General features: G+C 42.9%; 96 protein-coding genes (2 of these 96 running past the window's edge). 54 read left to right on the top strand and 42 right to left on the bottom strand.

The window, feature by feature from the left end:
* Together PGR74_RS06450 and lysS are read right to left on the bottom strand one after the other, a co-directional pair.
* On the bottom strand, positions 1 to 129 hold the start of the coding sequence (locus PGR74_RS06450; RefSeq protein WP_041504310.1) for an NAD(P)H-dependent glycerol-3-phosphate dehydrogenase. Its footprint begins 873 nt before the window's first position; 129 of the gene's 1,002 nt are visible here — the first part of the coding sequence; its start codon is at positions 127 to 129; its stop codon lies off the left edge, out of view.
* 80 nt (positions 130 to 209) lie between these two features.
* Positions 210 to 1,937 (bottom strand): lysine--tRNA ligase, encoded by a 1,728-nt coding sequence (gene lysS, locus PGR74_RS06445; protein WP_041504309.1) that lies wholly within the window; start codon positions 1,935 to 1,937, stop codon positions 210 to 212.
* A 334-nt stretch (positions 1,938 to 2,271) separates the two neighbouring features.
* Between lysS and recJ the strand changes: the two genes are divergently transcribed.
* The 5 genes from recJ to PGR74_RS06420 all read left to right on the top strand — a co-directional run bounded on the left by recJ (position 2,272) and on the right by PGR74_RS06420 (position 9,077).
* Positions 2,272 to 3,996 (top strand): single-stranded-DNA-specific exonuclease RecJ, encoded by a 1,725-nt coding sequence (gene recJ / locus PGR74_RS06440; protein WP_270516853.1) that lies wholly within the window; start codon positions 2,272 to 2,274, stop codon positions 3,994 to 3,996.
* Entirely contained in the window at positions 3,997 to 4,608 is a 612-nt protein-coding gene (recR, locus tag PGR74_RS06435) for a recombination mediator RecR (protein ID WP_041504307.1), read from the top strand.
* Positions 4,609 to 4,789: 181 nt separating this feature from the next.
* Positions 4,790 to 5,281: a hypothetical protein gene (locus tag PGR74_RS06430; RefSeq protein ID WP_270516851.1), complete on the top strand. Its 492-nt coding sequence runs from the start codon at positions 4,790 to 4,792 to the stop codon at positions 5,279 to 5,281.
* Positions 5,278 to 8,565, top strand: a complete 3,288-nt coding sequence (locus PGR74_RS06425; protein ID WP_270516850.1) for an ABC transporter permease/M1 family aminopeptidase — start codon at positions 5,278 to 5,280, stop codon at positions 8,563 to 8,565. The genes PGR74_RS06430 and PGR74_RS06425 overlap by 4 nt, the downstream gene beginning before the upstream one ends.
* Before the next feature lie 41 nt (positions 8,566 to 8,606).
* Positions 8,607 to 9,077, top strand: coding sequence for a hypothetical protein (locus PGR74_RS06420; RefSeq protein ID WP_041504304.1), 471 nt, complete (start codon positions 8,607 to 8,609; stop codon positions 9,075 to 9,077).
* 116 nt (positions 9,078 to 9,193) lie between these two features.
* Here PGR74_RS06420 and cdd read toward each other — a convergent pair whose 3' ends face one another.
* Entirely contained in the window at positions 9,194 to 9,655 is a 462-nt protein-coding gene (gene cdd, locus PGR74_RS06415; protein WP_041504303.1) for a cytidine deaminase, read from the bottom strand.
* 48 nt (positions 9,656 to 9,703) lie between these two features.
* On the opposite strand from cdd, the gene PGR74_RS06410 reads away from it, so the two are divergent.
* The 7 genes from PGR74_RS06410 to PGR74_RS06380 all read left to right on the top strand — a co-directional run bounded on the left by PGR74_RS06410 (position 9,704) and on the right by PGR74_RS06380 (position 17,235).
* Complete coding sequence (locus PGR74_RS06410; RefSeq protein ID WP_235375104.1) at positions 9,704 to 10,624, top strand: glucosaminidase domain-containing protein; 921 nt, start codon at positions 9,704 to 9,706, stop codon at positions 10,622 to 10,624.
* Positions 10,625 to 10,632: 8 nt separating this feature from the next.
* Entirely contained in the window at positions 10,633 to 11,154 is a 522-nt protein-coding gene (locus PGR74_RS06405; RefSeq protein WP_110688806.1) for a DUF4199 domain-containing protein, read from the top strand.
* A 16-nt stretch (positions 11,155 to 11,170) separates the two neighbouring features.
* On the top strand, positions 11,171 to 12,118 hold the full coding sequence (locus PGR74_RS06400) for a glycosyltransferase family 2 protein (protein ID WP_041504301.1): 948 nt from the start codon (positions 11,171 to 11,173) through the stop codon (positions 12,116 to 12,118).
* Positions 12,119 to 12,186: 68 nt separating this feature from the next.
* On the top strand, positions 12,187 to 13,584 hold the full coding sequence (locus tag PGR74_RS06395) for an MFS transporter (protein ID WP_041504300.1): 1,398 nt from the start codon (positions 12,187 to 12,189) through the stop codon (positions 13,582 to 13,584).
* Positions 13,585 to 13,728: 144 nt separating this feature from the next.
* A complete protein-coding gene (locus PGR74_RS06390) occupies positions 13,729 to 14,676 on the top strand; it encodes an NAD(P)H-dependent flavin oxidoreductase (protein ID WP_041504299.1) in 948 nt (315 codons plus the stop codon).
* 17 nt (positions 14,677 to 14,693) lie between these two features.
* A complete protein-coding gene (locus PGR74_RS06385; protein WP_041504298.1) occupies positions 14,694 to 15,929 on the top strand; it encodes a M16 family metallopeptidase in 1,236 nt (411 codons plus the stop codon).
* Positions 15,930 to 15,963: 34 nt separating this feature from the next.
* Positions 15,964 to 17,235, top strand: coding sequence for a M16 family metallopeptidase (locus PGR74_RS06380; protein ID WP_041505116.1), 1,272 nt, complete (start codon positions 15,964 to 15,966; stop codon positions 17,233 to 17,235).
* A gap of 95 nt (positions 17,236 to 17,330) precedes the next feature.
* Here PGR74_RS06380 and PGR74_RS06375 read toward each other — a convergent pair whose 3' ends face one another.
* From PGR74_RS06375 to PGR74_RS06360, 4 genes are all read right to left on the bottom strand, one after another.
* On the bottom strand, positions 17,331 to 18,149 hold the full coding sequence (locus PGR74_RS06375) for a DUF7015 domain-containing protein (RefSeq protein ID WP_146216444.1): 819 nt from the start codon (positions 18,147 to 18,149) through the stop codon (positions 17,331 to 17,333).
* 17 nt (positions 18,150 to 18,166) lie between these two features.
* The gene (locus PGR74_RS06370; protein WP_041504295.1) at positions 18,167 to 19,717 is read right to left on the bottom strand and encodes a SusD/RagB family nutrient-binding outer membrane lipoprotein; all 1,551 of its coding nucleotides are present in this window, start codon (positions 19,715 to 19,717) and stop codon (positions 18,167 to 18,169) included.
* An 11-nt stretch (positions 19,718 to 19,728) separates the two neighbouring features.
* Entirely contained in the window at positions 19,729 to 22,854 is a 3,126-nt protein-coding gene (locus PGR74_RS06365; protein WP_041505115.1) for a SusC/RagA family TonB-linked outer membrane protein, read from the bottom strand.
* Positions 22,855 to 23,823: 969 nt separating this feature from the next.
* On the bottom strand, positions 23,824 to 24,540 hold the full coding sequence (locus PGR74_RS06360; protein ID WP_052634811.1) for an energy transducer TonB: 717 nt from the start codon (positions 24,538 to 24,540) through the stop codon (positions 23,824 to 23,826).
* A gap of 206 nt (positions 24,541 to 24,746) precedes the next feature.
* Between PGR74_RS06360 and PGR74_RS06355 the strand changes: the two genes are divergently transcribed.
* Positions 24,747 to 25,340, top strand: a complete 594-nt coding sequence (locus PGR74_RS06355) for a DUF4251 domain-containing protein (RefSeq protein ID WP_041505114.1) — start codon at positions 24,747 to 24,749, stop codon at positions 25,338 to 25,340.
* Here the strand turns inward: PGR74_RS06355 and PGR74_RS06350 are convergent.
* From PGR74_RS06350 to PGR74_RS06325, 6 genes are all read right to left on the bottom strand, one after another.
* Positions 25,322 to 26,554, bottom strand: coding sequence for a nucleoside recognition domain-containing protein (locus PGR74_RS06350; protein WP_041504292.1), 1,233 nt, complete (start codon positions 26,552 to 26,554; stop codon positions 25,322 to 25,324). The two genes, PGR74_RS06355 and PGR74_RS06350, sit on opposite strands and share 19 nt — an antisense overlap.
* Before the next feature lie 160 nt (positions 26,555 to 26,714).
* Positions 26,715 to 27,590: a bifunctional methylenetetrahydrofolate dehydrogenase/methenyltetrahydrofolate cyclohydrolase FolD gene (gene folD / locus PGR74_RS06345; protein ID WP_270516846.1), complete on the bottom strand. Its 876-nt coding sequence runs from the start codon at positions 27,588 to 27,590 to the stop codon at positions 26,715 to 26,717.
* Positions 27,591 to 27,729: 139 nt separating this feature from the next.
* A complete protein-coding gene (gene ffh / locus PGR74_RS06340; RefSeq protein ID WP_041504290.1) occupies positions 27,730 to 29,055 on the bottom strand; it encodes a signal recognition particle protein in 1,326 nt (441 codons plus the stop codon).
* Between the two features lie 204 nt (positions 29,056 to 29,259).
* On the bottom strand, positions 29,260 to 29,919 hold the full coding sequence (locus PGR74_RS06335) for a hypothetical protein (RefSeq protein ID WP_041504289.1): 660 nt from the start codon (positions 29,917 to 29,919) through the stop codon (positions 29,260 to 29,262).
* Positions 29,920 to 30,150: 231 nt separating this feature from the next.
* Complete coding sequence (locus tag PGR74_RS06330; protein ID WP_041504288.1) at positions 30,151 to 30,642, bottom strand: prolyl-tRNA synthetase associated domain-containing protein; 492 nt, start codon at positions 30,640 to 30,642, stop codon at positions 30,151 to 30,153.
* 175 nt (positions 30,643 to 30,817) lie between these two features.
* Positions 30,818 to 31,768, bottom strand: coding sequence for a TIGR01212 family radical SAM protein (locus tag PGR74_RS06325; protein ID WP_041504287.1), 951 nt, complete (start codon positions 31,766 to 31,768; stop codon positions 30,818 to 30,820).
* Positions 31,769 to 32,077: 309 nt separating this feature from the next.
* Between PGR74_RS06325 and PGR74_RS06320 the strand changes: the two genes are divergently transcribed.
* The 15 genes from PGR74_RS06320 to PGR74_RS06250 all read left to right on the top strand — a co-directional run bounded on the left by PGR74_RS06320 (position 32,078) and on the right by PGR74_RS06250 (position 52,509).
* Positions 32,078 to 32,242, top strand: coding sequence for a hypothetical protein (locus PGR74_RS06320; RefSeq protein WP_160289155.1), 165 nt, complete (start codon positions 32,078 to 32,080; stop codon positions 32,240 to 32,242).
* The gene (locus PGR74_RS06315; protein ID WP_146216443.1) at positions 32,232 to 32,450 is read left to right on the top strand and encodes a hypothetical protein; all 219 of its coding nucleotides are present in this window, start codon (positions 32,232 to 32,234) and stop codon (positions 32,448 to 32,450) included. Before PGR74_RS06320 ends, PGR74_RS06315 begins: the two co-directional genes overlap by 11 nt.
* A gap of 119 nt (positions 32,451 to 32,569) precedes the next feature.
* A complete protein-coding gene (locus tag PGR74_RS06310; RefSeq protein WP_041505111.1) occupies positions 32,570 to 33,040 on the top strand; it encodes a hypothetical protein in 471 nt (156 codons plus the stop codon).
* A gap of 36 nt (positions 33,041 to 33,076) precedes the next feature.
* Positions 33,077 to 33,541 carry a hypothetical protein gene (locus PGR74_RS06305; RefSeq protein WP_041505110.1) on the top strand — a complete coding sequence of 155 codons (465 nt, stop codon included), beginning with the start codon at positions 33,077 to 33,079 and terminating at the stop codon, positions 33,539 to 33,541.
* Between the two features lie 521 nt (positions 33,542 to 34,062).
* Positions 34,063 to 37,392, top strand: a complete 3,330-nt coding sequence (locus PGR74_RS06300; protein WP_270516844.1) for a golvesin C-terminal-like domain-containing protein — start codon at positions 34,063 to 34,065, stop codon at positions 37,390 to 37,392.
* A gap of 383 nt (positions 37,393 to 37,775) precedes the next feature.
* Positions 37,776 to 40,508 (top strand): pyruvate, phosphate dikinase, encoded by a 2,733-nt coding sequence (ppdK, locus tag PGR74_RS06295; RefSeq protein WP_041504282.1) that lies wholly within the window; start codon positions 37,776 to 37,778, stop codon positions 40,506 to 40,508.
* 145 nt (positions 40,509 to 40,653) lie between these two features.
* On the top strand, positions 40,654 to 41,859 hold the full coding sequence (locus tag PGR74_RS06290; RefSeq protein ID WP_041504281.1) for a tyrosine-type recombinase/integrase: 1,206 nt from the start codon (positions 40,654 to 40,656) through the stop codon (positions 41,857 to 41,859).
* A 189-nt stretch (positions 41,860 to 42,048) separates the two neighbouring features.
* Positions 42,049 to 42,609 (top strand): DUF3575 domain-containing protein, encoded by a 561-nt coding sequence (locus PGR74_RS06285; protein ID WP_041504280.1) that lies wholly within the window; start codon positions 42,049 to 42,051, stop codon positions 42,607 to 42,609.
* A 6-nt stretch (positions 42,610 to 42,615) separates the two neighbouring features.
* Positions 42,616 to 43,923: an OmpA family protein gene (locus PGR74_RS06280; RefSeq protein WP_041504279.1), complete on the top strand. Its 1,308-nt coding sequence runs from the start codon at positions 42,616 to 42,618 to the stop codon at positions 43,921 to 43,923.
* Positions 43,924 to 43,955: 32 nt separating this feature from the next.
* Positions 43,956 to 45,149: a fimbrial protein gene (locus tag PGR74_RS06275; RefSeq protein WP_041504278.1), complete on the top strand. Its 1,194-nt coding sequence runs from the start codon at positions 43,956 to 43,958 to the stop codon at positions 45,147 to 45,149.
* Positions 45,150 to 45,223: 74 nt separating this feature from the next.
* Positions 45,224 to 46,111 carry a FimB/Mfa2 family fimbrial subunit gene (locus PGR74_RS06270; RefSeq protein WP_041504277.1) on the top strand — a complete coding sequence of 296 codons (888 nt, stop codon included), beginning with the start codon at positions 45,224 to 45,226 and terminating at the stop codon, positions 46,109 to 46,111.
* Between the two features lie 12 nt (positions 46,112 to 46,123).
* Positions 46,124 to 47,635 (top strand): fimbrial protein, encoded by a 1,512-nt coding sequence (locus tag PGR74_RS06265; RefSeq protein WP_041504276.1) that lies wholly within the window; start codon positions 46,124 to 46,126, stop codon positions 47,633 to 47,635.
* Between the two features lie 3 nt (positions 47,636 to 47,638).
* Positions 47,639 to 49,516, top strand: a complete 1,878-nt coding sequence (locus PGR74_RS06260; protein WP_041504275.1) for a hypothetical protein — start codon at positions 47,639 to 47,641, stop codon at positions 49,514 to 49,516.
* Between the two features lie 2 nt (positions 49,517 to 49,518).
* On the top strand, positions 49,519 to 52,173 hold the full coding sequence (locus tag PGR74_RS06255) for a hypothetical protein (RefSeq protein ID WP_041504274.1): 2,655 nt from the start codon (positions 49,519 to 49,521) through the stop codon (positions 52,171 to 52,173).
* Positions 52,174 to 52,197: 24 nt separating this feature from the next.
* Positions 52,198 to 52,509: an HU family DNA-binding protein gene (locus PGR74_RS06250; protein WP_052634809.1), complete on the top strand. Its 312-nt coding sequence runs from the start codon at positions 52,198 to 52,200 to the stop codon at positions 52,507 to 52,509.
* Between the two features lie 118 nt (positions 52,510 to 52,627).
* Here the strand turns inward: PGR74_RS06250 and meaB are convergent, their stop codons facing one another.
* The 4 genes from meaB to PGR74_RS06230 form a co-directional block, all read right to left on the bottom strand.
* Positions 52,628 to 53,731, bottom strand: coding sequence for a methylmalonyl Co-A mutase-associated GTPase MeaB (gene meaB / locus PGR74_RS06245; RefSeq protein ID WP_110688796.1), 1,104 nt, complete (start codon positions 53,729 to 53,731; stop codon positions 52,628 to 52,630).
* A 154-nt stretch (positions 53,732 to 53,885) separates the two neighbouring features.
* On the bottom strand, positions 53,886 to 55,391 hold the full coding sequence (locus tag PGR74_RS06240; protein ID WP_110688795.1) for a glutamine synthetase family protein: 1,506 nt from the start codon (positions 55,389 to 55,391) through the stop codon (positions 53,886 to 53,888).
* Between the two features lie 126 nt (positions 55,392 to 55,517).
* Positions 55,518 to 55,961 (bottom strand): type I restriction enzyme HsdR N-terminal domain-containing protein, encoded by a 444-nt coding sequence (locus tag PGR74_RS06235; RefSeq protein WP_041504272.1) that lies wholly within the window; start codon positions 55,959 to 55,961, stop codon positions 55,518 to 55,520.
* A 29-nt stretch (positions 55,962 to 55,990) separates the two neighbouring features.
* Complete coding sequence (locus PGR74_RS06230; protein WP_041505106.1) at positions 55,991 to 57,205, bottom strand: S-adenosylmethionine:tRNA ribosyltransferase-isomerase; 1,215 nt, start codon at positions 57,203 to 57,205, stop codon at positions 55,991 to 55,993.
* An 87-nt stretch (positions 57,206 to 57,292) separates the two neighbouring features.
* Between PGR74_RS06230 and PGR74_RS06225 the strand changes: the two genes are divergently transcribed.
* From PGR74_RS06225 to PGR74_RS06170, 12 genes are all read left to right on the top strand, one after another.
* Positions 57,293 to 58,063, top strand: a complete 771-nt coding sequence (locus tag PGR74_RS06225) for an AMP nucleosidase (protein WP_041505105.1) — start codon at positions 57,293 to 57,295, stop codon at positions 58,061 to 58,063.
* Between the two features lie 35 nt (positions 58,064 to 58,098).
* Positions 58,099 to 58,554 (top strand): DUF1573 domain-containing protein, encoded by a 456-nt coding sequence (locus tag PGR74_RS06220; protein ID WP_110688794.1) that lies wholly within the window; start codon positions 58,099 to 58,101, stop codon positions 58,552 to 58,554.
* Between the two features lie 16 nt (positions 58,555 to 58,570).
* On the top strand, positions 58,571 to 58,888 hold the full coding sequence (yajC, locus tag PGR74_RS06215) for a preprotein translocase subunit YajC (RefSeq protein WP_181416518.1): 318 nt from the start codon (positions 58,571 to 58,573) through the stop codon (positions 58,886 to 58,888).
* Between the two features lie 82 nt (positions 58,889 to 58,970).
* Positions 58,971 to 59,981 (top strand): CdaR family protein, encoded by a 1,011-nt coding sequence (locus tag PGR74_RS06210; protein ID WP_041505103.1) that lies wholly within the window; start codon positions 58,971 to 58,973, stop codon positions 59,979 to 59,981.
* A complete protein-coding gene (gene coaE, locus PGR74_RS06205) occupies positions 59,981 to 60,562 on the top strand; it encodes a dephospho-CoA kinase (RefSeq protein WP_041505102.1) in 582 nt (193 codons plus the stop codon). The genes PGR74_RS06210 and coaE overlap by 1 nt, the downstream gene beginning before the upstream one ends.
* A gap of 100 nt (positions 60,563 to 60,662) precedes the next feature.
* On the top strand, positions 60,663 to 61,385 hold the full coding sequence (locus tag PGR74_RS06200; protein ID WP_041505101.1) for a TerB family tellurite resistance protein: 723 nt from the start codon (positions 60,663 to 60,665) through the stop codon (positions 61,383 to 61,385).
* A 131-nt stretch (positions 61,386 to 61,516) separates the two neighbouring features.
* Positions 61,517 to 61,924, top strand: a complete 408-nt coding sequence (locus tag PGR74_RS06195; RefSeq protein WP_041504265.1) for a DUF5606 family protein — start codon at positions 61,517 to 61,519, stop codon at positions 61,922 to 61,924.
* Between the two features lie 81 nt (positions 61,925 to 62,005).
* Entirely contained in the window at positions 62,006 to 62,713 is a 708-nt protein-coding gene (locus tag PGR74_RS06190; protein ID WP_110688793.1) for a tRNA1(Val) (adenine(37)-N6)-methyltransferase, read from the top strand.
* Between the two features lie 267 nt (positions 62,714 to 62,980).
* Positions 62,981 to 63,931, top strand: coding sequence for an ROK family protein (locus PGR74_RS06185; protein WP_041505099.1), 951 nt, complete (start codon positions 62,981 to 62,983; stop codon positions 63,929 to 63,931).
* A gap of 27 nt (positions 63,932 to 63,958) precedes the next feature.
* Positions 63,959 to 66,067 (top strand): GH92 family glycosyl hydrolase, encoded by a 2,109-nt coding sequence (locus tag PGR74_RS06180; RefSeq protein ID WP_041505098.1) that lies wholly within the window; start codon positions 63,959 to 63,961, stop codon positions 66,065 to 66,067.
* A 15-nt stretch (positions 66,068 to 66,082) separates the two neighbouring features.
* Complete coding sequence (gene ispD / locus PGR74_RS06175) at positions 66,083 to 66,811, top strand: 2-C-methyl-D-erythritol 4-phosphate cytidylyltransferase (protein ID WP_052649387.1); 729 nt, start codon at positions 66,083 to 66,085, stop codon at positions 66,809 to 66,811.
* 41 nt (positions 66,812 to 66,852) lie between these two features.
* Positions 66,853 to 68,274: a capsule assembly Wzi family protein gene (locus PGR74_RS06170; protein ID WP_237143308.1), complete on the top strand. Its 1,422-nt coding sequence runs from the start codon at positions 66,853 to 66,855 to the stop codon at positions 68,272 to 68,274.
* On the opposite strand, the gene PGR74_RS06165 is transcribed toward PGR74_RS06170, so the two are convergent.
* Both PGR74_RS06165 and PGR74_RS06160 read right to left on the bottom strand, forming a co-directional pair.
* Entirely contained in the window at positions 68,267 to 69,325 is a 1,059-nt protein-coding gene (locus PGR74_RS06165; RefSeq protein WP_041505097.1) for a glycosyltransferase family 9 protein, read from the bottom strand. The genes PGR74_RS06170 and PGR74_RS06165 overlap by 8 nt on opposite strands.
* Entirely contained in the window at positions 69,318 to 69,935 is a 618-nt protein-coding gene (locus PGR74_RS06160) for a DUF4254 domain-containing protein (protein WP_041505096.1), read from the bottom strand. Before PGR74_RS06160 ends, PGR74_RS06165 begins: the two co-directional genes overlap by 8 nt.
* Before the next feature lie 260 nt (positions 69,936 to 70,195).
* On the opposite strand from PGR74_RS06160, the gene PGR74_RS06155 reads away from it, so the two are divergent.
* From PGR74_RS06155 to PGR74_RS06145, 3 genes are read left to right on the top strand one after another with little or no spacing between them, the layout of a single operon-like run.
* Complete coding sequence (locus tag PGR74_RS06155; RefSeq protein WP_041505095.1) at positions 70,196 to 71,254, top strand: pyridoxal phosphate-dependent aminotransferase; 1,059 nt, start codon at positions 70,196 to 70,198, stop codon at positions 71,252 to 71,254.
* Between the two features lie 10 nt (positions 71,255 to 71,264).
* Positions 71,265 to 71,999: a phosphocholine cytidylyltransferase family protein gene (locus tag PGR74_RS06150; RefSeq protein ID WP_041505094.1), complete on the top strand. Its 735-nt coding sequence runs from the start codon at positions 71,265 to 71,267 to the stop codon at positions 71,997 to 71,999.
* Positions 71,999 to 73,051, top strand: coding sequence for a CDP-glycerol glycerophosphotransferase family protein (locus tag PGR74_RS06145; protein WP_041505093.1), 1,053 nt, complete (start codon positions 71,999 to 72,001; stop codon positions 73,049 to 73,051). The genes PGR74_RS06150 and PGR74_RS06145 overlap by 1 nt, the downstream gene beginning before the upstream one ends.
* A 1-nt stretch (position 73,052) precedes the next feature.
* Here the strand turns inward: PGR74_RS06145 and PGR74_RS06140 are convergent, their stop codons facing one another.
* The 10 genes from PGR74_RS06140 to PGR74_RS06095 form a co-directional block, all read right to left on the bottom strand.
* Positions 73,053 to 73,799 carry a hypothetical protein gene (locus tag PGR74_RS06140; RefSeq protein WP_041505092.1) on the bottom strand — a complete coding sequence of 249 codons (747 nt, stop codon included), beginning with the start codon at positions 73,797 to 73,799 and terminating at the stop codon, positions 73,053 to 73,055.
* A 1-nt stretch (position 73,800) separates the two neighbouring features.
* Positions 73,801 to 74,292 (bottom strand): dihydrofolate reductase, encoded by a 492-nt coding sequence (locus PGR74_RS06135; protein WP_041505091.1) that lies wholly within the window; start codon positions 74,290 to 74,292, stop codon positions 73,801 to 73,803.
* An 89-nt stretch (positions 74,293 to 74,381) separates the two neighbouring features.
* A complete protein-coding gene (locus PGR74_RS06130) occupies positions 74,382 to 75,176 on the bottom strand; it encodes a thymidylate synthase (protein WP_041505090.1) in 795 nt (264 codons plus the stop codon).
* A 58-nt stretch (positions 75,177 to 75,234) separates the two neighbouring features.
* On the bottom strand, positions 75,235 to 75,876 hold the full coding sequence (locus tag PGR74_RS06125; protein ID WP_110688792.1) for an O-methyltransferase: 642 nt from the start codon (positions 75,874 to 75,876) through the stop codon (positions 75,235 to 75,237).
* Between the two features lies 1 nt (position 75,877).
* A complete protein-coding gene (locus PGR74_RS06120) occupies positions 75,878 to 77,095 on the bottom strand; it encodes a M16 family metallopeptidase (RefSeq protein ID WP_110688816.1) in 1,218 nt (405 codons plus the stop codon).
* A 35-nt stretch (positions 77,096 to 77,130) separates the two neighbouring features.
* Positions 77,131 to 78,171 carry a hypothetical protein gene (locus tag PGR74_RS06115; protein ID WP_041505088.1) on the bottom strand — a complete coding sequence of 347 codons (1,041 nt, stop codon included), beginning with the start codon at positions 78,169 to 78,171 and terminating at the stop codon, positions 77,131 to 77,133.
* Positions 78,172 to 78,289: 118 nt separating this feature from the next.
* On the bottom strand, positions 78,290 to 78,829 hold the full coding sequence (locus PGR74_RS06110) for a DUF4924 family protein (RefSeq protein WP_041504251.1): 540 nt from the start codon (positions 78,827 to 78,829) through the stop codon (positions 78,290 to 78,292).
* Between the two features lie 10 nt (positions 78,830 to 78,839).
* Positions 78,840 to 79,217, bottom strand: a complete 378-nt coding sequence (locus PGR74_RS06105; protein WP_110688815.1) for an RNA-binding S4 domain-containing protein — start codon at positions 79,215 to 79,217, stop codon at positions 78,840 to 78,842.
* Positions 79,218 to 79,382: 165 nt separating this feature from the next.
* Positions 79,383 to 79,952, bottom strand: coding sequence for an aminoacyl-tRNA hydrolase (gene pth, locus PGR74_RS06100; RefSeq protein WP_110688791.1), 570 nt, complete (start codon positions 79,950 to 79,952; stop codon positions 79,383 to 79,385).
* Positions 79,953 to 79,968: 16 nt separating this feature from the next.
* A complete protein-coding gene (locus PGR74_RS06095; protein ID WP_041504249.1) occupies positions 79,969 to 80,541 on the bottom strand; it encodes a 50S ribosomal protein L25/general stress protein Ctc in 573 nt (190 codons plus the stop codon).
* 499 nt (positions 80,542 to 81,040) lie between these two features.
* Between PGR74_RS06095 and PGR74_RS06090 the strand changes: the two genes are divergently transcribed.
* Entirely contained in the window at positions 81,041 to 81,211 is a 171-nt protein-coding gene (locus PGR74_RS06090; RefSeq protein WP_071595998.1) for a DUF362 domain-containing protein, read from the top strand.
* A gap of 44 nt (positions 81,212 to 81,255) precedes the next feature.
* Here the strand turns inward: PGR74_RS06090 and PGR74_RS06085 are convergent, their stop codons facing one another.
* Positions 81,256 to 81,798 carry a 5-formyltetrahydrofolate cyclo-ligase gene (locus PGR74_RS06085; RefSeq protein WP_041504247.1) on the bottom strand — a complete coding sequence of 181 codons (543 nt, stop codon included), beginning with the start codon at positions 81,796 to 81,798 and terminating at the stop codon, positions 81,256 to 81,258.
* Positions 81,799 to 82,006: 208 nt separating this feature from the next.
* On the opposite strand from PGR74_RS06085, the gene PGR74_RS06080 reads away from it, so the two are divergent.
* Together PGR74_RS06080 and PGR74_RS06075 are read left to right on the top strand one after the other, a co-directional pair.
* Positions 82,007 to 83,590 carry an NAD+ synthase gene (locus PGR74_RS06080; protein ID WP_041504246.1) on the top strand — a complete coding sequence of 528 codons (1,584 nt, stop codon included), beginning with the start codon at positions 82,007 to 82,009 and terminating at the stop codon, positions 83,588 to 83,590.
* Positions 83,591 to 83,606: 16 nt separating this feature from the next.
* Positions 83,607 to 84,326 carry a Crp/Fnr family transcriptional regulator gene (locus PGR74_RS06075; RefSeq protein WP_052634804.1) on the top strand — a complete coding sequence of 240 codons (720 nt, stop codon included), beginning with the start codon at positions 83,607 to 83,609 and terminating at the stop codon, positions 84,324 to 84,326.
* 120 nt (positions 84,327 to 84,446) lie between these two features.
* Here the strand turns inward: PGR74_RS06075 and PGR74_RS06070 are convergent, their stop codons facing one another.
* A complete protein-coding gene (locus PGR74_RS06070) occupies positions 84,447 to 84,896 on the bottom strand; it encodes a regulatory protein RecX (protein WP_041504245.1) in 450 nt (149 codons plus the stop codon).
* Positions 84,897 to 84,938: 42 nt separating this feature from the next.
* Positions 84,939 to 85,790: a peptide chain release factor N(5)-glutamine methyltransferase gene (gene prmC / locus PGR74_RS06065; protein ID WP_041504449.1), complete on the bottom strand. Its 852-nt coding sequence runs from the start codon at positions 85,788 to 85,790 to the stop codon at positions 84,939 to 84,941.
* A 109-nt stretch (positions 85,791 to 85,899) separates the two neighbouring features.
* Between prmC and cls the strand changes: the two genes are divergently transcribed.
* The 3 genes from cls (at position 85,900) to PGR74_RS06050 (ending at position 91,201) form a co-directional block, all read left to right on the top strand.
* Complete coding sequence (gene cls, locus PGR74_RS06060; protein ID WP_041504244.1) at positions 85,900 to 87,354, top strand: cardiolipin synthase; 1,455 nt, start codon at positions 85,900 to 85,902, stop codon at positions 87,352 to 87,354.
* A gap of 103 nt (positions 87,355 to 87,457) precedes the next feature.
* Positions 87,458 to 89,905, top strand: a complete 2,448-nt coding sequence (locus tag PGR74_RS06055) for a bifunctional UDP-N-acetylmuramoyl-tripeptide:D-alanyl-D-alanine ligase/alanine racemase (protein WP_041505087.1) — start codon at positions 87,458 to 87,460, stop codon at positions 89,903 to 89,905.
* An 18-nt stretch (positions 89,906 to 89,923) separates the two neighbouring features.
* Positions 89,924 to 91,201 (top strand): M64 family metallopeptidase, encoded by a 1,278-nt coding sequence (locus tag PGR74_RS06050; protein ID WP_041504242.1) that lies wholly within the window; start codon positions 89,924 to 89,926, stop codon positions 91,199 to 91,201.
* Between the two features lie 203 nt (positions 91,202 to 91,404).
* On the opposite strand, the gene PGR74_RS06045 is transcribed toward PGR74_RS06050, so the two are convergent.
* The gene (locus tag PGR74_RS06045) at positions 91,405 to 93,765 is read right to left on the bottom strand and encodes a sensor histidine kinase (protein WP_235375102.1); all 2,361 of its coding nucleotides are present in this window, start codon (positions 93,763 to 93,765) and stop codon (positions 91,405 to 91,407) included.
* A gap of 45 nt (positions 93,766 to 93,810) precedes the next feature.
* Here PGR74_RS06045 and PGR74_RS06040 point away from each other — a divergent pair, with 45 nt between their 5' ends.
* The 4 genes from PGR74_RS06040 to PGR74_RS06025 are packed head-to-tail and all read left to right on the top strand — an operon-like array spanning position 93,811 to position 98,810.
* Positions 93,811 to 95,241, top strand: coding sequence for a glycosyltransferase family 2 protein (locus PGR74_RS06040; RefSeq protein ID WP_041504241.1), 1,431 nt, complete (start codon positions 93,811 to 93,813; stop codon positions 95,239 to 95,241).
* Positions 95,234 to 96,211, top strand: a complete 978-nt coding sequence (locus PGR74_RS06035) for a DUF4922 domain-containing protein (protein ID WP_270516837.1) — start codon at positions 95,234 to 95,236, stop codon at positions 96,209 to 96,211. The genes PGR74_RS06040 and PGR74_RS06035 overlap by 8 nt, the downstream gene beginning before the upstream one ends.
* 3 nt (positions 96,212 to 96,214) lie before the next feature.
* Complete coding sequence (locus tag PGR74_RS06030) at positions 96,215 to 97,540, top strand: SpoIID/LytB domain-containing protein (RefSeq protein WP_270516836.1); 1,326 nt, start codon at positions 96,215 to 96,217, stop codon at positions 97,538 to 97,540.
* Positions 97,533 to 98,810 (top strand): MFS transporter, encoded by a 1,278-nt coding sequence (locus tag PGR74_RS06025; protein ID WP_041504239.1) that lies wholly within the window; start codon positions 97,533 to 97,535, stop codon positions 98,808 to 98,810. Before PGR74_RS06030 ends, PGR74_RS06025 begins: the two co-directional genes overlap by 8 nt.
* Positions 98,811 to 99,009: 199 nt before the next feature.
* Here PGR74_RS06025 and PGR74_RS06020 read toward each other — a convergent pair whose 3' ends face one another.
* Positions 99,010 to 100,419, bottom strand: a complete 1,410-nt coding sequence (locus PGR74_RS06020) for a NupC/NupG family nucleoside CNT transporter (protein ID WP_270516834.1) — start codon at positions 100,417 to 100,419, stop codon at positions 99,010 to 99,012.
* Between the two features lie 180 nt (positions 100,420 to 100,599).
* Here PGR74_RS06020 and PGR74_RS06015 point away from each other — a divergent pair, with 180 nt between their 5' ends.
* Positions 100,600 to 102,366 (top strand): bifunctional metallophosphatase/5'-nucleotidase, encoded by a 1,767-nt coding sequence (locus PGR74_RS06015; RefSeq protein WP_041504238.1) that lies wholly within the window; start codon positions 100,600 to 100,602, stop codon positions 102,364 to 102,366.
* Positions 102,367 to 102,428: 62 nt separating this feature from the next.
* Here the strand turns inward: PGR74_RS06015 and PGR74_RS06010 are convergent, their stop codons facing one another.
* From PGR74_RS06010 to PGR74_RS05975, 8 genes are all read right to left on the bottom strand, one after another.
* Entirely contained in the window at positions 102,429 to 105,218 is a 2,790-nt protein-coding gene (locus tag PGR74_RS06010) for a M16 family metallopeptidase (RefSeq protein WP_041504237.1), read from the bottom strand.
* 57 nt (positions 105,219 to 105,275) lie between these two features.
* Positions 105,276 to 105,692 carry a hypothetical protein gene (locus PGR74_RS06005; protein ID WP_270516833.1) on the bottom strand — a complete coding sequence of 139 codons (417 nt, stop codon included), beginning with the start codon at positions 105,690 to 105,692 and terminating at the stop codon, positions 105,276 to 105,278.
* An 11-nt stretch (positions 105,693 to 105,703) separates the two neighbouring features.
* A complete protein-coding gene (locus tag PGR74_RS06000; RefSeq protein ID WP_270516832.1) occupies positions 105,704 to 106,303 on the bottom strand; it encodes a hypothetical protein in 600 nt (199 codons plus the stop codon).
* Positions 106,304 to 106,314: 11 nt separating this feature from the next.
* On the bottom strand, positions 106,315 to 107,820 hold the full coding sequence (locus tag PGR74_RS05995) for a RagB/SusD family nutrient uptake outer membrane protein (RefSeq protein ID WP_270516830.1): 1,506 nt from the start codon (positions 107,818 to 107,820) through the stop codon (positions 106,315 to 106,317).
* 11 nt (positions 107,821 to 107,831) lie between these two features.
* Complete coding sequence (locus PGR74_RS05990) at positions 107,832 to 111,377, bottom strand: SusC/RagA family TonB-linked outer membrane protein (protein WP_270516829.1); 3,546 nt, start codon at positions 111,375 to 111,377, stop codon at positions 107,832 to 107,834.
* Between the two features lie 71 nt (positions 111,378 to 111,448).
* Positions 111,449 to 112,612: a FecR family protein gene (locus PGR74_RS05985; protein WP_041505085.1), complete on the bottom strand. Its 1,164-nt coding sequence runs from the start codon at positions 112,610 to 112,612 to the stop codon at positions 111,449 to 111,451.
* 40 nt (positions 112,613 to 112,652) lie between these two features.
* On the bottom strand, positions 112,653 to 113,246 hold the full coding sequence (locus PGR74_RS05980; RefSeq protein ID WP_052634793.1) for an RNA polymerase sigma-70 factor: 594 nt from the start codon (positions 113,244 to 113,246) through the stop codon (positions 112,653 to 112,655).
* A 457-nt stretch (positions 113,247 to 113,703) separates the two neighbouring features.
* Positions 113,704 to 115,343, bottom strand: the 3' portion of a protein-coding gene (locus PGR74_RS05975) for a hypothetical protein (RefSeq protein WP_041505084.1). The gene runs 85 nt beyond the window's last position; the window shows 1,640 of its 1,725 coding nt (coding positions 86-1,725); its start codon lies beyond the right edge, outside the window; it ends in the stop codon at positions 113,704 to 113,706.

The following is a 115,343-nucleotide window of genomic DNA, read 5'->3' as shown; positions in this document are numbered from 1 at the left end:
CTTTATGGTCTCTATATTGCGCATAAACCAATTAATACGACCATTGTTTTCCGTCAGCATCTTAGATATGGCAGTAGCCCAACTACCTCCGCCGACAATCCCGATCCTGGGTTTATCACTTATTTGCATGATACTTCTATTAATAATGAACGATTTACGATTCACGAATATCATTTGTGAATCGTAAATCGCAATATAAAACTTTAAATTTACTTATTCAACCACACCCTTACCTCATCCTGTGTCGGGTTCGTCAATCCTAATTTTTCTTTTTTATTAATCCCGCACAATTCCTGGTGAAACTTATTCGGATTCTCAACTTCCTTCAATGACTCCACGGTTTGGTGACCGATCTTCCGAATCACAGGAATCCACTCTTCGGCAATCCCCAACGCTAAAAATTTCTCATCGCCATCTACCGGTATTTTCTTTTCCGGTTTCATTTGAGGGAAAAGCAAAACATCTTGGATCGAAGCACTGTTCGTCAAAAACATACATAAACGATCGATTCCTATTCCCATTCCCGAGGTAGGAGGCATACCGTACTCCAACGCCCGCACGAAATCGTAGTCGATGAACATAGCCTCATCATCCCCCCTCTCCTGTAAAGCCAATTGATCCTTAAACCGATTCAATTGATCTATCGGATCGTTCAACTCGGAGTAAGCGTTTGCCACCTCCTTTCCGTTCACGAACAATTCGAATCGTTCCGTCACGCCGGGATCCGTCCGGTGCATTTTGGTTAACGGGGACATTTCGACCGGATAATCGTAGATAAATGTCGGTTGAATATAATGACCTTCACACTTCTCTCCAAACAACTCGTCTATCAGTTTCCCTTTCCCCATGGTTTCATCTACCTTTAATCCGATGGATAAACAAAACGCCCGAATCTCCTCTTCACTTTTTCCGGTAATATCATAACCGGTATATTCTTTTATGGCATCCGCCATCCTTATTCTTTTAAAAGGACGCTTAAAGTCCACCTCATTTTCGCCAAACGGAGCTTTCGTCGTTCCGTTTACCGCCAATGCCGCCGCCTCTATCATACGCTCCGTACAATCCATCATCCACTTATAATCCTTATAAGCCACGTATACCTCCATACAAGTGAACTCCGGATTATGGGTACGATCCATTCCCTCGTTCCTGAAATTCCGGGAAAACTCGTAAACTCCGTTAAAACCTCCGACAATTAACCGCTTTAAATACAATTCATTAGCAATCCTCAAATAGAGAGGGATATCCAATGCATTATGATGCGTAATAAAAGGACGGGCCGAAGCTCCTCCCGGTATGGCTTGCAAAACAGGCGTCTCCACTTCCACACACCCCATTTCATTATAGAATTGACGAATAGCATTGATCATCTTGGTACGCTTCACGAATACCTCTTTCACTTGCGGATTCACGATCAGATCCAAATAACGTTGGCGATAACGCATTTCAGGATCCGTAAACGCATCGAATACTTTTCCGTCTTTTTCTTTTACGACCGGAAGCGGACGCAAAGATTTGGATAACATGGTCAGTTCCTTGGCGTGTACGGAAATCTCTCCCATATTAGTACGGAATACATGGCCTTTCACGCCGACGATATCTCCGATATCCATCAGTTTCTTAAATACCACATTATACATCGTACTATCCTCTCCCTCCGAAATATCATCTCGACTCACGTATACCTGTATCCGACCGGCAGCATCCTGTATTTCAAAAAACGAAGCCTTACCCATGATTCGCCGACTCATCATCCGGCCGGCAATCACCACCTCCTCCTGTAACTCTTCGGGAGAGGTTTCAAACTTATCCCGAATCTCTTTAGAGAGATGAGTAACCTTAAATTCCGGAGCCGGATAAGCATTTATCCCCATCTTATTCAACTCATTCAACGAGTTCCGACGAATTATTTCCTGTTCACTTAATTCTATGCTCATTTTCAATCAACTTTTAGCGGTTTTAGAACATACTTCGCGCAAACGAAAGTTTTAATAAAGTGCAAAGATAGTAATAATTTTAGATTTACTAATTCATAACAAACCGATTCCATCATTGAAAAATGAAAAGTGAAAAAAGTTTATTCACCCCTATCTCAACCTCTCCTCTTTTTTCAAACTTTTAGGTTTATCCTCTATCTTTTAACTTTTAGCCCGCTCTGATTTACAATTCGATAGCATAAAATACTCTATCGGTTAAAAAAATATAACTACGAATCTTTTGAAATCACGGGGAAATTCTACTACTTTGTAGCTGAATAGGAGAAAGTGTATAATGAAAAAAAGATGGGTAGTCAATACCCCACCGGAGTGGGAAAAAATAGAAACTTTATCAAAACAACTTAACTGCAGTCATGTCATTGCAAACCTTTTAATACAAAGAGGGATAGAAACTGCAGGCGAGGCCCACGCTTTCTTCAATCCGACTTTAAACATGCTGCACGATCCCTTCCTGATGAAAGATATGGACAAAGCGGTTGTCCGACTAGAAAAAGCCATTCAAACGGAAGAGAAAATCATGATCTACGGAGATTATGACGTAGACGGCACCACGGCCGTAGCATTACTGTACAAATACCTTAAAAATAAATGTGAAAAACCGGAGTATTACATACCGGATCGTTATACGGAAGGTTACGGGGTTTCTATTCGGGCCATCGATTATGCCGCCCAACACGGAATCACTCTCATGATTGTCACCGATTGCGGAGTAAAAGCCGTAGAAAAAGTCCGATACGCTCAAACCAAAGGGGTAGATGTAATTATTTGTGATCATCACACCCCCGGAGAGCAACTACCGGAAGCCGTTGCCGTATTGGATCCGCAACGGAGCGACTGCAACTATCCCTATCGTTGGCTCAGCGGTTGCGGCGTAAGTTTCAAATTGGCCCAAGCTTATAGTTTGAAACACGATCTTCCGATGTCGGAACTTTACAGTTTATTGGATCTTATATGTGTCAGCATCGCCAGCGATATCGTTCCCATTACGGGAGAAAACCGAATACTGGCTCACTACGGCCTACAACAGCTCAACGAACGCCCCAGCTTGGGGCTGAACACCATATTAAAATTTTCCGGCATCAATAAACCTCTAACGATCAACGATATCGTTTTCCGTATCGGCCCCAAGATCAATGCTGCCGGACGGGTTGAATCGGGTAATAAATCGGTCGAACTACTCATCGCCGATGATGCCCAAAAGGCGATGGAGGTTGCCGAAAGCATCAATAACTTCAACGACCAACGTAAAAAACTGGATCACAACATCACGGAAGAAGCCTTGGAGTATATCGGTCAGGCCCAATACGATCAATCCCAGAAAGCCACGGTTTTATTTAATCCCAACTGGCATAAAGGAGTTATCGGAATCGTGGCATCCCGATTAACGGAGTACTATTACAGGCCGACCGTCATCCTGACCGAGTCTAACGGTTTAGCTACGGGATCCGCACGTTCGGTAGAGGGATTCGACCTTTATTACGCCATTTCCCAATGCAGTGAATATTTAGAAAATTACGGGGGACACAAATATGCTGCCGGGTTAACGTTAAAACTCGAAAACATCGAACCCTTCCGTAAAAGATTCCAACAAATCGTCAGTGAAACGATCACCGACGAGATGTTGATTCCGCAAATCAATATCGATGCTAAAATAAAATTGGGAGATATCACTCCGGAACTTTATAACATGATTCAAAAATTCGCTCCTTTCGGACCGAATAACAACATTCCCGTTTTCATGACGGAAAACGTGACCAATTTTATCGGATCAAAGCAGGTCGGACGTAATAACGAACATCTCAAATTAGTGGTGGTAGACGACACCCGTATCTGTAATGACCGGAGCGGCATCGCCTTCAGCATGGGGGATTACTTTAACCGCATCAGTAAAGGAGAATATTTCGACATCTGTTACACCTTGCAAGAAAACGTTTTCATGGGAAAAATCGATATACAAATGATGATTCGAGATATTAAATTCAAAGAAGATAATAGATAAATGCAATCGTTCTCTTCCAAATTAGTAGAAAAAGCGGTAGAACAATTTGCCACCCTACCGGGTATCGGACGTAAAACGGCCCTCCGATTCGCCCTTCATATACTACACCGAAATAAGGAAGAGGTCGAACAGTTCACAAACAGCATTTTGCAGTTAAAAGAATCCATTCGGGAATGCAACCAATGTCATAACATCACGGATCAGGAAACATGCGAAATCTGTGTCGATCCGCAACGGGACACCGGCACGATTTGCATCGTGGAAGACATCAGGGATCTGATGTCTATCGAAGCCACAGGACAATACCACGGTATTTACCACGTACTGGGAGGAATCATCTCTCCCATGGACGGCGTCGGACCGGCCGATTTACATATTGACACGTTAATTTCCCGGATATCAACCTCTCCGGTAAAAGAGATCATTTTCGCCTTGCGAGCCACCATTGAAGGAGATACTACCGGTTACTATATCTACAAAAAACTACCCCGACGGGAAGAATTGATCATCAGCACCCTTTCCAAAGGAATCGCCGTGGGAAACGATCTCGAATATACCGACGAACTCACTTTAGGACGTTCCATCATCAACCGGGTAGCGTTCAAAATCTGACCCCCGCACCCTCCATTTCACGACCTCCCCTAATCTATTATCCCTACAAACAACTAAATTTATACTATATTATATTTTATTATATTTACATACATTGCTTTATTTACTTAAATTTGTAAACGTTGATTTTATCAAGAATATATTTAAATTATTAAAAGAAACCATCACAAACCTATATACTATGAAAAAAATATTTATCTTCAAATTGCTAATTATGTTTATGGCCGTCTGTTTTTGTTCCAATACTTGGGCTGAAGAGAAAAGAAGCATTAAGTTTACAGTTAAAGACGGAAAAGGTTACGCTTTAGCCAATGTAAAAACGGAAGCCTCTTCCAATGATTCCACCAATTGTAAAATCGAAAATCCTACCGGTTTTACCGATCAGAACGGTCAAAGAGAGATACGCGTAACTTTATCGAGTCCCGGAACTTTCAGTATCACGGTCCAATTTTCATACACTGATATAACCAAAACCGAAACCGTCAAGATCACAGTAACCCAGAAGGAGAACAAATGGGACATAAAAATAGAACCAGGCGAAAACATCACGGTCAACATGCCGATACCTCATAACTTTACATCTTTTTTTGATTCCGAAGACTTCACCTCTATTTTTAACAGACAATTTGTTATAAAAGAAGAACACGAGCAACATAAACCGATCCCGTCATGAACATAAATTACATTAGACTCGTGGCACATTACGAAAGAGTTCTTCTGCGAAGAAATCTTATTTTTACCATTTTCACGCTATTCATCATTGGCTGCACGCTTAGTTTTCATATCTATTTTCATAGCGAATGGAATGTTCCGCATCCCCCGGTCAACATCCCGGCGGTCATCCCGTTCACGAATGCATACCTTTTCAGTATTCTACAGGCTCTGGCCGTTATTTTTCTGGCCGGAGATTTTATAAACCAGCATAAAAAGAAAAGCACGAACGACGTGTTTCTTACCCGTCCGGCAAGCGCCGGGGAATACGTGATCGGGAAGACCCTGGCGATAATTGAAATGATTTTACTCATCGATTTACTCGTCATCATACTCGCGATGACGATTCATCTTTTCGCCAGTAATTTCTCCTTTGATTTTTCTCACTACCTGTTTTATCTCCTTACCCTCACCTTCCCGGCAATACTGTTTATGACGGGATTGTCCTTGGCGTTAAAAATTTTGATAAAAAACGCCTGGATTGCCTCTCTCATCCTGTTTATATTCTGGGGCGCATCCATCTCTGTTCTACCTCCAGTCGGGCACGGGATTCTCGATTTCATCGCCTCCGAGATTCCCAATGTCTTCTCTTCCATTACCGGACACCCCGGAATCGACGTGTACCTTTTACAACGTTCTATCTTTATATTGTTTTCAGGGGTTTTGATTTCCGTGGCGATAACGAAACTCCCCCACTTCTCGGAGCATAAAGGCCTCTCTAAAGGGCCGGTCCGGGCGCTACTGCTTTTCGTCGGAGGAGTCGTGATCGCATCAAGCATCTACTCCCTGCATTTCAAACATAACAAGGACAAAAGAACAGAGTACTCTCGACTTTATCGCCAAGTCGCCCTCATGCCAAAAATAAATACCGTAGAACACGAGATTATTTTCAAAAGAGAAAAAAACAGATACGAAGCCACCAGTCTGATGACTATCGTCAACCGGACACCCCGAAAAACAGACACACTATTGCTTTACCTGAATCCGGCATTAGAGGTGACGGAGTTGACTCTTAACGGGAAAAACACTCCTTTCCAGCGAAAAGAACAACTTATCCTGGTGGATGCCGCCATGGAACCACGAGACTCGGCTCGCATGGTCGTGAACTACAAAGGTAAAATCGATCCTCTCGTTTGTTACCCGGATATTTCAAACGAGGAGTTTTTCCGCCCGGAAAAAACGGAATATATCCTCTCTCTCGGGCGTCATTTTGCTTTTTTAGGAGATAAATTTACACTACTTACACCGGAATGCTTGTGGTATCCCACTACCATTCCCACTGTAAACTTCGACCAACCTTTCAACAACCAACAGGATTTCACGTTATTCAAATTAAAAGTCATCTCTGCCCCGCAAAGAACCGTTATCTCCCAGGGCGAGATGACATTATCGGGAGATACCGCATGTTTCAATAACAAGCACCCGCTAAAGGGAATTATCCTTTCCGAGGGAGACATGACCCGGGACACGGTAAAAACCTCGATAACCCGCTGGGAATTCTACAATAAAAAAGGACACTACCCGCTACGGGGAGCACTAAACGCATCCGATTCGGGTAGAATAAAGGGATGTGAAGGATTCATACACGTTTATTTAGAACAATCGACCTGTCCCTTTCATAAATTAGCCTGTATAGAGACTCCTCGCTCTTTCCACTCTTTTTCCCGTCCATGGACACCCCTTTTGGACTATATACATCCGGAGATCATACTCATGCCGGAGCAGGAAGACAAAAAACCGATAGACTACCCGCAACTTCTCAAATTCTATGTAGAAGAACATAAGCAACACTGGCTTACGATGCAAAGATTAGAATCTATACAAATCACCAGAAACGGTACTCTCTTTTTTCCAAAAGCTCACCGGACATTTTCACTTCTGGTACAAGAACAAAATCTATTCGTCAACTCCACGGAATTTCCTGTCATGAACAGGGTTATCCAATGGTTAAATACCGGGCTAAAGTATAGAGAAAAACATCCTTCCGAGGCCCTATCCCTAAAAACAAAAAACGATATGGAGGCGATAGAATACCTAACGCACAAAAGTTTAAAAGAAGCTTTGGAGGATCCTGGAACACAAGAAGTTTTGCAAGATATTATCCGCCTGAAAAGTTTTCAGTTACAAGATCACATCCTTTTGCAAACTTCATGGCCCGATTTCAATTTATTTTTAGACGGCTTTTCTCGCAAATATCGATTCAAGGAAGTATCTTTTGATCAATTTACCGGAGAATTAAATACAAACCTCGGAATAAATATTCTGCCACTCGTGGAAAACTGGTTTATCGAACAGGGAGTTCCCGCTTTTTATATCAAAGACATAAAACCCGTCCGAACACAAATAAACCAGCAAGGCAAAATATTTTTGAATTTCAAAGTATGGAATCGAAGTCGGGTTGCCGGTGTCGTTTCTGTAGAAGAGAACCTGAGGGGATTCAGACATATACAAGGTCGATTGATTCATCCAGATGAATCAATCGAAATATATTATCTTTTGAAAGATTCTGTTCCCCCGGATAAAATGGAACGCCCATTAAGTTATTCTTTTTGTCTAAATACCAATTATTCCAGAAATTTGCCGGAAAATTTCGGAATAACAAGCTTTGGTGACATAGTTCCGGAAGTTAATCCATCTGATATACAAGACATCCGCCCCGTAGACACCCTGATGTTTCTTGCCCCGACGAACGAGATCATCGTGGACGACACCGACCCGGGCTTTCGTATTATACAAGAAGAATTACCTTTTTTTCAAAAACTAAGAAAACAACCTAAAAAATACAACTATATCTCATCCAATATCCCCCATCGATGGACCCGTGCCGTTGAAAACGGAGCTTATGGAGACATCCTGACTACTTGCTTTTGCAAAACCGGAGGGGCAAAATCCACAGTCGAATGGAATGCAGAAATAAAAGAAGGCGGTACTTACGAACTTTTCATCTACCTATGCCAATTAAGTGCCAGTCGCGGACACCAAGAACTTACTTACGACTATACATTCGATTATAACGGCAAAACAGAACGCATCCTTCTCGACCTAACGAACAAGAATTACAAGGTTCGCATCTATCATACCGTTAAAAACGAGGAGGAAAGAGCAATCGACTACCCGCTCGGGTGGATATCCTTAGGAAAATATACCATATCTCCCGGCAATGTAAAATTAACCTTACACGATAAAGGGTTATCCGCAGGACAAGTATTGGTGGTAGACGCCGCAAAATGGGTAAAAAGGGAGTAGTCCTATATAATCAACTAATGTCAAACTTAAAACTTAAACTCATGAAAAAAAGCTTGTTTTCCAAGTTAGCCATCATGTTAATGGCTATCTGTTTTTGCTCCAACGTTTGGGCCGACGAAATAATAACACTCAAGTTTACGGTTAGAGACGAGGGAGGTTTCTACTTAAAAAATACATTCGTATCCGCAGTATCAGACACACCGGATAAATGTGAAATTAGCAATCCCACTGGTTTTGTAGATGACCAAGCTACAAAAGAAATGCAGGTAATACTAAAGGGGTTAGGAACTTTCCGGATTACAGTCACATTCAGCTACACGGATGTTACAGTAACCAAAGTAGTTATTATCACTGTTTTGGAAGACCCGGAAACCGGCCAGTGGCGAATACAAATAAACCCAAACAGCTACCACTTTACCGTTACGATGCCAATCCCTGCCAATTTTAAATCATCCTCTGTTTTCCAAGATGGTTCTTTTGCTTTGTCTAAGTTATTTATGAAAAAAGAGTAAACACGACTTTAAAATCAATGATCTCATTTTTCATGGATGAGATCATTGATTCTTCCAATTCCCTTGTCCAACATACAAAAGAATTTCAAACAGAACCAAGAACAGAAGTATTCTCATTACATATCAAAAGCAAAAGGCAACAACTGACTGGCTTTAACACTGATAGTCGTTTTCCGTCCTATTAAAATAACGTCGAAGTCAGACCGGTATCGTTTGATCACCTCGGAGATCACCTGTCGGCAGGCTCCGCAGGGAGTTATAAACTCTTCCAAAGGGACCCCTTTATTACGAGCCGCAACAGCCATAGCCTTCACTCCCACCTCAGGAAAGGTGGAACAGGCATAAAACAAAGCCGTACGTTCGGCGCATATACCCGAGGGGAAAGCCGCATTTTCCTGATTCGAGCCGCATACGATCTCTCCGTTATTCAGTAAAACAGCCGCTCCTACCGCAAATTCGGAATATTTGCAATAAGCATTACGTGTCATTTCAAAAGCAGCATGACATAACTCCTTATACTCTTCCGGACAAGATTCTTTATATACCTCGTATTCTATCTTCAATTCCGCTTTTTCCATTCTGTTTTTTTTATTATTTTTACCGCCTAATATAAAACAATATATCCGATGATGAACAAATTTTACTTTTTTTTCATTTTTTGCTTGGTTTGTTACCAAGTAGCCGCGGCAAATCCGGATAGCAGACAACACTATATCAAAAAATACAAGGATCTCGCGATTCAGGAAATGGACCGTACCGGTATTCCCGCCAGTATTAAATTAGCTCAAGGAATATTGGAATCGGGTTGCGGCAGATCCGAGCTCTCTATAAATGCCAATAATCATTTCGGCATCAAATGCCATGACTGGAGCGGACCCAGTTTTAAAAAAGACGATGACCGGAAAAACGAATGTTTCCGTAAATACAAAAGTCCGGAGCAATCCTGGGTAGACCACAGTAACTTCCTGACCTCACGCTCGAGATACTCCTTTCTTTTCGAACTTCCCAAAACGGACTACAAAGGATGGGCAAAAGGATTGAAAAAAGCAGGATATGCCACGGCACCGGATTATGCTCAAAAGCTGATCAGAATCATCGAGGAAGAAAAATTATTCATCTACGACCGCCCCGGGAAACGGGTAAAACCGATTCCCTACGAAATGAATTACACCCTGAACGGAGGACCGGACTATCAACAACGAGTCGTGTATATCAACAACAGACCCTGTATCAAAATTAAGGAAGGGGACACGTTCGAAGCCATTGCCCGGTATTTCGGAATCCCGTTAAAACGGTTATTGGCTTACAACGACAAAAAGGAGACTTCCATTCGAACAGGCATGCATGTATTTCTAAAGCACAAGAGAAATAAAGCGCCTAAAGGCTATACCTTTCATAAAGTCAAAAAAGGAGATAGCATGTATATGATTTCTCAAATATACGGTATCAAATTGAATCGGTTACTTCGATATAATTTTATGGAAAACGGAGGCCAGCCTCAAATCGGCGAAATGATATCTCTAAGAGGTTATTCTCAACTCTATTGATCGTCATAATGAAAAAAACAACAAGTGAATTTTTACTCTACAATAGTATCTTCGGTCTATTTGTCGGCGGAAGTTATATCGTAGCTTCTTTAGTGTTCTTCTGGAGCGGGAAAAATATCTCACTGAACCCGCAACTGAACAACATCATTTTAATGCTAACGATTGCCGGTATTTTTTTAGGAGTAAAAAAATTCCGGGACGACCATTTAGAAGGAATCATCTCTTACGGAAAATCCTTCTCGACCGGAATATATATCCTAACGATTGCCTCTTTTCTCTATGCCTTATACATCTTTATTTTTTACACGAGTGATCCCGATCTGATGGAGCGATTCAAAAAAGTAATGCTCTCCATCCTAAAACAAGTATACGGGAACACGCCTCTTTACGAAACGTTTGAAAAAAGTATTCAATCTTTTTTGTATCCCGCCAGTATCGCTGTCGGAGAGTTCCTGAACAAACTATTTTTCGGTATCATTCTCACGCTATTTTTAGCCGGGATTTTACGCAAACGCGTTTCTCGTTATTAACATTAATACAATAACCATGGATTTATCTGTTGTCATTCCTTTATATAACGAAGAAGAATCATTACCCGAACTTATAACATGGGTCAACCGGGTCATGGAAGAGAATCATTTCAGCTATGAAATCATTTTAGTCGACGATGGCAGCAACGATGGTTCCTGGAAGGTGATCGAAGAACTATCCCGGAAAGATTCCCGCGTGCACGGAATCAAATTCAGAAGAAATTACGGGAAGTCCGCCGCCTTGCATTGCGGTTTCGAAGATGCCCGGGGAGACGTGGTCATTACCATGGATGCCGATCTTCAGGATAGTCCGGACGAAATACCCGAGCTTTATCGTATGATCACGGAAGAGGATTTCGATTTGGTATCCGGCTGGAAAAAGAAAAGATACGATCCGATCACGAAAACCATACCGACAAAGATATACAATGCAACAGCCCGGAAATTTTCAGGAATATATCTGCATGATTTCAATTGCGGACTAAAGGCATATAAAAATAACGTGGTGAAAAACATAGAGGTATACGGTGAAATGCACCGCTATATTCCCATTTTAGCGAAACAAGCCGGATTCACCCGTATCGGAGAAAAAGTGGTCCACCATCAGGCGCGAAAATACGGAGTGACCAAATTCGGCCTCAATCGTTTCATCAACGGCTTCTTAGACTTATTATCCGTAACCTTTATCACGCGATTCGCCAAAAAACCGATGCACCTTTTCGGGGCATTGGGGACCGTTTTGTTTATCATCGGTTTTTTTGCGGCCGGATGGTTGGGGATAGAGAAGCTGATAGCATTAAGCAAAGAGATAAAAGCTCCTCTTGTTACCCATAATCCCTACTTTTATATCGCTCTGACCTGTATGATTCTCGGAACCCAGTTGTTTTTAGCCGGATTTTTAGCCGAATTGATCTCCAGAAGCGCCAATGACAGAAATGTATACAGAATAGAGAAAAAAATATAAAGAAATTCCAAATTTTATCCTACTTTTGGACGGTGTATGTGCAAATTTTAATTTATAAATAAAATATCATGACTGAAAAGATTCAACAAACCCTTAGGGACTCCAAAGCTGCCAGATGGACAGCCTTGATCCTTATTGCATCGACCATGTTTTTTGCGTACATGTTTGTAGATGTTTTATCCCCATTACAAACCTTATTGGAGACGGAACGCGGATGGAGTCCGGACGTATTCGGAATGGAAGAAGGTTCCGAATTTTTCTTAAACGTTTTTTTCTTCTTCCTCATTTTCGCGGGTATCATCCTCGATAAGATGGGTGTTCGTTTTACGGGACTTCTCTCGGCTTCTCTAATGGTTATCGGAGGATCCATAAAACTATACGCCATCACTGAATACTTTAACAACGGCGGTATAGGGTATGAATTTTTCAACTCTTTCTGGACAAGCGTTCCCGCCAGTGCCAAAGTCGCTTCCATCGGATTCGCCATATTCGGTTGCGGTACGGAGATGGCCGGTATCACCGTATCAAAAGCGATCGTAAAATGGTTTACCGGAAAAGAATTGGCGTTAGCCATGGGTCTGGAAATGGCCATAGCCCGTTTAGGGGTATTTGCCGTATTCCGTATCTCCCCGCTATTGGCCGGAAGTATCAATCCGGACATCGTAACCCCGGTTGCCGTGTGCTGTACCTTACTTTGTATCGGTCTGCTGACTTTCTTGGTTTACGTATTCATGGATAAGAAACTGGATAAACAAATCGGTGAGATGAGCACGGAACCGGAAGATCCTTTCCATATCAGCGACATCGGAAAATTATTTACCAGCAAAACATTCCTTATCGTTGCCTTCTTATGCGTGCTCTATTACTCGGCTATCTTCCCGTTCCAGAAATTCGCAACGGGTATGTTGGAAAGCCGTTTAGGACTCAGCGCAACCGATGCGGCAGCCGTATTCTCCTGGTTCCCGATCGGGGCCATGGTTCTGACTCCCCTGTTAGGTGCCTATCTGGATCATAAAGGTAAAGGAGCAACCATGTTAATCATAGGAGCTCTCTTGATGTGCGGTTGTCATCTGATCTTCGCGTTAGCACCATTGAATCATTTTATCGCTTACGTGGCCATCGTTATTTTAGGAATCTCTTTCTCTTTGGTTCCGGCAGCCTTATGGCCCTCCGTTCCCAAATTAGTAGAAAACAGATACTTAGGGTCGGCTTATTCCGTTATTTTCTGGATTCAGAATATCGGTCTGTTGTCTTTCCCTATCCTTATCGGATGGTCTTTAAAAGCAAGTAACCCGGGTGTTTCCGAACAGATTAAAGCCGGAGTCGAAGGTGTAAGCTATAACTATACCGTTCCGATGTTGATTTTCGCCAGTTTGGGCGTTTTGGCTTTCCTTTTAGGATTATGGTTAAAAGCCGAAGACAAGAAAAAAGGATACGGTTTGGAATTACCGAATATCGAAAAATAAAATCATTTATCAAATTATCGCTAAACGGGTGTTTCACTTTGTCGAAACACCCGTTCGTATTATACGGTAGTATTATACCAAAATAAAAACTATTTTTGCATGCATACGATATGAATAGATAAAACCAAAAATAAAGAATAAAACATGGCAAACAGAATAACGACTCTCTTCGACATAAAATACCCGATCATTCAGGGCGGTATGGTATGGTGCAGCGGATGGAAGCTGGCCTCCGCCGTAAGCAACAATGGCGGATTAGGTCTGCTCGGAGCGGGTTCCATGCATCCGGAAACTCTCTTGGAACACATACGCAAAATGAAACAAGCCACGGACAAACCTTGGGGTATCAATATTCCTTTGCTCTATCCGGAAATGGAGAAACTCATTGATCTTATCATTAAGGAAGAGGTAAAGATCATTTTTACCTCTGCCGGAAGTCCTAAAAAGTGGACTCCCTTATTGAAATCTCACGGGATCACGGTTGTCCACGTTGTCAGTAGTGCCGTTTTCGCCCGGAAAAGCGAAGAGGCCGGAGTGGATGCAGTCGTGGCGGAAGGGTTTGAGGCCGGAGGACATAACGGACGGGAAGAGACTACCACTTTGACCCTAATACCTAACGTGGTTAAACATTGTTCTCTTCCGGTCATTGCAGCAGGCGGCATCTCCTCCGGAGAGTCGATGCTGGCCGCAATGGTTTTAGGAGCTGAAGGAGTACAAATCGGCAGTCGTTTTGCCGTGGCCGCAGAATCTTCGGCCCACGCGAATTTCAAACAGAAAGTTTACGAACTCGAAGAAGGCGATACCATGCTGGCATTAAAAAAATTAGCTCCTACCCGCCTGATAAAGAATGCATTTTACGAACACATCAAAGAACTGGAAGATAAAGGAGCCGATGCCGAAACATTGAAAACGGTTTTAGGAAAAGGCCGGGCTAAAAAAGGTATTTTCGAAGGAGATATGGAAGAAGGAGAACTGGAAATAGGTCAAATCTCTTCCATGCTACAACGGGAAGAGAGTGCGGAAAACATTATTACCGATATCGTTACCGCCTACGAACAAGCATTGAAAAATATAGAAAAACTATCTATTTAATACGCGACAGAAAAACGATGATTCACTATTCCCGACATATATTGGATAACGGACTGACGGTTATCTGTAACACGGATACCGGAACTCCTTTCGTTTCCGTAAACATACTGTACAAAGTTGGTGCAAAAGATGAAGATCCGAACAGAACCGGATTCGCCCATCTTTTCGAACACCTGATGTTCGGCGGATCCGCTCACGTTCCCGATTACGACTATCATGTGCAGAAAGCCGGAGGAGACAGTAACGCATTCACCAATAACGACTATACCAATTATTACATCACCATCCCTGCAGCCAACATAGAAACAGCCCTTTGGCTGGAGTCGGACCGGATGTTCAGTCTTAACTTTTCCCAAAAATCCCTCGATGTACAACGAAACGTGGTAATCGAAGAATTCAAACAACGTTACCTGAATAATCCTTACGGGGATATTTGGTTAAAATTGAGACCGTTGGCTTACAAAGTCCATCCTTACCGATGGCCTACCATAGGCAAAAAAATCGAACACATCGAAGAAGCGACTTTAGCAGAAGTCGAAGATTTCTTCCATCGTTTCTATGCTCCGGACAATGCCATTATCAGTATCAGCGGAAATATAAAAGAATCTCGGGCTTTGGAGTTGGTGAAGAAATGGTTCGGAGATATCCCTCCCTCCCATACCGTAAAAAACAGGTTATCTCCGGAACCCGAACAGACGGAAGCCCGGCAATTGATCTGCGAGCACAATAAAGTTCCCGCGGATGCCCTGTATAAGGTATTCCACATGGGCGACCGCTATTCGGATAATTTTTACGCCTGTGATATTATTTCGGATATCCTGTCCAACGGACAATCCTCCCGTCTATACGTCAACTTAATAAAAAACAGCAAGCTTTTTTCAGAAATAGATGCTTACGTGACAGGCGACATGGATCCCGGTCTCTTCATCTTTTCCGGAAAACTATCGGAGGGCGTGAAAATCGAAGAGGGAGAACAGGCCATCCAAAACGAGATCGATCGTTTTATTCAGGAGAACGTATCGGAAAGAGAGCTTCAGAAAGTCATCAATAAGACCGATGCCCGTATCTCTTACAGCGAAATCAACTACCAGGGGAAGTCTGCCAACTTGGCATTTTTCGAGTACCTCGGAGATATCGACCTGATCAATACAGAGCGCAACCGGTATATAAAAATAACCCGGGAAATGATAAAAAATACGGCGCAACAGCTATTTACGCCTGCAAACAGTTCTACCCTATGGTACCTGAAATAAAATACAGAACAATCATCTATACAATTCAATCCGTATGAACCGCAACCAACCTCCCCAACTGGAAGCCTTGACCAAACCTTCCGTCCTGAATTATCAAAAAAGAATCCTCTCCAACGGAGTAGAAATCATTTACATGAACGACCCTCAACAAGAGGTATTCAAAATGGATGTCGTTCTACCTGTCGGGGCTTATTTCCAACCCCGACCGATCATCGCTTCCACTATGCTCCATTTGTTAAACGAAGGAACTCGCTCCCATTCTTCCGAAATGATAGCCGAATTTTTCGACTATCACGGGGCTTACGTGGATTACAACTGCGGATTGCATAAGTCGGAAATCAGCCTGATCTCCTTAAACAAATACGCGGACAAGACCATCGGAATGGTAGCCGAGATGATTGCTGACAGTACCTTCCCGGAACACGAATTGGAAGTCTACCTTCGCAACAAAAAGCAACAATATTTGGTCAACTTGGAAAAAACCTCCTATCTGGCTCGTATGGAGTTTCTTCGCTTGTTTTTCGGAGAACAACATCCTTACGCTAATCATTTTACCCGAGAAGATTTCGACCAAGTGACCCGCCCCCGGCTCTTGGATTTTTATCAAAAACGGGTAAGTGCCCTGAACTGCCGTATTTTTCTTTCCGGCAATGTGAGTACGTCCGTCTTACAAGAGGTCGAAAAACAATTTTCCATACTACAATCTCCCGTTCCGGACGTAGAACCGGCATTCGACATCCAAAGCCAGCCTACCGGACAATACCGTATCCGTAAACCGGATGCCGTGCAAACCAGTATCCGGGTCGGCAAAAAAGGGGTCAGGCTCACGGAAGAAGATTATACCGATTTTCAGTTACTCAACATGGTTTTAGGCGGTTATTTCGGTTCCCGCCTGATGTCCAATATCCGGGAAGAGAAAGGCTTTACCTATAGCATCAGTTCATTTAATGTCAGTATGAAAAACGCTTCTTATTGGAACATCGCCACCGATGTCAATGCCGATTATGCAGAAGCTACAATTACTGAAGTCCGTAAAGAGATACTCCGTTTACAGCAAGAACCCATTCCGGCCGAAGAATTGGATCTTGTTAAAAGTTATTTTCACGGGGAGCTGCTTCGGGAATTAGACGGTGTTTTCGCCCAATCCGATGCTCTGAAACACAAATTGAATTACGATACGGACAATACTTTTTACTTGAGAATGATCGACCGTATGAAAAAATGCACCTCGGAGGACCTTCTTCAAGCAGCCCGGAAGCACCTGAACATAGAAGAGATGTATTTCGTCGAAGCGGGCAAAGGTTAATAATCATGAAAAATAGTAAAGATAAAACAACGAAGAGGCCGCCCCGTCTACAAACGGGAACGGCCTCTTGCTAACAAACAGGGGTTAAGTTGCTACTATTGTATCAACGCGTAAGTCTCCTTCACGTACCTTCCTCCTAAAATATTCCACTCGATCGTGAACGACTTTTTGTTCGGATCATAAGTTCCCGAGATAACGGAAGTGGCCTGTCCGTCGACGTCAAGAGTTACCTTGTTCGTTGTCGGATCGATCTCGTAATATACTTTATTCGAGAACTTACCACCAAATAATCCACCGGCCGACAACCGGGTAGGACTAACCGTTTCCAGGTAAACTTCCGTACTTGCCGGAGGAGCAAAATCCCCCTCCATTTCATACTTGTATTTACCCTCGTACGGACTACGTACTTTCAAAGCCAATAACAGATTTCCAAAATTTCCGCTTATCGTATAACCCGGCTGCTTCACGGACTCTATTTCTATCACCAGATAACTGCCATTAGCCTGCAGAGCTTCTGTCTTTATCTTTGCTGTTAAAGGTACGGCTCGTTCTCCTTTCGGGATCACCACAGACGTCGGAAGAGTGATCTTATCCAACGGAAACAACTCTTCTCCCTCGGGTATCAAATCTCCCTGTACGGATTTTTTCAATACCACTTCGATATCTTCCCCGGCCGGCTTCTCGGCCGCTAATCTCACTTCCCCGATCGTAATCTCCTGTTCGGCCCCCACAGCCAAAATAGCTATAGATTTCATATGGTCCGCATCGGCCGGTATCTCGATGATCTTTTTCGTGGAAAGATCCTCCGGCCTGATGCCATATTCAAGATCATCGATCCTGTCGTCTTTCAAGCAGGAAGTCAATCCCAATGAAATCACCGACATCATCCATATCAATACATGTATCTTTTTCATAATCCAATATTTAAACATTAATTTTTATCCCAAAATATCTTATTTGCCTGGGGATTAATAGTTCCCTGAGCCGTTGCATTCTTGTTATTGAACTGGTATTCGGTAGTCGGGTAAATCAAACGATAGGGAATACGATTATTTCCCACACTCGGATGCTTGGAACGAGGGATATCGGGAACCCCTGTTCTCCGGTAATCCGTCCAGGATTCCGCCCCGTTGATTCCGTACATGGCAATATACTTTTGCAAATAGATCAATCGCAATTTATCCGGATGGCTGTCCCACTCCGCAAACTTAGTATCGGTCGGTTCCGTGGGATGCAGGTATTTGTCGGCTACTTCCGCGGCATCTTCCACCCCTAACCACACGAAAGATTCGGTTACGGCCTTCTCGTAAACTTTTTGAGCATCCCCGGCGAGGGCTCCCCGTTGGATAGCTTCCGCCTGCAAGAAAAGGCTCTCGAAAGAGGGTAAAAACCATTGCGGCATATCGACCGATTTAGCGATACCCGGACCGGAAACCATAGAAGAGTGGGCTCCATCAGGCAGGCTATTGTCCACCACCCCGAAATCGAAACCGATGTAATACTCTCCTCCCGTGGGAGTTTTAGCTTTCGAGTAAAAATAGGTATACCGGATGTCCCCATTATCCCGTAAAAGATTCAGAAAGAAATTATTGGCCCGGAAGAAAGCATCCGCAACCCCTTGATCATTTTCTCTATAAGTATTCCAGAAAGGATTTTGTTTTCCCTTATCCGCCGAATAGGTCAAATGAGCGGCTGCAGTCTCTCCCTCTCCAAGAAAACCCGCCCCGTTGGCCACTATTTTGTCCGCTTCCGTTTTCAAAGCGGCAGCCCCAAGAAAATCAGCCTCATGCATAAGCATCCGCAAACGTTGCGTGTTCCCTAACTTCCGCCACATTTTTAAATCGCCCTTGAAAACGACATCCGCACGCCCGATATCGTAATTCTCTCCCTGTTCGGCTGTCTTCAACAGTTCGTCTGCTTTCGCTAATTGTTCCAATAAATCCTTATAGATATCCTCCGCTTTGTCGTAAGGAGTTAACATGTAATTTGTGATGTCGAAACAATGAGTATAAGGAATATTATTGTACTGATCGACCAACGTCATAAAACCTATGGCTTTCATGATCTTGGCAATCGCTTCGTAAGCCTTTTCCCCCCGGGCAACAGCACTTTTCTCCATCACGTCGAAATCTTTCAGTACATCCATCCAATCGTGCCAAACTCCTTGGTTAAAAGTTGCCGAAAGCTGGAATGCCTCAAGATCCGTGTTCGGACCGTAAGTCCCGGCACAACGGGCATAATATCCCATCCATTGCTGATAATTTCCGTTCGCTCCGTTCAATTGGGTGTAATCCGTACTCGGCTGGGTAGCGGCTGTCAAAACCCCAACCCGATTCATGGCACTGGGTAGTATCAGGTTTGGTGTCATATTTGCTTCCGCCGCACTGTTCGGATTCTGATTGATATCGAAATAACTCTCGCCACACCCTACTATTAAGAGCATAACAAAAGGAATAATCATATGTATTTGTATCTTCTTCATATCCGTTTAATTTAAAATTTAACCGTAATTGTTCCTCCAAAACTCCGGGTCGGGGGATTCACAGTAGCATCTCCCACTCCGGAAACATTTCTCTGATCACTAAAATAACTTCCTTGAAAATCAGGATCTCCATACACATTGGACTTCGGTAACCAAAGGGCCAAATTCCGTCCGGTGAAAGCAATCGTGACGCCTTTGATCACGTTTTGTTTTCCGATAAGTGACTGTGGAAGATCGTAAGAGATCGAAAATTCCCGAAAACGCCAAGAATCGGCACTTGTCAGGAAGTTCGTTCCTACCGTCCGGTAGTTATCTCCCGTCCAAAAATCATTCACATCCGTGATTGTCACATTCTCATTCGGTATATATTTCCCCGGATTTTTGGGATCCTCGTAGACCGAGTTCGGGAAAACGAAGCGTTCCCTGTGATTGGCCCCTGTCCTTTCGGAGACTCCCGTCCATGCCATATCGGCACCGATCATATTAAAGGCATAATATCCGCCTTTATACTCAAAAGTAGCGGAGATCGTCAATCCTCTCCAGGTGATCGTCGGATTCAGCCCCATAATGTATTTCGGCATTGTCCTGCCGAATATTTTATTGGTTTCGTCAACTTTCGGCAATCCGGTCCCGGCATCCACAATCACCCGTCCCTCTGGATCTCGCTGATAATCTTTCGCACTGAACACGAAAGCAGGTTTACCCACGACAGCTTGATTACTGGCCGCATAGAATCCACCGACGGACAACTCCTCCAAATCCCCGAAAATGGAAAGGACCTTACTATCGTTATAAGTAAAGCTCGTACCTAAGTTAAAGTCCCATTCCCCAAACCGAACGAGCGGCGTTAATTTTAATTGCGCCTCAAAACCGAAATTTTTAAAAGAAGCAGCATTCAAATAGGCAAAACTATAACCGGTAGAACGGGGAACTCTCACCCGTACGATTTGGTTCGTGTTCTTCTGGTTATAGTAGGTCATATCCAGCGTAACCCGGTTATCCAAAAGACTCGCTTCAAAACCGAATTCTATACTCTTTACAAACTCCGGCTTCAACAAAGGATCATAAGAGGTCGAATTAATCGAGTATCCGGGAAGTCCGGCATAGGGGAACCCCAAGATTTGAGCCGAAGTAGCACTTAACAAATAGGGATCGATGTCGGCATTACCGGTTTTATTCCACGAAGCCCGCAATTTAAAGAAGTTGAATACGTCAGACTTTATAGCGGGAATAGCATCGGTCAATACAACCGAAGCACTCACACCCGGATAAAAGAAACTGTTGTGTTTCGGATCGAGCACTGAGGTCTTATCGTTACGCCCTGTAACTTCCAAGTTGACGAAATTTTTATAATTCAACGTCAAACTTCCGTAAAACGAAAGCATCCGCACCCTGTATTTGTCGGATCCTCCCGTCAATTCTCCCGGCCTTGCGGAAACATTAAACAGATCTTCAACAATTAACCTGTCTCCGATCATGTTCATACTCTTCGTATCCACATCGCGAACGTAAGTTCCCACCAATAGGTTACCCTTAAAATCTCCGAGAGTTTTATGAAAATTCATATACAATTCGGAAGAGAGCCTATTCTGTACATAAGAGTAATCCTCCACCCGCTGGGGGATAGTCGATATTCCCCGATGTTCTCCATATTCCGTCACCGTTCGGAGCAGGGTCTTGACTTTATATTGCTCCGTCCGGTAAGTCATGGCTGCTCGATAATTGATATCCCACCAGCCGGTAGGTGACAATTTAAAGTCTATACTGGTAATCAAATCCTGCTTTTTTCCTTTTCTTCTCCAGGTATCTAACGCAATATAAGGATTTATCCCGTACCGATTGTAGTAATTATCGTAAGTGGCGAACGCATTGTTCTTGTAATCTTTGTAAGAAGTCAGCGGCACATGAGCCTGCGTGGAAAAAATCAGGTTCATCAAACCGTCATTCAACCCCACGTTATTGGCAGAGTAATAATCACTCATAGCCGTATCATCAAACACGTCATAATTAGACTGGATGTAATTCGAATTAAAATTAACTGTAAAAATTTTATAGGTTTTGGAAGCATTGAGACGAATACCCGTTCTCCGGTTGCGGTCGTTCGGAACCACCCCCTTGATGAGCGCATCCTGTACACTCAGGAAAAAATCTTTAGCCAGGTAAGAAACATCGTTTTGCATGGTCATTCCCGTTTTAAAAAACTTCCGTCGATTATTCTTTATCGGGGAATACTTCACCTTCTGTACACTACCATCCGGCAACGTCTCTCCCAACACGACTTCCGAGCCGTCGTAAGCCGGTCCGTAAGACCAATTCTCGTAAGGAATATAATCACCGTATCCTCCGCTTCCGAACTCCGTTTGAAATTTGGGAAACATGGAGACTTGGCTAAATTGAGTCGAGTTACTGATCGTAATCTCCGGCTTAGCACCCTCGGCACCTACTTTTGTCGTCACAACGATTACCCCGTTACGGGCATCAGGACCATAAATAGCAGCAGCAGAGGTTCCCTTCAATACATTTACACTCTCTATATCGTTCGGATTTAAAGAGGATAGGAAACCTAAAGCCACCGGAACACCATCCAACAATAACATCGGGTTATTGTCACCGGTCAACGAACGTATTCCTCGCAGATTGATCTTCACATCCTCGAACACGCTACTGTTCAAACCCGTGATATTTAACCCGGGTACTTTTCCTTGTAACCCGACAGCCACATTCAAAGCGCGAGCCTTAACCAGTTCCCGGTTAGTCACATTTACCGTCGAGTATCCCAAATCTCGTTTCTGACGTTTGATACCTAAAGCGGTTACGACCACCTGCTCCAGGCGCTCCGTCTCCTGCTCCATCTTCACATCGATCACTTTTCGCGTTCCGGAATTAATTTCCTGTTTTTTCATCCCCACAAAAGAAAAGACAAGAACGGCATCCGCCTCCACATTTTTTAAAACGTAATGTCCCTTAACATCGGTCGATGTCCCGACATTCGTTCCTTTTACAACAACCGTAACCCCCGGCAGCGGAGATCCGTCAGCAGCATCGGTCACCGTACCCGAGACCTCACGCTTTTGAGCCAAACACAGTTGTACTCCTGCTAACAACAGGAAAACAATCAATTGAATCGTCTTTTTCATAGTCTTGTTTTTAATTAGACATCATTTGTAGTTAACAATAATTATCGCATTGAACAATCAATACAATAACGCACAGCTCTTACTTATCGGGATCTATCAATAATTCCACGTAATCTTGACGCATTGAGGAGATCGTAAAAATGATTTCGATAAAGCCTCTCCTACCCAAAGAGAAAACTTTTTTCCACGATAAATACTATTGACAACTCATGTCGACAAGTAACGTACTTAAAAAGAAATTATTGTTTTTTCGGAATAATCGATTTTATCCCCGGAGTCACCAGTTATCTTCTCATCAAACTGAACCTATCGTCCCTAAGAGGCCCAGAGCATACAGACACCTAACTTTAGAATATAAACAAATCCCCCCTACGTCCATTATCGTAGCTCGTATCCGACTATACTCACGACTATTTTTAATACACCTATCAAAAAACCTTCGTTTAATGACATTTTTATAGGAAAAACATCATGATTGGCTCAAAAAAGACAACACGTTGAATACAAGAATCGAAGATTTATCAAAAAATATTTATTTTATTTGTATTTGTAATTTTTTTACTATATTTGTAATGATCAAAAAACGAAGGTTTTATATAGATACATATACATCTATAATTCAATAGTTTATCATATATATTTACTTGTCCTGCAAAACCATTTTATCAATTCAAGATCAATAAATTTAATAGTCAGATTATTTATTTTGTATATTTTAATCAAACGTTCAATTATATGCCTTAAGATCATTATATTATCACATCAACAGCATAATAAAGAAATACTTCTATTCCAAAAAATACACAATAAAAGATTCTACACGATACGGGATAAGACAAAAAAATGTGAAGATTTTCCTTATATTCAGAATAACCCTCAACAAGCAATACTCTATTCAAAGCCCGAAAAAAAACGTTGCCGTTTCGTGCAACGTTTTTAATGAATCATATCTTCTTAAATATCTCCCCCCTATTTTAAAAGAAAACTTACAGGAATCAAGCACTCGATCTCTACATTTTTTCTGTTTTGTTTCGCCGGTTTCCATCTCGGCATCGCCTTCACCACCCGTATCGCCTCCCTCTCCAACAACACATCTGTCGATTGGACCACATTGACTCTTTTTACCCTACCTCTCTTATCGATCGCAAAAGAGATCTGCACTTCTCCTTCTATCCCCTTCTCGTATGCCTTCTCCGGGTATTTTATCTGTCCTGAAATCCATACAAACACATCACCGGGAAACTCCGGCATAACCTCAACCGGTTCGAATACCTCGTCTGTCTTCTCCTTCACGCAAACAACCGGATAAGAATCTTCCAAAACCCAAACAGCACGGTATAAACGGACTTCCATCACCTTTTGCCGAGCGACGGGTATGCTCCGCATCTCTTTTCCGACATAAGAAAATAACAATATATCGTTCGAATCTGCATTTACAAAAAACCTCCCCCTACCATCAGTCAGCCCTCCTGTGTTCTTATCTTTAATAAATACAACGGCACCTTTCAGGGGTTTTCCTCCTTCGTCCGTCACTTTACCGGTCACAACCCATCCCGTCGTATCGTTTAGAGTACCGTTTATAAAATACGGTATAGCCTGCACGTCAACTGACAACATCATAAAGAACATCACCGGAAGTAAAAACAGATATCCGGTTATTCCTTTTCCGAAAATCCTTTTTCCCATTCTCATTCGTTTTTCAAAAATGCCATGTCAAAATCGTTACCTGTTCCGACTCAAAATAATCGTTTTCATTAGTATCTGCCAATTATATGCAGAGGATGCGAACGGGCTATGAAAAACGATCCTGAATCAAACTTTTTATTTCTACAAACGTAAACTCGTTCGTGATAACCACGAAAAAGTCAACTTATTCGACAAAAATAGAGCACATGAAAAATTATTTACCGTTTATTTTTATCGCCATCCTACTTTACTCATTTCCCTCCATCTCCTCGGGTCAAAAAAGGAGTGCCCGGTTTGAAGCGGAGTTTCAGAAAACGTTTCAAATAGTCAATAGCGATCGGTTCATGATACGATTTTTTATAGCTACTCCAACGGGACAAACCTTTGTTGCCACCCCATCGGAAGGCCCTAACGTCACCATTGACCCGGAACAATGCTATTTAGAGATTCAAGATTCGCTGGTCAGCGGGCGCTTGCCCTATTTCGGTAACGGCAGTCATTGGGTTCCGAGACCGGGACAAGATTCTCTTCGATTTAACTATATTCTTTTTTCTCGAACAGTAAAAATACTTCCACGCGGAAATAAAAAGAGTATCGCTTATCAAATCAGTATTTTAACCAAAGACAATATTTTGTTTTTACACATGGACATTCGTTATGACGGAACCTGTTATCTCTATTATAACGATCAAAAACGCTACCCGATCAGCTACACGGGAAATATTTACCCCTTGGAAAAAAAGGAACAGCATCCTTTAAATACAGCATCACCTTCAGAAAATCAGGCAAAGAAGATATAAGCCATTACAATCGCCGCAACAACTCCGGCCAAATCTGCAATCAAACCGCACGGAATAGCATAACGGGTATTTTTTATACCCACGGCCCCAAAATAGACGGCAATAATATAGAAAGTGGTATCCGTAGCTCCTTGAAAAGCACAAGCCAATCGTCCGGGAAATGAATCCGCCCCAAAAGTATTCATAGTATCGATCATCAATCCCCGTGCCCCGCTTCCGCTCAACGGTTTCATCAAAGCCGTAGGTAAAGCCGGTACAAAATCAGAATTGAAACCGCAAGCCTCACACCCCCATTTCAAAGCGTCCATGACGGCATCCATTGCACCCGAAGCGCGGAAGACACCGATAGCGACTAAAATTGCAATTAAATAAGGGATTATTTTTACGGCAATAGAGAAACCCTCTTTCGCCCCGTCGATAAAAGCATCGTAAACGTTGATACGCTTCCAGGCTCCCATAGCGATAAAACCGACAATAATGGAAAACAAAATCACATTACTTGACAAGGAAGAGACTTTGGTCAACGTCTCTTTATCCAACCCTGAAAAATACCATATAATACCTGCTACCAAAGCACTACCCCCGATCAGGTAGGCCATAATCACCCGGTCCAATAAATTAATTCGCTGATACAAAGCAACGGCTATAAGTCCCACTAAGGTCGAAACATATGTCGCCAAAAGAATCGGGATGAAAATATCCGCCGGATTAGCAGCTCCCAACTGAGCCCGGTAAACCATGATAGAGACAGGAATGATGGTCAACCCGGAGGTATTCAATACCAAAAACATAATTTGAGCATCGGAAGCACGGTCTTTACGAGAATTAACCTCCTGCATCTGCTGCATTGCCCTTAGCCCCAACGGAGTAGCCGCATTATCCAGTCCTAACATATTAGCGGCGATATTCATCATAATCGAACCATAAGCCGGACTACCCGGAGGCAACTCCGGAAATAAACGCCGGAAAAAAGGATTAATAATCCACGACATAACCTTTACCGCCCCCCCTCGCTCTCCGATCTTCATGATCCCCATCCACAAGGTCAACACCCCCGTCAATCCCAACGATATCTCGAAACCGGTCTTGGACATATCAAAGGTAGCTTTTACAATGGACGCAAAAACCTCCGTATCCCCATCAAACAATAATTTGAAAAGAGCCACGATAAAGGCTACACCGAAGAAAAAAATCCAAATATAGTTAAGAACCATAGGCGATCGGAGATTGAGTGACTAGGTGATTGAGTGACTAGGTGATTGAGTGACTAGGTGATTGAGAGATTAGGTGATTGAGAGATTGAATGATTAGACGAGCGAGTTGAATCACAACCTCCTTTCATCTCCCAAGCACAAAATCCCACTACCCGTATCATTAATGTTTCGCTTTACAGGCTTTGATCGTATTCTGCAAAAGAGAAACGATCGTCATTGGTCCTACTCCTCCCGGAACCGGAGTTATGTAAGAACACGAGGGAGCTACCTGCTCAAAATCGACGTCTCCTACCAATTTCCAACCGCTTTTAGTCGTTTCAGAAGGAACCCGATGAATTCCCACGTCGACGACGACACACCCTTCTCGTACCATATCTTTCGTGATAAAATGAGGAACGCCTATGGCAACGATCAAAATATCGGCTTGCCGGGTAATCTCTTTCAGATTGGAGGTTCTGCTGTGACACATAGTCACCGTACAGTTCGCGTGCTTTGCCTTACGGGACATCAGCACGGCCATCGGGGTCCCGACGATGTTACTTCGTCCCACTACGACGCAATGTTTTCCTTCCGTATCGATGTGGTAACGAGCCAACAGTTCCATGATCCCGGCGGGAGTTGCCGGAAGGTAGGTCGGTAACCCTAACACCATCTTACCCACGTTACACGGGTGAAATCCATCCACATCTTTATCGGGATGAATCGTATTTAATACTCTCTCTTCGGAAATATGTTTCGGCAAAGGAAGTTGCACGATAAAACCGTCTATATCCGAATCCTCATTCAATTGTCGGATTACCTCCAATAATTGCTCTTCGGCAATATCACTACCGTATCTTAGTTCGGTACTTTTAATCCCCACGGCTTGACATGCTTTTACTTTACTGGCCACATAGGTTTCACTCGCTCCGTCATTGCCTACCAAAACGGCAGCCAAATGGGGGATCTTCTTTCCCTCGGCAAGCAAGCGAGCCACCTCTTCCGCGATCTCCTCTTTGATCCGCGTCGAAACTTTTTTTCCGTCAATAATCTCCATCTTTTATTTTTAAATTGTAAATTATCAATTGCCTGATCTTTTTAATGCAAATCGTAGCTTACCAATCTCCCCATCGTTACTCACTCATTCTTATAATCGCTTAATCCAAAATCTACAATTGTCAATCGTCAATTAATTATTATCTTCTTCTCATAGCGGCATTTCCCATCATCTTACCGCCCTTGGACAACATCCGCATCATTTTTTTAGACTCATCGAATTGTTTCAGCAAACGATTTACATCCTGAATGGTTGTTCCGCTTCCCATGGCTATACGTTTACGGCGAGAACCGTTGATCAATTCCGGGTTTTCTCGCTCCTGGGGTGTCATGGAAAAAATAATAGCCTCCACTCCTTTAAAAGCATCATCATCGATATCCACATCTTTCAAAGCACGCCCTACACCGGGAATCATAGAAGCCAAATCTTTTATATTTCCCATTTTTTTTATCTGTTGGATTTGACTCAGGAAATCGTTGAAATTGAATTGATTCTTGGCAATCTTTTTCTGCAATTTTTTGGCTTCTTCCGCATCAAATTGTTCTTGAGCCTTCTCTACCAAGGAAACGATATCTCCCATTCCCAAGATTCGGTCTGCCATACGTTCCGGATGGAATACATCCAAAGCTTCCAACTTCTCTCCCGTTCCGACAAATTTAATCGGTTTATCCACCACCGTACGGATAGACAACGCGGCTCCGCCGCGCGTATCTCCATCTAATTTCGTCAGGACAACACCGTTAAAATTCAACCGATCGTTAAATTCCTTAGCCGTATTCACCGCATCTTGTCCGGTCATGGCATCCACCACGAACAAAGTTTCATTAGGCTCTATCGCTTTTTTTATCGCAGAGATCTCATTCATCATCTGCTCATCGATAGCCAAACGTCCCGCCGTATCGACGATAACGACGTCCCGCCCTGTCGCTTTCGCCTGCCTGATGGCATTTAAAGCAATCTGCACGGGATTATTATTCCCTTCTTCGCTATATACCGGAACACCGATCTGCTCACCCAATACTTTCAACTGCTCGATAGCAGCCGGCCGATAGACGTCGCAGGCAACCAACAAAGGATTCTTCCCCTTTTTGGTCTTCAACAAATTGGCTAACTTCCCGGAGAAAGTGGTCTTACCGGAACCTTGTAATCCGGACATCAGAATAACGGCCGGATTTCCTTTTATATCAATATCAACATGGGTTCCCCCCATCAACTGGATCAACTCGTCATGCACGATCTTCACCATCATCTGCCCCGGTTTCACCGCAGTGAGCACGTTCATGCCCAACGCCTTCTCCTTTACCGTATTGGTAAATTCCTTCGCAATTTTATAGTTTACATCGGCATCCAATAACGAACGTCTCACCTCTTTCAGGGTTTCAGCCACATTGATCTCTGTTATTCTCCCCTGTCCTTTTAAAATCTGAAACGACTTTTCTAATCTTTCGGATAGATTCTCAAACATATGCTATTAATTGAAATTTGGAAATTGAAAAATGCCCTTATCGCATCTGTCTTTCTCTACTAAATTCTCTATTTATTCATTTCTTGCAAAATTAGTAATTTTAACCGTCAATCTAAAAACTAAATGTTAAAAACTAAAAACACGACACAATATCATCCATTTTCACATAAAACAAATACATTTTATAAACTTTTATCTCACTATTTATTTCCGGCTTATATTCTTTAAAACCACGAATGTCTTATCTATTAAAGAATTATCCACTACTACCGTAAATTCATTCGTGGAAGAAATAACCTCGGTCAGGTTAATTCCCTCCCAGGATAACTCTTTCATTATACTGTAATAGAAACCGGGTTGCAGGATATTTCCCTTGGGCAGTTTTAGCGTCACGGAAGACAAACCGCTTTGTTTAAATATACATTGTTCTCCTTTAAAATAGTTATCGATAGCCGCCTCCATCGTATCGCTCACGACTAAATTCGTCTCGAACACCCCCTGTACCATCGTGTAAAAAACCTCCTCTTTTTGGGATATATTTTTCAATACCCGAATATGACACTCCAACAATGTATTGGAATTTTTAAACGTGTAATCGCATAAATTACTTCGCAATATGATATCTCCCATATTATTAAGCAACTTATTCAACTGCACCTGCTCACGGACTTGAAAATAGGGAGCCAAACGATTCAAGGCCATAACAATCGCTCCCGGATTAACCTCTTTTTTCAACGCCGCTTCCACCTCCGATTTGATCTGCCGGGCCAAAGCCGAAATATTAATCAACCCCATGGCTAAAGACTCCGACAGATAGGGTTTATGCTTCACGATATCTTCTACAACCTGTGCTACACTCAACATATTTATTAATCTAAAAGTTTATAAAATTCATAACGTCCGTCATATCAATAGGGTCCAAATCCTAATCACACCATCTCTTTAATCTCCCGATCCACGTGTTCATTGTAAATTTTAGATTGTAGATTGTAAATTAAGAAAATAGCGTTCCATTTACAATTACAATATACAATCTTTTTAATCTCTAAATCGCTCAATCTCAGAATCCTTTAATCCACAATCGTCAATCTACAATTAATATAGTTCTATCCACTCGTAACCGTTCCCGGTTTGATCCATGTACCGGATAAAATCTTCTACTTTAACAGCCAAAGAAGCCCGATTATCATTCGGATGAAAAGAGAGTTTTTGTGCCTTTCGTAAATTCTCATCCAAAAAAACATGTACATGATGTTCCGTATCATTGATTAACCCGAAAGGACTTACGGAACCGGGACGCAAGCCTAAGTATTTCTCCATTCTTTTCTCCGAAGCGAAACTCAATTTTCCCTGTTGCAGCCTTTTCTCCAAATCATGAATGGCCAAATCGTGATCACAGTCGAATATGACTAAATAATGCCGGTCTCCTTTATGATTCCGGAAAAATAAATTTTTACAATGGGTACTGTCCAGGTTCTTCCAATATTGCCTGGCAATTTCTATGGTCGGAGCTGCCGGATGCTCCACATAATCGAACGTAATTCCCAACGTTGCCAAAATTTCATATACCTTCTCTTGTCCTACCATATATACTACAAATTTCAAAAAACTTATCTCTCAATCACGAAATCCGTTCATCGTAAATTTTAGATCAATCGAATTCAGTGATTCAATTTGAATCTCAAAACCGCTTAATCTCAGAATCCTTTAATCTATAATCCTCAATCTTTTCAATCTCCCAATCATTATATCACATAATCATTCAACTATTCAACCCCTTTATCCCCTGATCTCTCCATTTCCCTTGCCATACCTCTCTCTCCTCCAAACGTTTTTCCAACATGGCCGCAAACTCAAAATTCTTCACGCCCCATTTGGGAGCAATCAGATAATCCGAAGGAGCCTGATTCACGAAACGCTCTAAATATAGATCCGGACGGACATGCCCGATCACGTCCACCACGAACTCTAAATAATCTTCCAAAGTGTAAAGTCCGAACGCATCCGGGGCCGCCGCATACTGCTCAGCCATACGGGTACCCTTTATAATCTGTAACTGATGCAGTTTCAACACTTGTATCGGCAACTCGCACAAACGGACAGCTCCGCTCAACATCTCATCCCGGCTCTCTCCGGGTAAACCGAATATCAGATGGGCACCGACAGCAACTCCCCGTTTGGCTGTCTCCCGAATAGCCCATTCCGATTCGGCATAACCATGCCCTCTATTGATACGACATAAAACCTCATCGTGAACCGATTCGACACCGTACTCCACGCAAACATATCTTTCACGCGACAACTCTCCCAAATAATCTAAAATTTCCGGGGTAACCGTGTCCGGACGGGTACCGATCACCAAACCGACAATTTTCGGATGCGATAAAGCCTCGGCGTAGCGCTTCCGCAAAACATCCATGGGTGCATACGTATTCGAGTAAGACTGAAAATAGGCCAAATATTTCTGCCCCTTATATTTCGCATCGAAAAAGCGAATTCCCTCCTCTATCTGACGGGTAATACTCCCCGCACACCGGCAGTATTCAGGCGTAAAGCTCTCGTTATTACAAAAAGTACATCCTCCCGTTCCCTTGCTCCCGTCCCTGTTCGGACAGGTAAATCCCCCGTCTATAGAGAGTTTTTGCACCCGCTCCTGAAATAAACCTTTAAAAAAAGTCGGATAATCCCTGTATCTTCTTTGCCTTGTATTCATTAACCTCGACACTTCTATTGAAGTTGCGAAAATACACTTTTTCTGTTAAATATTTAACATTTCTCTCTTTTTTCATGATTCTTTTCCCAAAACAATCACAACACACCCCCTTAAAGAAATACGGAGACTCTCTTTTACCAACCCTTTCCGCTCATACCTCCTTTTGAATTTCACATTAGTTTAAATAATCATTATAAATTGATTATTAATTTTTATTATTATCATTTGGATTTTAAAATACAATAAATTATATTTGAAGAGATATTTTATAATTTATATTTATAATGTTGAATTTATAAAATGAAAAAAATGGAATTTGTTATTCGCAGCGTTGCTATGCTTCGTTGGAATGGAGGCAAAAGCCCAAAAGGATACCACTCGTCAAAAAAGAATAATTCAAGAAGTGATTTCCCAACAAAAAACGTGGCAAACGAAGGTATACTTTTTGAACAAGGGCAAACCGATGAAGATTAAAGAATCTGTCATTCAACAAGGTACCACGCTTATCATCGAGGTTGCCTGGAATCCTCAACTAATAAAAAAAGTCGTTTTTGACACTGTCGTCTATAGGCCTACCCCACAAGAGATCAAAGACTCTAAATACACGTTTACGATCAAGCCTAAAAAAAAACAACGACATACGATTATAAAATATACGACCATGACGATAAAGAATTATTAATTTCCCGTAAAATCACGGTAACGGATAAAAACGGGGTCGAGATAAAAGAAGAAGAGTTAAAAAATTATCAAGAAAGGAAGTAAATAACGTTAATTACTAATCATTAAAAATCAAACATTATGAAAAAATGGTGCTTACTATTTGCGGTGTTATTATGCCTTGTAGGGATGGAAACAAACGCTCAATCTAAGGACACCGCTTCACAAGGTAAAATGAAAACAACCCAGGAAGTAGTTTCCCGAAAAGAAATCTGGCTTTCCAGAGTATATTTTTTGAATAAAGGCCAAAAAATGAAAATTAAAGAGTCTATTATTCCAAAAGGTACCACGCTTACCGTAGAGGTGGCTTGGAATCCCCAGATGATAAAAAAAGTCGTATTCGATACCACGGTTTACAAACCGACTCCTCAAGAAATTAAAGCCGGGAAATACACGTTCACGATTAAGCCAGAAAGAACAACGACCTATAACTACAAACACTACTATCAAGACGGTAAAGAAGAATCAGCTTCCCGCAAAATCACGGTAACGGATAAAAACGGGGTCGAGATAAAAGAAGAAGAGTTAAAAAATTATCAAGAAAGGAAGTAAATAACGTTAATTACTAATCATTAAAAATCAAACATTATGAAAAAATGGTGTCTATTATTTGTAGTAATATTATGTTGCACGATGGCGGAAGTAAAAGCACAAGCAAAGGATACTACTTCCCAAAAAAAAATAAAAACAATTGTAAAAGAAATTTCCCGGGAAGAAAAATGGGCTTCTTACGTGTATTTTCGGGACAAAGGTAAACTGACGAAAGTGGAAGGGACTGTTATTCAAAAAGGTACCCCGCTTACTGTAGAGGTAGCCTGGAATCCCCAAGTAGTAAAAACGATAGTTTTTGATACAGCTGTTTACAAGCCGACAACACAAGAGATCAAGAACTGTAAATACACGTTCGTAATCAAACCGGAAAGAACAACGACCTATAAATACAAGTTCTATTATCAGAACGGGCAAGAACGAGTAGTTTCCCGCAAAATTACGGTAACCGATAAAAACGGGATAGAAATAAAAATTAAAAATAATCCCAAAGAAAAGGAATAAACGAGATTAATTACTTTCAATAAAAATTCAAACAGCATGAAGATCAAAAAATTTACAGTCGCATGCTTTTTTATCATAGCATTATTTACAGTAAATGCCTCCATGGCACAAAGAATCTCTCCCGAGAATAGTAACGTACAAATGTATGTAGACGACTCATATATCATGCAATATCATATTGATCCAGAAGGTTTCATAGTAGTAAGCAGGTCCGTCATATCAAATAATCCAGATATTGTGTCCGTAACAGAACTCCAGTTTCACAATTCCAATAGCATATTCAGCTGGATTTTGAGACTCGTGGGGATTAGAATCGGAACTGCCATGATAACGACCTCAATAATATTTACGAATCAGTATGGAAATGACATAATCGTAACAACAAATACATTCGTTACCACCATGTGGTATACGGAATTCCGACAAGCACCATCCGCTTCGACGAATATAGTGATCGGCGACGCTATAAAGGAGGAAGATCAGCCATAACCGAACCTTATTAATTAAATACAAATCGTATCGTGGATTTAAAGAAGGTAAAAGTCGTGGCTTCATACGAGGCTCGAGCGATATGCCGTTCATTTCTTTTTTGGGTTCTGGTTACACTTACCATCGGGGGCATAACCTTATTGCAATGGTTGGTACAAGGTAAAGTAACCGCATGGGGGTGGAGTTGGTTGATGCATCACCAAACCTTTTCATTTCCATTGGTAAATGCTTACCTCTATAATATCGTGCAGAGCTTCATCGTGATCTTTGTGTGGGTAAATCTGTTTACCCGCGAACAAAGAGGAGGCATGTTAGAGTCGTTACACGCCCGTTCCGTGAGTAACGGGGAGTATTTCCTCGGTAAAACAGTGGGAATCATTTTTGTACTACTCGCTGTAGGATTCTTTTCCCTGCTCGCGTGTTGCGGGATAAACATTTGGGGTAGCCAGGCACCCTTTAACCCGTTGTATTATTTGTATTATTTCCTAACACTAACAGTACCGTCTCTGATATTCTTCACGGGATTCGCGTTGTGGATGACGTGGCTGACTCGCTCCCGGGTATTATCCGCGATATTATTATTGATATTCCTTTATTGCTCGGTAACAATTTTGCCGGGTGTATTCCATGGGCTGTTCGACTTCACGGGGAGTTCCTTGTCGAATATTTTTTCCGTGGCAACAGGCCATGTGGACGGCTGGCATTATTTGCTCCACCGTTCGGTTTACTTGTTGGCAGGAGTCGGTTTTACCTACTGGGCAATTCGTTTCTGTAAACGAATACCGAACGAACAACGAACGATTGCCCGATGCTGTTACGGTGGCATCGCCTTGCTGTTTATCGGGATGCTATTAGGCAGTATTTACGCTCGTGACTTCATGCAGGAAAAATCTGCGAGGGCCGAATTTCGTGCTGCTTTTGACCGTCATGCCGGAGAAAAATCTTGTAGAGTGTCGAGGCACGATATCACGCTCCGTCAAACGGGCGACCGGATCACATCCGTTAACGACTTGACGTTACAAAATCCGAACAAGGAAGCGGTATCCCGTATCGTGTTGTACCTAAATCCGGGATTGACGGTAAAGCATATAGAGGAACGGGATAAACCGCTTGCCTTTACCCGCGACGGCCAGGCGATATTGATCGAGCGTTCTCTGGCAGCCGGAGATAGCGTCCGTTTATCCGTACGTTACTCCGGTGTACCGGATGGCAGGATAGCTTACTTAGATTCAGACGACAAATCGTATTACGACACGAGACGCAATAATAATTTCTTCCACCTGGGTCGTCGCCACGTGTTGGTAAGCAATACCTCGTTGGTACTGGTTCCGGAAGTAATGTGGTATCCCGTGACCATCCCTCCCGTCAATCCCTCCCTCCCGTTCTTGTCAGGTAAAGACTATACGCTTTATCGCCTCCGGATCGTGGCCCCCGTACAACCGGTCGTATTATCACAGGGCAAACCGTCCCGGCAAGGCGACACGCTATTGTTTTCGCCATCCCGTCCGTTGGAAGGAGTAACTCTCTGTGCCGGAAATTACGAGCATCGAACGATATCTTTACAAGATATAAAAGTGGATTGGTATTATTTCAAAGAAAATGATTTCGTAACACCTCTTATCCAACAATTCGACGGGGAAAAAATTTTAAAGCAAGTAGAAACAAATATTTTAACCAGCTTAGGAAAGGTTATCTCTTTTTCTATTTACGCTCCCGAAAAAGAAGATCATATCTCAGACTTTATACTGCGCCGGGATTGGTACACGGACGAAGGAGGTCGCCTGCTGTTGGTGGAAACCCCGCTCCCGTTTGTTTCTCATGCCCGGACATGGAAAGGACGAAGCGAATACGTTCAACCGGGAATGGTGTTGTTAGGCGAACGAGGAATAGGAATGAACATGAATGCTTACGCTTTCTTTTCACGGAAAAACGCAAAACAAGAGGAAGAAGCGATACGTCTCATCAGAGGTTCTTTTTTGATAACAAATCCTTTTTTAGACCCGTCGAGTCTCAGCAACGCAAATAACCCGTTTTTAGAGAGACTCAATTTAAAAAAAGCTCGCCTAAGCCCTTCTTTCGTATTAAACCCCTATTGTTGTCTGCCTATGTTTACAGAACCGGCAGTGACCATCGTCTCCTCCCGTTACCGGACAATCGACCGGATATTAAAACAATTCATCGCCAAAGGCGAACATTACTCCAAAGCTGCAAATACGATAATCATTTACAACAGTGATCTGGCCGCTCACGTTTACCTGCAAGATCACACGTTAGAAGAGGCGCTGCAAGACCGAAGTATTCCGTCTTACGTTTTGCAGCAGATGATGGCTTTAAAAACAGGAGCTTTATTGGATCGCGTGGCGGTTCATGTTCCGCAAAAGAAATTCTACCGGTTCCTGCGCTCCTTTTATACCGCATATCAGGGGGAAATTCCTCTCGATACGTTATGCCAGGCCATACGATCGGAGTTGGAATTTGATTTCGAGCAAGTATTACAGGCGTGGGATTCCCAAGCAGTAACGAACTTTCGGGTACAAAATTTAAAGAACGAACGGGTGGAACAAGAGTACGGGAGTGGATGGATGGCTCGTTTTCAAATTTGGAACACGGGAGAACACCCGGGCTTCATCGTTTACTCTTTTTCCCACGAGGGATCCTATCATCTTTGGCTTCAACCGGGAGAATGCAAGGAGGTCCGCTTGCACGGGAGTTCAAATATGTTTACCTTGGATTTGGGTATCTCGCGTAATCTCCCATCCGTCATGCAAACCACTGAAACCGGGACCACCCGGGACACGAGAGAAGGGATTAAGGATATATCGCCGTCAGTGTTCAACCCCCAAAACGGAGAAATCATCGTGGACAACGAGGACCCCGGATTCAGATTGATCTTTCCGGGAAATAACCGGCCGAAATTTTTCTCCGAAAAGAGTTCCGGCGGAGAGATGATCCTGACAGGCCCCTGGCAAAAAGAGTTTCGCGGTAATGCTCACGGAAACGAGTACAGGAGTATATACCTGAAAAGAGCCGGAAACGGCTCCTGTAAAGCAGAATGGTCAGCCGACATTCCCGAAGACGGAATTTACGAGATTCTTGCAATGCACCCCGAGGCGTGGAGCCCCCAGAAAGCCCAATACTACACGGTAAAAGGAGAAGGATCGAAATCCGAAGAGATCTTACTCCCGTGGGAAAAAGGGAGATGGGCTTCTTTGGGTGAATTCGAATTAAAACGAGGAAAATCGTTCGTGATCTTAGACGATAGGGCCCCTGTAGAAAAAGAGGAGGAAAAAGACAAACGCCACACCCCACTTAAAAGCATAGTGGCCGATGCAGTGAAATGGGTGAAAATCAAAGATAAATAAACAAAATAAAGCGATAACCACCATCACCTATAAAAACGTATTCGTACCCTGCATACTGTTTCCGTAATCCCTTCGCCTAAAATTGGACAATAGACACTAAAAAGTTTGACAAAAGTTTATTCTTTTTTTGTTACCTCATCAAAAAAAGATAAATTTACATCCAATAAGTAAGAAAAGTGAATATTTTTCAATCCCCGAACGTTCGCTTGACTTTAATACAAAAAGCTACTTTAGAGATTGAATAAAAAAAACTATATTTGCACCCCTAATCCGGTTGCCGTTGAACCATACGCTTTCCGGGGTTAATATTTGGAATACAAGAATGATCTATATAAATAACCGTCTCCTGACAGGCAGGAGATAAATGAAAAATCTAACAGAATATGAGTACGAAGTATGTTTACACTTTTGGCGACGGAAAAGCAGAAGGACGGGCAGATATGAGAAATCTGCTCGGAGGTAAGGGCGCCAATCTTGCCGAAATGAATCTTATCGGAGTTCCTGTACCAGCGGGTTTCACTATTACAACAGAGGTCTGTACGCTCTATAATCAAGAAGGACGTGATGCGGTTGTAAAATTAATAGAATCCGATGTAAAAGCAGGTATTGCCGCAACTGAAAAGTTAATGAATGCCAAGTTCGGTTCAAAGGGTGAAGCCTTCCCTCTTTTGGTTTCCGTACGTTCCGGAGCCCGGGTCTCCATGCCGGGAATGATGGATACGGTTCTTAATTTAGGAATGAACGACGATGCCGTTAAAATCGTTGCGGAGAAATCGGGTAACGCCCGTTTCGCATGGGATTCTTACCGTCGTTTTGTACAAATGTACGGTGGCGTAGTCATGGGAGTTGCAGCAGCCAAAGGTGAGCACGATCCTTTCGAAGCCGAAATCGATAAATTAAAATTAGAAAAAAATATCGCAAGCGATACCGATTTCACCACAGAAGACTTACAAATTCTGGTAAAGAAATTCAAAGAAGTCGTTAAAAATAAAACCGGTAAAGATTTTCCGACTTGTCCTTGGGAACAACTATGGGGAGCCATCTGCGCCGTGTTCGATTCGTGGATGACCGAACGTGCCATCCTGTATCGTCAACTAAACCAAATCCCTGAAGAGTGGGGAACCGCCGTAAACGTTCAAGCCATGGTATACGGAAACATGGGTAATAGTTCCGCCACGGGAGTAGCTTTCACGCGTGATGCTTCTACCGGAGAGAATATCTTTAACGGAGAATACCTGATCAACGCTCAAGGGGAAGATGTGGTAGCGGGAATCCGTACCCCTCAAGAGATTACCATTGAAGGTTCGCGCCGTTGGGCCAAACAACAAAATATAACCGAAGAGGTTCGGGCCAGCTTTTATCCTTCCTTGGAGGAGACGATGCCTCAAGCCTTCGCCGACCTCAATGCCACTCAACAAAAGTTGGAGGATTATTTCCACGATATGCAAGATTTGGAATTTACTATCCAGGACGGCAAATTATGGATGCTCCAAACCCGCAACGGAAAACGCACGGGAACGGCTATGGTAAAAATGGCTGTCGACATGTTGAACGAAGGACTGATCGATGAAAAAACGGCCCTTCTCCGCATGGAACCGAATAAATTAGATGAATTACTCCACCCTGTATTCGATAAAGGAGCCAAAGCCAAAGCGAAAGTTTTGACCAAAGGTCTTCCGGCCTCTCCGGGAGCAGCTTGCGGACGGGTCGTATTCTTTGCCGACGAGGCTGAAATCTGGAAAGCCAGAGGAGAACAGGTCATCTTGGTTCGTCTGGAGACCTCTCCCGAAGATTTGCGGGGCATGAACGTTTCCGAGGGCATTCTGACAGCTCGCGGAGGGATGACCTCCCATGCGGCCGTAGTGGCCCGCGGAATGGGTAAATGTTGTGTTTCAGGGGCGGGAGCCATCGTGGTGGATTATGAAAAACGCTGTTTCTCCATAAAAGATACGATCATTTACGAAGGAGACTGGATTTCACTAAACGGGTCTACCGGAGAAGTTTACCTCGGACGGGTAGAGACCGTTGAAGCCGAATTGTCGGAAGACTTCCGCACGATCATGAAGATCGCTGAAAAGTACACCCGCATGCACGTACGTACCAATGCCGATACGCCGCATGACGCCAAAGTAGCCCGCACATTCGGAGCGAAAGGAATCGGTCTGTGCCGTACGGAGCACATGTTCTTCGAAGGAGACCGTATCAAAGCCGTTCGCGAAATGATCCTGGCCGATGACGAAAACGGCCGCCGTGCCGCCTTAGAGAAACTGCTTCCGATGCAAAGAGGAGATTTCGAAGGTATATTCGAGGCTATGGACGGATTAGGAGTAACCGTTCGTCTGTTGGATCCTCCCTTACATGAGTTTACCCCGAACGAGCTGGAAGCCCAGATCGAAATGGCCAAAGAAATGGGTATTACAGCCGAAGAGGTAAAACAAAAAGTAGATGCTTTGCACGAATTCAACCCGATGTTAGGTCACCGCGGGTGCCGTTTAGGGAATACCTATCCCGAAATTACCGAAATGCAGGCCCGCGCCATCATCGAAGCCGCATGTAACTTGAAATTAAAAGGATTGGATCCCCGTCCGGAAATCATGGTTCCGCTTGTGGGTGACGTGAAGGAATTGAAATTACAGGCTGATATCATCCGCAAAGTAGCAGATTTGGTATTCATCGAGAAAGGCGTAAAAGTAGAATACCTGATCGGTACGATGATCGAAATTCCGCGTGCAGCCATTACGGCAGATTTGATCGCTCAAGAAGCTGACTTCTTCTCGTTCGGTACCAACGACTTAACCCAGATGACATTCGGATTCTCCCGGGACGATGCCGGTAAATTCTTGCCCATCTATATCAATAAAGGAATTCTGAAAAACGATCCGTTCCAGATCTTAGATCAAAACGGCGTGGGACGTCTGGTTGAAATGGGTACCCGCTTAGGTCGCTCTACCAATGAAAAATTAAAAGTCGGTATCTGCGGCGAACACGGTGGAGAGCCATCTTCCGTCATTTTCTGTGACAAAGTAGGTATGAACTATGTTTCTTGTTCCCCCTTCCGCGTTCCCATCGCACGCTTAGCTGCCGCACAAGCCGCTATCATGCATGCCGAGAAATAATTTTAAATTATATCCTCGAAAAGAGCTTGGAAATTCCAAGCTCTTTTTTTATTATGGCTAATTGATTATATTTACTTTAATTAACTGGCAAATCCAATCATAAAACAATAAACGTCGTAACAAAGATTATCAACGGTATAGTAATATGACATCTATTAAGTTTAAACTCCGATTATCGACAATATCCGGGAAGCCGGCTACCCTATATATTCAACTTATACACAAAAGAGAGGTTAAAACCATTACACTTCCTTATAAACTATACCCCTACGAATGGAATAATTTGCACGAGGAGGTTATCTTTTTCCAAGCAGTTCCTCACCGATACCACTATTTGAAAGAGATCGACAAGCAGGTTATAAAAGAAAAAAAAACTCTTTTCTCTATCATCCGGCAATTGTGTGAACAAAAGAGTTACTCTATGGAAGATATCCTGCGCCTGTACAATAATCGACACAACGAAGGCCTATTCCCGTTCATACAAAAAAAAATCGAAGAGCTGCAAAAGAGAGGAAGGTTCCATACGGCCCGCAACTACCGAACAACCTCTAGAGTATTTTATTCTTTCTGCCAAAGAAGCAAATTACAATTCGAGGAACTCAATTCCGGTTTATTAAAAGATTTCGAAGAATATCTTAAGACTAAAGAAATAAAGCTAAACTCCATATCATTTTACATGAGGATTCTACGTTCCTTATACAATAAAGCATTGGAAGAGGGTTTTATCGAACGTGATGAAAACCCATTCCGACTTGTTTATACCGGCATACAAAAAACGAGGAAAAGAGCTGTTTCCTCTAATGTCATCGCCAACTTGAAAAAACTAAACTTAGAAGAAAACGACGGATTGAACCTGTCAAAGGATCTTTTCCTGTTCAGTTTCTATACGCGAGGTATGGCCTTTATCGATATGGCTCATCTTTTAAAAACTTCCGTTATCGGCAATTACCTCGAATACACGAGACAGAAAACCAAACAATACCTACGTATCCGAATTACTCCTGATCTAAAAGAGATCCTCCAAAAGTATCAATCCCTTACCTCCGGATCCCCCTACCTCTTACCTATTATCCGGGGAAAAAATGGTACATTCCAACTTCAATACGAAAGTGCCCAACGCCTGCATAACAAACGACTAAAAAAAATATCCGAATTATTAAATCTTCCCGTACCCCTAACCTCTTATGTGGCTCGGCATAGCTGGGCTACTATCGCTCATCGTAAAGGAATTCCTCTTCACATCATCAGCGAAGGCATGGGACACCATTCTGAACGAACAACTGTCATCTACTTGGATTCATTGGATAACCGCTTGCTTGACAAAGCCAACGAAGAGGTGACCTCGTTATAGTCTTTTATATCGACAAAAGGTAGAAAAAATTGTTCTACGGATTCTATCCGATCTAATTTTAAAAACAATTCATGCTATAATGCAATCAATAGACTATTCTGATTCTTATATAGAATCGGAACATATAGTTAATATTTACATTCTGATAAATAATGAATAAACGTGTATAAAAATAAACAGTACTACAATATGAAATTGTCTCTTTTTCTCTTTTTCATTCTCGTTCTCATTTCCGTATCACACGGACAAACAATAGCCATCAAAACAAACGCATTATACTGGGGAACAGCAACTCCCAATTTCTCCATCGAATTGGGATTAGGAAAACAGACCTCGCTAAACATCGACGGAGGATACAACCCGTTTACCTTCCGTCATAACGAAAAATGGAAGCATGTGCTGATACGATCGGAGTTCCGTTACTGGACCTGTGAGCGATTTTACGGTCACTTTTTCGGTCTTCACGTGGGATTAGTAGAATTCAATATCAGTAAAAAAAGAATACCGTTCGTCAACACACTATCTTACCGAAGATACGAGGGGCGGGGATTTACCGTCGGACTCTCGTACGGGTATGTCTGGGTTATAGGAAACCGATGGAACATTGAAGCTACCGCCGGTATCGGTTTCCTTCACACGGATTATTCCCTCTACAAATGCAACAGATGCAGTCAAAAACAAGGGGACTTCTCCGGGAACCGCATCATTCCAACGAAATTAGGACTATCGATTGTTTACATGCTAAAATAAATCCTTATGAAGAAATACATCCTCTATATTCTGTTACTCATCATTTCTTCGGCAAAAGCCCAAAAGGCCCATTTGACTCTTGAGCAATTAGAAACCAAGGTGGAAAACGGCTATATACACGTAAGTTTCACCATTTCCAAAACCCGGAATACCGTAAAAAGTTGCCATTGTCTCCGGATCTACCCCGCAATAGTAAATAAAACTAAACAGAAGAAACTTCCTTCCGTGGTCATCAAAGGCAGACAATGGCGCAAACGCAGTCTGCAAAAACGGCTTCTAGCAAAAGTTGCGGAAAAAGAGAAGCATACGTTTTTTGGCAAAGAAGAGGATATTTTACATTACAAGGCTCGAATTCCTTACAAAGAATGGATGGCTGTCTGCCAACTCCGGATTCAAACGGAAGAGGAAGGTTGTTCTAAAACTTATCCCCGGCAGGAACAAACTTATTCCATTACCTGCTCTTTCAAAACAGAAATTACCCCTTACGGTTTGGATATCCCCCCGATAATAGCTCCTGAAAGAGAACTTATGCGACGGTATACCTTTGTAAGTCCGACCGGAGAGAAACGACCCGACAAACAAAGGATCGTCATCCGTTTTAAAGTTAACGAATCAAGCATAGATCCGGAGCTAAACGATAACCGGGAAGTACTAAACGTTATCGATTCCGCTATTACCGGATTAAAACAGATCGATCGTTGCACGATCGACAACATCAGCATCGAAGGCTATGCCTCGCCGGAAGGTAATTCTCTGTATAATCAGCAATTGGCTCAAAAACGAGCCAAGGCCCTGCGTGATTACATTGCGAATAAACATCATATAGAATCAAACAATTTTACCATTTACCAACGAGGGGCAAACTACAAGGAATTGCGCCGTTTGATCGCTTCCTCTTCTTTGAAGTACAAAAACGAAATTCTAAGAATTATCGACCGCAACCCCGTGGAAAAAAGAGAACAAGCTCTCCAAAGCCTTCACGGAGGTCGTGCTTATATCGTGTTACTCGACCAATATTATCCGCAATTACGGAATGCCTGTTACATCCGCATCTTCTATAAAGCCGCTCCCGATCCGGTACTAACGGAAATCAACCGGGGCATCGAGCGGTTGAATCGAGGAGATTACACGGAAGCATTCGACCTATTACAGCAATACAAAGAAGATCCTCGAAGTTTCTTCCCGTTGGGGATCTGTCATCTTTTCAGGGGAGAGAAGGAGGAAGCATTGAAATTCCTGATGAAAGCCGAAGCTGCCGGAATCCCGGAAGCAGGAAAATACATCAGACAAATAGAGGAGCAGAATCCTTCATAACAAAACAATCATTAATAACAAAAAGAAAGATCATGAAAAAATTTCAATTCTGGACATTAGCCCTGACAACACTTCTTTTCGGGGCCTGTTCCGACGACAAAACCGCCCCTCAACCCCAACCGGAAGGGACCGCATCAATCAGCGTACGCGTATCGGGAACCCCAACCGCCAAAGCCACAGGTTCCTCCCACAATGCCCATGAAAGTATAGATATTAAAAACCTGCAGATACTTGTGTTTGCCAACGGCGTGAAGGCGGGTTACGGAAAAGCCGAGGCCGAAGGAGCTACGACTTCCGTGACGGAAGTCAAAGGCATTTTAGTCACAGCTGGACAGTCTTACAACGTCTACGCTTTCGGTAATGTCTACGCAGCCGACGGAACCACCATGCTCGACCTGTCCACAATCACGAAGGTTGACGAGCTTCCGGCAATTGAAAACATCGCCAACCAATTCTCGCACTCCACCGTGGCAGGAAAGGCAACGACAAGCTCTTTACAAGCAGGCCAAAACGCGTTGGGATACGGGGCTTCTCCGACTACAGGCACCAGCGTGGGTGACGATTTTAAAGTAAAACGCATCGTAGCCAAAGTCATGTTAACCCGATGCGAAAAGGAGACCTCTATCAACACCAACCTGACAATTAACAAAGTCTATATTCTAAACGGCAAGAACCAATCCAAGTTGACAGGAACCTCGTTAAAGGTAAACGGCTTTGAAAACTTCGTTTACGGATCGAATCCGGGAGGAACAACACCCTTTAAGAATAATACGCTCTACCCGGGCAGCTATCACTCCATTCCTAAAGATCCGACGACGATTACCCCGACAACAGCATTAGCCGACAACTGGCCCAACGGCGGCGTAAGCTCCACGGCTCCCCTCTATTACTACCTGTTCGAAAATAACGGTAACGAAGCAGCAAGCGGTGAATATTCCGTCATCACCGACCACAAGGCCTCCACGATGTTAGTCATCGAAGGAAAATGGAAAGATGACCCTTCTGTAGCCGGAGAGGGAGAAACCGTCTATTATCCCATCATCATCAATGTAAACACGGGACAAACACAGGAGTACACCATCATCCGCAACAACGTTTACGACATCCAAGTAACGATCACCCGTAAAGGAGCAAACAATCCCTGGGTTGCGGTCAATGCCTGGTTAGACGCTCAAATTACACTCGAACCTTGGAATACGCCCATTACACAAAGCGTAATATGGTAATCTTAAAAAAATATAAAGCAAACAAAACCAAAGCCGCTGTTCACTCCGGAGAACAGCAGTCTTAAACCGAGACCATGTTAAAGTCATTGATCACGAAAATAGGAGTGGCAGGTTGTATCCTATGTTCCGGTTGTATCCGGGATGATCTGAGCAACTGTCCCCCATCGGTCTTCCGGGCAAAGCTATACGTCAAGCTCGACGTTCAGGCAAAAGCAGCAGCAACCCGTCCATATCCTGTCAGAGAAGGCTTACTTTTTATTTTTGACAAGGACGGCCGACTCGTGAAACAGCAAAGAATAGCCGGAAACACCATTCAACAACAGCAACCCATCGAATTGGAATACCCCACCCGGGATTCGATTACCGTGGTGATCTGGGGAAACCAGGACGACACGAGAGAGACATTTTCCATTCCGGACGAACCCGCTCTTGCGGCTTGCCGGCTACTGCTGACACGTAACGGGGAGTATGTCAACTTTCCTTCCGACCTTTTTCACGGGATAACCCGCTTGGCTTGCGACGAACCGGACGAAGAGCGCATCCAAACCGTCACTCTTTGTCGGAGCGTGGGCAGTGTGGCCATCACCTGCTACGACATGGATCAGGGATTGGGAGAAAGCGATATCCGTTTCAGACTCAAGCACACTCCAGAAGGTCTGGACTTTCACGGTAAATCCGGGGGAGAGGCCGTGGACTACCGTTTCGATCCCCGTCCCGAAATCTTGCACGGAAAGAAAGCCTGGTATAGCGGAATACGCAATCTGCTTCCCTGTTCCATAAAACAACAAATGACCCTCGACATCCTCCGGGACGGAAAAGTCATCCACTCGGAGCCCTTACCGGCAAAAGCCGCGGCCAATCAAACCATGAACATCGTCATCTACATTGCCACCACGAGTCTTTCCGTTCATGTAGTGGTAAAACCGTGGGGAGAAGTAATTAACCAAACCATTATCTGGTAACCAGAAAAGACCATGCGAATCATTTTCTTTTATTTCGGCCTGTTTTTGATGTTTTCTTGCCAAGATTCATTCCCGGCGAGAGAGGAGGAAAACATCGCACCCGAAACCAAAAGATCGACGGTCTCCTTTTCACTCTCCAACCCGAATACGAATATCAGCGCCACCAATGTCGACAACCGGGTAAAAACCGTCCGGGTATTGATCTTCGATCCCGACGGCAGTATCAGTCGTTACAACAACTCCCTCACGAACACATCCATCCCCAACAACCAACGCTTTCCCGTATCCGGCTACTATCCCTCCGACCGGACCTCGATCACGATCGAGACGGAAACTACCCCCGGCAAGCATAATATCTACCTCGTGGCCAACGAGGACTCGGAAACGGGTCTCGCCGCCCGACTCGCAGGTGTCACGACCGAACAGCAACTGCTCGATCTAAAAATAACCTACACTACCCTCTTTACTCCAAGCGAAACCACCCCTTTTTTGATGACGGCAAACCTTTTGAATCAAGCAATCAAACCCTATAGTCGAAACGAAATCAACATCTCTCTGGTTCGTACCCTTTCCCGGGTGACGGTAAACCTGAATCAATTACCACCGGCCGTTTTCACAAACGCAACAAGCTGGTGGAGTGATCCTACAGGAATCGCAAGCTGTTACATCATAGATGCCTTCAACATCTCTTCGCCACCTGACTACTCCCTGATATCCAAAAGTAATCCTCGCATACTCGGTACAACGACTCCGGTAATACATAAAACAAGTACTACCGATAGCTGGACTTCTTATATCAATCTTATAAACACGCGTAAAATTTCAATAACCCACGACAGGAGCGCAACAACCGTTTTTTATATACCGGAAAATCTCCCGGAAAATCCTTACGATTTAAACGAAGGGTTACCGCTTCATTTTAAGGTTATTCAAAGGCAATTAACAGGTACAAATTCTTCACCATACTACACGGAGACTTCCGAATCTCATACCTACTCTACCATTTTAGAATACCAAAAAACACCCGGGGATATCATAAGTTATGCCATTCCCCGGAACTCGTCCCTGACCGTAAACGCGGAAATTCGGAATTGGACGCCCGAAAACATTTATGTTAAAACCGAGATCCGCCCCTGGAACAAAGATACGGTCACCGAAGAATTCGGACCGACGGAATACGAATGGGGGACATGGATCGACGACATAACGATAGGAACTTTGCCTGCCGCCATCGAATTACGAGAATCCGAAGCCACGCGTATCGGAATCCGCCTGAGACACCCGATCGGTCGAAGGTGGCACGTATCGCTTTCGAACGGCTACGATTTTGAATTTACACCCGAATCTGTCACCTCCGGTGAGGTTCCGCATTCAGGAACCAATCCGCCTTTCCTGAAATTTAGTGTCCGACCGACCCGGCCCTATAATTCCGGAACAGACCCGAATCATGAAACTAAAGTATACATCACAGTGGACAATAAACGAGTTCCCGGTGCAGTAATTACCATTCGACAAATACCTTAAGACATGAGCATGCTAAAAAAGATATATCTACTCCTCTCCGCCATTACGCTATTCTGGTGTTGTCACTCCCCGGTCTCCACTCCCGAACCGGAAGAGACGTACATTTATATCCGGCTCAGCACCCCGAAAGAAAAAACGGTCGCACGATCCGTTTCCGAATCTGGCGAAGACCCTTTACAGGAAAACAAAATCGACGAGATGGTTTTCTTTTTTGTCCGACAAGAAGGAGGAGAGAAAAAGATCATTGTCAAAATCACCAGAACAGGAGCGGAGGTTACAACAGCCCTGAACGGAAACGGGCTAATCACGATTCCCGTTTCTGCTTTAAGCGACTTAAACCCCACGGATAATATATGGGTATACGCTTTGGCCAATTTCGACCATACCGATATAACACCTCCGACAGAGCTATCCGTGTTGGAAAACAAATTGACCGACGAAAAGCATGCCATGAATAACGCTCCAAACACGTTATTTATCATGGAAACACATAATAACGAAGCTATCCCGTACAATATCAATCGTTACCCGTTCATCGCGTTATCTTTGAAACGAATTGCCGTTAAAATACGCCTCCGTTTCACCTTGGCTACTCCCCTTAAGGCTGACGGGACTCCCGAGGAACAATGGAAAGTCTGGAAAAACGAAAACATCGAACTGAAAAGGCAACATTTTTCCACCCGAAGCCGGGTCGTGGAGGATCCGCTCAGGCCACTTTCCACGTCCACCATCAACCATCAGGATTTGAATTCCCTCCTTCCCGGTATAACATTTTCCCCTCCTTCAGCGGAAGGCGTACTACAATCCCAAACCTCCACCATTCTTTATACGTTGGAAAATCCATGGAACGATCGCGGAGAAGAGAGCTTTATAACTCTACAACTTCCTTACATCGATCAAAACAATATACTCCAAGCGAATAACTACTATAAAATTCCCCTCTCCGACAGGGCAATAGCACGTAACAGCCTATTCGACATTCAAGTGATCGTACGGGAATTAGGTGCAAACAATCCGCAAACAGCAACTCCGTTAACCGGCAACCGGATCGAAATCAAAGAGTGGACATTCGAATCATCGGATGTAACCGTTGTAAACGATTTTATACAAGTGTCCAAAACCGAGGGCGAATTCACGGGTACCTCTTTCGATTTCAAATTAAAGACCAACCGATTTCCGGTAATAACGGCCATCGACAACAACAACGCACCCGTAACCGTTCTCATTCCTCCCTCGTACTCTTTGGCCAATGAAAACAGAATCGAAGCGACTCTCCCTTCTCTTACTTCTTTCACTCCAACACGAGGCATCACCGTGAGCATCACTTCCGGTATACTCGAGAAAAAACTCACGTTCAGACAATACCCCAACTCCTCTTTCCAGGAAGCCACACCGGGAGTTCCGGATTTTACCGTATTCGAATCACGGGTCGGGGAAGGGGATGTCGACTTGTCAATACCTGTAACCACCCATGGGGTTACCGAACCCACCGCAGGCGGGAATAAAAAAATTTCCCCCCGATTTCAAATCTATATTCACGGGCAAGAGGTGACAGGCGGAACCACTCCTCATCACCCGGATGAAATCGCCAGAAACCTCACCGTGCCGACCATAGACGGACGACCCGGGTGGCGGGTACCGACCGTCGCCGAACTACAATTAATCTACAAGGCTCTGGAAGCGGAATATACCCCGGGGACCCCAAACCGTACCGTGGCTCCTTTCACGAACCTCGTCTCCGGAGCCTCCTACTGGTCGGCCCGGCAACTGTCCACCGGTAGTTCGGAGTACACGATCGTCAATTTGACGGACAATACCACTTCCACAGGAAACTACGCCACATCAGCCCGTCTGATTTGTGTTCACGATATAACAAAATAGCCATGAACAAAAGAGATTATCTGTTTTTAATCCTGCTTTTCGTCCTGCACGGGGCTTGTTCCGATCCCTCTTTGGAACCGGAAACAAGGAAAAAGCACACAACATTAAAAGGCTTCCTATCCGTCCCTCCCTCTTTGACCGTATCGCCGACAGCCCGAACGGTCCGTAGCGACCTGAGCACGATAGACGTGCTCGTGTTCTCGGAAGACAGCATATTTTTAGAATGGAAAAAAGCCGTCAACCTATCCCCGGCGATCGGAATACCCGGCACGTATACCTATGATCTGACGCTCTCCGTCGATCCGTCGTTGACGAACGAACGTACTTTACACTATTTGATAAATGCCAATCTCTCCGCTTTTTCTGCAAGCGATTTCGCCGGACTGCACGAAGGAGAGGTTCGGGGGATGCTGATCGACCGTAAAGAATATAACATTTCCGGAGACACGGATTACACCATGTGGGGAAGTATCCATCTCCCGGACATTGCGGCTCTCACAACACTTCCTTCGATCGAAGTCATCCGGGATGCAGCCCGAATCAGTATCTCCTGGAACGGAATCTCCAATTTCGTTTGTGATGACATCAAACTTTACAACACGTTTACCGCCGGAATGATCATTCCCTCCGCCCCAGCAACGCTCACTGAACCCGCTTCGGCAACGACAGGAATATTCAACGCCCGGATTTCGGGACAAACTGCCGTCGTCCACGCCTACGAGCGAAAAAGCAATGCCTCTCCCTATCTTATACTGAAAGGGAAATACGGTAGTACCGCCGCCACTTTTTACAGAATCGCACTTGCCCAGGTTAACCCTCCCGCTTACACTCCGTTGGATATCAAGAGAAACCACCAATACGACATTCGGATCCTCGAGATCGACGGCCCGGGATACGCAACCCTGGACGAGGCCCTACGGTATCCTCCCTTCAATCATATCCGTGTAACTACCGTGGTTAACGAAGACTCGGCCATCAAAGATGTGATTACCAACGGACAATACTCCCTGGAACTGACCCGCTCCGACATTAATTTGTTAGAACCCACGGAAACGGAAGGAAACGTAACGATTACCCGGATGGCCGTTACCCGCATAAACGGCGTTACCGGAACGATACCCACCCTCGACGACATCCGGTGTACCCTTGTCGAAGAATCTGGCACAACGACAGGCGAGGACTTTATTCTCGGAAAAACGGCCGGGGAATTTCTGCCGCTTAATCCGTCAGGCGAGTTGATTCTCCGGCTACCTCCCCTTTCCGCCGCCGGAACCCGAAAAGCCAAAATACGGGTAACCGTGGGAAACCTCTCCCGGGAAATCTCCATCCGGCAAAGCCGGTTGCTTCGCTTCGAGGTAGGCTCCGTCTTTTACGTAGGGTGGGAAAAAGATTGCAGCATCCGTATACCCGTCACTTTACCGGTAGACACGGCCAACCCGACCGGTAACATAAACATTACCCTCGCACAAACCGGAAGCGCAAGTTTTACCGCCCCGGGTACTTCCGTACAAACGGGGCAACCTGCTCAAACCGTTATTTTTGCGTTAACGACCTCTTCGGGATATTATGGAGAACATCTCAACAACACTTACAGAACCATGTACGTCAAGCTAAGCGCCGAAGGTTTCCAAGACGAGATCATAGCCATAAAACAATCCAAATATTTCGACGGGATAACCGGAAAAGGTATTATCGGTATCTACCGGGATGATAATGACGACGGCATCTACCCTGTGGTTTTAGATGACACGAAAGAACTTTGGACCGCCACGGTCACGCAAGGAGACGATTTTATCCGCATCGGGGGATACGATGCTACCGACTTGGGCACAGGAAGTATAACAGGAGAAAAGGTTGTTCGCTTTACCTATCGGCTTTTACCCAATACTACGGGCAACGACCGTTACGGAAAGATCGTGATTACCTACGGCCTCTCCAATGCCACCCACACCATTTATGTGCACCAGGGATTCCGTGATATTCAGATCGGGAGCCGTTACTGGGCTGCCCGGAACGTGAATACCCCGGGAAATTTCACACTCCGGCCGGACGTCCCAGGAGGCCTTTATCAAATGCACACGACTACTCATTACGACGCCATCACCCCGGGAATAGGGATAGATTACCCAGGCTATCAGGTTCAAGGACAGTCGACAGGGACCTGGACGATCAGTCCCGCCGGCTATACAGTTCCCGGACAAACGGCTATAGCAACCTTAAAAGGGCAAATCACAAGCGGAAACATCGGAGATCCGGTTATTCCTACGGGAGAACCCATTGCCGCCTATTTCAATAAAATATTTTACGGACGGATAAACGACCCGGAAGACCCGCTGGCGTGCTCCGGTATCCTACTAATAAAAGAAGACGTTGAAGGAGACCTAATCCAAACCTTTTTCCTGCCTTGCCCCGGCTACCGTATTAAGGCATCCGGAAGACTTACCTCCACCCACGCTCACCGGTATCCGACCTCCTCACCCAACCCCTATTACTACTCAAACGGTATGTACTGGGGAAACGGAGGAAGTGTAATCGATATTTTTCACGATCCGGCACACAACGTGGGGCTTTTGGCTCCGGGAAATGCAAATGCCTTTCTAAACGACGGCGACGATATCAACTCTTTGGCCGCACCCGTTCGTTGTATCAGAGAATAACAGAGAAAAAACTAATAACACTTCATGAATAAACGAGAATTAGCCCATCAAGTAGCCGTCCGGAGCGGCATCACGAAAACAGAAGCCGGCAGAGCCGTACAGGCCATGATCGATTGCATCATGGAAACCCTGCAATCGGGAGAGAGAATTACCCTGATGGGATTCGGTGCTTTCTTCCCGCACGAACGTCCCCCGAGAGAAGCATATAGCCCTTATAGCGGAAAGTGCATCCAATTGGATACCCGAAAAACGGTAAAATTCAAACCAACATTTCCGGTCGACAATTCAAAAAACGATAGAATTAAAGGACCAAGGGACAAGGGATTAGATGATTAAAAAAGATTGGTGTTTGTATATCGGGAAATATAATGATTGGGAGATTAAAATGAAATCACGAAATCAATAAATATCACCCGATCACGGAATCTATTAATCTCCAAATCACAATTCTTTCTTATTTACAATTAAAATAGTTATCTAACAACTGAAATGCCGCGGCAAAGGAGCTGACTTCGTTATTCCGAACCTGCCGTTCTGCCTCCTTGATTGCTTCTTTTTGGTTTTGATAGAAGCGATTACGTAACTGCTCGTTAATCGTCTCGTACATCCAGTATTTAGCTTGTTCGCTTCGATGGTGTTCGAAATAACCGTTTTGTTGGGTTTCACTACAATAATGCAAAATGTTTTCCCATATCTTATCGATACCCGTCTTCTCATAGGCGGAGCAAGTCATCACCTGAGGTTCGACGCCCGATTCGTGAGGCGGGAAAAGGTGGAGAGCATTTTGCAATTGCACCTTCGCCAATTCGGCCCGGGTGATATTATTTCCGTCGGCTTTATTGATAATGATAGAATCGGCCATCTCCATGATTCCTCGTTTGATGCCTTGCAATTCATCTCCGGCACCGGCAATTTGTACCAAAAGGAAAAAATCCACCATGGAATGTACCGCCGTTTCGCTCTGCCCCACTCCCACCGTCTCAATCAGGATGATATCAAAACCGGCAGCTTCACAAAGCAACATCGCCTCCCTTGTTTTGCGGGCCACACCTCCTAACGATCCGGCAGAAGGGGAAGGCCGGATATAAGCATGAGGATCACAGGAAAGTTCTTCCATCCGGGTTTTATCTCCTAAAATGCTCCCCTTGGAACGTTCACTGCTCGGATCGATAGCCAACACGGCAATCTTGTGTCCCTGGGCAGTTAAGAATTTACCGAAAGCCTCGATAAAGGTACTCTTCCCAGCCCCCGGAACTCCCGTGATACCGATTCGTACCGATTTCCCCGTGTTCGGCAAACAACGGTTAATCACCTCCTGAGCCACCGCCTGATGATCGACCCGGGCACTCTCGACCAAGGTAATCGCTTGACTTAAAATATTAATATCCCCTCGGAAAATACCTGATACGTAATCGTCCGTGGTCAACGTCTTTTTCTTAATCTGCTTTAGCCTTTCAAGGATAGCCGGATTCACTGGATCAGGCTGTTCAATTCCTTTATTAACAGCCAACCCCTCGTAACAAGCGTCATTTTCCGGATGTTCTATATTTTGTTGCATAACTCACTTAATTAACATTTACGCGAAGATAACCTTTTAATTGTAGATTATAAATTGCAAATTGACAATTAAAACAACGAATCGAATCCGTGATTCAAAACATCAAATTCAATCACGGAATCTCCGAATCATCAAATCTACAATTGTCAATTGTCTATCCGCAATAGAAATAACGATTGACCAATTCCATGATTTTCTCGGAATGCTCTCCTATGTCCCGACGCAATGTCCGGTCATTATATTTTCTCAGCATTTCGATGGTTCCATCGATCAAACGAGGAGCAAACACGCCATATTCCTCAAATACAGCCCGTTGTTTCTGCAAGAAATCAGCAGACTCGACACAAGAGGTCGGTAATTGACTCAACCGGGCGACAACGCCTTTATTCGTTTCATCGAATATATTTACATCCACATAGCGTTCTTTTGCATAATCCAATCCGTTCTCCATCTCAAAACCATGACGGGCCGCCACGGCCAAACCGGCCAACAGCAGATATATATCTGCCGAGCCGTCCGGACAACGAAACTCCACCGTCTGTTTCACGCTATGATCCACATGGGACACCTTTTCCAAAGGATTAGCATCCTTTACCATTTCATTCGCTCCGGTTGTCCACCCCAAAGGCACACGAACCAGTACCGAGCGATTCCGGTCCCCCCAACAAACAGTAGTCGGGGCTTCCTGATGGGGCACCAACCGAAAATAAGAGGTCGGATTCCTATTTCCGAATGCCGTCAAAGAAGGAGCTAAATCCAAGTAACCGGCAATGGCTTTTAAAGCATTATCGGTCAACACCCCGTCTTGAATCATCTGATTTTTTCCCTCCTTCATCAAACGGGTATGAATATGCAATCCGCTCCCTGCCTTACCGACCGTAATCTTAGGGGCAAATGTCAAGTCCACCCTATATTGATAAGCCAATGTCCTCAATATCCATTTGGCAATCATCAATTGATCCGCGGCATCCTCCAAAGTCGTCGGCAGAAACTCTATTTCGTTCTGTTCATACATCAAATCATCTTTCGTGAAATTTCCTACCTCCGAGTGACCATATTTAATCAAACCTCCGGTTTCGGCGATATATTTCATCGCCAACACCCGCAGCTCCTGCCCTTTATTGAAAGGGGTCGATTCGTGATATCCTTTCTGATCCGAAGCCCCAAAAAGCTCTTCTTTATTACTCACTACATAATATTCCAATTCTCCCATCACCTCGAACTCCATTCCCGTAACCTCCTTAAGGGCTTCATGCGCCTTTCTCAAGGTATATTCCGGCGACATCTCCAACGGTTTTCCGTCTTTCGCGTAGAAGCTGCAAAGAATATCAATAGCAGGGACCTCACTAAACGGGTTATAAAAAGCGGTTCTATAACGAGGAACCACGTACAGATCGCTCGCTCCAGCTTCTATATAAGGGAAAAGACTGGAACCGTCCACCCGTTCACCACAGCTCAAAATACCATCCAAATGTTCCAGACTGTTTATTATAAAATTCAATGTTTTTAAACGGCCATCAGCTCCCGGATACCTTAAATTAAGCATTTTAATATCATTCTCTATGATATAACGAATAATATCGGCCTTTGTAAACTCTTTGGGAATTTTTCCTAAAAATCGCACTAACGGATCGGGGTTCAAAGCAAATGCTGGAATCATAACGCTGCTATTTAGTGAATATTTATAAACTTTCCCCGTAAAAATAAAAAAAAGTTACCACAATCGGTCACAACAGGTCAAAATATTACTCTAAAAAGCTCGAACTCACTCCGACAAACATAAAAATCAAGCACCGAAATAAGGGATACCAGCCAATAACCGGAACACTCTGCTTTCCGTCATTTCACCACAATAAAGCTCACACCCGTTCGTGATGGCCACAAAGCGAGCCCCAACGGAAAGATTATAACGAAAAGCCTGATCGAAAACCACTTGTGAAAGAGATACAGTCGGTGCCTTACACTCCACGATCAAATAGGGCTCTCCTTGCCGATCATAACAAACGATATCAAATCGTTGTTTTAATCCGCAAACCGCCACCTCTTTTTCCACGGCGATCAATCGTACAGGAAATTCCCGGTAAGCCACCAGAAAATGAATGAAGTGCTGCCTCACCCACTCCTCAGGAGTCAAAACGACATACCGTTTGCGAACGATATCAAAAATCAGCATCTGACCTTGCTGTTTTTTCACCTTATAATCGAATGCAGGCAGGCACAGTTCTTTCATCGGATAATATTATGACAAATCACGCAAATTTACTTTTTTATCTTTAAAAAACTACTATCTCCATAACTGAGAAAACGGAAATCATGTTCCAAGGCATACCGATATATTTTTTTCCAATCTTCCCCGATGGCCGCAGCGACCAAAAGCAATAACGTACTCTGCGGCTGATGGAAATTAGTAAACATGGCGGAAATCACCCTGAACCGGTAACCGGGCACAATGATGATTGTTGTCTGCGCCTTTAACATTTCAGCATCCCGTTCTTTATACCATTGCAACAAAGAGGCCATAGCCTCCCGCAAAGAGTAATGCCGGGGTAAAGTATAAGCTTCCCACTGTTCCAACAAATTAAAATCGTTATCACCTTCCAATCGCTTTACACCCATCCAGTACAAACTTTCCAATGAACGGACAGAAGTTGTCCCGACAGCAATAATATGATCCGGACACTCGTAAAGATGCTCTACCAATTCCCGTTGTACGACAATGTGTTCCGTATGCATGGCGTGCTCCCCGATGGTCTCGCTTTTCACGGGCTTAAAGGTTCCGGCTCCCACATGAAGCGTCAATTCCCCCATCATTGTTCCTTTTGCCCGTAATCGATCCAGCACAGATAGGCTAAAATGCAATCCCGCCGTCGGTGCCGCGACGGAACCTTCGTTTTTAGAATAGACGGTCTGGTAACGAATCTTATCGTCCTCTTCCGAATCCCGGTTCAAATAGGGAGGAATGGGAATTTTACCGCAATGTTCCAATACCTCGCTGAAACTAATCGGACTATCCCAATCGAAACGAACAATCATATCATTTCCCTCCTGCTTCATTCGGGTCGCTCTCAATTGTCCCTCGATTCCTTCCCAATGGTAAGGACATACGATGGTTCCTTCCTTCCATTTCTTCAGATTCCCGACCATACACTTCCATTCACAACTCTTCACAGCCGCAAAGTTCCGGACATAATCAGCCGGCAAGTAAGGTTCTAAACAAAATACCTCGATGGCGGCACCGGTTACTTTCTGAAACAGGATACGGGCATAAATAACTTTAGTATTGTTAAAGATCAGAGTCTGTCCGGCATTCAGCATATCAGGCACCTCATAAAAGCGACGTTCACGGATTTTCCCCCCCTCGTATATCAACAATTTAGAGGCATCCCTATTCTCCAATGGAAATTTGGCAATCCGTTCGTCAGGCAGATCATACGTATATTCTTCTATGCGAATACCCTTTAACTCTTCTAACATACTTTCAAATTTTCAGACGAAAATTTTCTTCGTCCATAATATTGTTTTAATTTTGAAGGGACAAAGATAATCTGAAAATCCGAGAATGTGAAAACAAAAAAAGATATCGTTGAAGACTGGTTACCCCGTTACACGGGACGTCCTTTAGAAGAGTTTTCGAAACACATCATACTGACTAATTTCGATTATTATTTGGAACTTTTTTCAGAAAAATTTCAAACACCAATCGTCGGTATAGACAAAAACATGCCTAATGTTTCCAGCAATGGAATCACCATGATCAACTTCGGAATGGGAAGCGCTAATGCCGCGACCATTCTGGATTTATTGTCCGCCATAGAACCGGAGGCGGTTCTTTTCTTGGGAAAATGCGGCGGCCTCAAGACCAAGCACCTCGTGGGGGACTATATTTTGCCGATCGCCGCCATCAAAGGAGAGGGTACTTCCAACGACTACCTGCCGAGAGAAGTCCCCTCCCTTCCGGCCTTTAGTATACAAAAAGCCTGCTCGAAAGCGATCACCAAAAACCAAAGAAGCTATTACACGGGAGTCGTATACACGACCAACCGGCGGGTATGGGAGTTCGACGACCGTTTTAAAGAGTATTTGATTACCACTCGTGCCTTAGCCATCGATATGGAAACGGCAACTATTTTTACCGTGGGTTTTGCAAACCGGATACCCACGGGAGCTCTTCTTTTGATCTCAGACCGCCCCATGATTTCAGACGGTATCAAAACAACGGCCTCAGACAAGATGGTAACTCAGAATTTCGTTCGGCAACATCTCGATATCGGTCTTGAAACGATGAATGATATCAAAGATAAAAATTATTCCATGAGGCATCTCATATTTTAAATTAATATCGTATTTTCGTTGCAAAAATAAGGATTATGGGGAGGTTTTTCATTTATATATTGACAGGAATCATCTTGATCTGCTCTTGTGATAACAAAGAGAGAAAGCAAACGGATGAAAACACGATTTCAAATTCAATCACCACTCTACACACGGACTCGGTTCAAGGCACGGATACTCTTGCCAAAGTTCAAATAGAAGATCCACACTTCAATTTCGGAGAGATTCAGAAAGGAGAAATTGTCACGCACACTTTTAAGATTAAAAACACGGGTACGAAGAATCTGCTCATCACCCATACGGAAAGCAGTTGCGGATGTACCATTCCTAAATACGATAAGAAACCTATTCCCCCGGGCGGAGAAGGAAAAATCGAGGTCGAATTCAACTCTTCCGGTCGAATGGGCAAACAATACAAAGTTATTCATATCTTTGCAAACATTCCGGAAAAAAGTTTTACTTTAAAAATAACGGCAAATATTAAAAATTAATACAAAACAGTAAACTATGAACACAATTTTCATGTTAACATTACAAGCGCAAGCGGCTCAAGGCGGTGGTATTATGTCATTCTTACCTTTAATCCTGATTGTTATCGTTTTTTGGTTCTTTATGATCAGACCGCAAATGAAGAGACAAAAAGAACTCAAAAAATATAGAGAATCTTTACAAAAAGGAGATAAAGTAATGACTACGGGGGGTATTTTCGGTAAGATTGTTGAGATCAACGATTTTACGGTTATCATCGAGGTTGAAAGCCAGGCAAGATTAAAAGTAAGCAAAGAAGCCATTGTTAAGGACATGACGGATGTTCCGGCCAAATAAAAACAATACTTTTGCAGATTTCAGATTAAGTGATCAGGTGATTTCCGAATCACTTAATCTTTGAATTACTTAACCTCTGAATATGCGTGATTTATCCGGTAGAATCGGTCATTTGTTTAAAGAACGGAAGCGTTTGCATTTAAAACGCAATATCATTACTTATGGTATATGTCTCATCGTTGCAACAGTTTTGTGGTTTTTAAACACGCTAAACAAAGAGTACGCGACACAAATCACATACCCCGTAAGATATACGGATTTACCCAAGGGTAAATTACTTGTTTCCGAACTGCCTCAAGAGATGACGTTAGAAATCAGGGCTCACGGGTTTGCCCTGTTACGCTATAAAATAGGAACCTCTTTCCTACCTATCGTTTTCAACGTGAACAGTTACAGCAACGGCATACTCGACAAGAAAGACATGCTGGATTATACCCTGAATACGATAGACATCAAGGACAGAATCGCCGCTCAACTAAACTCGGATATCAAACTATTGAACATCACTCCGGAGACCATACATTTCCAATTTTCAAGATTCGAAAGTAAGGTCGTCCCCGTACAACCTCGTGTCGAGTATACACTGAAAAAACAGTACATGCTAAAAAATCCTATATCCGTGACACCCGATAAATTAACAATTAGCGGCCCGGCTTCCGTTATCGATACGATTCAGTCCGTATGCACCCTTCCCGTCCGACTTAAAGATTTATCCAAAGATATTACGAAAAATGTCTCATTCGAAGAGATCCACGGTGTTCAGATAGATGACAATAATGCTAAAATTCTGATCGAAGTGGAACGTTTCACCGAGTCTAAAAAAAATGTGACATTAACCGTAAAGAATTTACCCGATTCTTTACAAATGCGATTATTTCCCAGCGCCATAGACGTCACGTTCGACGTGGGGCTTAGCCGATACGATCAAGTCACGGATACGAGTTTCAGGTTCAGTGTGGATTATAAGCAGATCACTAAAAACACGACGGCCTTAAACGTAACACTCGGGAAATATCCTCCCTATATTCAGAACCTCTCATTCTCGCCCGAACAGGTAGAATTTCTTATTGAAAAAAAATCAAATAAACGGTGATGATAAAAATCGGTCTGACAGGAGGGATCGGCAGCGGCAAAACAACCGTATCCCGCATCTTCCAAGCTCTTGGTTATCCAGTATACATCAGCGATACAAGAGCCTCATGGTTAATCAATCACCGCCATGAAATAAAAAGAGACTTGATCGCACTCTTCGGAGAATCTGTTTATCTGCCGACGGGAGAATTAGATAAAAAAAAATTCGCTTCCCTCATATTCAATGACAAAAAGAGGATCGATCAAGTCAATAAAATCGTCCATCCGGTTGTGACGGAAGATTTTTTAGAATGGAGTGAATCCCAGAACACACCTTTTCTTTTTTTTGAATCGGCTATCCTTTTCGAAGCCGGATTAACTCCGCTTTTCGATCACATAATCACCGTCACCGCAGATCGGGAGACCCGTATCTTACGGGCAATGAAGCGGGATGCGGTCAGCCGGGAAAAAATAATAGAACGTATCAACAATCAACTACCCGATAGGGAGAAATGCCTACAATCCGACTTTGTTATCCATAATAACGATTCAGACTATCTTCTGGAGCAAATCATCGAAATCGTAAAAAAACTAAAAGCTTAAAATACCAGTCCCATTGTCCGGGAATCTTTATATTTTTGCAAGAAAAATACAATAGGTCGAAAGTTTCCTTAGAGAGAGACTTCATACAATATACGATATTATGGGAAAATACGGAAAATGGATAGGAGCGGGATTAGGATTCGCCATGGGCGGTCCTATCGGAGCGTTATTCGGTTTCTTTATCGGGTCGGCTTTTGATTCTCCGGCCGTCATCCAAACGACACAAGAAGGTCCTACCACCTCCGGAAGAGGAGATTTCTTATGTAGTTTGGTCGTATTGGCTACCGCATTAATGAAAGCCGATGAAAAAATCACACGTAACGAATTGGATTACGTGAAAACTTTCTTCAGAGAAAATTTCGGACCGGAAGGAGAACGGGAAGCTTTGGCCATGATCAAAGAGATTATGCATAAAGAGATCAGAATCGAACCCGTATGTATCCAGATTCGACAAAACATGAATATACACGCCCGGATTCAATTACTCTATTTTCTTTTCGGATTGGCCAAGGCCGATGGAAACGTATGTAACCGGGAAATCGGGTTATTGGATCGAATCGCCGATCTGTTGGGAGTAGATCCCACCACCTACCGATCCATCAAATCCATGTATTATGACGATTTAAATTCAGCATATAGCATTTTAGGGGTCGATTCGTCTGCTGACAATGAAACGATTAAAAAAGCTTACCGGAAAATGGCTATGGAAAATCATCCGGATAAGGTAAGTTATTTGGGAGAAGACGTACGCAAGGCTGCAGAAAAAAAATTCACGGCCATCAACCAAGCGTATGAAAAAATAAAAAAACAACGAGGTTTATAAAACCACGCGAATATCATCCCTGATTATTATTTCGCCCTTTGCCTTTCGATTATATTTTGTTTTTACTTTTACTTTTAAACATTGATTCGTATTTTTGCAGTCTCATTTATAACACATCAAAAAAACAAAGTATGTTAAAAGAGATTTTATCCATATCAGGTCAACCGGGTTTATACAAATTGATCAACAACACCCCCAAGGCCCTTATTGTCGAATCGTTAATTGACGGTAAACGCTTTCCAGCTTATTCCAATGCCAAAATCATTGCTTTGGAGGATATTTCCATATACACTGAAGGTGAGGATATGCCGCTGAAAGAAGTATTCAAGCGCATTTACGAAAAAGAAAACGGAGGTCAGACCATCAGTCATAAAGAGTCTTCCGCCAAAATCACCGATTATATCGAATCCATCATTCCGGAATACGACAAAGATCGGGTATACGTTTCCGACATGAAAAAGATGTTACAATGGTACAATCTCTTGTTGGAAAAAAAGATCTTGCTATTTGACGAAGAGAAACAAGAAGAGAGTAAGTAATTCCTCTCAAAAAGATGTTTAAAAAGAATTCACTAATCCACTTTTTAAACATCTTTTCTACATAAAGTTTCAGCCAAAACTATGGGCAACTCTTATTTCCAGTTCAAACAGTTTATCGTCCGTCAGGAAAAGTGTGCCATGAAAGTGGGTACGGATGGAGTTTTACTCGGAGCGTGGGCTGACATCCGAGATAAAAAACACATTCTCGATATCGGAACCGGAAGCGGATTAATCGCTCTTATGGCAGCTCAACGTAATCCGAAAACAAAAATCCATGCTATCGAAATCGATCCGGAGGCTTATTCTCAGGCAAAAGAAAATATCACCAGCAGTCCTTGGGCTGACCGTATAGAGCTTTTTTTAGGAGCGATCCAACAATTTTCTCCTGAAAACAGCTACGACGCCATTCTATGCAATCCTCCGTTTTTTATTCGCTCCACACCGCCCCCTTTGCCGGAACGAACTTTGGCAAGGCATTGCACAACCTTGTCTCACGAAGATCTTTTCATTGCGGTACAAAAACTTTTACTCCCGGGAGGTTCCTTTCATGTCATTCTCCCGGTAACGGAAGCAGAGAGTTTTATAGGGCACATTAAAACACAAAAATGGTTTATTAACAAATTAACGAAGGTTTTACCTAATCCAGGTAAAGCCCCCAAACGTTTGCTTATGCAGATTTCCGACCGGGAAACCATTTACCAAGAAGACGTGTTAATTATTGAGACAGAAAGACATGTATACCATGAAAGTTACAAGAATCTGACCATGGATTTTTACCTGAACAGCTAATTATTTCATTTTAAATTATTTCACCTCTTCCCTCAGATTTAAATCTCTATACAGAAAAGATTAACGAAGTGTTAACTATCCGATCCCTACCTTCATTTTATCTTTGCAATGTAGAAACAGACAAAAAGACACAGTTTTTTTTCATAAGTTTGTATGTTTAGGTTAGTAGTTAGTAATTAAAAATAAGAGATCGCCCCATCGATCTCTTATTTTTTTATTACTTTTAACCTCAGAAAGGAGAAACATACAACTCAAACGGAAATAACCATGCAAACGAAAGTTTCACTCGGAATCGATATAGGAGGTACCAATACGGTTTTCGGTATTATTGATCAAGCGGGTAAATGTTACGCGGAAGGAACGTTAGCCACTCGCTCTTACAATAATATCCAAAACTTCATAACGGAATTGCATGCCAAGATCTTCTCTGAATTGAAATCACTGGATATTACTCCCATCGGAGTCGGCATCGGAGCCCCGAATGGCAACTACTACAACGGAACCATCGAACACGCTGCAAATCTATACTGGAAAGGTATTATTCCGATCGTGGAACTCATCGAGAAGCAGTTCAAATTACCTGCTGTAGTGACCAACGATGCCAAGGCTGCCGCCATTGGAGAGATGATCTATGGCGGGGCAAAAGGAATGAAAAATTTCGTGGTGGTCACCTTGGGAACGGGACTCGGAAGCGGAATCGTAATAAACGGCCAATTGGTATATGGAAATGACGGCTTAGCGGGAGAATTAGGACATACGATTGTACATCCCCGCGGAAGAGCATGTAATTGCGGCAGGAGAGGATGCCTGGAAACATACGTATCAGCTACCGGAATAAAACGTACAGCTTGTGAATTACTCGCCACGGAAAACATCGAAAGCCAATTACGAGATATCCCCTTCCACCAATTAACAGCCAAGAAAGTATACGAAGCAGCGGAAAAAGGGGATCCTATTGCCTTAGAAGCATTCCAACATACCGGAGAAGAATTGGGTAGCGCATTAGCCAACTTAGTAGCCATTACCAGCCCGGAAGCCATATTTCTCCAAGGAGGAGTTGCCAACGCGGGAGAATGGTTATTCAAAACCACTCAAGAACAAATGGAGAAAAATTTACTTCACGTTTACAAACAAAAGGTTAAAATCCTACGTTCCTCTTTACCGGTAAATGCTGCCATATTCGGAGCCTCTGCCTTGGCATGGAATGAATTAGGTTAGTTTTATCCATATCGTAAAACCGAAACTATGAAAACAAGTCTTCTATTGCTCTCTTTCCTATACTTACTAATCAGTACCAGCTGTACCAGAGAGCGCGAAATGCCCATAACCGATCTCGTTAACCCTTTTATCGGCACAAACGGACAAGGAGGTTGTTTTCCCGGCGCAGCCTACCCTTTCGGAATGATACAACTCGGTCCGAACACCGTCAATACTTCCGGAGAACAAGGATACACGTATAAGGATTCCGTTATATCCGCGTTTTCTTTTATTCATCCGGGAAACCTGACAATGGAAAAACACCCCGGTATAAAGATCCTCCCCACGGTCCAAAAGCCACATTCGGGAGAAAATGCCATGCATTTCATTCGCTCCTGTTATGCAGGTTTCTCTCATCGGGACGAACAGGCAGAACCCGGCTATTATAGTGTCACGTTTAAAAACGGGATTAAAACGGAATCTTCCGTTACGGAACGGTGCGGTATACAATATTACCAGTTTCCCACGGCTGCCAATTACGGATTGGTGTTGGACATGATAACACCCCATGAAGAAGAAGGCTCGCAAGAAACATCCATTAAGAAAGTAGATAACAGAAGTATTCAAGGATACCGGAAATACATAAAGGACAACCAGACCAGGCGCATCTACTTTTTCATTCAATTTTCACAAGATGTAAACGTGTGGGCCGGCAACGATTCGCTACGGCCTCTTGCCAACGGGAAAAGGATTACCCTCCCCCAAAGTTACGCCTGGATAGACTTCGGACAAATCACCAACAAAATCATCGCCAAAATCAGTATCTCTTCCGCCAATAGCGACGGGGCTATTGCAAATTTGAATAAAGAAATACCCCACTGGAGTTTCGATAAAGTAAAGAGAGACGCCAAACAACAATGGAGAAGAACGCTTTCCAGAATAAGAATAAAAACGGATAGTTCCGAAACAGCCAAAATATTTTATACAGCTTTATATCACGCTTATTTAACCCCATCCGTCTACTCTGACGCACACGGAAATTACACGGGAGTAGACGGAGAAGTACACTCCGTAGGGAAAGGGATTCAATATAAATTAGCTCCGTTACAATACACTTGCTGGACTCAATACCCGCTATTAACCATTACCCAGCGGGAAAAGGCAAACGAAATCATTCGATCTTTACTGATCCATTACGATCAAACCGGCATTCTTCCCCGCGGGATCATCCCGCAACGAGCTATCGGCAATCCGGCCATATCCGTTATCACGGGAAGCTACCTGAAGGGAATCCGCAATTTCGACATAGAAAAAGCCTACGAAGCCATCAAAGCCACGTTAACCAATCCGTCACCGGAAATCAACGCGTTACGTCGGTACCACTTTATTCCCGGCGAGTTGACGGAACATTCCGTTTTGAAAAGTCTGACCCACGCCTATGACAACTGGTGTGCCGCACAAATGGCAAAAGCATTAAACAAAGAGGACGATTACCTCTTTTTTATACAATCCTCCCGAAATTACGAACAACTATTCGACACGGCAACGGGGTGGGTTGAAGAAAAAGACAAACAGTGCCGGTTCAAACAAACCGACGACTCTCGGAAAAACACGTGGTTTATTCCTCACGAAATCGAACGGCTCATTAATATTCAAGGAGGAAAACAGTTTTTTATCTCCAGGTTAGACAGTCTATATGCCTCAATAGACAGTACTCTATATTACGAACAGGCTTACGGTCCGTTACAGCACACACCCTATCTGTTCAGTTATGCCGGAGTTCCGACAAAGACACAATACCACGTCAGCCAAATCAGAAAACTTTACTCCGATACTCCAGAAGGACTGCCGGGAAACGACAATTACGGCCAATTATCTACCTGGTATGTTTTCTCAGCCATCGGCTTTTATCCGGTAAATCCCTGTGACGGCAAATATCGATTAGGAACACCTTTATTCAAAAAGGTTATTTTAAAACTGGGCCAAGACAGACGTTTTATTATCAAGGCCAATAAAGAAAACGATCAATACATATATGTAAAAAAGATATTATTGAACGGAGATCCTTTAAAACGTCCATGGATCACACACGAAGAAATCCTTCGCGGAGGTGAATTGGAATTCATACTGACGGATCAACCTACCACAAACTTATAAACACAAAGATTTATCATGAAACGCATTGGCGTCATATTGGCCGGAGGTTCCGGATTAAGACTGGGGAATGATATTCCGAAACAATTTTTAGAAATCGCCGGAAAGAGCGTATTGGCACACACGCTTTCCGTCTTTCAAACACATCCCGATATAGACGAAATCATCATCGTTATTCACAAAGATTTTATCACGCAAGCCCAGCATATCGTAGATGCGGAAAAGATTCACAAGGTAAAAAAAATCGTACCGGGCGGCAGGGAACGCTATCACTCCACTCTGGCAGCCTTAAGTTCCTATACCGACGAAAACGTGCTCTTTATCATTCATGACGCCGTTCGCTTGTTAGTCTCTCATTCCATCATTCATCGTATTGTCGAAAACCTCAATACCCATGAAGCGTGTACTACGGCCATACCGGCAACTGACACCATCATACAGAGCGATTCGACCGGTCGGTTTATCGCTGCCATACCCCGACGTCAGACTTTGTTCCACGTCCAAACTCCCCAAGGATTTCATTCAACCATTCTAAAAAAAGCATACCAATTGGCACAAAACGATCCCCAATTCACCTGTACCGACGATTGCAGCGTGATACGTCGCTATTTTCCCGACGTGCCGATTAAGATAGTGGAAGGAGAACCTTCCAACATCAAGCTAACCTATAAAGAAGATATCCCGGTAATAGAAAAACTTCTTTTGACGAGAAATAACCCAGATCGCAAGGATTCTATCGATTTTTAGATACCTTTGTGTGTTGTATTGTGTATAATTGAACTTTTTAAATGAGAATAGTAATTATCTTATTAGGGATATTTTTACTTCCGGGTGTCACGTGTGCTCAAAAAAGAAGTATGGAATATAAGACCTCCCTTACCGGTTTTATCTCGTCGAAAAACGAATTACCTTTCTGGATGATCTCCAACCGTCACGGTCTTATTCCCAACGGCAAAGGCGGCTTGTTGGAAGCCGGCATTTTCTCGGATTTCAACCATAAACATAAAATACAATTCGCTTATGGTTTTTCCGGGGCTGTCTATCTCTCCCAGGCAGAAAATAACCTATTGGTCGACCAACTTTACGTTAGTGCCAAATGGAAAAAATTTCGGTTGGATTTAGGAATGATGCACCCGGAAGAAGAGTACAACGGAACTTCCTCCACCAACGGCAATTTCGTCCGTTCCGGCAATTCCAGAACCATGCCGGGTTACAACCTTAGCAGCGACTACCTCTCCATCGGGGATTTTTTTGCCTTTAAATTCAATTGGGCCGATTATCAGATGATCGATGACCGCTATGTAAAAGATACCCGTTTGCACAACAAGTCCCTATTTGTAAAATTCACGATTCACCGACGGATCGAACTTATCATGGGTCTGGAACATTGGGCTCAATGGGGAGGAAAATCTCCGGTATACGGGAAACAACCCTCTTCGTTCAAAGATTATTTGCGAATCGTCGCCGCCAAGGAAGGAGGCTCGGATGCCAGCCAAAGCGATATGATCAACGCTTTGGGAAATCACCTGGGAAGAGAACATTTACGCATCAATTACATAGGAGACAATTACACCCTGACGTTTTATCACGACATCCCGTTTGAAGACGGATCGGGCACCGATTTTCGTTCTTTTCCGGACGGAACTTATAATTTCTATTACGGAGCCAAAAATAAAGAGCAATGGATCAGCGATATTACGTATGAATTCTATTACACCAAATACCAATCCGGTTCCCGTCACGACCGGCCAGCGACACCAGAAGAGATGGAACATCAAGATCCGAACAGCCCCACGTACGGTAAAAAAATATTAGGAGGCTGTGACAATTATTTCAATAACGGCGAGTACCGGAGCGGTTGGACCCTGTATCAACGCACCATCGGTTCCCCCTTTATGTTATCCGACATGGAAAAAGGAGGTTCAGGCATATACAATAACCGGATTATAGCTCACTATATAGGAATAAAAGGAAAGGCTTTCCGGGAAGTTCCTTACAAGGCTATGCTATCCTATTCCATCAACTACGGAACTTATTCAAAAAAATTCGAGGGTTCTCACCGTCAATTCTCTTTCGGATTGGAAGCCAGATTGCCCTTACGGCACTTGCCCGTAAATATCGACACGGGTATATACGGAGATTTTGGAAAAGTATTCAAAAATAACATCGGGCTTACCGTTAGAATAAGCAGAAAAGGATTTATTAAGTAATACCGGATTTCGAAGCCAAAAATTTATCGAGCATAGGCCGTAATCTCGCCCACACCTCCTTGACGGTAATCCGCTCGAAACGTTCTCTGTCCGTCAGGCTCTGCCATTCATCCGGAAGAATTACATCCCGGGGACTAATTCCCTGGTAACGTTCACTCGGATTAGGCAACCATTTAGTCTTATCCACCCAAGGCGGATAAATAGCAAAGCCAGGAATGTTCAAGGCCTGAGCGATATGCCGAGGTCCGCCCTCATTACCAAAAAAGAAGTCTGCCTGCAAACACATGGCACCCAACTTTCTTATGGAATCGGCTTCAATATGAATAAAAAGGTGTTCGTCTTCTCCCATCTCCCGAAAGAGCCGAAAAGCAGCCTCCTTTTCCCGCTCGTTGTAATTGAATATCAATTGGGCGTCATAAGTTTCAATGATCAGTCTCAACACTTTCTTCATTCTCTCCATACTCCATGCTTTTCCTTTTACCCGGGTAAAAGGAGTACAGACAATTACCGGCTTGGAAAAATCAATTCCTTCCCGCTCCATAAAAGAATGAAAATCCCGGTTCTCTTCCGAAGTAATGCATAGTCGAAAATCGGACACGTATTCCAACGGTTTTAACCGTTCCAACGGCTTCAGCAATAACAAATTTCGCGAGACCTCATCTAAAGTATCGTCTTTTTGATTGGCGATCCGGTAATTATGACCGATGAAAGAATAACTCTTCCGAGTCCCGATACGGTATTTTGTTTTAAAAGAAAACCAGGAGAAACACAAAGAAGTAAAAGTGGCACGGGTATCTATAATCGCATCGTACTTCTCTTTCCGCATCAATCGCCAAACACGTTTCAAATAACTCCCGACACTATCCTTCGCCGGAAAAGAGATCACTTTATCAATATCGGGATGATATTCGAATAAGGTATTTATCGGATCATGCAAGAGATAATGCACCTCCGCCTCCGGAAAGTTTTTACGAATAGTACTGCAAAGCACGGTTGACAATACGGCATCTCCAATCCGACGAAAACGAATAATTAAAACCTTTTTAATCATCCACCTCCATCTTTTTATACAATACGGGATTCAGCATCGGATCATTATACATCTTCATCTGCCTGTAAACCTTCATATATTTTTTACCCGATTCGATATCCGCCAATAATTGGTCAATCGCCACAATCAAATCCTGACGCTGGCACTTTAACACATCCAATTTAAACCTACATCTCTCTACATGGACAGGAATTACATCTCTTCTCTCCACTTCCTGTTCCATGTGATAAATTTTAAGAGCCAAAATCGAGAGACGATCCAATGCCCACGCGGGACTTTCCGTATTCAACACAGCATCCGGTCCGGTCTTTACGTCTTTATATTTCGCTAAAAACCAATCATCGATTTTTTCAACAATATCCGTACGAATCTGATTCAACACATCTATCCGACGTTTTATTCTCAACGCTTCCTCCGGAACAATATCCGGATCCCGAATAATATCTTCCAGATGCCATTGTATCGCATCCGTCCAATTTTTTACATACAAATGATAAGCAATATTCTTTTCATCGTACGGGTTGACTACTTTCGCCTCAACCTCACCTACAAGATGATAAGCATGTGTTGCATCATCAAAAATCCTATAACTCCATTCTGTAAACGACATCTACACTACGAATCTGACAGATTATACATTAGATAACAAAATTATAATTTCATTCCATAATACGGGCACACATGAATGTTAACATTTATTATTTATGTCAAATACACCCCCGTTTCGGTTACGCATTCTCTATGTCGAAAGAGAGCGGTTATTTTGGCGTATTAAATTATTTCATGTAGTTTTGCATATCATTAATAAACGCTTTTTTCATTTTAAAGCAACTATTTATTTGAATGTTTTGGAAACCATATAAAATAACCATGGAAAATAAGATAACTTACCTCGACCGCAATGAATACAACTACGGTCCTGCACCTGAAATCGGAGAAGTACTAAAGAATTTCGATCCCAATAAATTATGTTTTTACACCCGTATTTACGATGAAGGGAAAAAAAGTATATTATCGGATTATATCTCCACACTCTACGGTGTTCCCGAGAAACAAGTCATTTTAGGATACGGCGGAGAAGACATTTTAAAACAAGTGGTACATTGTTTTTTAGCAGGAGGTCCCAAAACTAAAACATTACTCATACCCAAATTTTCCTGGTGGTATTATAAGTCTATTGCTGAAGAAGTAAACGGACGTACCATTTTCTATCCTCTATACGAGGAGGGCGATACCTTCAAATACGATATCGAAGGAATGCAAAAAATCACCGAACAGGAAAAACCGGAAATGATCTTAATTGCATCCCCGAATAATCCGACCGGGAACTCCCTATCGGAAAGCGAGTTGGATAGAATACTATCTTTTATCGATAAGGATACGGTCGTTGTTATCGACGAAGCTTACGCTTCATTCGCTAATAAAGATACCAGTTACATCAAACCTTTAATAGAAAAATACCCCAACCTCTTAATCGTCAGAACACTTTCCAAATTTTACGGACTGCCCGGACTGCGTTTAGGTTTTGCCTTCATGGGTAGCAATCTGACTCCGTTTCTGAATTACAGTACCAAATATTTAGGTTACAACCGAATCTCCGAAGAGATCGGAATTGCCGTATTCAAAGCCAGTGATTACTATCAACGCATAGCGGACTTAATGGCAGAAGATCGAGTAACCTACAGAAAAGAGTTAGGAGTATTGGATGGTTTCAAAGTGTACCGATCCGATGCCAATTTCATCCTCGTAAAATATCCGATCGCCATGAAATCCGAACTTCAGAAAGCATTAAAAGAAAAAGGGCTGATCGTGAAATTTATGAACGAGGAAAACATCAATACTCACATGCGGATTACCCTTGGAACCCAAAAACAAAACCGTTTGGTTATCGATACGATAAAAGAAGTAGCAAAGAATTTCAAACCGTAAATTCATTTTTATGAAAGCTGTCATTCTTGCTGCCGGTATAGCTTCCCGCTTACGTCCGCTTACAGACGATAAACCCAAATGCTTATTGAAGATCGGTGATCGCTGTCTGTTGGAACGGGCTATCGACGGATTACTTTTGCATCAGGTAGATGAAATTATCATTGTCACCGGTTATTTAAAAGAGTTGATCGAGGCATTTGTAAAAACGACCTATCCGAACTTATCGGTTCGATTCATTTACAACGAGAGATACGCGAGTACCAACAACATCTATTCCTTATGGTTAGCCTTGCCGGCAGTTCTTCGCGAGAACGAATTTCTATTACTCGATAGCGACATCCTCTATGACCCAGAAATGATCCGGCTATTGCAGGTGTCCCCTCACGAGAATTGCCTGGCTTTAAACGCTCATCATCTTGGAGAAGAAGAGATTAAAGTGATTACCAACGAGAAGAATCAAATTATCGAGATCAGCAAAACCTGTTCTATCGAGAAAGCAATCGGAGAATCCATCGGGATAGAGAAAATCTCCAACTCCTATCTTACGGCTCTTTATCACGAGCTATCTCAAATGATTACGGTAGAAAAACTGGATAACATTTTTTATGAACGGGCTTTTGAAAGGTTGATTCCCAAAGGACATTATTTCTATCCCGTCGACACCAGCGATTATTTTTCCATGGAGCTGGATACGGTAGAAGATTTTCAGCATGCAGTAAAACAAATACCCCAACACCTATTATAATGAGAATCGTACTATTTTGTGAGCAGAAATACGCCATCAACATTTTGCAACCGATTGAAGAGGAAGCCGAACAGGAGGGCGGACATGAATTACTATGGTATGTTCATCAAAAAAATATTCCTGATTTTCCTTTACGAAACGAAACCCGATGGACCAATAGCATACAGAAAGTCTACGATTTCTCTCCGGAAGTCATTTTCGTTCCGTGTAACATTGTTCCCTATTACCTGCCGGGGGTAAAAATACAGATATTTCACGGTTATGCCGCAGAAAAAAAAGATCATTGGGTGATCCGTCGCTATTTTGACACTTATTTTACCCAAGGGCCCTTCTTTACCCGAGGGTTCAAGGCTTTGGCCAAAAAATATAAAGATTTCGAAGTAGTCGAAACAGGCTGGCCCCGCCAAGACTGGATATACGCGAACCTGCATACTTTTGATAACGAGAAAAAAGAACTATTGGAAAAATACCGTAAAAGTAAACTTCTCCTGTACGCTCCCACATTCTCACCCTCCCTGACCTCCCTTCCTTTCATCAAAGAGGGATTGGTTAAAATAGCGAAAGAAAAAGATATTTTACTGATCTTAAAATTCCATCCCCTTACCCGGCCGGAGTGGATGGAAGAATACAAAGCACTCTCCGAACAACACGAAAATATACTTTGGATAGAGGATCACAATATTACCAAATACCAATTGATGGCCGACGTTATGATCAGCGACACCTCTTCGACCGTATACGAATTTCTTTTGCTGGATAAACCGGTAATCACTTATAAAACCATTGCCAAAGATATTTACTGGCAAGATATACAACAAGCGGAAGAACTTTCCGACGCCTTTGAAAGAGTTCAACGCGACGAAGAATGCATCAACAAGCGAAAATGGATCATCGAAAATTACGATCCTTACCTGGATGGTAAAGTAGCTCATCGCATGCTTGATGCCGCCAGAGATTACATTGCACGGCACGGTGTCCCCTCACACCGGAAGCTTAACCTATGGCGTAAATACACGAGTATAAAAAAATTTGGAAAAATACGGAAAAAGTAAGCTACCGTCTACATCGGGCTATTTTTTTTTGTTTGCGTTTCAATACGTTGGCATCATGTTCATGAGTCCACTTTTTCAACAAAACGGACATCTCCCTGCTATCTCCCCCCGTTAGCCGCGCATACTCATCGGCCATAATGCCAATCATTTCATCGTCTGCATTCAAACGGTAAAAATTTCTTAATCCGGCCAAAGGAGAAATCGACTTAAATTGCATCCGGTTCAAATCGATCAGATAAAAACAATAAGCATCTCCCTCCCTCTTTATCAATGTATTACCTGGCGAATGATCCAAAAAATAGATCGAATTTTGATGAAGCCGATAGGTAAACCTGGTAAACTCCCTCAATATCCGTTCCATGTCGACCGGATGTTTTTTCTTCAAATCCCTGAATTCATAATCAAAATCCACTTGTAAAGAGATATAATAACTGCGAGTAACCCCCCAGGCGTTTTTATATAGAATATAGGCTACAGGATCCGGCGTTCCAATACCCTTCTCTACCAATTTATTGGCATAAATGAAAGAACGTTCGGCCTTGCTCTTCCGAATATAAGCATAAGCAAAGCGATTCACCCAATTCGGCTTCTTATAAGATTTGACATTTAACCGGAGACCGTTTATCTCCAGCACTTTTATCACATTCCGATCCGCCTCCAACACTTCACCTTCTCGTTCGAAACGTTGGGGAATAGCTAAGATAAACGACTCAAACTCTTTATACTTGGGGTTAATCCGATAAATCATTCTACTTTTTCTTGCTTCGATAATTGATAAACGAATAGGCAAACTCATTCTTTTCATCCGCCGGAAAATCTTCCTGACCTTCTTTTTCCCAACATCCAGGGTCCACGGAAGGGATCTTCGTATCCCCGTCGCACACCGTATGAACGACCGTCAGATAGAGACGATCGGCCTGATCCCATAACTCCCGGTATATCGTACCGCCACCGATAATAAAAACTTCCTCCTCATCCTTTGCCAGCTCCAATGCTCTTTCAATGGAATCGACCAATTCACATCCTTTCGCAACAAATGACGGATTACGGGAAATAACGATATTCCTCCGGTTAGGCAAAGCCCGTCCCATAGATTGAAAAGTCTTTCTTCCCATCACTACCGTATGTCCCGTGGTGATTGCCTTGAAATGCTTCAGATCTCCCGACAAATGCCATATTAACCCGTTATCCCTACCGATAACGCTATTTTCTGCTGCTGCTACTATTATTGACAAAACCATAATTAATTGTAGATTAACATGCAGATTGAAAATTATAAATTAAATCCATTTCTATAATTTACAATTTTAAATCTACGATTTAAAATTCATCAGACTGCGATTTCTCCTTTTATATGCGAATGCGGGTTATAATTCCGCAGTTCAAAATCCTCATACCGGAAATCGAATATGGATTTTATGGTAGGATTAATTACCATCTCAGGCAAGTCCCTCGGTTCCCGGGACAACTGCAAGTTCACCTGATCGATATGATTCAAATAGATATGGGCATCTCCCAAAGTGTGTACAAATTCTCCCGGCCGTAAATCGCACACCTGAGCCATCATCATGGTCAAAAGAGCGTAAGACGCGATATTAAAAGGAACACCCAAAAAAGAATCGGCACTCCGTTGATACAGCTGACAGGATAATTTTCCATTGGCCACGTAAAACTGAAAAAGGGCATGGCAAGGAGCCAACGCCATGTTCTCAATATCCCCGGAATTCCATGCACTCACGATTAACCGACGAGAGTCTGGAGTATGTTTTATATCTTCTACTACCTGTGAAATCTGATCCAGATGAGTACCGTCAGGACGAGGCCAAGAACGCCATTGATAACCGTATATATGTCCCAAGTCCCCGTTCTCATCCGCCCACTCATTCCATATCCGTACGCCATGTTCCTGCAAATATTTCACATTCGTATCGCCTCGAAGAAACCATAATAATTCATATATGATGGATTTTAAATGCAATTTTTTAGTGGTCAGCAACGGGAAACCGGCTGACAGGTCAAAACGCATCTGATGGCCGAAAACGCTAATCGTTCCCGTACCGGTACGGTCCGTTTTTTCAACCCCTTCTTGTAATATCCTATCTAATAATTCTAAATATTGTTTCATATTTCATGAAAATTTGAGAATAAGCTTACCATCTTATCGGTTTTCAGAACAAAGATATTTATTTTTTCCGGATCAACATCAGTCCGTGACGAATGGGCAGTAAAATATTCTCCACACGTGCATCCGACTGCACGAGAGCATTAAAATCCAATATTCCTTTCGTTTGGGCATCAGGATTTCCTACAGGTTCCAGCACTTTCCCGTCCCACAACACATCATCGGCAATAATAACTCCTCCGGGACGCACCCGATCAAATACCAAACGATAGTAATCGGAATATTCCCGCTTGTCAGCATCGATAAATACCAAGTCAAAAACTTCATCTATCGTTGAAATTACCTTCCGGGCATCCCCCACGTGAAAAACGATCCGATGAGCCAGACCGCTCTTTTCTATGTATTCTCTGGTAAAATCTTCCAACTCATCATTGATATCAATGGTATGCAAACACCCCTCTTCCGACAAACCCGAAGCCATAGCGATAGCCGAATACCCGGTATAGGTTCCTATCTCCAATATCCTCCGGGCTCCCGTCATCCGGCAAATCATCTTTAAAAATTGTCCTTGCAGATTTCCGGACAGCATTCTGGGACGCAGTACATGCAGAAAGGTTGAACGAGTCAACTCCGATAGCAAAGGATCCTCCGGTTCGCTATGGGACAAAATGTACCGTTCCAATTCCGCATTCATTTCCAACATATCATTTATATAACAAAATAGACTGTTTTTCCAAATCAAAAATCTCTTGCGCCACCTCCATCAACATTTCCGGCGTAATACTCTCTATCTGGGCATAAACGTCTTCCAAACTATCCACTCTATCGTATATTAAAAAACTTTTTCCGATAGAAAGCATCAGGTTCTCATAGTTCTCCGAGGAGATGGTAATCTGCCCTATCATCTGAGCCTTGGCTCTCTTCAATTGTACAGGACCTAACCTCTCTTCATAGAGCAAGCGCATCTCCTTCCGGCATAAATCCAAACACCAGGCTGCATTCTCTTTATCACAACCGAAATAAACCATACAAGCCCCTGTATCCGAATAGGGAGTATAGGAAGCTTCTATATTATAAGCCAAACCATAACGCTCCCTGATGTTCAGGTTCAATCGGGAGTTCATTCCAGGTCCACCCAAAAGATTAACAAGCAACGATAAAACCACCCGTTTTTCCTGTGTTTGGTCGTAGGCGACATTTCCGATAATACAATGACTCTGATAAGTATCCCTCTCTTCTTTCACGAAACGGGGCAAATAGATCTCCGGTTTAGTCCGTCTTAAAATCTCCGATCCTCTCGGGTAAACGGCAAAATATTTTTCAACCAAACGAACGATCTTTTCGAACGGCATATCTCCCACTGAAGTAATAACCATCCGCTCGGGATTGTAGTTTCGCTTCACGAAATCAAGGATCATTTTTCGATCAATACGCAGCACGGCAGCCTCATCACCCAAAATATTTCGACCGATAGGATATCCTTTATAGATCAATTCCTCGAAATCATCAAAAATCAACTCCCCGGGACTATCCTTATAGGAATTAATTTCATCCAGCACGACATCTTTCTCTTTCTCAAGCTCCTTTTCGGGAAACACGGAATGGAAAACAATATCCGCAAACAACTCCAATGTCCGCTCGTAATCTTTCGGCATAAAAGTGGCATAAATACAGGTGTCCTCTTTCGTGGTATAAGCATTCAATTCACCACCTACATCTTCTAAACGACTTAAGATATGATAAGCCTTCCGCTTTTCCGTTCCTTTAAAGATAACATGTTCTATAAAATGAGCTACCCCCAACTCCTCTTCTCGCTCGTCACGACTTCCGGCATTTATGATCAACCCGCAATAAGCCGCTTTATTCGGAACTTCATAATGAATAAGTCTCAATCCATTCTGAAAAATATGTGTCTGATACATCTTTACACCTTCATTTGCCCGCACACGGATCCTCATTACTGTATAAATAGATTTCCTCCCGATAACTCCAGAACTACCTTACTATCGTATTTTTTATCCCCGACCGCTCCTTTTCTCCAAATTATATTTTTCTCGGTCACAGGCTGCGTTTCCAATTGAAAGGATTCGGGTAAATCAACTTTTACTCCCCGATTATATTTCAAACTTAAATCATAACCTGCTCCTTCACCAAACGTCAACCCTAACTTCGTCGAAGAACTTTTGATCTCTACGACGGCAAAAGAGAAATGAATATTCCGAATATTAACTTCACCCCATCGGGTTTTCATCTGCAAAGAATCTCCGATATCTTGAATCTCGTATTTGGTGTAAAAAGATTCTGCCGTTAAACAATCGATCATTCCCAAAAAGCAGGTACCACCCGAGGTTTTCAAGTTCAAATGATCGGCTTCCATCAATTGCAATGTCGTCGAAGTACAATTTAATTTTACCTCTTTTCCCCCTCCGATTTTTACTTTAGCCGATTTGAACTCTCCTTTCAGCTGTGTCAACTCCTCAATTTCGAAATCTCCTTTAGAGAAATTAACCATAAAAACCCCCTCCTTTACGGAATGGGCCTTAAAATTTCCAGAAACACTTCCTACGCTCAAATTTCCGACAAAATCTCCCAAAAGGATATTACCATCTTCCACCTCTAATTTAACATTCTTCCCTACCGGCACCTTAATGTGGTAATCCACATTTACAATTACCGACGATACCCTTTGCAGCATGCTCATATCTTTTTCAAAAACGGTCTTAACATCCAAAACTTCCCCCTCTTCCTGTACCTGTATGTATATATACTTTAATAATTCATCTAACTTTGCCCCCGATTTTCCTTCCATTGCAATAACGGCTTCGATCTCGAATTCGTTACCTTCCTGACGGACATCGATGTTCCCGAAACGATTCCATACTCTCAATTCCTTCACGGCTGAGGCAGGAAAGTTCTTTTTAAATGTTCTGGAACGATTTTCCGCCCGACACGCTATGCCTACAAAGATCAGAATAGCTATAAACACCGCTTTTTTCATAATAAATAATTTAGATTTGACAAACCTTTATTCTCCGTCCTCCCATCATCCATACTCTGCCGACAGACGGATCTGCCCGATTTCAAAGTTAGAAATATTATTTAATTATCAGTCATTCTCACTCGTTCTCTTCTTCCATACGTTTGTATACGGCAGACAAATAGGCCAGCATACGGCTGAAAGATTCCATCGCCGCCGTCGTTTGAGCGTGTATCTCCTTCTTTTGTAATTTAAGGAGCAAATTTCCATAAAGAGCATGCAGAGCCAATTCCACGTCGGAAACCTCCTCGGATAAATCGGATTTACGTCGATAATCCAATAAATTATTTGCCGCTGCCATAAAAATATGCCGGTAACGGACATCATGAGTTTGGTGTAAAAGATGATAATGCATCTCTGTCAATTCACTTACCATATTTTTAATGACTTGCAAATGCCCTTCCCGGGTCACCTCTTCCTTCTTCATCATCTCGACCAAATTATCATACCAGTCCAGCATCTCTTTACGAGTCGATTCATCTACTTGAAAACCACTAACGATATGTTGATCCACCAAAGTCATATCCAAATGCAATGCCCTCAACATATCCTCCAGCTGCCACATGTAAAGGATATACTCCGCAAGGTTACTTTTTCTCTTTTCGCGTGCAATCAACATAAATCAAATTTTAAACGTCACCTTTCAATTTATCTATTAAACGCCGGTCCCGTTTGGTCGGACGTCCCGTACCCCGATCCCGGTGCTCAAACATCATATGTGTCCCTTTCAATATATCCAATCTCTCCTGAGGCGTAATCTCTTCTACAAAATCAACAGCCAATTGGGCGGACATACGTTTATCCGTAACCTGTTTAACGACATACTCCCTCTCTATCGGAGGAATTCTCACTTTCACGACCTCTCCGACCTTCACTTCCCGAGAAGCCTTCACGTGCACCTCCCCGATTGAAACGTGTCCCTTCCCACATGCCTCGGCTGCCTGAGAACGAGCTTTAAAAATTCGTACGGCCCAAAGCCATTTATCTATCCTTACCTTCTCGTCCATATCCGATAACTTTTGATCCAAACTCCGTTCAAACTCTCTAAAATCGAAAATCGTAACTCTCTCCAATCACAGAATCGCTCATTGTAAATTAGAAGAATTTCGTGATTCAATGATTAGGTTATTCAATTTCAATCCCTCTATCACCAATCATCTAATCATCCGATTTCAGAATTTACAATTATTAAACTGACTCATCGTTTTTACAAGCCCCACGAAAATGAAATTTTTAATGATCTCTCCGCAATGTTCCAGCATCCGGGGCATCTTCTCTTCCTGCTCCGGAGTCCAATGCCCCAACACGTAATCGACTTGTCCTCCGCGAGCAAAATCGTTGCCTATCCCGAAGCGCAAACGGGCATACGCCTGAGTACCCAATAATTCGTTAATACTTTTTAAACCGTTATGACCTCCATCGCTTCCCTGCCCCCTCAATCGAATCGTACCAAAGGGCAATGCCAGATCATCCACGATAACGAGCACATCCGACAACTCGATTCTCTCTTTCTGCAACCAATAAGCCACGGCTTTTCCGCTCAGGTTCATATAAGTATTCGGCTTCAGTAAAATCAAGGTTCTCCCCTTTACTTTTACCGTGGTTACGGCCCCGTAACGCTTATCTTCAAAAACAGCATTGGACGCCTTAGCAAAAGCGTCCAATACTTTAAATCCTATATTATGTCGTGTATTCTGGTACTCGGGACCTATGTTTCCCAATCCCACAATAAGATATTTCATCTTGTCTACTTACAACTTATTTAGCTTCAGATTGTGCGGCTCTTGCAGCTCTTGTTAACTTAACCTGAGCAACAACCACGCTCTTCGCATTCACGATTTCAATATGCGGGAAATCCAAATCTTTCACTTTAATGGATTTACCTACCCCCAACTTCTCTACATTCAAAACGAGCTCGTCAGGCATATCTTTCGGAAGAGATTTTACTTTCAACTTACGACTGACCAAAACCAATTTACCTCCGGCTTGCACACCCTCGGCAAAACCTTCCGTTCTCACCGGAACTTCAATCACAACCGGTTTATCATCCGCCGTTTGATAGAAGTCAATATGCAACACCCGATCGGTTACAGGATGGAATTGAATCTCTCTCATTACTGCATCGTAAGACTTTCCATCAAGCGTCAATTTTACAAGGTATACGTTAGGAGTATACAATAACTTTCTTAAATCACGTTCCGCAACGGCAAAATGTACGTTAGCCTCCCCACCGTAAAGCACGCATGGAACTTTTTCTTCGGCTCTCAAAGCTTTTGTCGCCTTTTTCCCTAAATCACTTCTTACGTCTCCTTTTAATTCAAATACTTGCATAATCTATATTCATATGTGCTACTCAAATGCGAATTAAAGCCTCGGGGTTATAGACCATATCCGTATTCCCATTGCACGATTTTAAAACCCCCGTTCTCAAAATTTTGCCGCAAAGTTAAAGAAATAATGACAAAATACAAATCCTTTTTCCTTATACCGTGAAAATATATAACGCATAATCATAACTCGGATTGCCTGACCTCGTTCAAAACGCATTTTATCGTACCGAGTCTGTATCCGCCATCATCAGGCGAAAGAATATCCTGAAAGAGCCGAATAGCTGAATCGTTTATATTTATACTACCAATCAACACGTTATAAACTCATTACAACTTCATAAATCCGAGATCACGTGAATATAGAATCATTGTAAAAATCCCAAAATAAAGAATAGAACAAATCTAAATTCAATGATTTTGGTCTTTTTATAAGCAAAAAATTTTTTGTTTCAATTATAGATTCTAATTTTGCGGCATTATTAACAAAAAAATTTATAGAAATGGCTTACGTAATATCTGATGATTGTATTTCTTGTGGAGCATGTGAATCAGAGTGCCCTGTTGGAGCAATCTCTATGGGTGATGATCACTATCAAATCAATGCTGACGAGTGTATCTCTTGTGGAGCATGTGCAGGAGTATGCCCTGTTGGAGCTCCGAAAGAAGCTTAATCATCATAAAAAAGATTCAAAAACCGTCTTTAAGGACGGTTTTTTTATGCCTCATGGATTACTTTATCCATTCTCACGTCCAATTCGTCTACCGGAACACGCTTCAGAAATTGGAAATTGAAGCATACCCCTATTTTTTTAGCCACGTGCGTCTCCTTCAGTATTCGATCGTAATATCCGCGGCCGCGGCCCAACCGATTCCCTTGTGCATCAAAGGCTACCCCGGGCACAACGATCAGATCGATAGAAGAGTAATCCGTATATAACTCGCCTTGTGGCTCCAATATTCCGAAACTTTCTCCGGGAGCAAGAGAATCCACCCCTTTAAACATTCGTAACTCCAAAATATCCCCTTTCACGCAAGGCAACAAAATAACCTTCTTATCCGCCCATTTACAAACAAAATCGTGCGTATACACCTCATCATCCATAGACCAATACAGCAAGACGACCTCGGCTTGTTCAAACGAGGGGTCTTTCTCCAACTGATCCCAAATGGAACGGGACATCTTCTTCTTCTCATCCAACGCGTAACGGCTCTTTATCTCCTTGATCTGTTTCCGGATCTCTTTTTTTTCTATCATCATAAACTTATACAAATTTCTATCGTTATTTCAGCCCAAAATTCGTAAATTTGCCTCAGGAAAACAAAATTCATCCGTCATAAACAAAAAAAAATTACCTGTGACAGGTATAACGGAAAAGACAGCTAAAAATCTTAATCCTCGTAACGGAAAAGATTGATTTTATAAACTTAAAACAGATCGTGCTGCCCGGCAGTACAATGAAGGAATTATGAAAATAGCAATACCCCAGATCGATTACCACATCGGTGATATACAGAAAAATCAGGAGCTTATAATAAAGGCTATCAAAAAAGCGAAGTCGATGAAAGCAGATCTTGTCGTATTCCCGGAACACGCCGTATGCGGGGCTTATCCTCAGGATCTGTTCGAAAAAGAGTATTTTGTAAACGCTTGCCGGATCAGTATCGAGAAAATCGCCGAGGCCTGCGATTCCATAGCCGCTTTAGTAGGATGTCCCAATCTCGATATAGAAGACGGTATTCTGTACAACGCTATCTTTTTCATGTACAATAAGGAAGTTCGGGGAGGAGCCAACAAAACCATCCTTAGCGATTACGACGTATTCGACGAGAGTCGCTATTTCATTGCGGGGGAAGAAAATACAGCCATCCGTTATAAAGATCAGCATATCCGGGTCATTTTTGACGAATACGAAGCAGAAAGTATCCAAAAGACGGATTCGCTCATCATCCACGTGGGTGCGACACCTTTCACGACCGAAAGTTGCGCCTACCGGAAAGAGGTTTTTGCTTCCATGGCCAAAAAGCAAAAGGCCCCCGTCATCTCTTTAAACCACGTCGGTGCGAACACTTCCCTTATCTTTGACGGCAACACGTTGGTATTTAACGCACAGGGTATCCTAACACACCGATTAAACGCTTTCGAAGAGGATTTTCTGCTGGTCGATACTTTTCAACTGGCCAAGAGTAAGCCTCTCCAAGAGAAATTACCGGAAAAAATACAATTGATTCACGATGCTTTAATCTTAGGAATAAAAGATTATTTCAAAAAAAATAATTTCACCAAAGCCATCTTAGGTCTTTCCGGCGGTATCGATTCCGCTGTCGTCGCCGCCTTGGCCGCAGAAGCTATCGGGAGTGAAAATGTAAAGGGAATATTAATGCCTTCCCATTACTCCACGGATCATTCCGTGAAAGACGCCATCGACTTGGCGAAAAATTTGCATATACCTCACGAAATTTTACCCATAAAAGAGATATACGACTCCTTTTTAAACACTTTAGAGCCCGTGTTCCGGGATTTACCCTTCAACGTGGCGGAAGAAAACCTTCAGGCACGTGTCAGAGGCTCCCTGGTCATGGCCATGTCGAATAAATTCGGAAACATCTTATTGAACACATCCAACAAAAGCGAAGCGGCAGTAGGCTACGGAACTTTATACGGAGATCTATGCGGATCTTTATCCGTTCTGGGAGACGTATACAAGACGGAGGTATTCCAATTAGCCCGGTTCATCAATCGGGAACGGGAAATTATTCCGGAAAACACCCTACTAAAACCGCCTTCGGCAGAACTCCGCCCCGGGCAAAAAGACCAGGACTCTCTCCCCGACTATCCCGTATTGGATGCCGTATTAAAGTTATACATAGAAGAGAACCTGTCCGAACAGGAGATCATTGCTCAAGGATTTGCCCCGGAGATCGTAGAAAAAACAATCACGATGGTAAACCGGAACGATTACAAAAGGGCACAATGTCCCCCCATTTTAAAAGTCAGCAAAAAAGCTTTCGGAAACGGACGCCGTATGCCTCTCACTGCCAAACTAACGTAAATAACCGACCTAACCTATGAGAACAATCAAAGACAAGGAATTACACGAGAAATATTGCAATATTTGTATCGATAGCCCTAATTCTCTCTTTGCCGACTTGGATGAAAGCAGCAAGAGCATTATCCGGCAAACCAGTATCTGTAAAAGTTATAAAAAAGGAGATCTGATATACGAGGAAGGAAATAAGCCTTTCGGTCTGATTTGTTTGATCACCGGAAAAGCCAAAATCATCAAAAAAGGTGTATCGGGGAGGGATCAGATCGTACGTATGGCCAAGCCCGTCGGTTTCATCGGCTACCGCGCTTTTTTTGCCGAAGAAAACCATATAGCCTCCGCCGAGGCCATAGAAGATTCCATCGTGTGTATCATGAAAACCGAATTGATTTTCGGCATCGTCCGAAGTAACTCCGATGTAGCCATGAACGTGATCCGCGCTTTAGCCACCGACCTCGGTTTTTCCAACCGCCGGACCGTTACCCTGACGCAAAAACATATCCGGGGACGGTTGGCCGAATCCCTACTGGTATTGAAAGAGACTTACGGATGCGAAGATGACGGTCAAACGTTAAAAGTTTGCCTTTCCCGGGAAGATATCGCCAATCTCTCCAACATGACTACTTCCAACGCTATTCGCACATTATCGAATTTTGCCTCGGAAGGTATCGTGGAGCTGAACGGCAAACAAATAAAGATCACCGATATGGAAGCCTTGGAAAAAGTCAGTAATTTAGGATGAGTATTTTCACCTGAATTATACCGATGCACATAAGTTGAAATCACTCTTTCGACGGACAAACTTCGCTCATTCTATCCTCATCCATTTTTACGGCCGGGAAAATATGAAGTAAAATTTAAATCAAAGCTGTTTAATGCAACGGGAAACGACTTCGTAACAGAACCCCCGACCGAGGGCATAACGGAAAAGCTTGGCTTTACGTTTGCGGGGATCGTCCTCTTTCAAGCTTCGGGCCTTTTGTTTCAGCAAAGAGATACACGCTTCATCATAAGCCTCGTCGGGTAAACCGTTCAAAGCCCCGGCAACGATATGTTCCGCTATCTGCTTTTGCCGAAGCATACGTTCTATCTTCTGTTTTCCCCAACGGTTAAACCGAAACTTATCCATCGCGTAAGCCCGGGCATAACGTTCGTCATCTACAAAATGATTTTTTACCAAAAAAGCCATAACTTCCGCGATATCCGTTCCCGTCAACTCCCAACGTTGCAACTTCACGATAACATCGAAACTACAATACTCTTTCTTGCTGCATTGAGCTGCAATTATATGCAAAGCCTTTTTCACATCCATTGTCCTCGTTATAAACCGATTCTGTTATATTCTGAATTTAAGTTACCCTTTTTTAGCCCAAAGGATTCTATCTTTACCGTGTATATCCTGTTCTATCTTTATCCCCTCGTATGCCATTCCCGACAATAAATTTACCATTTCATTTCCCAATGCTTCATTTATCTCGAAAAAGAGAGCCCCTCCCGATTTCAAATGAGACATAGCAAAATCGGCAATCGTACGGTAAAACACCAAAGGATCTTCATCCGATACAAAAAGAGCCCGTTCCGGCTCATAATTCAATACGCGATTATGCATAAATTGCCGTTCCGAAAAACGGACATAGGGCGGATTGCTCACGATCACATCATAAACAGGCCATTTCTCTTCTCTCCAACGCAAAATATCCCGTACATAAAAATCCACTGTTACCCCGTTTATCCGAGCATTCTCTTTTGCCTGCCGGACAGCCTCCAAAGAGATATCGACACCTTCCGCTTCCAATCCCTCCATCTGCTTCGCCAAAGCGATCGCAATACACCCGCTTCCCGTCCCGATATCCAAAAGCCGGGCTGGCATACAAATCCCGGAATTGACCACCCGCATAACCACTTCCTCTGTTTCCGGACGGGGAATTAACGTATTTTCATTTAATTTAAAACACAACCCCATAAACTCTGTTTCACCCAAAATATATTGAATCGGTCGGTCCGTTTTCAGCTCTTCCAGTATTTGTAAAAATTTATTGATAAAGCTTTTATCTAATTGTTCGTGTTTTCTCAGATGGATTTCTATATTTGTATAATGCAAAGCATATTGAAAAATAAGAGAACAAAGAGAACGGATTTCCCTTTCGTCATAAGTATCTTTTAATACATGCAATGCGTACTGTTGTAAATCGAAGATCGTATTCATAAGACAAAGATAACAAAATTGAACGGGAGAAAATTTGAAAATCATAAAATATACAGAAAGAGAAAGTGATTCGTAAAACAAAAAAATAGAAAAGACAAGGAGTAGCAGCATGGCGTGGACGACGATCGTATTTTATATTATCATTACTTTATATGTCATTACCGTTATTGGCGTAATGTATACCATCATTATGGAAAACAGGAGTCCCGTCAGGACTTTGGCATGGATGCTCGTCCTCAGTCTGATTCCGGGTATCGGACTGCTGTTCTACATCTATTTCGGTATGAATTACCGTAGGATTAAAATGTTCTCCATGAAAGGGCTGGGAGACTTCAAGTGGCTCCAATACATGAGTGAAGATCAAAAACAACGTATAAAAAAGACCGAACTGTTGAAAAGGGAAGACATGGAAACCGTAAAACGGCTCATGACACTTTTGCTGAACAACAGCAAGGCTTTGCTTTCTCGTAATAATACGGTAGATATATTAAATAACGGGGAAGAAACCTTTAAAGCCATCTTCTTGGCTATTTCCAAAGCCAAAAAATACATCCATTTGGAGTACTATATCATTGAAAAAGGAGAATTAGGCGAACGGCTAAAAAACATTTTGATCAAAAAAGCGACGGAAGGAGTGGAAGTGAGAGTCATATACGATGACGTCGGTTCCTGGAAACTGCCTAAAAGTTACATCCGTGAAATGCAGGCCGCCGGCATTCAGATCTACCCTTTCCTCCCTGTAAGGTTTCCCCTGTTTACGAATAAGGTAAACTATCGAAACCATAGAAAGATTGTTGTCGTGGACGGGGAGGTCGGCTTTTTAGGAGGGCTTAATTTTGCCGACCGGTATTTACACGGTCTGCCCGGCATCGGAATATGGCGCGACACGCACCTGAAGGTCCGAGGTGAAGCCGTGACTTCACTCCAGGTCGTATTTCTTATTGACTGGTATTTTGTCCGGCAAGAACTTCTACTCAACAAAGAGGCCTATCTTCCTAACAAAGGAGCAGAAGGAAGTGTCATCATGCAAGCGGTCTCCTCCGGCCCCGATAGTGACTGGACGTCTATTCAACAAGCCTATTTCACGTTGATAAATATGGCGAAGAAATACGTGTTTATCTCTACGCCTTACTTCATGCCGGGAGAAACGACCATCAATTCATTAAAAACAGCAGCGATGAGCGGTGTGGACGTACGTATCATGATTCCTTATAAATCAGACTCCCTGCTTACCTATTGGTGTACCCGTTCATACGTCGAAGAGTTATTAGAGGCAGGCGTACGGGTATTCAGGTATCGCAAAGGATTCAATCACAGTAAATTAATTATCATAGACGGACTCGTTTCGAGTGTAGGAACCGCCAACATGGATATTCGCAGCTTTGAGCAGAATTTCGAATTGAACATGATCATCTACGACCGGAACGTTAGCCGCAAGCTGGCTACGGATTTTATAAACGACTTGAAAGGTAGCGGCGAGATCAGCATACAACAATGGAAATTCAGACCCAAGAAAGACAAGATAAAAGAGTCTCTTGCCCGTCTGTTTGCCCCCCTCCTATGACAAGCGAAAAGGATAACGGCATATAATTATTTATAACGTTCCCGACGGAAAGATATCCGATTAATTTATACTTTTGCGAATTAAAGATATTAATTATGGCCGTATGATGTACTCAATCGAAGAAATCGCCCGTGTCATCCGCGGAGACCTGAAAAAAGGATGTCCCGTAACAATAAGTGAATACGGTATCGACAGTCGTTCTGTCATTTATGCCGACCAAACCCTTTTTTTCGCTCTAAAAGGACAAAATCACGATGCGCATGATTATATTCTTTCTTTGTATGAAAACGGGGTACGGGCTTTCGTTATCCATGAGTACAGGTCCGAATTCGACCGATTGACCGAAGCCAATTTTATACGGGTAGACGATGTGTTATCCGCATTGCAACAATTAGCCGCCCACTACCGTCAACAATCGAAAGCCGAAATAATCGGAATTACGGGTAGTAATGGCAAAACCATTGTAAAAGAATGGCTTTCTCAACTTTTAATGGAAAATTACCGGGTTTATCGCAGCCCTCGAAGCTATAATTCACAAGTGGGCGTACCGCTCTCTTTGTTAGGTATAGAAGAGGAGACCGAGATCGCTGTGATCGAAGCAGGAATTTCTCAAAAAGGAGAGATGCAACGCTTGGAACAGATGATCCGCCCGGATATAGGCCTATTTACTCATATCGGGGAGGCCCATGATGAAAATTTCACCTCGACAGAGGAAAAACTAACCGAAAAAGCCAAGTTATTTACCTCCTGCAAAACTCTCGTCGGGCAAGCCGGAGAAGTACTGAAATTCATAAAAAAACAACTCCCGGACCGAGTACGGCTCTTTCTTTGGGGGGATAGCCCGGAAGCAATCGTAAAAACCGAAACATTGGATATCGACGCAAAGAGTCGTCAAGTAAGAATCACACACGGGAACATCTCGTTCTTACTCACGATACCGTTTCCGGACGCCGCTTCTTTCGAAAATACGATGAATGCCGTTTGCGTACTATTACTCAAAGGCATACAACCAAGCTCCATCACCCGGCTCGTAAAACATCTCTCCTCTATAGCCATGCGTATGGAGATAAAGGAGGGTATCAACAACTGCATCCTGATCAACGATTACTACAATTCCGATCCCGCCTCCTTTCAATTGGCTCTGAATAGTCTATCCATACAGGATCCCCACAAAGAGAGGGTGGTCATCCTATCCGACTTTATGGATATAAGCGAAGACAAACAGACGCTGTACAAGAGTATTGCCATGCTGTTACAGCAAGCAAAAATATCCTGTTTCATCGGCATCGGGAAAGAATTAAGAGAGTATCAGCACTACTTTACCGTTGACAACTCCCGATTTTATGAAAATACCGAGCAATTTTTAAAACAGGAGAACCGGAATAATTTTAAAAATCAAGTCATATTGATCAAAGGAGCCCGGCGCTTCCAATTCGAATTCATTGCCGGTTTCCTGCAAAAACAGTCGCACGGCACCATCCTGGAAGTCGACTTGGATGCGATGGTCCATAACCTGAACTATTTCCGCTCTCTCACGTCTGCCAAATTAGCGGTTATGGTAAAAGCGTTCTCATACGGCAGCGGGTCCAAAGAGATCGCTTCACTCCTTCAATATCACCGGGTAGATTACCTTATGGTTGCTTTCGCGGATGAAGGAATAGAATTACGGGCCGCGGGTATCACTCTCCCTATTGCCGTAATGAATCCGGAACGGGAAGCATTCGACAATATGATCACGTTCGGATTAGAACCGGAGATTTACGCTCTCGATATTTTGGAAGATTTTGAAAAAGCCCTGGGTAAACACGGAATAAAACATTTTCCGGTACACGTAAAACTCAACACGGGAATGAACCGTTCCGGATTTGACGAAAAAGATCTGCCGGAATTACTCCGTTTTTTCAACCGCCCCCGGACCGTATATATCCGTTCTCTATTCTCCCATTTAGCCGGAAGCGACGAAAGCATACACGATGAGTTTACCTTAAACCAAATTCATCTCTTCGAAAATATGACAACCACAATCCAGGCGCATTTCAATTATAAAATCTGGCGACATATTTTAAATTCTGCCGGCATCGAGCGTTTCCCGCAATATCATTTCGACATGGTCAGATTGGGAATAGGCTTACACGGAATCAGCTCCGATCATGCCCTCCTCAGGCCTGTCAGTACATTTAAAACGCATATCTCTTCCATTCGGGAAGTTCCAACGGGTCAATCGATCGGCTACGGACGTAAAAGCTATACCGACCGTCCTTCGCGAATTGCCGTTATCCCGGTGGGATATGCAGACGGACTGAATCGTCATCTGAGCAATCGGGTCGGCGAAGTATACGTGAAAGGGAAAAAAGCTCCGATCATCGGAAATATCTGCATGGATACATGCATGATAGATATTACCGATACGGACGCTCTCGTGGGCGAGGAAGTGGAAATATTCGGGAAACATATTCCCGTAACGGAAATAGCCGACAAACTCGGTACCATACCGTACGAGATTTTGACGGGAGTATCTTCTCGGGTGAAACGAGTATATTACAAAGAGTAAAACAATAATTTTTAATTTATGAAAAACAGAATGCGACTATTATTTCTATCTATCCTCCTGTTTTCGGCAGGAAATAGTTTTGCACAATTCGACACCTATTTCTATAACAAAACCCTCCGGCTGGATTACTCCCATTGCGGAGACAACAAACAGGATGAAATCTTCTTCGAGGGATTACGGGAAGAGCCCTATTGGGGCGGTTCCAAAACCAATTTAATCGATACTACCTTATACGGTAATTATTACCTGAACGTCTATGACCTTAAAACCAATAAATTAATCTACTCCAGGGGGTATTGCAGTCTTTTCGGAGAATGGAGAATGACAGACGAAGCCCTGACAACTCGCCGTAGTTGCCCGGAAGCCGTAACCATGCCCTTTCCGAAAGAGAATGTACGTATTGAGATTACAGCCCGGAATAAAAAAGGCGTTTTCGTGAAAAAATTCGAATACACGGTAGACGTGAACAGTTATTTCATTAGCAAAGACCGTCGCTTGGAATATCCCACTTATGACGTAATGTACACGGGTAACTCTGCCAAACGGGTGGATATCGTTTTGCTCCCGGAAGGTTATTCGGCAGACGAAATGGAGCAATTCAAAGCCGATTGTCACCAATTCGTAGAAGGGCTTTTCAGCTTTTCGCCTTACAAAGAGAATAAAAATAAATTCAACGTACGCGCCGTTCTGGCTCCCTCGAAGGAATCCGGAGTTGATATTCCGGGTGAGTACATATGGAAAAATACGATTCTGAACTCCTCTTTCTACACCTTCGATTCGGAACGTTATATCATGACCTACGATTTTAAAAGTGTAAAAGATTTAGCCGCAAACGTTCCGTACGACTACATTTACATCATCGTGAACACGCAAAAATACGGAGGAGGAGCCATCTATAACCATTACGGCGTGAGCATATCCGGTAATTTACACTCGGCCAAAGTATACGTACACGAATTCGGGCATCTTTTTGCCGGATTAGGAGACGAATACGTGGGCGGTGCCGAATACAACGATCTTTATCCTCCCAAAATAGAACCTTGGGAACCGAATTTGACGACGCTGACCGATTTCGGGAAAAAATGGAAAAACTTAATGGATAAAAATACCCCCATCCCCACACCCGTCGACCCTGAAAATCCGACCCGATTAGGGGTCTACGAGGGAGGCGGTTACGTTTCCAAAGGCGTTTACAGACCTTGGCCCGATTGCCTGATGAACTCTCTCAAGGGTGAAGCTTTCTGTCCAGCGTGTACAAGAGCCATCCAACAACAAATACGATTTTATTCCGAATGATACCGTCTAAAAGTCCGGACATAAAATCCGGACTTTTGTGATATAATGACAGGGAATTAAAGGATTTAGGGATTGAGAGATTGAGGGGTTAAAGGATTAGGTGATTGACGAATTCAGGATTAAAAGCGAATCACTAAATCGCAGAATTATTCCATTACAATGACATGATTTAAAATTGAATAACTGAATTTTCCAGGAGCCCTTTATTCGCTTTCATTAACCGGCTGAATGTGTAACGGATGCCAGAATACGAAACGGGCTCCCTCCCTGTAATCTTTATCGACCCAGATATCTCCTCCCATCATGGTAATCGTTATCTTGGATATAGCCAATCCCAAGCCTGTTCCTTGAGCATATTCATTCAATTTCTCAAAACGTTCGAACACCTTCTTTTGTTTATCCTCCGGAATTCCGCAACCCGTATCCGATACGGAAAAATAAATTCTGCCTTCCGCCGTTTCGATTCTGATTTCCAACGTAATGCTCCCCTCTTTGGTAAACTTATTGGCATTCGACATGAGATTGATCAATATTTGTTGCAAACGCTGGACATCCGTCATCAATTCGAAACTCTCCACGGGAGATTTAAAGACATACTCCACTCGAGGAGGCTTAGCATGCCCCGTAGTCGCCATTACACTACGACACAAGCCGATCACCTCACAATACTCGTAACTAAATTTCAATCGTCCTGTCTCCAAACGGGAAATATCCAAAATATCATTGATCAGGCGCAACAATAAATCCGAATTCTTTTGTATGATAGAAACATACTCTTTACGGACTTCCGCATCGTATTCGTCAGCCGTCAACACTTCGGAGAAACCGACAATAGCGTTTAACGGAGTACGGATCTCATGACTCATATTGGCCAAAAAAGCCGATTTCAAACGATCCGATTCTTCGGCTTTTTCCTTGGCCAAACGCAACTCCATCTCCACCTGCTTTTGTTTGGTCACGTCTTCGAGTCGGACAACCACGCCTAACAAGTTTTGTTCCGCATCAAAAACCGGATTAGCATACATATAGACATACGTATTGGAGGGATATTTGGCAATCACCTCGGTAGCCCTTCTCTCCTTCATAGCGGTCACAACCGGACAATAAGTACAAGGCTCATCCAACCCTCTCAATACTTCGTAACAAACTTTTCCCGTGGAAGACTGAATATTACACTCCGGAGTCTCAAAATCTACTCCGTTGTGCCACTTCACGGTAAAATCAGGATTGATAAACTTAATTCCCGCATTGACATTATTCAATATAAGGATATTATCCTTCTGGGCATCCTCTAACGCATCCTTCAATCGTTTGGTCCGAATATAAAAATAGAGAGAAATTAAAAAACCAAGCAATAAAATAATGAAGGTAACAGCGAAGCCGACTATCTGATACCTGTATTCTTCAAAGAAAGATATTTTCTTATTAAATAATCGAGCATGGTCAACCTGAGATTTATTCAAGAAATCATATTCCTGCAACTTCCTGTAATCGAAAACATACTGATTCGGAATAAACTGCATCTTCAGTGTCGTATCCCGTTTTTGACGTTCCCATGCCAAAGCCTGTTGAGCCAAATCTTTTCCGACCGTCCGGTACTCGGGCACGCACCCCCCCACGGCCCAATGGCCAATAGCGATAGAAGTAACGGAAAAAGCCGGAATCTTGGGATTAGCCATCATCATGGAATAGGTCGCATTCCTCATAAAATAGCCGTCATTCATGTCCACACGCCACGTTCCTAAAAGAATCACCGTATTTTCAGGCAGATTCTCAATTTTCTCATTCATGAGATAAACCGTATTCTCGCGGCCATCCAATAGAATCAGATCCAATTCGGGAAACTTTTGCATTTCCTCCCTCACGTACGCCTGCAAGGAAACTCCCCCGTAACTATTATCCGAAATAAAAGCGATATGTTTTGTCTCCGGAAAAAAATCCCGTATTAACCTTATATTCCCGACAATATCATAATCGTATACAAAACCGCTCATTTGTACACTTGTGTCCACATCTGCAAGCACATCTATACTCTCCGGTTTCCACGTACTTAAATCGACGACATTGGAATCCGGCAAGAAAATAGCATTCCGGCTGACCATACCACATACCAATGGGATATCTTTTGTAAGCTCGCTATCTAAAGAGAGATAAGAGGACCAAGCCTCCTGTCCTAAAATCACGATCAAAGAGGGACGATTTATTCCCGTATATTTCAAAAGAATTTCTTTCATGCGCGACTTCCAGGCAAGCACTTCCGAAAAACTTTTACAGTTCATGTTTTCTATGCTTACCTGAAACTTTCCGCCTTTAGTCGTGTATTCATCCAAAAATTCGGAAATATTGTTCGAGGTTTGCTGTGTCTCCGGATTGTAGGAACTGATAATCAATATCGGATGAGAAGAATCCTTCTCGCCCATAACCATCATGGGCAAGACAGATAACCCTATTATTAGTAAAATTTTTAACCTCAATCCTATTAATCGCCACATGCCGAATAGTGATAACATTCCAGCAAAGATAAATAATTCCGGAGAAAAACTAATAAAAAGAAATAAATTCATGCTAAAAAGAATATATCTTTGAGCAACATCTAAAATCATTTTTTCATGAATCGTATACTTACTTGCTTTCTGGTAGACAAGAGTGATAATATATTCTTACAAAACAAATTAGAATTTCAGTCCCAATTAGAAACTGAAAATATAATTCCATTACGGGAACCTATTCATCAAACGAATACCCTCAAAGAATTGGCTAAACAAATAAGAACTCCATTTTGCCTGTTTTATCTCAAGAATGCCCCTGTAAAGCTTGCTCCCTACGCCTTGGAACGTATGGTACAAGTAGCGGAAACGACAGGAGCGACAATGGTCTATTCCGATCATTATTCCCTAAAAAAAGGAGTATCTTTACCTCATCCTACCATAGAGTATCAAATCGGCAGTCTACGGAACGATTTTGATTTCGGTTCGTTAATCTTATTTAACACCGTAAAATTCAAACAAGCGGTCGAAAAGATTCGCACAACGTACCGGTACGCAGCCTTATATGATCTACGGCTACGTCTATCGCGGGAGGGAATGATTATCAGGATTCCTGAATTTTTATACACGGATACGGAAGAGGATCTCAGGTTATCCGGAGAAAAACAATTCGACTACGTGAATCCCCAAAACCGGGAAGTTCAAATCGAAATGGAACAGGCTTGTACGACACATCTAAAAGCGATAAATGCCTGGTTACCTCCCGAATTCGAGACGGTCGATTTGAATGAACAAAAATTCACGACCGAAGCATCCGTTATCATTCCTGTCCGAAACAGGGAAAAAACGATAGCGGACGCTATTCGTTCCGCCCTAAACCAAAAAACGACATTCGATTTCAATGTAATCGTCATTGATAACCATTCTACCGATTCAACGACAGAAATTATCCGCGATCTATCCCGCGGAGACAAACGAATCGTTCATTTGATTCCCGATCAACCACAAACAGGAATAGGCGGATGCTGGACCCACGCCATCATGCAAAACTGTTGCGGGAAATTTGCCGTTCAACTGGATAGCGACGATCTATATATCGACGATCAGGTCCTGCAACTCCTGATCGATACTTTTTACAAGCATCAATGTGCCATGCTCGTGGGAAGTTATCGGATGGTAGATTTTAATTTAAAGGAGATTCCGCCCGGAATAATCGACCATAAAGAGTGGAGCATGGAAAACGGACACAACAATGCATTAAGAATAAACGGATTAGGTGCACCGAGAGCCTTCTATACCCCTATCCTGAGGAAAATTAAAATTCCGAATGTCAGCTACGGCGAAGACTACGCCGTAGCCCTTGCTATCTGCCGCCGGTACCGTATCGGACGAATATATACTCCTGTATACCTATGCCGCCGTTGGGAAGGCAATTCGGACGCGGATTTAACGATAACGAAGGTAAACGAGCACAATACCTACAAAGACAAAATAAGAACCATCGAGTTATGGGGTCGAATCAGATATAATCTAAAAAGAAAGGAAAATGATTGACTTGGAATCTTTTTTTAAGCACCAGCTCTCCCACTGGGAAATGGCAAATAACAATTACAATCGGTTGAACGAAGTACTTTACCGCACGATAGAGTTCGACGATTTTTCAATAAAAATACAATGCAATCCCGACCGGATCGTATCGGCGACAGCACGCATCGATAGGCTATCGCTTCAATCCAGACCTTGTTTTTTGTGTAAAGAACATCTGCCTGCCTCGCAGGACAGCGTGAGCTACAACGAAAATTTCGACATACGGATCAACCCCTTTCCCATTTTCACCCCGCACTTTACCGTACCGGCCAAAAGACATATCCCGCAAGTACTGGAGAATTATTTCAGAGATATGCTCTCCATGGCCAAAGATTTTCCGGATTACACGGTTTTCTATAACGGCCCCCGAAGCGGAGCTTCCGCACCGGATCATTTGCATTTCCAACTGGTCCCCAGACATTCGATGCCCTTGGAAAACGACGTGATTAATTGTTCCAAAGAGACCATACTCCCGGCTTTCCTAACCTGTCAGGAGAAGATAAGTTCCATCGCTTCGCCTGTCACTTTCAAAATCGAAAGTATCACGCGTTACATCCGAAAGAATCTGATTCTACGGACGGCAGATGAGAAAATAATGCAGACAGCCTTCCAATATCTCCTGACAGAAATAGGCAAGGTAACCCCGAACAATCCCGAACCGATGCTTAACCTGTTTGTCTGGTACGAAAACGGAGAGTGGTACGTCGTCCTGTTTCCCCGGCAAAAACATCGCCCGCGGCAATTTTTCGCGGAAGGGAAAGAACATATTCTTTTTAGTCCCGGATGTGTCGATTTCGCCGGAGTGGTGATCTCCCCCCGGAAAGAAGATTTCGAACGGTTCGACGCTCCTTTGCTGTCGGATCTTTTCGGACAATTAACCTTGGACGATAACCAATGGAACAATTTAATCCGGTATATCGAACACCCTAACTTATAAACTATGAGACCACATATTGAAATCGGAATACTCTTTTCCCCCTCAATCCGTTTCCATTTACACGGAGAATTCATAGAAAAAAACTCCGGAAAAACATACCGGGGAGAATACACCGTATGCAAACGACAAGAAAAAATCATATTCCGACAAGAAAAAAAAGAGGAAGTCATTCTTTCCGGTTTCACCCTCATTCCCGCAGATTATACCTCTTCCCACTTCGAATTGCCGGATGTAATTATCGGCATTCACTTCCACTGGGAACGTAAGGAAAATCAAAAATTTAAGGGCTCTCTTAAAATCATCGACGAAAAAAAACATCTTACGGCAATCAACATCTTACCTTTGGAAGATTATTTGGTCAGCGTCATCTCATCGGAAATGAGCGCCACGTCCTCACTCGAATTGCTAAAAGCACATGCCGTTATCTCCCGGAGCTGGTTGTTGGCCCAAAAAGCCAAATCTTTCCGAAGGACGGCAAATCCTTCCCGCGTACAGACGGAAACGGAATACATCCGCTGGTACGATCGGGAAGACCACCTGCATTTCGATGTATGCGCCGATGATCATTGTCAGCGTTATCAAGGAATCAGCAAAGCTTACACACCTATTGTTTCTCAGGCCGTAGAGGCCACGCAAGGAGAAATTCTGACTTACGAGGGAGAAGTTTGCGACACCCGATTTTCCAAATGTTGCGGCGGAGTATCCGAACTTTTTGAAAACACCTGGGAGCCCGTTAATCACGCGTACCTGACTAAGGTCATAGACACTCCCGTACAAACTTCGACACCCGATTTACGTCAGGAAGAAGAAGCGAGAAAATGGATATTGTCTTCTCCCGACGTTTTTTGCAACACGAGAGACAAATCCATACTGTCCAACGTTTTAAACGATTACGATCAAGAGACCCGGAACTTCTTCCGATGGGAAGTCTATTACGAAACGACCGAACTTTCAGAATTGGTAAAATCAAAGCTCGGGATCGACTTCGGAAGAATCGTGGAGATACAGCCTATCGAAAGAGGCGTTTCCGGCAGACTCGTGAAGGTCAAGATCGTGGGAACATTGAAAAGTATGATCATTGGGAAAGAATTGGTTATCCGTAAAGCATTTTCCGCCAGCCATCTCTATAGTTCGGCCTTTGTTGTCGATTCCCGGAAAGATTCCCGGAACAATACGATCGGATTTACCTTCAAAGGAGCCGGCTGGGGGCACGGTGTCGGACTTTGCCAAATCGGTGCTGCCGTCATGAGCGAAAAGGGATACAACTACCGGGAAATTTTAGCACACTACTTTCCGGGAACCGACCTCGAAAAAATAGACCATGAATAAACAAACCCACCCTACACGGAAGTCTTCCTGGTCGTGGATACCCACGCTCTATTTTGCCCAGGGCCTTCCCTACGTAATTGTCATGACCTTAGCCGTTATCATGTATAAACGTCTCGGAATAGACAATACGGACATAGCTCTTTATACCAGTTGGTTTTATCTTCCCTGGGTGATTAAACCCCTGTGGAGTCCGCTGGTCGATATCATGAAAACCAAACGATGGTGGGTCGTTTCCATGCAATTAACGATCGGCGGCAGCTTAGCCTGCATTGCCCTGACCCTTCCCGGACCTAACGCCTTTCGCTACTCCCTTGCTTTTATGTGGTTATTGGCATTCAGCTCCGCCACACACGACATTGCCGCCGACGGGTTCTACATGTTAGGACTAAATACCCGACAACAGGCTTTTTTCGTAGGTATACGCAACACGTTCTACCGCCTGGCCATGCTCACCGGGCAAGGCCTTATCGTCATGTTCGCCGGATGGCTCGAAAAAACCTATTCGATTCAACTTCCGGAGGAGATCGCCGTATCGAAGGCTTGGTCGATTACTTTTTATCTACTTACCGGCATATTTCTTATCCTCTTTCTTTATCATCAATTCGTGTTGCCCAAACCCCAAGAGGATACTGCGGTTAAAAACGATGATTATCTGAAAGCCTTTTTCGACACATTTCTATCCTTTTTCCGGAAACCGGGTATCGTCACGGCCCTGCTGTTCATGCTCCTGTTTCGTTTAGCCGAATCCCAATTAGTGAAAATCGCCTCTCCTTTCTTATTAGACAAACCGGAAACAGGCGGATTAGGGATGAGTACATTGCAAGTAGGCACCCTATACGGCGTAGTCGGCCTGATAGCCCTTATAGCTGGAGGAATATCCGGAGGAGTCGTGATAGCACGCGACGGCCTCAAACATTGGATCATGTGGATGACGGCAGCCATGAATCTACCCAATTTAGTTTATCTCTATTTAGCTTATGCCCGCCCCGATAACGTATACCTTATATCTTCCTGTATCGCTATCGAACAACTCGGTTACGGTTTCGGGTTTACGGCTTTGACCTTTTTTATGATACTATTCAGTAAAGGAAAGGAACAAACGGCCCATTATGCCATTTGTACGGGTTTTATGGCCTTAGGCATGATGCTTCCCGGCATGATCTCCGGGTGGATTCAAAAAGAGGTAGGGTATCAGCATTTCTTTATCTGGATCATGCTCTGTACCATCCCCAGCTTCCTGGCCGCCCGGAAAATACATAAAAACTTATAATGGCAAATAGATTTTTGATCAACGATCGAACCCTATAAAATTCAGTGATTCAGTGATTCAGTGATTCGGTGATTAAATGATTCGATTTTAATCCTGCAATGGTCAATCTTTCTAATCCCCAATCACCTAATCTCTCAATCACCCAATCTCTCAATCACCCAATCTCTCAATCACCCAATCTCTCAATCACAGAATCCTCCTATCCTATAATCATACCGATAATCGTGGCCGACATCAAAGAAGCCAGGGTTCCCGCCAATAGAGCCCTTAAACCGAATTTAGCCAAAAGCGGCTTATTTTTGGGAGTTAATCCTCCGATTCCTCCGATTTGAATCCCGATAGAGGCAAAATTGGCAAACCCGCACAAAAAGTAAGTACACATGATTACGGACTTCATCTCGGCAAAAGCCCCTGCCGTCTTCAAACTCGCCAGATCCACATAAGCAATGAATTCGGTCATAATCACTTTTTGTCCCAACAAACTACCCGCGTGTACGATATCCGCGGGACATATACCGATCAACCACATCAATGGTGCAAACAAATACCCCAAGATCAATTGCAAGGACAATTCATGTTGCTTCCCATCCGTCAGCTCGGCAATCCAATCGTTCAATCCCACGATATGTCCAAATTTGGCAAACAAATAATTGGCAAAGGCGATGAAAGCAACAAACACAAGCAACATACCGGCAACATTCACGGCTAATTTCACTCCTTCGGAAGCACCATTGGAGATCGCATCCAAAACATTCTTGCCTACTTTATTCTTAGGTACCTCGATCGTATTTTGAATTTTCTGCGTCTGAGGAATCAATATCTTAGCGACAACGACAGCTCCCGGCGCAGCCATCACGGAAGCCGCCAACAAATGCTTGGCGAACAACAATCGCTGTACCGGATCCTCCCCACCCAAAAAACTGATATAAGCAGCAAGCACGCCGCCGGCAATCGTTGCCATCCCACCCGTCATCACCAAAAATATTTCTGAAGGAGACATATCATCCAAATAAGCCTTAACCATTAAAGGAGCTTCCGTTTGTCCTAAAAAAATATTTCCCGTAACAGACAAAGACTCCGGTCCGGTCAAGTTCATCAATTTAGTCATTGCCCAAGCCATTCCGTATACTACTTTCTGTATGATCCCGAGATAAAACAACAACGAAGTCAAAGCTGAAAAGAAAATGATCGTCGGCAGCACCTGAAAAGCAAAAATATACCCGCTCTTGGTCGTATCCATCAATCCTCCTAACAAAAACTCACTTCCGGCACGCGTAAAATCCAATATGGTAACGAATATTTTTCCCACGAAATCAAATACGGCCTGAACCGGAGGGAGATATAAAATACCTATGGCCAAAATCAACTGTATTGCCAAACCAATCGCCACAACTCTCCAGGAAACCCCTTTACGATCGCTACTGAACAACCAGGCGATCCCGAGTATACTCACCATACCTATAACTCCCCTCAAAATAGACATAAACGAAATATGACTTTCAATATTCACCGCACTATGTATTCCTCCTCCGGCCTGAGCGAAAAGATTCCCTGCCGCCAACATAAACAATCCCATCGTCAGTACCGTTATTTTTCCAATCTTACCCATATCTGTTATTATTGATGTTCATTATATTATAAAACGCACCTGCTTCATTAGCGGTAATCAGGGCGAATTTACTCTTTTTAGCGATAGAAAAGATTCTTTTTAACAAAAAAATCCATAGTTTTGCCCCAGATACGACCCTTATATCTTATATTATTGAAACACACGAATAAATCCATATCTATGAGAAAAATCATTTCATGGTTTTCCGGAATATTACTTCTGCTAAACCTTTTACAAGCTTGTTCATCCAAACCGGAAGAAGCCCGACTTACCATCTACTGTACCAGTGACGTCCACGGCAGTATTTTCAATTACGATTTAAAAAAAGGAAAAGAAACTTCTCATAGTCTCGCCAACGCTTCGACCCTCCTCAAAGAAGCCCGGGCCAAAGACTCATTAAGTGTACTCCTGTTAGACGGCGGCGATTTTCTTCAAGGCCAACCCTCGATCTACTACTATAATTTTATTGACACCATTACCCCACACATCCAGGCTCAAGTCATGAACTACTTGAAATACGATGCCGCCGCCGTGGGAAACCATGATATCGAAGCCGGTCACCCGGTTTATGACCGCATAAAGAAAGAATTTCGATTTCCTTGGCTATCTGCAAATCTAATCGACAGCCAAACAGGTAAGCCCTATTTTACACCCTATGTAATAGTGGAGCGACAAGGAATTAAAATTGCTATCTTGGGAATGACGACCCCTAATATTCCTCAATGGTTACCGGAGCATCTTTGGCAAGGAATCGAATTCGAAGACATGATCGAATCTTCGAAAAAATGGATCGACATCCTCCGAAAACAGGAAAAACCGGATATGGTCATAGGACTTTTCCATTCCGGGTACGACTACACCTATGGAGGAGCCAACGAAAAAACGCTTAAAAACGAAAACGCCAGTAAATTAGTTGCACAACAGGTAGACGGATTCGATATCGTTATTTTCGGCCATGATCATACGGAGAAGCAAGAAGAGCTGACGAACGATTTCGGCCATAAGGTTTTATTAATGGATCCAAAATCCCACGGTACTTATCTCGGTAAAATTGTCGTTTCCTTGAAACGGGAAGGCGACCGGTATCGAAAATCTTACCGAAGCGAACTGATCGATCTGGATAAGGTAACTACGGATAAGGATTACATTTCAACTTTTACTCCGGCAATAGATAAGGCCAAATCATACATCGACACGGAATTAGGTACGTTCAAAAGTCCGCTTTCGGGACGGGACGCCATGTTCGGCCCCTCGGCGTTCATCGATTTCATCAACGAAGCCCAATTAGCAGAAAGCGGAGCGGAAATCTCTTTTGCCTCCATCCTTTCGCGGGATGCCTACATCAAAGCCGGAATAATTACCATGAAAGACATGTTTAATCTTTACGCTTACGAGAACTCTCTCTATACGATGCGGCTTTCCGGCGAAGAAATACGCAAATACTTGGAATACGCCGCGGCTATGCAGTTCAATACCATGCAATCCCCAAAAGATCATCTGCTAAACTTTAAAAAAGACGCGGAAGGAGAGATTCTAACGAATAAAAAAGGATATCCGTTCTTACAAAACGACTTTTTCAATTTCTCTGCCGCGGCAGGTATAAAATATACCGTGGACGTAAGTAAAGAACCGGGTCACCGGGTCACCATCCTCTCCATGACCGACGGTACTCCTTTCTATCCGGAACATATGTACAAGGTAGCTGTAAACTCTTACCAGGGTAACGGAGGAGGAGGACATCTCACCCGCGGAGCAGGAATTCCCAAGGCCGAATTAACGAAACGCATCATCGACGTCCGAGAGAAAGACATCCGCTATTACATCGCGGAGTACATCAAACGCCAAAAAGTATTGGATCCTCAACCCAGAAACGAATGGAAGGTTATTCCGGAGAAATGGTATAAGAAAGGCAAAGCGCAGGATTATAAATTATTATACAACAAATAAACAAAAGGGTTGCTTCGATTAAAAAGCAACCCTTTTTACAACTAAAACCGATCTTTCAACCTCTATCTCTTTTTTGTTTCAAAAACAATATCCATCCTATTCGCATCGGTAAAAAAACGTTCTGCAAAATTCCGGATATGTTCAGGGGTCAAGTAATCAACGATTTCACTAAAATTCTTCGGATCGGTCACGTCTATCCCATACAAAGACATCATGGTTAAAACATTCAACCAATATGAATTATGCAGTTTAGACTGTTCGTGTTGGTTACGTATAATCATGGCGATCTGTACGATTTCGGCTTGAGTCGGCCCCTCTTTGATCATCCGATCGATCTCGTGGAAAAGAATCCTTTTCAACTCTTCCGCTCGATCCGGATCACAATCAAAACTGATACTCAGATTATAAACCGGATACGGTTCCCTCTGAGAAGAACCTTCCACGCTCACGTTATAGGTTCCCCCGGCTCCCTCACGAATACTTCGAGTACACCGTAATCTCAAGATATGCTGAAAAATACCGAAATAATAATTATCCCGGACGGTATAAGCCATCTCTTTGGAATAAACCTCCACGACAGCAGACTTATCAACTTCTCCCCGTCGTTCGATCACTTTCCGGGTAACTCCTTGAGGACACCTCACTCCGTTATCTTTCCAATGTTCGCGTCGGTAAACAGAACGAATCGATCCGATGTATTTCTCAACCAAAGGCCGGACTTTCCCCGCATCTACATCGCCCACGATGAAAAAGGTAAAATCACTGGCATCCTGTATTCGGTCCCGATACACCTTTTCGATATTAGCCAAGGTAACCTTATCCAAAAACTCCTGATTATACAATATGACCCGGGGATTATAATCGTTTAATATCATCTGCAAAGAGTCACTCATCGGCGAAGTTTGCAAAGAGGCTTTCGCCTGCTGCATCATCAATTCATGAGCTACCTTATCAAAACGAGGTTGCTCAAAAGTCAGATAAAACAACTGCATCAAAGTCTCCAAAGATTGAGGAGTGGACGAGCCCGATATGTTTTCAGCCACATTATTCAAATTGATCGCGATGCTCACGTTTTTTCCTATCAGGTAATTCATTAACTCCTTCCGACTCATCGCACCGATTCCGTAAGCCGGCATCAACTTACCCAACATCATGGCGGCAGGAAGCAAATCGGGTCCGAACAAAGAAGTCCCTCCTTTGCTGTAAGCCGTCATCACCACCTGATTTTTGTCACCGTCGGCTTTCCGAAACAGAATACGAGCTCCATTATTCAAAACCCACTCTTCGGCTCCCCAAGCGGGCAAATCGGTAGTTTTTACGATTTTACCCCCTTTTAGATTTCCCGTTATCAGCTCCTTATCCCCGGTAGGTCTCTCTTCTGCATAAGGTTCCATCTCCATTTTCTCCACTTTTTTCAATACATTCAAAGCATCTCCTTTAGTCAGGTGTATGGCATTTTTCGGACCGGCAATCGATACGACCATATTTTCACGCGTAATCCATTTTTTCGCCTTGTTTGAAACCTCTTCCACGGTAATCGTCGGAATAACGGATTCGGCAAACCGATAATAGTAATCGAATCCGGGAGCCGGTTCATTTTCCAAGAAATGAGCCTGAAACTCGGCAACCAACTGCGAGTTCTCGATTTTATCCAGATTCTCATACATCGTCTTAAAGCTCATCAGTAACAATTGCTTGGCCTTCTCCAACTCCCCTGTTGTAAATCCATAACGCTTCAATCGTTCGTTTTCCGCATATACCTTCTCCAATGCTCTTCCCTCCTGATTCAAATTAGCCGTCGTCGAAATAACATACGCCCGATAACCTCTTACCAAAGGAGCCATCTTACTATCCGCCGCCAAACAGGGTGAATTTTTCTGTTGGGTCAACTTACCGATGCGCGTCTGAAACATCAAACCATACAAAGCCTCGACTAAAGTTTCCCTCATATAATGATGATTTTTCCATTCCGGTTTAACAGCCTCGGAAAGAATATTCAATGACACGAAAGAGTAAGGCACATCCTTATCTACGGCCAACACATAGGACTCTTTACCGGACAATGGAACTTGGTAAAAAGGCCGGGGAGTCGGATTTTCTATCACCGGAATCTTGGAGAACAGATCGATAACCTTTTTCTCCATCCATTCTGCATCAAAATCCCCGACCACAATAATAGCCTGAAGATCCGTACGATACCATTCATGATAATAATCGGCCAAGGCTTGGCGTTTAAAATTTTTAATCACATCCGGATCCCCGATTGTATTCCGCTTCGCGTATTTAGAGCCTTTCAACAAGACCGGCATCGTCTTCTCTGACAAACGTTTTGCCATACCCGATGTGGTACGAGCTTCTTCCAGAACCACTTTCCGTTCCTTATCAATCGCCCGTTGGTCCAAAGAGATATAGCGAGACCAGTCATGCAGGATCAACAAGCAAGTATCCAATAGACTCTCCGTTTGCGTCGGTATATTACTTAAACGATATACCGTTTCGTTATATCCTGTAGCCGCATTCAGGTGCGAACTCACATCCACCCCATTTCTCTTCAATACCTCGGTGATGGCATCTCCGGGAAAATGCTCCGTTCCGTTAAAAGCCATATGTTCCAAAAAATGAGCCAAACCGTTTTGGTCGTCATTCTCCATCAGGGAGCCCACATTTTGTACAATGTAAAAATCAGCCCTTTGCCGCGGAGCTGTATTACGACAGACGTAATAGGTCAGTCCATTGCTCAACCTCCCGTAACGTACCGCCGGATTCAACGGTACCGTATCTTCCGGAGCGTACTGGGCAAAAAGGTTTCCCTGAACAAGCCCCAATAAAAACAGTAAAATCATCTTTCTCATAAATCAATCTTTAATATATAGCCCGGAAGATATTTGACTCCGGGCTAAGTATACAATTCATTTCACAATTAAAATAAATAGAGAATCCCGGACATGAGAATATCCTTTATTATAAATATTGACATCAACATAATAAGTACCTTTCTTTATTGAATTATCAAAAGGTATCTCGAAACTACTATCACCCCTTAATTTAACTTCCTCATAAAAAGAAGCAACATCCCCGTCTGTCGTATGTACCCTCTCTATTTTATAAAATATAGGTAAGGTTCCCAACACCCCTTGTATCTGGGGAGATACCCAAGGATATTTTTTCTCTACTCTATCCGGATACGACTCAGGATCAGGATCTTGAAAAACGACCATCGAATTAGGATCATAACTGGCATCGTCTACTTCCAAATAACCAATTTTCGTTTTTTCACACGCAATAAACGCAATAAACACAAATAAAATAAATATAAACTGTTTCATATGCCTAATATTTAAAATTTACCGAATGTGAACGAATATACTAATGAGTGTACTGCCCCATTATTAGGTTCTATATCGGCAGAAGCGATCTGCACGACAGAATATCCTGTATCAGAAGATTGTATATGTAACGTAACCGCCCCTGCATCAGGAGTATTATGATAAGGATGCAACTCTCTGTATACCCGTACGCTATTCCCCGCCAAGGCAGTAAATACATCCCCTCCGGTCTTGGCATCCCCTACGCCAAAACGAACTTTCATATGTTTCCCGGCTATCACGTATCTCAATATCATCTTTTTCCATACTTCCGGCTCCACATCCTTTATCTGTTCTATTTTATTATCTAACATGTAGCGTATGATAGAAAGCTTTGTCGGACCGAAAAAAGTAATTTCGGGATATTGCTGATCTTTCCCGTCAAACAAAGCAGTCAAACCTGCCCACTCTATAGCAACTACTGTTGAATCCCAATTCCGTGAATCACTTCTCATATAGTCCATAATGCTCCCGTCATGAATACCAGAAGCTTTTCCCGTATCAATAAAATTTTCCTTTGTACAAGCAACACTCAAGGAAATAGTCACTATTATTATAAATATTTTATCCATCATTACAGTATTTATTGTTGTTTGAACCAATAGCGATTTTGTCGCATTAATTTATTTGAATTAAATGCCCCATTATGTACGGGTAAATACAAAGCCCCGTCTTCAATGTCCTGATCCGTCAATTCGGAATACTCTTTTGTCATATCTGTTTTCCAATAACCCGTACGTACCATATCATACCAACGATGACGTTCAAGCAGTAGCTCTTTCTCTCTCTCCTTAAATATAGCTCTATAAATAGGTCCTTCCGACACAGAGTATCCGGAAACCCCCGCCCGTGCCCTCACTCGATCCAAATCAGGTTTCGCCAGATTATCTTTCCCCATTTTCGCATAGCATTCAGCCCGTAACAATAGTATATCAGCTAACCGCGTACGAATAATATTACCTGAAAAATTCTGGAACCAACTGGATGGATTTGACCATGTTTTATCTTCAATAATCTGACGCCTTCGTTGCATTAAAGCCCATCCCCTTGTTTCTACGGAATCAATCATCTCTTCCGGTTTATAAAAATAAGCCTCTCTTCGTTTATCTTCCTTAGGATACATCTCCAATACTCTTTCCGCTTTAATTTTCATCTGTTTCTTTGTCACATCACCGGGAACCGTGTAAGGACGTATCGGCCAGGTTTGATAATAATACTCCAAATTGATAGGGGTACTCATCATTAAAAAATCCGAATACACCACCTCAATTTCAAAAATAGATTCAGGGGCTCCACCTATCATTACTTTCGTGCATACCTCTTCCGGGTCTGCTGCCCATCCTATACCACCTTCCTCTATGACCCAAGTTGCCGCATCAACAGCCTTTTGTAACGTATCTTTATTATTCAATAAACTTCCCTCCCATGCATACATATGTGCTAACATCGCCCAAGCAGCTTCCTTTCCGGGAATTTGCTTCGTTGTTATTTTATTCCCTTTGCTGTCGGTAAGATTATCCCACATATCCAATAAGGTTGTCGCTTTCTTCATATCCGCAATAGCCATATCCAATACTTCTCTCCAGGGCCTACGGGGTAAAGGTTCCACCTTGTATGAGGTAGGAACATAGGGACAATCTCCCCAATCCCGAACAATCTCAAAATAACACAAAGCCTTGTAGAACAACGCTTGTCCGAGCCAATAGTTATACCGATCCGTTGACAATCCGGCTTTATCTATATTTTCTATCACCATCATTGCCTGACTAATAGAACTATAATAACTATACCATGAACATCTCGGTTCTGCGGCGTTTATGGTCGTCGCATCCAAAATTCTCAGAGCTTCAGGCAGGTACTCCGAACACTCATCCATAACTTCGCCGGAAACCGCACGAGGAGTAGAATACTGGTAATTGCTCCTATAAGACCTATAAGCTTCCAACATAATCATTTCAATATCCCGTTCTGTTTTGAAATAATTGTAATAAGTCATTGAATTTTCCGGTTCAACATCCATTAATCCGTTACAAGCGCTTTGCAACATCATCATAACGATATGCAATAATATAATCGTGAACTTTCTCATTCTTTTTTCAATTAAAAGTTAACAGATAAACCTAAAGTAAATTTTCTATTTAAGGGGTATTTCCGGATATCATCAAATCCTGTCATTAAATCCACGGTTTCGGGGTCCACTCCGGTGTAATTCGTCCACATAAATAAATTTTCACCGCTAAAATAAGCTCTCACTTTTTTTAGTCCCATCCGATCCGTCAGCTTCTTTGGTAATGTATATCCCAACACGAAGCTTTTCAAACGAAGATAGTTCACATCTTCCACGAACTTATCGCTATAATACCCCGTGTTATTTTTTCCATTATCGTAGGCTAAACGCGGAAAATCAGCTTTATCTCCCGGTTTTTCCCAAAAAGTATATTTACGGATGTCTTCCAGTATAGGGCCGTTCAAGGTAGAAGCATTCACAAGTATAGCTTGAGATTTTCCAGCATTGATAACCGTACGTCCCAACGAATAGGTAAAATTGAGCGAAACATCAAAACCTTTCCACAATAGTTCCGTCATAATTCCTCCCTGCGCTATCGGTAAAGGGCTCCCCATATAAATCGCATCCGTGGCAGGATCTATCACACCATCGCCATTTGCATCGTAATAATGCATATCCCCAACCGTGTAAAACTGTCTCTCTCCATCCCATTTACCAGGTGCCAAGTATTGTTTCATGCCGTTAGCATTATATTTATACGGTATTTGTTCATGGGAATCGATGATCCCCAATGATTTCAATCTCCGAATGATATTTAAGGGTTCCCCAATAATATAAGTTCCCAAATCCCTATTATTATGACTCCGTTCAAATCTATTCCAATTCCGAGCTATATTGAAATTTAGTCGCCATCGGAGATGGTCCCTCCTGAATATATCATATCTTAAAGACAACTCGATTCCTCTATTCGAAATCGCTCCCGCATTTTGATATTGTGTAGTCATGGGGGAATAATTACCCGGTAACGGAACGGCATACATCATATCGTCCGTATATCGATTGTAATAATCAAATACGACATTCAAACGATAATTCAAAAAGTCCAAATCAACACCGATATTATATTGTCCGGTCGTCTCCCATGATAGATCCGGGTTTAACAAACCGTTCGCCGATTCGGGTACGACCGGAGCCTGTCCCATGAATGGCCACATTCCAGATGTTAAAGAACCATAAGCCAGATAACGAGTAGTAAATTGCGTACCCGTTTCTCCCCAACTTCCGCGAATCTTTCCGAAATCCAACCAACCTAAATTATCCATGAAAAACTCATCCGAGAATATCCAAGCAACACTTATAGAAGGAAATGTTCCCCAGGGCACTCCTTTCCCAAATTTGGAACTACCATCTCGTCTGAGAGATGCCCCCAAAATATACCTTTTCTTATAACTATAACTCAACCTTCCGAGAAAACTTACCATCACATCTTTTTCGTAATTTGAATTATACCCCTGTGTAGCTACAGGATACGTTCCGCTATTATCAATGCCCATCCATGAAAAAGGAACATAATGTACCTGATTGTTTGGACCTCCCCGAGCAAGCCCTCCGACATAATGTTCTTCATTCAACTGAGTGGATACACCTGCCAGTAATTCCAACTTATGTTCTGTAAACTCTTTGTTGAATACCAAAAGGTTCTCTGTCAATAACGTCCTGTTTTCCAAAAATTTACCTTGCGTCTGGGTCTTGTTGTCCGAAGTCAGCTCCATCGGGGTAAATTTATTCTGCTTGCTTAAAGAATAGCCGATGGAATTAGTTGAGGAAAGACGAAGCCAATTTGTAATGTTATAAGCCATTGCTACACTCAAGCGCCCGAATAAATCCTCATTCTTTTCTTTAATACCTCTCTGATTTTTCAACACCTCATCCTCCACGATTGAGCTTGAAGGAAGAAAAGGAGAAGTTTGAAAAGGAATTTTGGGAACATTAATTAAATTGTCTCCGCTCCCCATGACGACATTACTACTTTCGTCCTGATTTCGTTTTCGTCTGGCATAGGCCAAGGAAAAATGCACGTTGATATTAAACCGATCGATAGGCCGAAATCCTAAATTAGTCATAAAATTAAAACGAGTAAAACCACTATTTTTCAATATACCGGTTTCATCATAAAATCCAGCTCCCACGCTACTATTAAACCGCTCAGCACCATACAAAGATTGAACATTTGCAGTTACGACCTTTCCTGTCTGAAAAAAACGCTTGAACCAATTAGTTGCATTATTGTAAAACGGGTTCAAACTATCTTGTAGATCAGGTATATACTTTGCTTCTCTTTCGGATCCATTTCCCCAAAAATAGTCATATACACCCTTATATTTTTTGTAAACTTCCACATAACTATTAGGATATACAGCTTCCTTACCGAGCATATAAGCTTGTTGATAATTTTGTAATGCTTCTAACTTATATCTCCTTGCTTCTCTACCGGCAAACACGGTTGGATATTCCGGTATATAGGACCATGAATAGGATACATTCGCACGAACCGTTCTTTCCCCCACCTTTCCCTTTTTCGTGGTAACTAAAATTACACCATTAGCTGCCCGAGACCCATATAAAGAAGTAGCAGCAGCATCTTTTAATACTTCGATAGACTCTATCGATTCTGGATCAATTTCGGTCAAGGCATTCGTTCCCGTTAAAGAAGAGGTCATATTCGTAATAGGCACGCCGTCTATTACCCACAAGGGAGAACTAAAATCACGTTGTTCGGCACTCAATGCATTATACCCTCGCAGTATAGTTGCAGTACCGCCACTACCAGGAGAGCCGCTCATGTTTTGTATATCCAAGCCAGCCACCCGACCTTGCAATAAAGTAGAAAGGTTAGCCGTTGGGACACTAAGGATATCCTCCCCTTTTATAGAGGTCATAGCACCCGTCATTTCACGCTTCGTGGTTGTTCCGTAAGCGATTACCCTTACTTCATCCAAATCGGAGGCTTCATCCTCTAATAAAATATCAATCGTTTTAGACCCCTTAATCAACACTTCCTTCGTCTTCATCCCGATAAACGAATAGAAAAGATAGAGATTCTTCTGTTCCGTCAACGTGATGGCATATTCTCCTTTATCATTCGTGGAGACCCCCAAGGTGGTACCCTTCACGTACACCGAAGCTCCGGGAAGCGGAATTTTTTTCGAATCCGTTACTTTTCCTTTAATCGTCCATTTCACGGGAGCTTTAACGGTATCGGTAGCCACTGCCGTCTTTTTAGTAATCAAAATCGTCTTTTTGTCTATGGAATACACCAAAGGACTCCCTTTTAACAGGATATCCAACACTTCGGAGACCTCCATCTCTTTCACGCTCAATGTCAGATTTTTAACCGAAACGACTTCCATTTCGTTGTACATAAACCCCAACCGGGTCTGCTTTTCAATCATGCCGATAACGACTTTCAAATTCGCATTGCTGACCTGAATGGAAACCTTTTGTGCCAAAGACGTCTGATTGGCATAAAGAGAGAAGGTCGTCATCAGTAAAATAACCAATAGATTTTGCATAAATAATAACCATTTTTTCACACGCCATCCCCCGGGAGAAGGGTGCACTTCTTCGTTTTTTTTCATAACTTTGTCTTTGAATGAATAATAATTTATTATTGTTTATGATAATCGGGAGCGGGGCCAATCACTCCCGGTTATTTCTTATTTACCTTTACCACTTTGTCCTCAAGCTGAAAATCGACTCCTGCTATTTTCGCTACCATATCCAAAATCTCACGCAGATTTTCAAACCGCTTTACTTTTCCGGTAACCCGGAGCTTTTTCAAAACATCTTCCGAACATTCAAAAGAAACATCATACCAACGCCCGAACATCTCTAATACCTGTTCCAACGGTTCGTCGTTAAAATAAAACCATCCTTCATGCCAAGCCAAATAATAGTCGGTATCCACCTCCCGCAACTCATGTTCTCCGTCACGCCCGATCACGATCTGTTCCGAAGGGTTCAGGACGACCCCCATTCCTTCCGGTTGCTTCACCAGCACCTTCCCCTCCACCAAGGTGGTTTCGTACCGGATATCCGTCAGATAAGCTTTTATATTGAAACGGGTTCCCAACACCTTCACCTCAAATCTTTCATCGACCTGCACGATAAAAGGAGATGTACTATCCGGAGCCACCTCAAAATAGGCCTCACCGGATAAACTGACCCGGCGCATATCTTTCCCGAAGGAAACCGGATAACGTAATTCGGAGTCGGAGTTTAGCCATACCTTTGTACCGTCACTCAAAATCAACATATACTCATGCCCCCTGCCCACGCGAAGCCGATTATAGATTAGCTGTTGTTTGACAGGACGTGTTTGTACCTGGTAGTTTAAGACCGAATCTTTCACGATCTCCTTACCGTTCCGTTCGTTGATGCGCTGAGGTGTTTCCCGCAATTCACACAAGGTACCGTCGCTCAATTCCAGAACGGCACCCCGAGTAGCCGGACGAACATCTATCACCTGACTTTTAGCTATATAGGGGTGTGGGTCTTTTTTACCGGCCCAATATAACACGCTCCCTCCTATCATAAAAGGAAGTGAGATCACGGCAACACGCCAATAAATATTTTTTAAGAAATGCTTTCGGCGGGAGGAGATCACGCGTTGCCACTCCTGTTCCACCTGAAGACCGTCTATAAATAACTTGCGTTTCTCAAACGCTTCTCCATCGGACATCTCTCTCAACAACTGTTGCCCGGAGGGAAAGTTCTCTAACCATTCGTCTAACTCTTTCCTCTCCTTCCCCTCTTCCATACCCAACAGCCGATAAAAGATCAGTTTTATCTTATCGTGCAAATTTTGACTCATTGAATTCTATTAACCGTACTGACACGCTTAATAGACACATTCATTCCGAAAAGTAGTGAATCAAAATTCTTTTTTTTTGCAAAAAAAGAAAATAACAAAGGAAATATTTATCCTTCAGCAATACACGTATAACCTTATAAGCATTCGCTTTCAACGTGTTAACCGTATTTACAGAAACATTCAATCTTTCCGCTATCTCCTGATTCTTTAATCCCTGAAGTTTCAATAAAAGTATTTTTTGACTTCGATCCGGAAGCGTATAAATAGCCTTTTCCAATAAACGGTACAACTCCTCTCTGGCTACCTCCTTTTCAAAAAAAAGATCACTCCCCTTTACCTCTAACAGGCTTCGTTCCGAATACAAATGATGAATACATTGTCTGCGCAACACGTTTAGACAACGATTCTTCACCACCATATAAAGGTAATTTTTCACGCTATCCACAGCCATCAACTCTTCCGGCTTCTCCCATATCCGGCAAAACACATCGTGTACCACGTCTTTGGCTGCCTCCCGATCCTCCAAATAACGTTCGGCAAACACACACATAGAGGCAAAATAGCTATAAAAAAGATTTTTGAATCTTTCCTCATCCATAGAGATTTCATGCAAATGAGTTTGCTTTCCTGTCATTTTTGTTGTATTTTATGGGAACATACAATTAAAACTCAAATATAAATCATATTTAATTCATTTTTGGACGCAATGAGAAATATTTTTCATCCCGTTTACAAATAGACCATTTTAGACCAATAATCCACGGGGAGAGGTACGATATGATCAGGTGATTAAAGGATTCTAAGATTTAGAAATTGGAGGATTATGTGATTGACGCTTGCAGATTACAGATTAAAAAATTACGTCCAATTTAAAATCTACAATTTAAAATTGACAATAGAAAAAATGACGATTGTAGGATTAAAATCGAATCACCTAATCATGGAATCACTAAATCTCAGCATTTTTCTAATTTATAATCAAGTAATGAAAGAGGGCAAGACAGGCATTTGATCACTGAATCTTTAATTATTCACAAATAAAAAAATCCGGTTCATTCATGAACCGGATTTTCCTATCCAAAAACTTTTATCTACTGGAGTTCTTTATAACTGTCTTCGATGTATTCGAATTTACCCTTCGCTATTCCTTTGTACTTCACCTCCCAATTAGCGCGCGGAGAATAGCTCTTGAAACGAATCGTGTATTCGATCGGCGTTCCGTCGACTACCGGCTCTGCTTCGGGATATTTTCCTTCTAAGACGGCCGGGAAACCTTCCGTAATCAAACGCTGCTTCTGGATTTCCAATACTTCTTCATCGGATTTGCCCGCTAACTCGTTAACACCAGCCAACTCGTCATATTTTACCAATAAAGACACGCCCATATTGATATTCACGTTATAGGTCGTAGAACCGAAATAGAACTCTCCGGTATCCGGATATTTCTCGTCCAAATAAGCATGTTTGTTTTTATCAACCCAATCCAACATATACTGATAATCCGATTTCCCCATTTCGAATGTAATGTGAGGATTAGCAAACCACTTCTCTCCATTATGCATGAATTGTTCTGCTTTCTGAGAAACCGGATTGTATTTCATCCAGGCTCCTGCGGTAAAAGTATACTCGTCCGTATAGATGGAGTAACTGCTTCCTCCGTCATTTTTATAAATAAACGTCACCACATCCTTGTCCTGGGCGTACGGGAATTTTAACGTCAACAATTGAGGCAAATAATTGTCCGCATCGCTATTGAAACAATCGGTCTTACCCATCTGGCTGAAATCGTCGGCCGTCACGATATAAACATCTTTTTTCGTGTAGGGACTCCAGTTTCCATACCTCTCGCTATACGAGAATACGGCAACCACTTCCTTGGTCAACACGGGATCCACACTCCCTACGATCTCAAACTCGGGAGTCTTTCCGGCTAAAGTACATTTATAAGCGACACTTTTCGGAGCGCTATTGTTTCCATAAGTGGCATATCTGACATTGTAAATCACATCCTTTACAGCCTTATTCCCCAATTTAGCCAACAAAATCTTTATACCGGATCTAACCTGTTGAAGGATAAATGCATCCGTTATGGTCACACCGTGCTTTTCCTGGTACTTCTCCCAATCTTTTTTGCTCAGATTAAAATTCGGACGATCTGCATCCACACCGAAATAAAACTCTTTGTTTCCATCCACGAACTCTTCTTTGTTGCTCTTCACCCAATCCAGAATACTCTTATAATCATACTTATTCATTTCGAAGTTCACCACATTGGCCGTTTTTCCGTCAACCGCATCGGAGGTCTCGTTATAAGTCACGATCAGCAATTCTCCGTCTTCTCCATCGGCATCGATAGCCTTTGTCATATTATCCCGGTTCGCGGGCATTCCCCCCGTAAAACAAAGATACTGAGCCACGTTTCCTCCTACTTTTTTATAATCGGCTACCCCCAACGTCTTTTTATTTATTCTGGTTGCCGCCGTATAAAAATTATAGGTAACCATAGCTGTTGAATTTTTATTCAATGCCGGATATTTCGATGTTAAAAAATCAGGAATATAATTTTTAGCCGGAACAGAAGAAGAAAAATTCTTATTATCCGCGATAGTTTTCACCTTTGCAGAGTCTGCAGCGTTTTCGCAACGTTTATAAGCTAAAGAGGCGATCGTGGCATAGTCCGCATCCGCAAGCGTGTAAACAATATCGGCATGAACAGGCTCTTTATTGGCAT

The organism is Sanguibacteroides sp. AM78-02pH3A, from assembly GCF_027666085.1.
GTDB classification, from domain to species: domain Bacteria; phylum Bacteroidota; class Bacteroidia; order Bacteroidales; family Marinifilaceae; genus Gabonibacter; species Gabonibacter massiliensis.
This window is presented reverse-complemented; position numbering and strand designations above follow the sequence as displayed.

Excerpts from the sequence above, each read along its gene's own strand:
- lysS (WP_041504309.1), bottom strand. The coding sequence starts at position 1,937 with ATGAGCATAGAATTAAGTGAACAGGAAATAATTCGTCGGAACTCGTTG.
- recJ (WP_270516853.1), top strand. The coding sequence starts at position 2,272 with ATGAAAAAAAGATGGGTAGTCAATACCCCACCGGAGTGGGAAAAAATA.
- recR (WP_041504307.1), top strand. The coding sequence starts at position 3,997 with ATGCAATCGTTCTCTTCCAAATTAGTAGAAAAAGCGGTAGAACAATTT.
- PGR74_RS06430 (WP_270516851.1), top strand. The coding sequence starts at position 4,790 with ATGAAAAAAATATTTATCTTCAAATTGCTAATTATGTTTATGGCCGTC.
- PGR74_RS06425 (WP_270516850.1), top strand. The coding sequence starts at position 5,278 with ATGAACATAAATTACATTAGACTCGTGGCACATTACGAAAGAGTTCTT.
- PGR74_RS06420 (WP_041504304.1), top strand. The coding sequence starts at position 8,607 with ATGAAAAAAAGCTTGTTTTCCAAGTTAGCCATCATGTTAATGGCTATC.
- cdd (WP_041504303.1), bottom strand. The coding sequence starts at position 9,655 with ATGGAAAAAGCGGAATTGAAGATAGAATACGAGGTATATAAAGAATCT.
- PGR74_RS06410 (WP_235375104.1), top strand. The coding sequence starts at position 9,704 with ATGATGAACAAATTTTACTTTTTTTTCATTTTTTGCTTGGTTTGTTAC.
- PGR74_RS06405 (WP_110688806.1), top strand. The coding sequence starts at position 10,633 with ATGAAAAAAACAACAAGTGAATTTTTACTCTACAATAGTATCTTCGGT.
- PGR74_RS06400 (WP_041504301.1), top strand. The coding sequence starts at position 11,171 with ATGGATTTATCTGTTGTCATTCCTTTATATAACGAAGAAGAATCATTA.
- PGR74_RS06395 (WP_041504300.1), top strand. The coding sequence starts at position 12,187 with ATGACTGAAAAGATTCAACAAACCCTTAGGGACTCCAAAGCTGCCAGA.
- PGR74_RS06390 (WP_041504299.1), top strand. The coding sequence starts at position 13,729 with ATGGCAAACAGAATAACGACTCTCTTCGACATAAAATACCCGATCATT.
- PGR74_RS06385 (WP_041504298.1), top strand. The coding sequence starts at position 14,694 with ATGATTCACTATTCCCGACATATATTGGATAACGGACTGACGGTTATC.
- PGR74_RS06380 (WP_041505116.1), top strand. The coding sequence starts at position 15,964 with ATGAACCGCAACCAACCTCCCCAACTGGAAGCCTTGACCAAACCTTCC.
- PGR74_RS06375 (WP_146216444.1), bottom strand. The coding sequence starts at position 18,149 with ATGAAAAAGATACATGTATTGATATGGATGATGTCGGTGATTTCATTG.
- PGR74_RS06370 (WP_041504295.1), bottom strand. The coding sequence starts at position 19,717 with ATGAAGAAGATACAAATACATATGATTATTCCTTTTGTTATGCTCTTA.
- PGR74_RS06365 (WP_041505115.1), bottom strand. The coding sequence starts at position 22,854 with ATGAAAAAGACGATTCAATTGATTGTTTTCCTGTTGTTAGCAGGAGTA.
- PGR74_RS06360 (WP_052634811.1), bottom strand. The coding sequence starts at position 24,540 with ATGGGAAAAAGGATTTTCGGAAAAGGAATAACCGGATATCTGTTTTTA.
- PGR74_RS06355 (WP_041505114.1), top strand. The coding sequence starts at position 24,747 with ATGAAAAATTATTTACCGTTTATTTTTATCGCCATCCTACTTTACTCA.
- PGR74_RS06350 (WP_041504292.1), bottom strand. The coding sequence starts at position 26,554 with ATGGTTCTTAACTATATTTGGATTTTTTTCTTCGGTGTAGCCTTTATC.
- folD (WP_270516846.1), bottom strand. The coding sequence starts at position 27,590 with ATGGAGATTATTGACGGAAAAAAAGTTTCGACGCGGATCAAAGAGGAG.
- ffh (WP_041504290.1), bottom strand. The coding sequence starts at position 29,055 with ATGTTTGAGAATCTATCCGAAAGATTAGAAAAGTCGTTTCAGATTTTA.
- PGR74_RS06335 (WP_041504289.1), bottom strand. The coding sequence starts at position 29,919 with ATGTTGAGTGTAGCACAGGTTGTAGAAGATATCGTGAAGCATAAACCC.
- PGR74_RS06330 (WP_041504288.1), bottom strand. The coding sequence starts at position 30,642 with ATGGTAGGACAAGAGAAGGTATATGAAATTTTGGCAACGTTGGGAATT.
- PGR74_RS06325 (WP_041504287.1), bottom strand. The coding sequence starts at position 31,768 with ATGAATACAAGGCAAAGAAGATACAGGGATTATCCGACTTTTTTTAAA.
- PGR74_RS06320 (WP_160289155.1), top strand. The coding sequence starts at position 32,078 with ATGGAATTTGTTATTCGCAGCGTTGCTATGCTTCGTTGGAATGGAGGC.
- PGR74_RS06315 (WP_146216443.1), top strand. The coding sequence starts at position 32,232 with ATGAAGATTAAAGAATCTGTCATTCAACAAGGTACCACGCTTATCATC.
- PGR74_RS06310 (WP_041505111.1), top strand. The coding sequence starts at position 32,570 with ATGAAAAAATGGTGCTTACTATTTGCGGTGTTATTATGCCTTGTAGGG.
- PGR74_RS06305 (WP_041505110.1), top strand. The coding sequence starts at position 33,077 with ATGAAAAAATGGTGTCTATTATTTGTAGTAATATTATGTTGCACGATG.
- ppdK (WP_041504282.1), top strand. The coding sequence starts at position 37,776 with ATGAGTACGAAGTATGTTTACACTTTTGGCGACGGAAAAGCAGAAGGA.
- PGR74_RS06290 (WP_041504281.1), top strand. The coding sequence starts at position 40,654 with ATGACATCTATTAAGTTTAAACTCCGATTATCGACAATATCCGGGAAG.
- PGR74_RS06285 (WP_041504280.1), top strand. The coding sequence starts at position 42,049 with ATGAAATTGTCTCTTTTTCTCTTTTTCATTCTCGTTCTCATTTCCGTA.
- PGR74_RS06280 (WP_041504279.1), top strand. The coding sequence starts at position 42,616 with ATGAAGAAATACATCCTCTATATTCTGTTACTCATCATTTCTTCGGCA.
- PGR74_RS06275 (WP_041504278.1), top strand. The coding sequence starts at position 43,956 with ATGAAAAAATTTCAATTCTGGACATTAGCCCTGACAACACTTCTTTTC.
- PGR74_RS06270 (WP_041504277.1), top strand. The coding sequence starts at position 45,224 with ATGTTAAAGTCATTGATCACGAAAATAGGAGTGGCAGGTTGTATCCTA.
- PGR74_RS06265 (WP_041504276.1), top strand. The coding sequence starts at position 46,124 with ATGCGAATCATTTTCTTTTATTTCGGCCTGTTTTTGATGTTTTCTTGC.
- PGR74_RS06260 (WP_041504275.1), top strand. The coding sequence starts at position 47,639 with ATGAGCATGCTAAAAAAGATATATCTACTCCTCTCCGCCATTACGCTA.
- PGR74_RS06255 (WP_041504274.1), top strand. The coding sequence starts at position 49,519 with ATGAACAAAAGAGATTATCTGTTTTTAATCCTGCTTTTCGTCCTGCAC.
- PGR74_RS06250 (WP_052634809.1), top strand. The coding sequence starts at position 52,198 with ATGAATAAACGAGAATTAGCCCATCAAGTAGCCGTCCGGAGCGGCATC.
- meaB (WP_110688796.1), bottom strand. The coding sequence starts at position 53,731 with ATGCAACAAAATATAGAACATCCGGAAAATGACGCTTGTTACGAGGGG.
- PGR74_RS06240 (WP_110688795.1), bottom strand. The coding sequence starts at position 55,391 with ATGATTCCAGCATTTGCTTTGAACCCCGATCCGTTAGTGCGATTTTTA.
- PGR74_RS06235 (WP_041504272.1), bottom strand. The coding sequence starts at position 55,961 with ATGAAAGAACTGTGCCTGCCTGCATTCGATTATAAGGTGAAAAAACAG.
- PGR74_RS06230 (WP_041505106.1), bottom strand. The coding sequence starts at position 57,205 with ATGTTAGAAGAGTTAAAGGGTATTCGCATAGAAGAATATACGTATGAT.
- PGR74_RS06220 (WP_110688794.1), top strand. The coding sequence starts at position 58,099 with ATGGGGAGGTTTTTCATTTATATATTGACAGGAATCATCTTGATCTGC.
- yajC (WP_181416518.1), top strand. The coding sequence starts at position 58,571 with ATGAACACAATTTTCATGTTAACATTACAAGCGCAAGCGGCTCAAGGC.
- PGR74_RS06210 (WP_041505103.1), top strand. The coding sequence starts at position 58,971 with ATGCGTGATTTATCCGGTAGAATCGGTCATTTGTTTAAAGAACGGAAG.
- coaE (WP_041505102.1), top strand. The coding sequence starts at position 59,981 with ATGATAAAAATCGGTCTGACAGGAGGGATCGGCAGCGGCAAAACAACC.
- PGR74_RS06200 (WP_041505101.1), top strand. The coding sequence starts at position 60,663 with ATGGGAAAATACGGAAAATGGATAGGAGCGGGATTAGGATTCGCCATG.
- PGR74_RS06195 (WP_041504265.1), top strand. The coding sequence starts at position 61,517 with ATGTTAAAAGAGATTTTATCCATATCAGGTCAACCGGGTTTATACAAA.
- PGR74_RS06190 (WP_110688793.1), top strand. The coding sequence starts at position 62,006 with ATGGGCAACTCTTATTTCCAGTTCAAACAGTTTATCGTCCGTCAGGAA.
- PGR74_RS06185 (WP_041505099.1), top strand. The coding sequence starts at position 62,981 with ATGCAAACGAAAGTTTCACTCGGAATCGATATAGGAGGTACCAATACG.
- PGR74_RS06180 (WP_041505098.1), top strand. The coding sequence starts at position 63,959 with ATGAAAACAAGTCTTCTATTGCTCTCTTTCCTATACTTACTAATCAGT.
- ispD (WP_052649387.1), top strand. The coding sequence starts at position 66,083 with ATGAAACGCATTGGCGTCATATTGGCCGGAGGTTCCGGATTAAGACTG.
- PGR74_RS06170 (WP_237143308.1), top strand. The coding sequence starts at position 66,853 with ATGAGAATAGTAATTATCTTATTAGGGATATTTTTACTTCCGGGTGTC.
- PGR74_RS06165 (WP_041505097.1), bottom strand. The coding sequence starts at position 69,325 with ATGATTAAAAAGGTTTTAATTATTCGTTTTCGTCGGATTGGAGATGCC.
- PGR74_RS06160 (WP_041505096.1), bottom strand. The coding sequence starts at position 69,935 with ATGTCGTTTACAGAATGGAGTTATAGGATTTTTGATGATGCAACACAT.
- PGR74_RS06155 (WP_041505095.1), top strand. The coding sequence starts at position 70,196 with ATGGAAAATAAGATAACTTACCTCGACCGCAATGAATACAACTACGGT.
- PGR74_RS06150 (WP_041505094.1), top strand. The coding sequence starts at position 71,265 with ATGAAAGCTGTCATTCTTGCTGCCGGTATAGCTTCCCGCTTACGTCCG.
- PGR74_RS06145 (WP_041505093.1), top strand. The coding sequence starts at position 71,999 with ATGAGAATCGTACTATTTTGTGAGCAGAAATACGCCATCAACATTTTG.
- PGR74_RS06140 (WP_041505092.1), bottom strand. The coding sequence starts at position 73,799 with ATGATTTATCGGATTAACCCCAAGTATAAAGAGTTTGAGTCGTTTATC.
- PGR74_RS06135 (WP_041505091.1), bottom strand. The coding sequence starts at position 74,292 with ATGGTTTTGTCAATAATAGTAGCAGCAGCAGAAAATAGCGTTATCGGT.
- PGR74_RS06130 (WP_041505090.1), bottom strand. The coding sequence starts at position 75,176 with ATGAAACAATATTTAGAATTATTAGATAGGATATTACAAGAAGGGGTT.
- PGR74_RS06125 (WP_110688792.1), bottom strand. The coding sequence starts at position 75,876 with ATGTTGGAAATGAATGCGGAATTGGAACGGTACATTTTGTCCCATAGC.
- PGR74_RS06120 (WP_110688816.1), bottom strand. The coding sequence starts at position 77,095 with ATGTATCAGACACATATTTTTCAGAATGGATTGAGACTTATTCATTAT.
- PGR74_RS06115 (WP_041505088.1), bottom strand. The coding sequence starts at position 78,171 with ATGAAAAAAGCGGTGTTTATAGCTATTCTGATCTTTGTAGGCATAGCG.
- PGR74_RS06110 (WP_041504251.1), bottom strand. The coding sequence starts at position 78,829 with ATGTTGATTGCACGCGAAAAGAGAAAAAGTAACCTTGCGGAGTATATC.
- PGR74_RS06105 (WP_110688815.1), bottom strand. The coding sequence starts at position 79,217 with ATGGACGAGAAGGTAAGGATAGATAAATGGCTTTGGGCCGTACGAATT.
- pth (WP_110688791.1), bottom strand. The coding sequence starts at position 79,952 with ATGAAATATCTTATTGTGGGATTGGGAAACATAGGTCCCGAGTACCAG.
- PGR74_RS06095 (WP_041504249.1), bottom strand. The coding sequence starts at position 80,541 with ATGCAAGTATTTGAATTAAAAGGAGACGTAAGAAGTGATTTAGGGAAA.
- PGR74_RS06090 (WP_071595998.1), top strand. The coding sequence starts at position 81,041 with ATGGCTTACGTAATATCTGATGATTGTATTTCTTGTGGAGCATGTGAA.
- PGR74_RS06085 (WP_041504247.1), bottom strand. The coding sequence starts at position 81,798 with ATGATGATAGAAAAAAAAGAGATCCGGAAACAGATCAAGGAGATAAAG.
- PGR74_RS06080 (WP_041504246.1), top strand. The coding sequence starts at position 82,007 with ATGAAAATAGCAATACCCCAGATCGATTACCACATCGGTGATATACAG.
- PGR74_RS06075 (WP_052634804.1), top strand. The coding sequence starts at position 83,607 with ATGAGAACAATCAAAGACAAGGAATTACACGAGAAATATTGCAATATT.
- PGR74_RS06070 (WP_041504245.1), bottom strand. The coding sequence starts at position 84,896 with ATGGATGTGAAAAAGGCTTTGCATATAATTGCAGCTCAATGCAGCAAG.
- prmC (WP_041504449.1), bottom strand. The coding sequence starts at position 85,790 with ATGAATACGATCTTCGATTTACAACAGTACGCATTGCATGTATTAAAA.
- cls (WP_041504244.1), top strand. The coding sequence starts at position 85,900 with ATGGCGTGGACGACGATCGTATTTTATATTATCATTACTTTATATGTC.
- PGR74_RS06055 (WP_041505087.1), top strand. The coding sequence starts at position 87,458 with ATGATGTACTCAATCGAAGAAATCGCCCGTGTCATCCGCGGAGACCTG.
- PGR74_RS06050 (WP_041504242.1), top strand. The coding sequence starts at position 89,924 with ATGAAAAACAGAATGCGACTATTATTTCTATCTATCCTCCTGTTTTCG.
- PGR74_RS06045 (WP_235375102.1), bottom strand. The coding sequence starts at position 93,765 with ATGAATTTATTTCTTTTTATTAGTTTTTCTCCGGAATTATTTATCTTT.
- PGR74_RS06040 (WP_041504241.1), top strand. The coding sequence starts at position 93,811 with ATGAATCGTATACTTACTTGCTTTCTGGTAGACAAGAGTGATAATATA.
- PGR74_RS06035 (WP_270516837.1), top strand. The coding sequence starts at position 95,234 with ATGATTGACTTGGAATCTTTTTTTAAGCACCAGCTCTCCCACTGGGAA.
- PGR74_RS06030 (WP_270516836.1), top strand. The coding sequence starts at position 96,215 with ATGAGACCACATATTGAAATCGGAATACTCTTTTCCCCCTCAATCCGT.
- PGR74_RS06025 (WP_041504239.1), top strand. The coding sequence starts at position 97,533 with ATGAATAAACAAACCCACCCTACACGGAAGTCTTCCTGGTCGTGGATA.
- PGR74_RS06020 (WP_270516834.1), bottom strand. The coding sequence starts at position 100,419 with ATGGGTAAGATTGGAAAAATAACGGTACTGACGATGGGATTGTTTATG.
- PGR74_RS06015 (WP_041504238.1), top strand. The coding sequence starts at position 100,600 with ATGAGAAAAATCATTTCATGGTTTTCCGGAATATTACTTCTGCTAAAC.
- PGR74_RS06010 (WP_041504237.1), bottom strand. The coding sequence starts at position 105,218 with ATGAGAAAGATGATTTTACTGTTTTTATTGGGGCTTGTTCAGGGAAAC.
- PGR74_RS06005 (WP_270516833.1), bottom strand. The coding sequence starts at position 105,692 with ATGAAACAGTTTATATTTATTTTATTTGTGTTTATTGCGTTTATTGCG.
- PGR74_RS06000 (WP_270516832.1), bottom strand. The coding sequence starts at position 106,303 with ATGGATAAAATATTTATAATAATAGTGACTATTTCCTTGAGTGTTGCT.
- PGR74_RS05995 (WP_270516830.1), bottom strand. The coding sequence starts at position 107,820 with ATGAGAAAGTTCACGATTATATTATTGCATATCGTTATGATGATGTTG.
- PGR74_RS05990 (WP_270516829.1), bottom strand. The coding sequence starts at position 111,377 with ATGAAAAAAAACGAAGAAGTGCACCCTTCTCCCGGGGGATGGCGTGTG.
- PGR74_RS05985 (WP_041505085.1), bottom strand. The coding sequence starts at position 112,612 with ATGAGTCAAAATTTGCACGATAAGATAAAACTGATCTTTTATCGGCTG.
- PGR74_RS05980 (WP_052634793.1), bottom strand. The coding sequence starts at position 113,246 with ATGACAGGAAAGCAAACTCATTTGCATGAAATCTCTATGGATGAGGAA.